This window comes from uncultured Devosia sp., assembly GCF_913055165.1.
GTDB lineage: Bacteria > Pseudomonadota > Alphaproteobacteria > Rhizobiales > Devosiaceae > Devosia.
Genome location: NZ_CAJXJS010000007.1, coordinates 1 through 88105, shown reverse-complemented (window position 1 = coordinate 88105; position 88105 = coordinate 1). Strand labels below are relative to the sequence as shown.

General features: G+C 62.4%; 92 protein-coding genes, 2 tRNA genes and 2 pseudogenes. 65 read left to right on the top strand and 31 right to left on the bottom strand.

Features of this window, described 5'->3' with window-relative positions:
• From QZ564_RS04495 to QZ564_RS04480, 4 genes and pseudogenes are all read right to left on the bottom strand, one after another.
• Positions 1-1556: pseudogene (locus tag QZ564_RS04495) on the bottom strand (glutamate synthase subunit alpha); the annotation flags it as partial.
• Positions 1557-2073: 517 nt separating this feature from the next.
• Entirely contained in the window at positions 2074-2547 is a 474-nt protein-coding gene (dps, locus tag QZ564_RS04490; RefSeq protein WP_297105283.1) for a DNA starvation/stationary phase protection protein Dps, read from the bottom strand.
• A gap of 97 nt (positions 2548-2644) precedes the next feature.
• Positions 2645-3877, bottom strand: coding sequence for an arsenite efflux MFS transporter ArsK (arsK, locus tag QZ564_RS04485; protein ID WP_297105280.1), 1233 nt, complete (start codon positions 3875-3877; stop codon positions 2645-2647).
• Positions 3878-3910: 33 nt separating this feature from the next.
• Positions 3911-4420 carry a DUF6428 family protein gene (locus QZ564_RS04480; protein WP_297105277.1) on the bottom strand — a complete coding sequence of 170 codons (510 nt, stop codon included), beginning with the start codon at positions 4418-4420 and terminating at the stop codon, positions 3911-3913.
• 45 nt (positions 4421-4465) lie between these two features.
• Here QZ564_RS04480 and QZ564_RS04475 point away from each other — a divergent pair, with 45 nt between their 5' ends.
• Positions 4466-4816: a metalloregulator ArsR/SmtB family transcription factor gene (locus QZ564_RS04475; protein WP_297105290.1), complete on the top strand. Its 351-nt coding sequence runs from the start codon at positions 4466-4468 to the stop codon at positions 4814-4816.
• Positions 4817-4876: 60 nt separating this feature from the next.
• Here the strand turns inward: QZ564_RS04475 and QZ564_RS04470 are convergent, their stop codons facing one another.
• On the bottom strand, positions 4877-5332 hold the full coding sequence (locus tag QZ564_RS04470) for an Hsp20 family protein (RefSeq protein WP_297105273.1): 456 nt from the start codon (positions 5330-5332) through the stop codon (positions 4877-4879).
• Between the two features lie 403 nt (positions 5333-5735).
• Between QZ564_RS04470 and QZ564_RS04465 the strand changes: the two genes are divergently transcribed.
• Together QZ564_RS04465 and QZ564_RS04460 are read left to right on the top strand one after the other, a co-directional pair.
• Entirely contained in the window at positions 5736-6710 is a 975-nt protein-coding gene (locus QZ564_RS04465) for an alpha/beta hydrolase (protein WP_297105270.1), read from the top strand.
• Positions 6707-7210, top strand: a complete 504-nt coding sequence (locus tag QZ564_RS04460) for a pyridoxamine 5'-phosphate oxidase family protein (protein ID WP_297105267.1) — start codon at positions 6707-6709, stop codon at positions 7208-7210. Before QZ564_RS04465 ends, QZ564_RS04460 begins: the two co-directional genes overlap by 4 nt.
• Positions 7211-7327: 117 nt before the next feature.
• On the opposite strand, the gene QZ564_RS04455 is transcribed toward QZ564_RS04460, so the two are convergent.
• Entirely contained in the window at positions 7328-7921 is a 594-nt protein-coding gene (locus tag QZ564_RS04455; protein ID WP_297105264.1) for a LysE family translocator, read from the bottom strand.
• 74 nt (positions 7922-7995) lie between these two features.
• On the opposite strand from QZ564_RS04455, the gene QZ564_RS04450 reads away from it, so the two are divergent.
• Positions 7996-8448, top strand: a complete 453-nt coding sequence (locus QZ564_RS04450; RefSeq protein WP_297105261.1) for an Lrp/AsnC family transcriptional regulator — start codon at positions 7996-7998, stop codon at positions 8446-8448.
• Position 8449: 1 nt separating this feature from the next.
• On the opposite strand, the gene QZ564_RS04445 is transcribed toward QZ564_RS04450, so the two are convergent.
• Both QZ564_RS04445 and QZ564_RS04440 read right to left on the bottom strand, forming a co-directional pair.
• A complete protein-coding gene (locus QZ564_RS04445; protein WP_297105258.1) occupies positions 8450-9244 on the bottom strand; it encodes an inositol monophosphatase family protein in 795 nt (264 codons plus the stop codon).
• Positions 9245-9566: 322 nt separating this feature from the next.
• On the bottom strand, positions 9567-10463 hold the full coding sequence (locus tag QZ564_RS04440; protein ID WP_297105255.1) for an N-formylglutamate amidohydrolase: 897 nt from the start codon (positions 10461-10463) through the stop codon (positions 9567-9569).
• 210 nt (positions 10464-10673) lie between these two features.
• Between QZ564_RS04440 and cpdR the strand changes: the two genes are divergently transcribed.
• From cpdR to QZ564_RS04425, 3 genes are all read left to right on the top strand, one after another.
• Positions 10674-11033, top strand: coding sequence for a cell cycle two-component system response regulator CpdR (gene cpdR, locus QZ564_RS04435; protein ID WP_046105558.1), 360 nt, complete (start codon positions 10674-10676; stop codon positions 11031-11033).
• A 106-nt stretch (positions 11034-11139) separates the two neighbouring features.
• Positions 11140-11214: transfer RNA gene (locus QZ564_RS04430), tRNA-Val, on the top strand.
• Positions 11215-11242: 28 nt separating this feature from the next.
• A tRNA-Val gene (locus tag QZ564_RS04425) sits at positions 11243-11317 on the top strand.
• Between the two features lie 74 nt (positions 11318-11391).
• On the opposite strand, the gene QZ564_RS04420 is transcribed toward QZ564_RS04425, so the two are convergent.
• The 9 genes from QZ564_RS04420 to QZ564_RS04385 all read right to left on the bottom strand — a co-directional run bounded on the left by QZ564_RS04420 (position 11392) and on the right by QZ564_RS04385 (position 16594).
• Positions 11392-12372, bottom strand: coding sequence for a site-specific integrase (locus QZ564_RS04420; RefSeq protein WP_363311552.1), 981 nt, complete (start codon positions 12370-12372; stop codon positions 11392-11394).
• Positions 12258-12533, bottom strand: a complete 276-nt coding sequence (locus QZ564_RS19195) for an excisionase family DNA-binding protein (RefSeq protein WP_363311545.1) — start codon at positions 12531-12533, stop codon at positions 12258-12260. The genes QZ564_RS04420 and QZ564_RS19195 overlap by 115 nt, the downstream gene beginning before the upstream one ends.
• Positions 12534-12535: 2 nt before the next feature.
• Complete coding sequence (gene dnaN / locus QZ564_RS04415) at positions 12536-13690, bottom strand: DNA polymerase III subunit beta (RefSeq protein ID WP_297105237.1); 1155 nt, start codon at positions 13688-13690, stop codon at positions 12536-12538.
• Positions 13687-14178 (bottom strand): hypothetical protein, encoded by a 492-nt coding sequence (locus tag QZ564_RS04410; protein ID WP_297105235.1) that lies wholly within the window; start codon positions 14176-14178, stop codon positions 13687-13689. The genes dnaN and QZ564_RS04410 overlap by 4 nt, the downstream gene beginning before the upstream one ends.
• Positions 14175-14810, bottom strand: a complete 636-nt coding sequence (locus tag QZ564_RS04405) for a hypothetical protein (protein ID WP_297105232.1) — start codon at positions 14808-14810, stop codon at positions 14175-14177. The genes QZ564_RS04410 and QZ564_RS04405 overlap by 4 nt, the downstream gene beginning before the upstream one ends.
• Complete coding sequence (locus QZ564_RS04400) at positions 14807-14935, bottom strand: hypothetical protein (protein WP_297105229.1); 129 nt, start codon at positions 14933-14935, stop codon at positions 14807-14809. Before QZ564_RS04400 ends, QZ564_RS04405 begins: the two co-directional genes overlap by 4 nt.
• Positions 14932-15135, bottom strand: coding sequence for a hypothetical protein (locus QZ564_RS04395; RefSeq protein ID WP_297105226.1), 204 nt, complete (start codon positions 15133-15135; stop codon positions 14932-14934). Before QZ564_RS04395 ends, QZ564_RS04400 begins: the two co-directional genes overlap by 4 nt.
• Positions 15136-15292: 157 nt before the next feature.
• Entirely contained in the window at positions 15293-15712 is a 420-nt protein-coding gene (locus QZ564_RS04390) for a hypothetical protein (protein WP_297105223.1), read from the bottom strand.
• Between the two features lie 90 nt (positions 15713-15802).
• Positions 15803-16594 (bottom strand): LexA family transcriptional regulator, encoded by a 792-nt coding sequence (locus QZ564_RS04385; protein WP_297105221.1) that lies wholly within the window; start codon positions 16592-16594, stop codon positions 15803-15805.
• Positions 16595-16689: 95 nt separating this feature from the next.
• Here QZ564_RS04385 and QZ564_RS19190 point away from each other — a divergent pair, with 95 nt between their 5' ends.
• Entirely contained in the window at positions 16690-16929 is a 240-nt protein-coding gene (locus QZ564_RS19190; protein ID WP_363311541.1) for a YdaS family helix-turn-helix protein, read from the top strand.
• An 8-nt stretch (positions 16930-16937) separates the two neighbouring features.
• Here the strand turns inward: QZ564_RS19190 and QZ564_RS04380 are convergent, their stop codons facing one another.
• Positions 16938-17240 carry a hypothetical protein gene (locus QZ564_RS04380; protein WP_297105218.1) on the bottom strand — a complete coding sequence of 101 codons (303 nt, stop codon included), beginning with the start codon at positions 17238-17240 and terminating at the stop codon, positions 16938-16940.
• 50 nt (positions 17241-17290) lie between these two features.
• Between QZ564_RS04380 and QZ564_RS04375 the strand changes: the two genes are divergently transcribed.
• From QZ564_RS04375 to QZ564_RS04160, 44 genes are all read left to right on the top strand, one after another.
• Positions 17291-17767, top strand: a complete 477-nt coding sequence (locus QZ564_RS04375) for a hypothetical protein (RefSeq protein WP_297105213.1) — start codon at positions 17291-17293, stop codon at positions 17765-17767.
• A 259-nt stretch (positions 17768-18026) separates the two neighbouring features.
• Complete coding sequence (locus tag QZ564_RS04370) at positions 18027-20846, top strand: MT-A70 family methyltransferase (protein ID WP_297105211.1); 2820 nt, start codon at positions 18027-18029, stop codon at positions 20844-20846.
• Positions 20843-21073: a hypothetical protein gene (locus QZ564_RS04365; RefSeq protein WP_297105208.1), complete on the top strand. Its 231-nt coding sequence runs from the start codon at positions 20843-20845 to the stop codon at positions 21071-21073. The genes QZ564_RS04370 and QZ564_RS04365 overlap by 4 nt, the downstream gene beginning before the upstream one ends.
• Entirely contained in the window at positions 21070-21294 is a 225-nt protein-coding gene (locus QZ564_RS04360) for a hypothetical protein (RefSeq protein WP_297105204.1), read from the top strand. The genes QZ564_RS04365 and QZ564_RS04360 overlap by 4 nt, the downstream gene beginning before the upstream one ends.
• Positions 21291-23807 carry a DNA methyltransferase gene (locus QZ564_RS04355; RefSeq protein ID WP_297105202.1) on the top strand — a complete coding sequence of 839 codons (2517 nt, stop codon included), beginning with the start codon at positions 21291-21293 and terminating at the stop codon, positions 23805-23807. Before QZ564_RS04360 ends, QZ564_RS04355 begins: the two co-directional genes overlap by 4 nt.
• Positions 23804-24235, top strand: a complete 432-nt coding sequence (locus QZ564_RS04350) for a hypothetical protein (protein ID WP_297105200.1) — start codon at positions 23804-23806, stop codon at positions 24233-24235. Before QZ564_RS04355 ends, QZ564_RS04350 begins: the two co-directional genes overlap by 4 nt.
• Complete coding sequence (locus QZ564_RS04345; protein ID WP_297105197.1) at positions 24228-24659, top strand: hypothetical protein; 432 nt, start codon at positions 24228-24230, stop codon at positions 24657-24659. Before QZ564_RS04350 ends, QZ564_RS04345 begins: the two co-directional genes overlap by 8 nt.
• A gap of 199 nt (positions 24660-24858) precedes the next feature.
• Positions 24859-26556, top strand: a complete 1698-nt coding sequence (locus QZ564_RS04340; protein WP_297105194.1) for a DEAD/DEAH box helicase — start codon at positions 24859-24861, stop codon at positions 26554-26556.
• Positions 26553-28004 (top strand): replicative DNA helicase, encoded by a 1452-nt coding sequence (locus QZ564_RS04335; protein ID WP_297105191.1) that lies wholly within the window; start codon positions 26553-26555, stop codon positions 28002-28004. The genes QZ564_RS04340 and QZ564_RS04335 overlap by 4 nt, the downstream gene beginning before the upstream one ends.
• Positions 28001-28693: a DUF1376 domain-containing protein gene (locus QZ564_RS04330; RefSeq protein ID WP_297105188.1), complete on the top strand. Its 693-nt coding sequence runs from the start codon at positions 28001-28003 to the stop codon at positions 28691-28693. The genes QZ564_RS04335 and QZ564_RS04330 overlap by 4 nt, the downstream gene beginning before the upstream one ends.
• Positions 28690-29313, top strand: a complete 624-nt coding sequence (locus QZ564_RS04325; protein WP_297105184.1) for a hypothetical protein — start codon at positions 28690-28692, stop codon at positions 29311-29313. Before QZ564_RS04330 ends, QZ564_RS04325 begins: the two co-directional genes overlap by 4 nt.
• A gap of 302 nt (positions 29314-29615) precedes the next feature.
• Positions 29616-30203, top strand: coding sequence for a hypothetical protein (locus QZ564_RS04320; protein ID WP_297105181.1), 588 nt, complete (start codon positions 29616-29618; stop codon positions 30201-30203).
• Positions 30193-32301 carry a terminase gpA endonuclease subunit gene (locus QZ564_RS04315; protein WP_297105178.1) on the top strand — a complete coding sequence of 703 codons (2109 nt, stop codon included), beginning with the start codon at positions 30193-30195 and terminating at the stop codon, positions 32299-32301. The genes QZ564_RS04320 and QZ564_RS04315 overlap by 11 nt, the downstream gene beginning before the upstream one ends.
• 9 nt (positions 32302-32310) lie before the next feature.
• Entirely contained in the window at positions 32311-32553 is a 243-nt protein-coding gene (locus QZ564_RS04310) for a hypothetical protein (RefSeq protein WP_297105175.1), read from the top strand.
• Positions 32550-34160: a phage portal protein gene (locus tag QZ564_RS04305; protein ID WP_297105172.1), complete on the top strand. Its 1611-nt coding sequence runs from the start codon at positions 32550-32552 to the stop codon at positions 34158-34160. Before QZ564_RS04310 ends, QZ564_RS04305 begins: the two co-directional genes overlap by 4 nt.
• A gap of 15 nt (positions 34161-34175) precedes the next feature.
• Positions 34176-35732, top strand: a complete 1557-nt coding sequence (locus tag QZ564_RS04300; protein WP_297105169.1) for a S49 family peptidase — start codon at positions 34176-34178, stop codon at positions 35730-35732.
• A 61-nt stretch (positions 35733-35793) separates the two neighbouring features.
• Positions 35794-36474, top strand: coding sequence for a head decoration protein (locus QZ564_RS04295; RefSeq protein ID WP_297105166.1), 681 nt, complete (start codon positions 35794-35796; stop codon positions 36472-36474).
• 67 nt (positions 36475-36541) lie between these two features.
• Entirely contained in the window at positions 36542-37591 is a 1050-nt protein-coding gene (locus QZ564_RS04290; RefSeq protein WP_297105162.1) for a major capsid protein, read from the top strand.
• Between the two features lie 73 nt (positions 37592-37664).
• Complete coding sequence (locus QZ564_RS04285) at positions 37665-37904, top strand: hypothetical protein (protein ID WP_297105159.1); 240 nt, start codon at positions 37665-37667, stop codon at positions 37902-37904.
• A 3-nt stretch (positions 37905-37907) separates the two neighbouring features.
• Positions 37908-38231 (top strand): hypothetical protein, encoded by a 324-nt coding sequence (locus QZ564_RS04280; RefSeq protein WP_297105157.1) that lies wholly within the window; start codon positions 37908-37910, stop codon positions 38229-38231.
• Positions 38228-38875, top strand: a complete 648-nt coding sequence (locus tag QZ564_RS04275; RefSeq protein WP_297105154.1) for a DUF6441 family protein — start codon at positions 38228-38230, stop codon at positions 38873-38875. The genes QZ564_RS04280 and QZ564_RS04275 overlap by 4 nt, the downstream gene beginning before the upstream one ends.
• A gap of 4 nt (positions 38876-38879) precedes the next feature.
• Complete coding sequence (locus QZ564_RS04270; protein ID WP_297105151.1) at positions 38880-39308, top strand: hypothetical protein; 429 nt, start codon at positions 38880-38882, stop codon at positions 39306-39308.
• Positions 39309-39326: 18 nt separating this feature from the next.
• A complete protein-coding gene (locus tag QZ564_RS04265) occupies positions 39327-40313 on the top strand; it encodes a phage tail tube protein (protein WP_297105148.1) in 987 nt (328 codons plus the stop codon).
• Positions 40313-40729 carry a hypothetical protein gene (locus QZ564_RS04260; RefSeq protein ID WP_297105143.1) on the top strand — a complete coding sequence of 139 codons (417 nt, stop codon included), beginning with the start codon at positions 40313-40315 and terminating at the stop codon, positions 40727-40729. The genes QZ564_RS04265 and QZ564_RS04260 overlap by 1 nt, the downstream gene beginning before the upstream one ends.
• A 146-nt stretch (positions 40730-40875) precedes the next feature.
• The gene (locus QZ564_RS04255) at positions 40876-41082 is read left to right on the top strand and encodes a hypothetical protein (RefSeq protein WP_297105140.1); all 207 of its coding nucleotides are present in this window, start codon (positions 40876-40878) and stop codon (positions 41080-41082) included.
• The gene (locus QZ564_RS04250; RefSeq protein ID WP_297105137.1) at positions 41069-43117 is read left to right on the top strand and encodes a phage tail tape measure protein; all 2049 of its coding nucleotides are present in this window, start codon (positions 41069-41071) and stop codon (positions 43115-43117) included. Before QZ564_RS04255 ends, QZ564_RS04250 begins: the two co-directional genes overlap by 14 nt.
• Before the next feature lie 5 nt (positions 43118-43122).
• Complete coding sequence (locus tag QZ564_RS04245; protein WP_297105134.1) at positions 43123-43347, top strand: hypothetical protein; 225 nt, start codon at positions 43123-43125, stop codon at positions 43345-43347.
• On the top strand, positions 43340-43708 hold the full coding sequence (locus QZ564_RS04240) for a hypothetical protein (protein WP_297105131.1): 369 nt from the start codon (positions 43340-43342) through the stop codon (positions 43706-43708). Before QZ564_RS04245 ends, QZ564_RS04240 begins: the two co-directional genes overlap by 8 nt.
• Positions 43708-44274 carry a DUF1833 family protein gene (locus QZ564_RS04235; protein WP_297105129.1) on the top strand — a complete coding sequence of 189 codons (567 nt, stop codon included), beginning with the start codon at positions 43708-43710 and terminating at the stop codon, positions 44272-44274. The genes QZ564_RS04240 and QZ564_RS04235 overlap by 1 nt, the downstream gene beginning before the upstream one ends.
• The gene (locus QZ564_RS04230; protein ID WP_297105127.1) at positions 44274-44681 is read left to right on the top strand and encodes a glycoside hydrolase; all 408 of its coding nucleotides are present in this window, start codon (positions 44274-44276) and stop codon (positions 44679-44681) included. Before QZ564_RS04235 ends, QZ564_RS04230 begins: the two co-directional genes overlap by 1 nt.
• 14 nt (positions 44682-44695) lie before the next feature.
• The gene (locus QZ564_RS04225) at positions 44696-47977 is read left to right on the top strand and encodes a host specificity factor TipJ family phage tail protein (protein WP_297105125.1); all 3282 of its coding nucleotides are present in this window, start codon (positions 44696-44698) and stop codon (positions 47975-47977) included.
• Positions 47977-48825 (top strand): hypothetical protein, encoded by an 849-nt coding sequence (locus tag QZ564_RS04220; RefSeq protein WP_297105122.1) that lies wholly within the window; start codon positions 47977-47979, stop codon positions 48823-48825. The genes QZ564_RS04225 and QZ564_RS04220 overlap by 1 nt, the downstream gene beginning before the upstream one ends.
• Positions 48822-49613, top strand: a complete 792-nt coding sequence (locus QZ564_RS04215; RefSeq protein WP_297105120.1) for a hypothetical protein — start codon at positions 48822-48824, stop codon at positions 49611-49613. Before QZ564_RS04220 ends, QZ564_RS04215 begins: the two co-directional genes overlap by 4 nt.
• A 14-nt stretch (positions 49614-49627) precedes the next feature.
• A complete protein-coding gene (locus QZ564_RS04210) occupies positions 49628-51715 on the top strand; it encodes a hypothetical protein (protein WP_297105116.1) in 2088 nt (695 codons plus the stop codon).
• Between the two features lie 2 nt (positions 51716-51717).
• Positions 51718-52149: a hypothetical protein gene (locus tag QZ564_RS04205; RefSeq protein ID WP_297105114.1), complete on the top strand. Its 432-nt coding sequence runs from the start codon at positions 51718-51720 to the stop codon at positions 52147-52149.
• 60 nt (positions 52150-52209) lie between these two features.
• Positions 52210-52956 carry a peptidoglycan-binding domain-containing protein gene (locus QZ564_RS04200; RefSeq protein WP_297105111.1) on the top strand — a complete coding sequence of 249 codons (747 nt, stop codon included), beginning with the start codon at positions 52210-52212 and terminating at the stop codon, positions 52954-52956.
• Positions 52956-53369, top strand: coding sequence for a hypothetical protein (locus QZ564_RS04195; RefSeq protein WP_297105108.1), 414 nt, complete (start codon positions 52956-52958; stop codon positions 53367-53369). Before QZ564_RS04200 ends, QZ564_RS04195 begins: the two co-directional genes overlap by 1 nt.
• Positions 53320-53577: a hypothetical protein gene (locus QZ564_RS04190; RefSeq protein WP_297105105.1), complete on the top strand. Its 258-nt coding sequence runs from the start codon at positions 53320-53322 to the stop codon at positions 53575-53577. Before QZ564_RS04195 ends, QZ564_RS04190 begins: the two co-directional genes overlap by 50 nt.
• Positions 53577-53918, top strand: coding sequence for a hypothetical protein (locus tag QZ564_RS04185; RefSeq protein WP_297105102.1), 342 nt, complete (start codon positions 53577-53579; stop codon positions 53916-53918). Before QZ564_RS04190 ends, QZ564_RS04185 begins: the two co-directional genes overlap by 1 nt.
• On the top strand, positions 53905-54102 hold the full coding sequence (locus QZ564_RS04180; protein WP_297105099.1) for a hypothetical protein: 198 nt from the start codon (positions 53905-53907) through the stop codon (positions 54100-54102). The genes QZ564_RS04185 and QZ564_RS04180 overlap by 14 nt, the downstream gene beginning before the upstream one ends.
• An 81-nt stretch (positions 54103-54183) precedes the next feature.
• Positions 54184-54444, top strand: a complete 261-nt coding sequence (locus QZ564_RS04175) for a hypothetical protein (protein ID WP_297105096.1) — start codon at positions 54184-54186, stop codon at positions 54442-54444.
• Positions 54445-54465: 21 nt separating this feature from the next.
• Positions 54466-54837: a hypothetical protein gene (locus tag QZ564_RS04170; protein WP_297105093.1), complete on the top strand. Its 372-nt coding sequence runs from the start codon at positions 54466-54468 to the stop codon at positions 54835-54837.
• Positions 54830-55645 carry a hypothetical protein gene (locus tag QZ564_RS04165; RefSeq protein WP_297105090.1) on the top strand — a complete coding sequence of 272 codons (816 nt, stop codon included), beginning with the start codon at positions 54830-54832 and terminating at the stop codon, positions 55643-55645. The genes QZ564_RS04170 and QZ564_RS04165 overlap by 8 nt, the downstream gene beginning before the upstream one ends.
• Positions 55645-56064 carry a hypothetical protein gene (locus QZ564_RS04160; protein WP_297105087.1) on the top strand — a complete coding sequence of 140 codons (420 nt, stop codon included), beginning with the start codon at positions 55645-55647 and terminating at the stop codon, positions 56062-56064. Before QZ564_RS04165 ends, QZ564_RS04160 begins: the two co-directional genes overlap by 1 nt.
• 59 nt (positions 56065-56123) lie before the next feature.
• Here QZ564_RS04160 and QZ564_RS04155 read toward each other — a convergent pair whose 3' ends face one another.
• The 3 genes from QZ564_RS04155 to QZ564_RS04145 all read right to left on the bottom strand — a co-directional run bounded on the left by QZ564_RS04155 (position 56124) and on the right by QZ564_RS04145 (position 58751).
• Positions 56124-56987 (bottom strand): tyrosine-type recombinase/integrase, encoded by an 864-nt coding sequence (locus QZ564_RS04155; RefSeq protein WP_297105084.1) that lies wholly within the window; start codon positions 56985-56987, stop codon positions 56124-56126.
• Between the two features lie 508 nt (positions 56988-57495).
• The gene (locus tag QZ564_RS04150) at positions 57496-58170 is read right to left on the bottom strand and encodes an SOS response-associated peptidase (protein ID WP_297105081.1); all 675 of its coding nucleotides are present in this window, start codon (positions 58168-58170) and stop codon (positions 57496-57498) included.
• Positions 58170-58751 carry a hypothetical protein gene (locus QZ564_RS04145; RefSeq protein ID WP_297105079.1) on the bottom strand — a complete coding sequence of 194 codons (582 nt, stop codon included), beginning with the start codon at positions 58749-58751 and terminating at the stop codon, positions 58170-58172. Before QZ564_RS04145 ends, QZ564_RS04150 begins: the two co-directional genes overlap by 1 nt.
• A gap of 198 nt (positions 58752-58949) precedes the next feature.
• On the opposite strand from QZ564_RS04145, the gene QZ564_RS04140 reads away from it, so the two are divergent.
• Positions 58950-60914, top strand: coding sequence for a PAS domain-containing sensor histidine kinase (locus QZ564_RS04140; RefSeq protein WP_297105075.1), 1965 nt, complete (start codon positions 58950-58952; stop codon positions 60912-60914).
• A gap of 4 nt (positions 60915-60918) precedes the next feature.
• On the opposite strand, the gene QZ564_RS04135 is transcribed toward QZ564_RS04140, so the two are convergent.
• Entirely contained in the window at positions 60919-61533 is a 615-nt protein-coding gene (locus QZ564_RS04135; protein WP_297105072.1) for a pyridoxamine 5'-phosphate oxidase family protein, read from the bottom strand.
• Between the two features lie 102 nt (positions 61534-61635).
• Here QZ564_RS04135 and msrB point away from each other — a divergent pair, with 102 nt between their 5' ends.
• A complete protein-coding gene (gene msrB / locus QZ564_RS04130) occupies positions 61636-62040 on the top strand; it encodes a peptide-methionine (R)-S-oxide reductase MsrB (RefSeq protein ID WP_297105069.1) in 405 nt (134 codons plus the stop codon).
• A 20-nt stretch (positions 62041-62060) separates the two neighbouring features.
• Positions 62061-62807 (top strand): TIM barrel protein, encoded by a 747-nt coding sequence (locus QZ564_RS04125; RefSeq protein ID WP_297105287.1) that lies wholly within the window; start codon positions 62061-62063, stop codon positions 62805-62807.
• Positions 62808-62812: 5 nt separating this feature from the next.
• Here the strand turns inward: QZ564_RS04125 and hrpB are convergent, their stop codons facing one another.
• Positions 62813-65263 (bottom strand): ATP-dependent helicase HrpB, encoded by a 2451-nt coding sequence (gene hrpB / locus QZ564_RS04120; RefSeq protein ID WP_297105067.1) that lies wholly within the window; start codon positions 65261-65263, stop codon positions 62813-62815.
• 152 nt (positions 65264-65415) lie between these two features.
• Here hrpB and QZ564_RS04115 point away from each other — a divergent pair, with 152 nt between their 5' ends.
• The gene (locus QZ564_RS04115) at positions 65416-66282 is read left to right on the top strand and encodes an aldose 1-epimerase family protein (RefSeq protein WP_297105064.1); all 867 of its coding nucleotides are present in this window, start codon (positions 65416-65418) and stop codon (positions 66280-66282) included.
• A 4-nt stretch (positions 66283-66286) separates the two neighbouring features.
• On the opposite strand, the gene QZ564_RS04110 is transcribed toward QZ564_RS04115, so the two are convergent.
• Entirely contained in the window at positions 66287-67810 is a 1524-nt protein-coding gene (locus QZ564_RS04110) for an ATP-binding protein (RefSeq protein WP_297105061.1), read from the bottom strand.
• Positions 67811-67939: 129 nt separating this feature from the next.
• The gene (locus tag QZ564_RS04105) at positions 67940-68563 is read right to left on the bottom strand and encodes a class I SAM-dependent methyltransferase (RefSeq protein ID WP_297105058.1); all 624 of its coding nucleotides are present in this window, start codon (positions 68561-68563) and stop codon (positions 67940-67942) included.
• A 103-nt stretch (positions 68564-68666) separates the two neighbouring features.
• Between QZ564_RS04105 and QZ564_RS04100 the strand changes: the two genes are divergently transcribed.
• Entirely contained in the window at positions 68667-69545 is an 879-nt protein-coding gene (locus tag QZ564_RS04100) for a LysR family transcriptional regulator (RefSeq protein WP_297105055.1), read from the top strand.
• Between the two features lie 59 nt (positions 69546-69604).
• On the opposite strand, the gene QZ564_RS04095 is transcribed toward QZ564_RS04100, so the two are convergent.
• Together QZ564_RS04095 and QZ564_RS04090 are read right to left on the bottom strand one after the other, a co-directional pair.
• The gene (locus tag QZ564_RS04095) at positions 69605-72151 is read right to left on the bottom strand and encodes an FtsX-like permease family protein (protein ID WP_297105053.1); all 2547 of its coding nucleotides are present in this window, start codon (positions 72149-72151) and stop codon (positions 69605-69607) included.
• Complete coding sequence (locus QZ564_RS04090) at positions 72151-72897, bottom strand: ABC transporter ATP-binding protein (protein WP_297105049.1); 747 nt, start codon at positions 72895-72897, stop codon at positions 72151-72153. The genes QZ564_RS04095 and QZ564_RS04090 overlap by 1 nt, the downstream gene beginning before the upstream one ends.
• A gap of 175 nt (positions 72898-73072) precedes the next feature.
• On the opposite strand from QZ564_RS04090, the gene QZ564_RS04085 reads away from it, so the two are divergent.
• Positions 73073-73588: a hypothetical protein gene (locus tag QZ564_RS04085; protein ID WP_297105046.1), complete on the top strand. Its 516-nt coding sequence runs from the start codon at positions 73073-73075 to the stop codon at positions 73586-73588.
• Positions 73589-73661: 73 nt separating this feature from the next.
• Here the strand turns inward: QZ564_RS04085 and QZ564_RS04080 are convergent, their stop codons facing one another.
• On the bottom strand, positions 73662-74942 hold the full coding sequence (locus QZ564_RS04080; protein ID WP_297105043.1) for a Gfo/Idh/MocA family oxidoreductase: 1281 nt from the start codon (positions 74940-74942) through the stop codon (positions 73662-73664).
• Between the two features lie 247 nt (positions 74943-75189).
• Here QZ564_RS04080 and QZ564_RS04075 point away from each other — a divergent pair, with 247 nt between their 5' ends.
• The 3 genes from QZ564_RS04075 (at position 75190) to QZ564_RS04065 (ending at position 80054) form a co-directional block, all read left to right on the top strand.
• Positions 75190-75855, top strand: coding sequence for a GntR family transcriptional regulator (locus QZ564_RS04075; RefSeq protein ID WP_297105040.1), 666 nt, complete (start codon positions 75190-75192; stop codon positions 75853-75855).
• A gap of 101 nt (positions 75856-75956) precedes the next feature.
• Positions 75957-76931: an aldo/keto reductase gene (locus QZ564_RS04070; RefSeq protein ID WP_297105037.1), complete on the top strand. Its 975-nt coding sequence runs from the start codon at positions 75957-75959 to the stop codon at positions 76929-76931.
• Positions 76932-77147: 216 nt separating this feature from the next.
• Positions 77148-80054, top strand: coding sequence for an insulinase family protein (locus QZ564_RS04065; protein ID WP_297105034.1), 2907 nt, complete (start codon positions 77148-77150; stop codon positions 80052-80054).
• Between the two features lie 74 nt (positions 80055-80128).
• Here QZ564_RS04065 and QZ564_RS04060 read toward each other — a convergent pair whose 3' ends face one another.
• A complete protein-coding gene (locus QZ564_RS04060) occupies positions 80129-81136 on the bottom strand; it encodes an alpha/beta hydrolase-fold protein (protein WP_297105031.1) in 1008 nt (335 codons plus the stop codon).
• A gap of 164 nt (positions 81137-81300) precedes the next feature.
• Between QZ564_RS04060 and QZ564_RS04055 the strand changes: the two genes are divergently transcribed.
• The 3 genes and pseudogenes from QZ564_RS04055 to QZ564_RS04045 form a co-directional block, all read left to right on the top strand.
• Complete coding sequence (locus tag QZ564_RS04055) at positions 81301-82305, top strand: ligase-associated DNA damage response exonuclease (protein ID WP_297105028.1); 1005 nt, start codon at positions 81301-81303, stop codon at positions 82303-82305.
• Complete coding sequence (locus QZ564_RS04050; RefSeq protein ID WP_297105025.1) at positions 82302-83867, top strand: cisplatin damage response ATP-dependent DNA ligase; 1566 nt, start codon at positions 82302-82304, stop codon at positions 83865-83867. The genes QZ564_RS04055 and QZ564_RS04050 overlap by 4 nt, the downstream gene beginning before the upstream one ends.
• 85 nt (positions 83868-83952) lie before the next feature.
• Positions 83953-84051, top strand: a pseudogene (locus tag QZ564_RS04045) (UvrB/UvrC motif-containing protein); the annotation flags it as partial.
• A 281-nt stretch (positions 84052-84332) separates the two neighbouring features.
• Here the strand turns inward: QZ564_RS04045 and QZ564_RS04040 are convergent.
• Entirely contained in the window at positions 84333-84728 is a 396-nt protein-coding gene (locus QZ564_RS04040) for a MerR family DNA-binding transcriptional regulator (RefSeq protein WP_297105023.1), read from the bottom strand.
• On the bottom strand, positions 84725-86440 hold the full coding sequence (locus tag QZ564_RS04035; RefSeq protein WP_297105020.1) for a long-chain fatty acid--CoA ligase: 1716 nt from the start codon (positions 86438-86440) through the stop codon (positions 84725-84727). The genes QZ564_RS04040 and QZ564_RS04035 overlap by 4 nt, the downstream gene beginning before the upstream one ends.
• 382 nt (positions 86441-86822) lie before the next feature.
• On the opposite strand from QZ564_RS04035, the gene QZ564_RS04030 reads away from it, so the two are divergent.
• Positions 86823-88105, top strand: a 1283-nt coding sequence (locus tag QZ564_RS04030) for an acyl-CoA dehydrogenase (protein ID WP_297105016.1), incomplete at its 3' end; no start/stop codon positions are given.

Genomic DNA, 88105 nt, shown 5'->3' with positions numbered 1-88105 from the left:
GCTTCCTGGCCGGTGGTGGCCATGGGGGCCATCAACAGCTTGAAGTCTTCCTGGGTGTAGCCAAAGGCCTGCAGGCGGTCGAGCAGGCTTTCCGAGCTCTTGGGCGCCTGCGGTTCGGTGGCCGGCAGGTCCTCGAGCACGATCTGGCTGCGGGCGAGCCATTCGGCATAGGGGTTCTTGGTGGCGAGTTGCTTCTTCACTTCCTCATCGGAAATGATGCGGCCTTCCTCGAGGTCGATCAGCAGCATGCGGCCCGGCTGCAGGCGCCAGCGCTCGACGATGTCTTCGTCCGGGATATCGAGCACGCCGGATTCCGAGGCGAGGACGACATGGCCCTCGCGGGTCACCAGGTAACGGGCGGGACGGAGGCCGTTACGGTCGAGCGTGGCCACGACATAGCGGCCGTCCGACAGCGACATGGCGGCGGGGCCATCCCAGGGCTCCATGAGGGCGGCGTGATATTCGTAGAAGGCGCGACGCTCTTCATCCATCAGCGGATTGCCGGCCCAGGCTTCGGGGATCAGCATCATGGCCGCATGGGGCAGCGAGTAGCCGCCGCGCACGAGGAACTCGAGCGCGTTATCGAAACAGGCCGTGTCGGACTGGCCTTCATAGGAGATGGGCCAGATCTTGGTGATGTCGTCGCCGAATTTGGGCGAGGAGACCGAGGCCTGGCGGGCCGCCATCCAGTTGACGTTGCCGCGAATGGTGTTGATCTCACCATTGTGGGTGGTCATGCGATAGGGGTGGGCTAGCTTCCAGGACGGGAAGGTATTGGTCGAAAAGCGCTGGTGCACGAGCGCAATGGCGCTTTCGAAGGCCTCGTCGTGGAGGTCGGTATAGAAGGCGCCCAGCTGGTCGGCCAGGAACATGCCCTTATAGACGATGGTGCGGGCCGACATGGAGACGACGTAGAAGCCGTTGTCGCTGTCGCTCTCGGGCACTTCCTTATAGACGGAATTGGAAATGACCTTGCGCACGATCAGCAGCTTGCGCTCGAACTCGTCGAGCGACAGGCCTTCGGGGCGCGCAATCACCATCTGCTCGATGATCGGCTGGGTGGCGATGACGCCTTCGGAGAGACGCGAATTGTCAGTGGGCACGGCGCGTTCGCCGAGCAGGCGCAGGCCTTCGGTTTCCAGGCAGCGACGCACCACGGCAGCGCACTTGTCGCGCAAGGCGGCGTCGTTGGGATAGAAGATCATCGCCACGGCGTAGTGGTGCTTTTCGGGCAGGGCGAAGGGCAGGACCTTTTCGAAAAAGGCGTGCGGGGTCTGCACCAGGATGCCGGCGCCGTCGCCCATCAGCGGGTCGGCGCCCACGGCACCGCGATGCTCCAGGTTCTCGAGAATTTCGAGACCCTTCTGCACCACTTCGTGGCTGGGCTTGTTCTTGATATTGGCAATCATGCCGATGCCGCAGGCATCGTGCTCGTGAGCGGGGTCATAAAGGCCCTGCGCCTGGGGGCGGCCATCGACGCGCTTGCCGTCCAGAATCAGGGTTTTGCGATTGGCTGCTTCGGTCTGGGCGGGAATGCCGGTCCGGATGTTTGCCATGGCTCAACCTCGTTCTGTTCGGGCCCGCTTACCGGGCTATTGTTTCGTCTTGCGCATCCTGCTGGTGCCGGTTTGCCGGCGGGGCGGATGCATGGTTTCCTCTGGGGCGCAGTGTTCAGCCGGGTCGTACTACACGAGTACGGCTCGATTGAGCAAATCGCATTCCTGTCTGGGGAGCGGCACTGCATCCAAATGGCCGCTCATAATTCGAGCTCAGGCGAATTACCGCCCATATTAGCTCCGCCTGTCCGTTTCCGCTATCGACTAGCGGTCCAGCCGGACCAGCGTGCGCGCTGACCGCGGAGAGCGGGGCGACGCGTCAGATAGGACAGAGATGCTGCCCTAACACCGGCACATTTGCATAATTCAAAACTGGGGGCAAGCGATTTCACTGCCTGGGCGCGACAAAAAATAGGACTTGGCAGAAAAATCGATAGGAAACTGTAGGAGAGTGGGCCCGGAAACGCGTTGGGCGCCCTTCCGGACGCCCAAACTCTAGCGGATAGGTCAAGAAGTCCTATTCGAGATGCGACTTGATGAACCACAGATTCTTGTCGAGGTCGCGGGAAAAGGCGGTCAGGATATCGGCGGTGTCGGCGTCGCCGGCTTCATCGGTGGTGTCGATATCCTCGCGCACCTGATTGGCCAGCTTGCCGAACCGCTCAGCCAGCGCGGCGAGATGGTCGGGCACCTTCTTGATGTCGGTCGGGTAGGCCTCAAGGCTGGTTGACTTGGCCACGGTCTGGCTCGTGCCGTCAGGCGTTCCATCCAGCTGGGCGATCCGTTCTGCAATGACATCGACATGGATGTCGAGGCTGGCGCGCATGGGATCAAGCATTTCATGAACGGCGATGAAATTGGGGCCCTTCAAGTTCCAGTGCGCCTGCTTGGTCGCCAAGGCCAGATCGATGCTGTCGGCAAGGCGCGCATTGAGCACGTCGATGACTGCGGATTTGGCGTTGGCCTTGAGATTGATGGAGGGGGTTTTCATCGAGACGTTCCTGACGCTGAGTGTGAGGGAGGCCTGCGGCCCTTGTTCTCTCAACTGTCATTGCCGCAGACTCGTTCCAACGCGCGCGACCACCACACTATTCAGCCGGTGCGGCCCTTGTGCGATTACCGGACACCGCTGCGCGTTGCCTCATCGGGATTATGAGGCCAAAGCAGGCGACCGGCAGAAGTGCAAGGGCGGTCCAGGACCAGAGCGTGGCGGCAACGCCGGCATGGCCAATGGCCAGCGCCATGGTGAAGGGCGCAATCGCTGCCGCCATCTGCCGTGCTGCGGAGATCTGGCCCTGTCTGGCGCCGTAGTTGTGGCGGCCGAACAGGTGCAATGGCAGTGATCCGGAGACGATGCTGGTCAGACCCGACCCCAGGCCAAAAATCAGGGCGAACGCTACGGCGCCGCCCATGGCAGGCGCCGAAACCGTGAGCAGGAGCAGCGCCAGTGGTAGCGAGGCGGCGGCGATCACGGCCAGGGTGGTCGGTGCCAGTTTGCCGCCAAAGACCATGTTGATCAGGCGTGCCAGCACCTGTGCCGGGCCGAAGATGCTCGAGATCAACAGGACTTGCGTACCCAGATCCAGTGCCTGGAGAAGAGGGACCATTTGGAGCGTCACCGCTGCCAAGACCAGTCCCTGCAGGGCAAAGCCAATCAGGACCAGCGAGAAGAGCAAGCGGGGCGGACCACCTGTGACTGGTGATTCTGCAGGCAGGTCGATAGCGAACGCCTCGGGCGGGGCGAGGCGGGCAGGGTCAGAAATGCGGCTCAGCCAGAGATGCAGGGGCAGACAAACCACGATGTTGATGGTGGCAAAGACGACATAGCTGGCGCGCCAGCCGATCTGCCCGTCGAGAAAGGCTGTCGCAGGCCAGAAGAGAGTGGATGCAAATCCGGCGATCAGGGTCAGGTGGGTGATGCTGGCCTGCGCCTGCCTGCCGCCGAGTTGTACAAGGACCGCGAAGGCGGCGGCATAGAGCACCAATGTGGACGCCACCTCCATACCCATCAGGGCGACCACGAAAAATGGCCCATCGGGCGCGATGGCCATGAGCACAAGGAACAGGCTGACGAGCACCGACCCCGCGCTCATGCTGCGTGCGGCGCCGAAGCGGTCGAGCATGCGTCCGGTAAAGGGTGCCGCCAGCCCGCCGACCAGCAGAGCCAGGGTCAGGCTGCCGAATATCCATTCGGTCGACCAGCCAAAGCTGCCGGCAATGGCCGGTGCCAGCACGCTAAAGGAATAATAGAGCGAGCCATAACCCACGATCTGGGTCATGCCGAGGGCCCAGACGGCGGCGGCTGGAACAGGTTTGGTCATTGCGTCTGAGCTCTGGCAGAGGTGATGCGATGTTCAGGCGAAGCAGGGGGCTTGGGTTGCCGAGCCGCAGCAGGCCGCTTCCACCGGGGCGGCACGGTGACGTGGCTTGCAGATTGCCGGGCGTTTCTCGAGCACCAGCCTGGTGTGCCCCTGGATTGTGTCGACGCCAGCGATGTCGAAGACCTGCATGGCCTCATCTGGGCGGCTGACCTCGAAGGTGACGCGCGAAGACTGATCCAGACCCAGGGCCGCCTCAACGCGCCCGAGAATGGAGAGGAACTTGCCAACGGTCATGAAGTCTCCGCCAGCCTGCGCCGGAATGTCCTCGACCTGCAGGATGGTCTCGATCCAATTGTCGGGATTGCCGCCGCAGTCGAGTGCGGAGAGCCGCGCGAACTTTATTTCGGTCACATGGTAGCCGGCCTGGATGGTGCGGCCCGCATATTCGAACACCAGGGGCTGGGTCTCGCGCGCCTTGAGTGCATTGCGCAGCGTGATCAGATCGAAATCCGCCTGGGCAGGGGAGGTGACAGGGATGTTCATGGGCGCTACCATTATCTCAATGTTTCAAGAGATATTGAAATGACAATGGATGAAAAGCAAGCCCTTGATGCGTTCGGGGCGCTTTCGCAGGAGACACGGCTCAAGATCGTGCGGATGCTGGTGATGGCGGGTGAGGCAGGCATGGCTGCCGGCGCCATCAGCGCGGCGGTCGGAGCCTCGTCCTCGCGCACCTCGTTTCACCTGGCACATCTGGAGCGCTCCGGCCTGATCTCGTCGCGCCGCGAGGCGCGGTCGATCGTCTATATGGCCAATTTTGACGGCCTCTCCGGACTGGTCGATTTTCTGATGCGCGACTGCTGCCAGGGCCATCCCCTGATGGTTGCCGGCGTCAATGAAGCCACCGAAGCCTGTTGCAGCATGGCAGAAACCGGCTGATGAAAAAGGCGCGGCCCTTGCGGACCGCGCCTTCTTTCGTTCCGATGGACTCGGAAAGGCTTAGTTTACGGATTTGTCCTCAATGGTGGCGGTGCCGCCATTGATGGGGATGGTGCGCGCCTTCTTGCTCTCGGGCAGTTCGCGCTTCAGTTCGAGATGCAGCAGGCCGTTTTCGAGGGCCGCGCCCTGGACCTCAACATAGTCGGCAAGCTGGAAACGCAGCTCGAAAGCCCGTTCGGCGATGCCGCGATGGAGGAATTCGCGCTTGTTGTCTTCAGCATCGGAGGGCTTGGCACCCTTCACGACCAGGCTGTTTTCCTTGGTCTCGACGGCAATGTCGCCATTGGAGAAGCCGGCTACGGCAATAGAGATGCGGTAGGCATCATCGCCAGTGCGCTCGATATTGTAGGGCGGGTAGGTCTTGGCTTCCTGGGCGCCAAGGCTGTCGAGCCGGTTGAACAGCCGGTCGAAGCCGACAGTGGAGCGATAGAAGGGGGAAAAGTCGATGGTCTGCATTTTCACATTCTCCGATTGAGCAACGTGGTTGAGTGTCGACCGGTGCCTGTGGCGGAACTCCCTCGATCAGGCGAGCAATCCGTTGGACAGGGCCGGCGTCCCCGGCAATCCCGGCGGACAGCATAGATGTAGGCGGCACAAAACGCGGTTCAAGAGGCCTGGCACATGAATGGAATATGAACGGTGCGCTCTGCGCTGGTTCAGGTGCACGGCGCTAGAAAGGGGCATGTGAGTGCGGCCGGACAGCTCCGGCGGAAGCGTTCACAGACCCCTGGCGGTCCCGTCAACCCGCCCCCCGCATGGGACCGCACAGACATGAAAAGCCAGCAGCCAGCCCGGTTGCTGGCTTTTCTTTTACCAAAGGGCCCGCTTATGGTCTGTGCAGCGTAGAAGAGGCCAGGAATTGACCGCGCAGATCGACCCGAATGGACCCAGGCTGGTCTCCATCCCTTCCAACCCGGTGCCCGAGGGCGCCCGCGTGGGCTTCTTCAAGACCTCCGACGGGGTGCGCCTGCGCTATGCGCTCTGGCCGAAATCGGAAGGGCCGCAGCGCGGCACGATTTGCCTGGTGCAGGGGCGGACCGAATATATCGAGAAGTATTTCGAGACGATCGCTGACTTCCGGCGGCGCGGCTTCAACGTGGCAACCTTTGATTGGCGCGGGCAAGGCGGGTCAGACCGGCTGATCGGCAATCCGCATGTGGGCTATGTCGATCGGTTCGAGGACTATTGGACGGATCTGCGGTGCTTCCATGCCGATATCCTGCTGCCCGATTGTCCGCCGCCCTTTTATCTGGTGGGCCATTCCATGGGCGGGCTGGCCAGCCTGATCGCGGCAACGCGGGACCGGATGATGTTCGACCGGGTGTTTCTCTCCGCTCCCATGGTGGGGCTTCATGGCATGGATGAGAGCCTCGGGCGCTGGGCTGCCATCGCCGAAGCCGTGAGCTTTTTCGGGCTCGGGCATTTGCCGCTCAAGCGCAAGGGCGACCGGCGGCCGGACGAAAGCATGTATCCGGACAACCCGCTGACCTCGGACATGCTGCGCTACAAGCGCATGGTCGACACCGTGCGGGCCGATGACGGGCTCTATATCGGCTCGCCCAGCTTCCGTTGGCTGGCGGCGGCCATGCGCGCCATGCTTGAGACCCGCCAGGACCGCTTTCCCGGGGAAATCCGCATTCCGTTGCTGATCCTGGCAGCGGCGCGGGAGCAGATCGTGTCCACACCGGCCATCGAGCAATTGGGCCTGCGCTTGCGTACGGGGCGCCACATGGTGATTGCCGGTTCGCGGCATGAAATGTTCATGGAAACCGATGCGGTGCGCGGACAGGTCTTCGCGGCTTTCGACGCGTTTATTACGGAGCAGAGCACGTGAACGAAGTGAGCGAGAACCAGGGGCGAGCGCGGATCAATGACGCGATGCGCGCTGACATGAACAATGCTGTTCTATGTTGGCTGGCCACGGTCGATGCGGATGGGGTTCCGAATGTCACACCCAAGGAAATTTTCGCGGCTCATGGCGATGATACCATTCTGATCGCTGATATCGCTTCGGCCAATAGCGTGCGCAATGCTACAGGCCATCCCAAGGTGTGCGTCAGTTTTGTGGATGTGTTCCGGCAGAAGGGATTCAAGGTCGTGGGAACGGCGCGCCTGATCGCCCCTGACGACGCTGATTTCGAACGGATGAGCGCACCCTTGCGGGTGCTGACAGGCGGCTCCTTTCCGATCAAGCATGTCATTGCGGTGAGCGTGGATAAGGTGTCGCGCATCTGGGCGCCAAGCTATGCCCTTTTCCCCGAGCGCAGCGAAGCGGACCTGATGGAAGCGGCCTATCGCACCTATAAGGTCCGCCCCGAAGCTGAAAACCCCTAAGCGGCGTTGGTCAGGATTAGTGCCTGTTCCAGCACTTCGGGCGCTGCGGCGGCCACGACATTGCTGCCTTCGACACCTTTATTGCGGAGCAAAGCACCTAAGCATTTGGATTTTTGGCTAGTGCGTGAGGACGGGATAGAGCGAGGCGACCAGCAGGATTGCCATGACGATGTTGAAGGCGCGCAGGCGGGTCGGTGTGGATAGGACGCGCCTCAGGTGGTCGCCGGCGACCACCCAGACGCTGATTGAGGGTGCGTTGACCACGCCGAAGACCAGGGTCACCAGCAGGATGACCTGGAGCGAGCCGCTGCCGGCATAGACGGTCATGGCCGTCAGCGCCATGGTCCAGGCCTTAGGATTGACCCACTGGAACAGGACGGCCTGCCAGAATGTCATCAGCTGGCCCTCGATCGCCCGTTTGCCCATCGAGGATGTGGTGGCGAGTTTATAGGCGAGATAGAGCAGATAGACGGTGCTGACTGCCTTGAGCACCTCGTGACTATAGGGAATGGCGTCAAAAATGCCCATCAGACCCAGCCCGACAAGGCCAACCATGACGGTAAAGCCGATGCAGACGCCAAGCGCATGGGGCAGGGTTCGCCAGGCGCCGAAATTGACCCCGGATGCCATGAGCATGAGGTTGTTGGGGCCCGGTGTGATGGAGGATACCAGGGCGAAGAGCGCCAATGCGGTCAGGATTTCGTAGCTCATGGACGCAATGTTTGCGCAAACAGTGCGCAATGTGCCATCTATATCAGCCAAACTGGACCGCACATTGGCAATCAATGATCGATATTGACGCAAAAGACAGCGAAATATTGTCCATTCTTGAGCGTGATGGGCGCATCACCAATCTGGCGCTGGCGGCCAGGGTGGGATTGTCACCTTCGGCCTGCCTGAGGCGGGTGCAGGAGATGGAGAAGGCCGGGTTGATCACCGGCTATCGTGCTGTCACGGATCGTGCCGCGCTCGGCGTGGGCTTTGTCGCCTATATTGCGGTGGGGCTGTCGGATCATTCTCAGGTTGCCCAGCGCGCCTTCGAACGGGCCGTGGCACAGGCGCCCCAGGTGCGGGAGTGCCACAATGTCACGGGCACGATCGAATATATCCTCCGGGTCGAGGTGGCCGATATCGGTGCCTATAAGAGCTTTCATACCGATGTACTGGGTACGCTGCCGGCGGTGCACGCCCTCACCACCTATGTTGTGCTCGATTCGACCAAGGATTTGCGCGCCTAGGTCATGCGGCGTTGACCAGCTCCAGCGCCTTGTCGAGCAATTCCGGCGTCGCCGCGGCGATAACATTGCCGCCGCCGCTGGGGTCCGAGCCGTCCCAGCAGGCGATGGCGCCCCCGGCCTCACGGATGATGGGGACCAGGGCCGCGATGTCATAGGTATTGAGATAGGGCTCGATGACCAGATCGGCCTGGCCGGCGGCCAGCAGGGCATAGCCATAGCAATCCATGCCGAAGCGCTGCAGTCGCGTGCCCCGTTCCACCGCCAGCCATTTGCTCCAGTGCTCGCCCTGGAACAGATTGGGGGTGGTGGTGAAAACGCGAGCCGATGACAATTCGGTCTGTCCGCTGGTCTGGTTTGTGCGCAGCAGCTCGCCGCGTCGATAGGTGGAGCGGCCGGGCACGGCCAGAAACTCTTCGCCAATGAATGGTTGACTCATCAAGCCGGCCACGGCCACGCCGTCGATGGCGAAGCCGATCAGCGTACCCCAGACCGGCGCCCCGGAGATGAAGGCACGGGTTCCGTCTACCGGGTCGATAATCCAGCTATAGCGGCTTTCGCCGGTTGTGCCCCATTCCTCCCCGATAATGGCATGATCGGGAAAGGCATCGGCAATGATGCCACGCATAACGGTCTCGGCGCCCTTGTCGGCCTCGGTTACCGGATCAAAGCCGGCATGGAGCTTGTTGTCGATGGCCAAGGGGGTGCGGAAGAGCGGCAGGGTATGGTCCGCAGCTGCGGCGCCGGCCTGCCGCAATACGGCCTCGATTTTCTCAAAGTCGATGGAATGGGGGGGCATTCTGGGCTTTCGGGGGCTGGGCGGGTGGTAAAATAATAGAATTGACAACAGTTTATTGTCGAACACGAAAAGTTGAGCGACAGAAATGCTATCTATTTGCCCAGTTCATCCTGTGTCGTTTCTGAGTCATTTTTGCAACAAGGTATTGATGAACTGCTGTGGAACAGGATGTGGCGACTTGCCGCGCGCGGCGAATGCGTTCATCGACAAGGGGCATGGTGCGTTGCCGGACATCCGGGCATCTGGGTGCCGCGTCCGGCAAACATCGTTCCTCCCTTGACTGGGGCCGTCTTTGGGGGCGGCCCCCTTTGTTTTGACTGTATTATTCCGCCGCTGCCTGTTCGGGGAGGGCTGTGGTTCCGGCCAGGGCTGCCAGATCCAGGCCAACCAAGGTGCGGATCAATTGCTCGATCAGCGTCCGGACAGTTTCGAAACCGGCATTCTTCTCCAGCGTCACCTCGTTCATGTAGAGGTGGCGGCTAATTTCGATCTGCAGGGCATGCACGCCATGTTGCGGGCGGCCATAGGCACGGGTGCAGAAGCCGCCTGCGTAGGGCCTGTTGCGCGCCACGCGCAGCCCGGCCGAGGAGAAGACGGTTTCCACCAGGTCGACCAACGGCGCAGCGCAGGTCGTGCCATAGCGATCGCCCAGGACAATATCGGGCGTGGCGCGTTCGCCATGACGCCCCAGCCGCGGCATGGAGTGGCAATCGATGAGGACTGCCAGGCCAAAGCGGGCGACGCTTTCGGAGAGCAGTTTCTGCAGTGCCGCATGATAGGGGTGATAGATGCCCTCGATCCGCATGCGCGCATCTTCCAGTGTCAGGCGCTCGCGGTAAATGGGCTTGTTCTCGGCCACGACGCGGGCCAGCGTGCCCAGGCCCGCGGCGACGCGGGGCGAGGTGGTGTTGAACCGGTCCGAAAGCGGCTCGACGAACATGGTCGGGTCCAGCTCCCAGGGCTCACGATTGACGTCGAGATAGGCCCGGGGGAAATGGGCTCGCAGCAGCGGGGCACCGAGGTGGGGCGCCCGCGCGAAGAGCTCATCGACAAAGGCATCTTCGGACTGGCGGATGGAGAGATGATCCAGCCGGGCCATCGCCAGAAAGCGCTCGGGATAGACGCGCCCGGAATGGGGCGAGTTGAAAACGACGGGCGCCACAAGGCGCCGGGGCCGAACTGTTTCGAATGCCGGTTGATCCCAATAGTCGGACCGCACGCCTTCTCCCCCGCTTGGCGGTACAGGCCGCCAGAAGTGATTTGCTGAGGACAAGTGTCGCGCGCGGCGGCGCGATTGTCCAGAATTGTTGCATTTGTGCGAACAACGCGGAAAAGGGCGCGCCGGATGCAGTGAAAGGTTGCGAAAGCGGCAGGGTGGCATAAACATCGCAGCAACCGACTCAGCGCCGCCCTGCCAAGAGGACCCTTGATGAAGCGAATTCTGCTCGCCGAAGACGACAATGACATGCGCCAGTTCCTGACGCGGGCGCTCAAGAATGCCGGGTATGAGGTGGTGTCGTTTGACAATGGACTGAGCGCCTATGAGCGCCTGCGCGAAGAACCGTTTTCGCTGCTGCTTTCGGATATCGTGATGCCGGAGATGGACGGGATCGAGCTGGCGCGGCGGGCTACCGAACTCGATCCCGATCTCAAGGTCATGTTCATTACCGGCTTTGCCGCTGTGGCACTCAACCCCGACAGCGACGCCCCCAAGGACGCCTCGGTGCTTTCCAAGCCCTTCCATCTCAAGGACCTCGTCAACGAGGTCGAGCGCCTGCTGGCAGCCTGATCTCAAGAAATTCACAGGGGGCCGGAAGGCCCCTTGACCTGGGCCACACAATTGTGGTCTATCCGCGCCACCGGAGACGCCGCAGGGCGTTCCGTCCCGGAGAGATGGGCGTGTAGCTCAGCGGGAGAGCACTACGTTGACATCGTAGGGGTCACAAGTTCGATCCTTGTCACGCCCACCATCTCTCTTTCTTCCCTGCCTTGGGCAGCGGGTGCGTAGCTCAGCGGGAGAGCACTGCCTTCACACGGCAGGGGTCACAGGTTCAATCCCTGTCGCACCCACCATTTAACCACATGATATTGCTGGATTTTTATCTTGGCGCTTCCAAGTGTGGACAGTTCCCCTCGGTTCAATTGAACTAGAAGTCGAGGGCGGAAGCCGCCTTGCGGAGGTATTCCGGGCTGAAGCGGGCGTAGACGCGGTAGGTGATCCGAGGATCCGTGTGGCCAAGGAACTGGGCAATTTCGTCCATCGCCACGCCAGCTTCGGCCATCCAGACCGCCGCACTATGTCTGAGGTCGTGAGGGGTTACGTCCGAAAGCCCGGAGCGCTCGACAGCCGCGGCGAACCCCTTCTTGATATTGAGAACCGGACCGCCGGCATATTCGATGACATAGGGCGTGAGCGCGGCCTCTTTGGCCTTGAGCAACTCCGAGCGCAGCCGGTCGGTCATCGGCACCAGAGCGCGACCCTTGCGGTTCCGTTCGCCGACGACGGCGAGCCTGATCTGATTCCGGTCAAAGTCGACGCGATCCCAGGTGAGCTGCAAAATTGCCGATTTGCGGCCGGCCGTCGACAGGGCTAGCACCATGAACAGGCGCACATGCGCCATGCCGCAGGCGTCCAGCAACTTCTGAAACTCCGCTTTCGTCAGATGTCGATCGCGTGGCGGCGGCGCTGATGGCGCCTCGAAAACCGCCCCCTGCACCCCGCGCCAATTGAGCGCCTGGCGGACGATGTTCAATTCCTTGAGAATTGTGGCATCGCTTGTGGGTCGCCCGCGCTTCCCTTCGCCCTGCAGGCGGCGAAGCTGCGCATATTCCCGACAGACTTCCCGTGTGATTTGATCCGGCCGGAGATGGCCGAAGCTGGCCTTTGCTTGTTTCCAGCCATTTTCAAGGCGATCGTGATCGGCTATCCGGCCCTTCTTTTCGTCCAGATAGGCCTGGACGATTTCGCCGGTGGTCGCCCCTGGAGGCGCGGCCATGGCTACACGCAGGTCGATCAGCCGGCGCTCTGCTTCCTCACGATCGTGGGTACGAAGGGAGCGTCGCTGCGTGGCGCCAGTGGCGTCTGACCAGACGGCGTACCAACTTCCCCGGTAGAGCTTGGCTCGCATTTCGGACATTCGAATTCTCTCACGGTGGCGGCGGGAATGCGGATCAGCCTGCCGACCCGGAAGGCCTTCAGGCGTCCATTGCCTACCAGATCACGCACATGCTGCGAAGAGCAGCCCCAACGATCGGCCAAAGTCTCGGGGGTGTAGGGGCGTTCATCCATGGTCACACCCGCATCGGCATGATGACGGCGCGGCGGTCATCGAGGGCAGCGCCCGTGAGCAGTATTTGCCCGCCCGCCTCGGTGATGCACATCTCGACGGTTTCGCAATCCAGGGCCGCGATCATCTCGATGAGATATTTGTAGTTCATCCCGATGATGTCGACCGGAACCGGGGTCAGGTCCTGGTGGGCGCAGATGTCCTTGCCGGAGAAGGTGGGGTTATCGAGGTCTGTCGTGGTCAGCTCGGTTTCGCCTTTGGAGAAGGTCAGCTTGACCGGCTTTCCCTGCTTCGACACCGGCGTTCCGGTGACAGCCGCGGCTGTCTCGACGCTGGCGGCCAGGCTCTTGGCGTCATAGGCCAAGACAGGTTCACGGCCGGGCATGACCCGGCGCCAATCGGGGAAAGTGCCCTCGATCAGCTTGGTGACCATTTCCGTTGTGCCACCATTGACGCGCATGCGATGCCCCGAGGTGCCGACGCTCAGGGTCAAGGTCTCTGTCTTGTCGAAGACCTTGCCGATCACCTGGACGGTCTTGGTGGGGATGATGATCGAGGGAATGGCCGGCAGATCGGGCGCTGCCATATGGCGCGCCATGCCCTTGTGGCCATCGGTCGAGATGAAGACCAGGTGATCAGGGCTTTTGGCATCCGCCAGATCGCCTGGCTGCATGGCGACACCGCAGAGATAGTAGCGCGTCTCTTCGCTGGAAACCGACACCAGGGCGGCGGCAAGGCACTGCCGGAAGGCTGGGCCGGACAGGACGAACTCTTCGGCCTCGGACGGCTCCTGGAGCATCGGAAAGCCTTCTGCCGGCAGTGTGGGCAGATTGAATTCTGACCGGCCGGAGGTCACGCGCAGCACATCGGAATTGGGTCCGCTGCCGGCGATAGCTTCGAGCCGGGCTTCGCCGCGATCCTTGATGGCCTTGAGCGCCGCACTCAGACGGGCGGCATCGACGCAGATCGGCCCAAGCTCGCCCTCGCAATCGATCCAGGTGTTGAGGCGGATGTCGAGATCGGTCGCGACCAGTTCCATCTTGTCGTTGCCGGCCGCAATATGGATGAAGCCGAGCATGGGGTTGGGGCTGCTGCGCTCGATGGCATGCCCAAGCTTGCTCACAGCCTCGGCCAGCTGGCGGGGGACAATAATGGTCATGCAAGATCCTCCGGCTTGAGATCGGCAAGGCCGCTCAGTCTGCCGTCCATGGCCTTTTCGAGCTGGTAGAGGGCCTCTCGGGGCTGCTTGCGCTGCAAGCGGACGATCGCCTCATCAAGCGCGGTTAGGTCGATATCGACCTCGCCGGCGTATGTCAGGTGGAGTAAGCCATCCCACGGTTCGGGCTCGACCCAATCGTCGATGTTGATTGCACCGGTTTGGATGCGACGCTGCAATTCATTGGCAAATTCATCGTCTGTGGTTTCCCGCAGCCAATCCGGCCGTTCATTCCACAGGGCCAGGCGCTCGCGCTCGTGGTCTCTAGCGTGATCGGAGATGGTGATCCGCACGAGGCCGACCAGCCAGCAACCGTTGTCCGGATGAACGAAGGTCCGCTGCGTTCTTGTCGAAATGCCGTCAGCGGGCTCAAGGTGCGCTTTGCACAATGGGCAGGGCCGTATCGTGGCCGCAGGCTTTTCGTGGTTCATGCCGCCCTCCTGAGGCCAGCGCGGTGGGCGTCGCGCACCATGGCAAAGATTGCGTTGAGCATGTCCTGCTCGACATCGTCGCGCTTGCGGAACTTGATCGGCTTGCCGGGCAGGGGTTCAGCCGGCGGTATCCATTCCGGCCCCTTGCCCTGGACCGCATCGCGATACTCGGTGGCGAGGGCGCGGGCGTCGGCGATATCGACGGCCTGGGCGATCTCGGCGCTGGGATTGGGCAGCTCGAACAGTGGATAGACCGCCTGTTCGAGAATGCGCCGTTCCACCGCGCGAATATCGAAGCCGCCGCCATAGCCGGGCGCGCCCATCAGGGCGAGGTCCTTGAGCGGTGTGGGCCAATCACGGGTGAAAGCTTCCGCCGCGTCATGCAACAGGCCATAGATGCGCCATTCCGGCCGGGGCATGGCCCTGGCGACGATCAGTGAGTGCTGGGCGACAGACAGGGGAAAGAAAGTATTGTTGGACCAGCGGCCCTCGCCGGACAGCTGATGCGCCAGGGCGCGGGCATCGATCATGTCCGGCTGGGGGTCGACAAAATCGAAGGGACGGCCGGAGGCGGTGAAGGTCCAGAAACGGAAGTCGGCCTGGGCTGTCTGGCCAAAAGGGTGGGCGCTCATCGGAAAAATCCCATCATGGTGATGGCCAGCAGCGGTGGCACAAGGGTGAAAATCAGGGGCACAAAGGCGTTTTGGCCCCGCGCCAGCCAATTGGCGGCGCGCCAAATGATGCCGCCCGGGTTCATGATGCGCTCCCGGGTGGATCGACCTCAAAGAAGGCAGCGACCTCGTCCAGGGCTTCGCGGCCCTCGATAATGATCGCCGCATTTTCCAGGCTGTGGTCGGCACAGGCATGGGCCAGATCGATCACGCGACCGATCTTTTCGATCAGCTCGGTGGCCATGGCTTCGCTGTCCTGGTCGAAGCTGGAGAGGGTGGCGTTCATCACGCGACCTCCTCGGGGTGGATATCGGCGATGTGTTGTTCGACAGCTTTCGCTGTCCGGACACGCTTGCCGCAGTGGGGGCAGGGATGGTGGGCGCCGGAGCGGCTCCGCTTCTGTGTGCGACTGCCTGTGCGGCGCTTTGCGTCGGTGTCAGCCATCAATGCACCTGACCCTGCATGCGCAGAAAGGCGTCGGCCAGGGTGGGCATGAGGTCGGGCCAGAGATCGTCAATCTCGCCCTTGTGCAGACCCATGGCGCTCAGGGCCTGACGCATGCTTTCCGTGCCTGGCATGCGCCGCAGAAGGCATTCGGTGGCCCGGCTCAGAAGCTGCTGACGGGTTTCAAAGCCGCGCGGATCATCGACCTGACGCACGACAATCTTGTTGGCGGCGGCGCGGGCGGCCGGGAAATGGGTCTTGATGTCGGCGATGGTGAAATCGGCGAGGTCATCCTCGGTGGTTGGCTCGCCATCGGCGGCCTTGCCCAGAATGATGTCGCGCATCTTCGCGGCGATCGGGTGGATGCCCGGCTCGGCCGGATCAAGTGGAATGACGTTGTCGGAAGCGGACAGGTGCATGATGCCCTCCAGTGATGAAACTGGGGAGCATGGTTGCGTAGTGCGCAACTAAAGTCAAGCGAAGGTTGCGCGATGCGCAACCTGAATGCGTTAGGGGCGACTTATGCGGCCAACAACCCGGCCGACAATCCTGAAGTCCTCGGCCAGGAGCCGCTCTTCGTCCCCAGGAGTAGCCTCGGATATTATCCGGTACACCGGTGGCTTGGATTTGCGATCCATTTTGATGGTTTTGACCTGGAAGTTCTCGTCGCCGAACGCGATCGCGTAAATGGCGTCGGCGACCCAGTTGCTCTGTGAAACGTCCACAATGACCCGATCGCCCTCGTACAAGCGCGGCTCCATGCTGTGGCCGATCACGGGAACTATGATGGTCGTTTCTGGTTGTCCGCCCAGGCTGTGCCGCAAAAAAGATGGTGGGATCACCCATTCCGCTGCCACGGGGTGCCCGGTGGCGATGCCGTGCGTCTGGACGCGCGCGACCGCTCCGTCGAGCTTGCCGTAACCCATGCCTCCGGCAGCGGTCGTCTCTGGAGTGCTGCCTGGCACTATGCCTCGGTACACCACTCTCCCGTCAACAAACGCCGCACCATCGTCATCGCCGTGCGGCGTGGGCCACACATCGTCTGCGTCGGGTACGCGCTGGAGTTCATGGACCTCAGGTGGAAGGGAGTAAAGCCTGTCGGGCGACACCCCGAACAATTTGCCAAGTTTGTCCAAGTACTCGGGGGTGGGCTCCGATCGCCTCTCGCCCAGCCAGCGGGATACAACGCTTTTATCGGCCTCAGTTGCCTTGATAAGGTCGCCGGGCGAGAAGCCAAAGCTCTCACACCACTCTGGCAAGAAATGTTGGCGCCGTCGCGTTTTTGATTTGTTCCGTTGCATGATCCGCAACCTAATGTGACTTGGCTTTGCAGTCGTTAGCGCGGTGCGCAACTTTGACTTGACGAAAGTTGCGTGATGCGCAACTACTGTCCGCCATGGAACAGATTTCGCCTCTACGTGCACATCGACAGAGTGAAGGGCTGACGCTTGAGGCGCTCAGCAGTCGCTTGGGCGTGAACAAGTCAACGCTCATGCGTTGGGAAGATGGTTCGGTCCCCATACCTGCGGATCGCATCGTCGAAGTTGAGAGGGCCACCGGAATATCGCGGCACGATCTTCGGCCTGATCTGTCCAGAATATTCGTGGAACCCCCACAAACGGTGGACCAGCCATGAGCTGTTCCTCACTCACCAACTTCCCTTTGGCGCGCTTCTTCTCCTCCCTGGGCGTCGCCAAAGTCGCGGTCCTCACAACTGGCCGCGACAGGAGGCGTCCCGCGCGAAGCCAGAGACGGTCCGGTCTGTTTCGCGCGGGCGCTCTCCGCCTTTTTTCGAGCTTCAACCAGAGTGGCATTGAGCGCCACCAGGTGGGGCGAGATGTCGTCTTTGTCGGTCATCGGGTTTTCCCTTGCGCCGTCGAACTTGCTGCAAATTTGCAGGAGGTCGGCGGGCTGGTCATGTGTCAGGCCGCGGCGAAAGTGACTCATGCCAGCGGTGACTCGCCTGGCTTGTTTGGCTCTGTCCCAGGACAACCGCCATGCTGACCCGGTTGCAGCGTGACGAGCTCAAGGGCATTGCCGATATTGCCTTCAAGCGCGCTGGAGGAAATCTGGCCTGCTCGACCATTTCGCGCATCGACCGGGTCGCGACTTTTTCCGACTACGTCAATCTCGAAATCGAGAACCGGGCGGTGCCGCTCGACGTCGCCATTGATGTCGATGCCTACAATCTCAGCCGCCCGGGCGGGCGCGCCTGGCTGATCGAGGCAGCAGCGCGATTTCTCGGCTTCGAATTGGTGCGAAGGCCATCGGTCAACGCCCAGTCCGCACAGGTCGAAGGGCTGATTCAATCGGCCAAGGAAAGCGCGGAAGCCATATCGGCGGGTTGGGCAGCTCTGGCGGATCACGTGGTGACGCCAGCCGAGCGCGCCGACATCAACCGGCAGTTTGATGAGGCTGTGGTCGCGTTCCTGGAGGCCAAGGCCGCCTTCAATGCCGAGGGAGGCGAGGAATGAGCGGTTCACGTCGCCCTCGTATCCCTTTTGACCCTTGCCTGTCGTGTCGCTTGCCGGATTGCGACGAGAGCGATCGCCGCTGCGGATTGAACCGGGCAAACTCGGAATATTCATCGCTCAAGAAGCGCGGCCGTCCAGACCAAATCCCGCAGACGGTCCGCGATGGATACAACGCCTGGTTCACCAAATGGCGCCTGGAGCGCGATGCCCGGCGCAGCGAACAGCGTCCAGCCATTTCCCATTCATCCGAGGTGCACTCATGATCGGCCAGACCGACGTTTCCACCGTTTCATCTGCTCTGGCCCAGGCCAACCGCTATAAGCCTGCCCTCAGCTATCACCCGCTGGCGAATTTGTTTCCGATGATCGAGGGGCCGGAGCGCGTGGCGTTCCGCCAGTCAATCCGGGATAATGGGCTGCGCCACCCGATCGTCATGCATGAGGGCATGATCCTGGATGGGCGCAATCGCTATCGCGAACTGCTCGGCCTGCAGCTGATCGACCATTCCGTCGAATGGCAGGCCTCGCCCTATTTCCGGCGCTTCGGATCGCTGGAGAGCGATGGCGAGGATCCGTTGAGCTTCGTGCTCGATCTCAACCTCGACCGGCGTCACCTCAATGAAAGCCAGCGAGCTTCGGTGGCGGCGCGCATGGCGACGATGAAGCGGGGTGAGCGAACCGACCTGAAGGAAGGGACCAGCCTGGGTGGCGGACTGGAAAAGACCAGCCGCGCGGAAGCCGCTGAACGGCTCAATGTTTCCGAGCGCTCGGTCAACAGCGCCAAGGCGGTGCAGGACAAGGGCGCGCCGGAACTGGTCGATGCGGTCGATCAGGGCGTGTTGCCGGTCTCGGTGGCGGAAAAGCTTCTGGCGCTGCCAGCCGAAGAGCAGGCCCGTCTGGTCAAGGAAGAGACGCCGGCTGTCATCCGCAATGCCGCCAAGAAGGCGCAGCGCAACGAAAAGGAAGCCAAGCTCGCCGCCAAACAGAAGGCGCTGCCGGACAAGCGCTACAATGTGATCTATGAAGACCCGGCCTGGCGGTTCGAGCCGCGCAGCCGGGAAACCGGGCTCGACCGGGCGGCTGACAATCACTACCCGACCATGTCGCTGGAAGAGCTGCGCAAGCTGCCCGTGGCCGATATTGCGGCGGCGGATTGTGCCCTCTTCATGTGGGCCACGGTACCGTTCCTGGCCGAAGCGCTGGACCTGATTGCGCGACGCGGCTTTGTCTACAAGTCGCACTACATCTGGGACAAAACGCCCTGGGATGGTGACGCTGCTGAGGAAAACAAGATTTCCGGCCGGCAGGGCAATGGCTTCTGGAGCCGGGTCAATCACGAAATCCTGCTGATCGCCACGCGTGGCAATCCACCTTGCCCGGCACCGGGCGACAATCTTCCCTCGGTCTATCGCGAAGTGGCGGGCGAGCATTCCGCCAAGCCGGAATATTTCGCGCGGATGATCGAGGGTTATTTCCCCAACCTGCCCAAGATCGAGCTCAATGCCCGTGCCCCGCGCGATGGCTGGGATGTGTGGGGCAATGAGAGCGAGGGGAAGGAGGCGAGGCCGGAAAAGCCAGCCAAGGTTAAGGCGGCAAAGAAGTCCAGGTGGGAGGTCGAGCGCGAGGCCCGCGACGCCAGGCTGGTCGAGCTCATGAAGCCGATGTCGGATGATCTCGACGAACTCAAGAGAGCCTATGGCGCGGCCATTGATGAACATCACAAGGCGTTCATGGCGAAGGATGAAGAGGGTGTCGGTCAGGCGCGCGACCTGATGGAAGCCATACTGCTCAAAGCCAATGGCGGTGCCCATTTCGGCAGCTCGGTCAATGAGCGCCCAGTGGCGGTGAAGGCCGCAGGCGTCGCTCCCTCTGGCGCGGTCCCATTGTGGGGGCAGGTGGGTCACTTCATTGCCGTGGCGGAGGGTGTCCGCGCCATTGTGACGGTTGGAGACGGTAACAGCATTCACGCCGTCGATCTGGACAAGCCGTTTCCTTCAGAAACCGGGTTTATCTCAATTTCGGCCCAGGCTGAATTGGGCATGTCGATGGAAGAGTACGGTGCCGCCTGCATTCGCGCCGCGATAGTCTGTTGCAACCGCAAAGACAGTTCCAATCGAGCGGCGCAACGCGGGCTGATGATGCCCATGCGGGCCTATCGTCTCGACCCTGATGGTGAGCGAGCCATCGCTCCTGTTGAGCGCGGCGTGGTCCTGCCTCAGAACTGGGCGATTGGTGAAATCACAGCTGAGCAGCTTCGGGATGACCATGACGCCTGGCTGGCCGAGCTTCGCCAGTTCGACATCAAGAAGCGCAAATGGCCGGAGAGCCGGCACTTCTACACGCCGATCTTCGCCTTTCGCTACAAGGATGGTGTTCCTGTCGCCGCAGAGCCGGTCAATGACTTCCCGGCAGAGGGCGGCTATGTGTTTCGTGGACACAACGGTGCCGCCACCGCCTGGATGTACGTCGCAGGGGGCGAGGCGGAGCGCGGCATTCTCCCTATAAATCGCGATGTTCAAGAAGACCCTCGGCCGGGCTGGCCGGACACCATGGCCGACCCGGACAAGACCTACGTGACGCCGGCCGAGTTGTTGGAGTTCAAGGTCCTCAAAGCGATCGCTGGTGGCAAGCAGATCAGTGGCCCAGTGGTCGATAATGCGCTCAAGGTGGGTGACCTCTATCGGGACAATGGCCGCATTGATCTGACGCAGCGAGGCTGGAGCACGGCCGAACTTTTGCAGGACGTGATCAGCCGCGCCACTCATGATGGTCTGGTCAATGTTGTAACTCCCGACACCAAGCCCGGTGTGAGCAGCGTTCACACTGAGGAAAAAAGTGTGAGCAGCGATTACATCGCTGAGTTGGAAAAGGTCTCCCATCTCAAGGGTAAGCTGCATCAGTCGACAGCCGAGCCGGTGATGCGCGCTGCATATGCCGCCAAAGTGCCACTGGCGCAGTTGGAAGCGGACCTTGGTCACCCCAAGGGCACGATCAAGACCTGGGCGAACCGTCTCAAGCTGACCTCGATCGCGCGCATGCACGAAGCGCAGCGCCGTTATGGCGCGGAGGCCGCAGAATGACGCGACCGCTTCCCCATATCCGAGAGCCGGAAGTCACCGCCATGGCGGTGTTTTGCCCCAATGGCGTGGCCTTCCTTGAGGTCGGCTTTGCCGGGCACCCTGACATTCCCTTCACCCGGGAGCAGGTCGCCCAACTCAAGGAGAAGATTGAGAATTTCGAGCGGCAGTGTCTGTTCGAAGACGGGCGTCCCGATGAGCGGCACCGCATTCACAGGGAGGCCCTATGAGCCAGATCATCACCCTTGGCGCCCATCACCATGGCCCGCATGTGGATTGGCTCCTCGCTTTGGCCGAGCGCTGCGGCGCGCAGGTCGTGCGGGTGCCTCATGCCGATGAGCCGGTGGATGCCGACGCGCTCTGCGAGCTGGCGACCGTGCCGGTCAAGGTGACCCGGCGCGTTCCCTATGCCGGCAAACCGACCTTCTGTGGTGGAGAGGTGCGGCCATGAACGCCATACCCTCCTATCGGCAATTCCTGGAAGCCAAGGTGCGCATGGCGCCTTCGATCGGCTTCGAGGTGGCTCTGGACGATATCCATCCCATTCTCAAAGGACATCAGCGGGCCATTGTGCAATGGGCGGTGCGCGGCGGCAGGCGGGGCATGTTCATGGCCTTTGGCCTGGGCAAGTCGGTCACCCAACTCGAAACCGTGCGGCTGATTCGCAAATTTGCCGGTGGCATGGGGCTGATCATCTGCCCGCTCGGGGTGCGCCAGGAATTCAAGCGCGATGCCGCCATGCTGGGCATCGAAACGCGCTTCATCCGCTCGGCCGAAGAGCTCGATCCGGATTTCGATGGCATCTACCTGACCAATTACGAAACAGTGCGGGACGGCAAGCTGGACCCGAACCTGTTCACGGTGGTGTCGCTCGATGAAGCCAGCGTGCTGCGCTCTTTCGGGTCCAAGACCTATCAGACCTTCCTGTCATTGTTCGATGGGGTGCGGTTCCGCTTTGTGGCGACGGCCACGCCCTCGCCCAACCGCTACAAGGAACTGATCCATTATGGCGGGTTCCTGGGCATCATGGACACAGGGCAGGCCCTGACCCGCTTCTTCCAGCGGGATTCCACCAAGGCGAACAATCTCACGCTCTATCCGCACAAGGAAAAGGAGTTCTGGCTCTGGCTCAACAGCTGGGCCGTGATGCTGCAGAAGCCATCCGACCTCGGCTTTTCCGATGAGGGCTATGAGCTGCCCCCGCTCAATGTGGTCTATCACGAGGTGCAGACCAATTTGGCCGATGGCGGTGTGGACCGCGATGGGCAGATGCGGCTGATGCGCGACAGTGTCACCGGCGTTGTCGATGCAGCGCGGGAGAAGCGCGACACGCTCATGACGCGCGTGGCCAAAATGGTCGAGATCGTGGGCGCTGCGCCCAAGGATCACTTCATTCTCTGGCACGATCTGGAAGATGAGCGCCGGGCGATCTCCGCCGCCGTGCCGGAGGCGGTGTCGGTCTATGGCACTCAGGACCTGGACGCCCGCGAGCAGGCCATTATCGATTTTTCCGAAGGGCGGTTCCGCATCCTTTCGGCCAAGCCGGTGATTGCCGGGTCCGGCTGCAATTTCCAGCGGCATTGCCACAAGGCCGTGTTCTTGGGCATCGGCTTTAAGTTCAACGACTTCATTCAGGCGGTCCACCGCATTCAGCGCTTCCTCCAGAGCCAGCCGGTCGAAATCCACATCATCTATGCCGAAAGCGAGCGGGAGGTGCTGCGGGACCTGCAAGCCAAATGGGCGCAGCACAACACCATGGTGGAGAACATGACCCAAATCATCCGGGAGCATGGGCTCTCGACCCTGACCATGACCGATATCCTGACCCGATCGATCGGGGTGGAGCGGGTGGAAGCTTCAGGGCAGGGCTGGCTGGTCGCCAATAATGACTGCGTCGAAGAATGCGGCCTGATTGATGACAACAGCGTCGACCTGGTGGTGACCTCGATCCCCTTTTCGAACCATTTCGAATATACGCCCAGCTATAATGACTTCGGCCATACCGATGGCGATGATCATTTCTTCGAGCAGATGGATCACCTGACCCCGCATCTGCTCCGGATCCTGGCGCCCGGCCGGCTGGCCTGTGTGCATGTCAAGGATCGTATCCTCTTTGGCTCGGTCACCGGCTATGGCACGCCCACGGTCAACCCGTTCCATGCCAAGACGCTGTTCCACTACATGGCCCATGGCTTTGCCTATATGGGCATGATCCAGGTGCAGACCGATGTGGTGCGGGAGAACAACCAGACCTATCGGCTGACCTATAAGGAGATGCTGAAAGACGGCACCAAGATGGGCGTCGGCTCGCCCGAATATGTGCTGATTTTCCGCAAGCTCCCGACCGACCGGACGAAGGCCTATGCCGACACGCGCGTGGTTAAGACGCCGGCGGAATATTCGCTCTCGGAATGGCAGATCGATGCGCACAGCTTTTGGCGATCATCGGGCAATCGGCTGCTGAGCCCGCAAGAGCTGGCGGCGCTCAAGCCTGATGTGCTGGTCAAGCTCTTCCCACAGCAAACCCTGCAGCAAATCTACGATTTCAGGGCGCATGTCGCGACTGGCGAGGCCATGGGGAACAAGCTCTCCAAGGAATATATGTCGCTGGCGCCGGGCAGTGCCCGCGGTGATCTCTGGACCGATATCAGCCGCATGAACACGCTCAACCTGCAGCAAACACAGAAGAAGCGCGAAAAGCATGTCTGCCCGCTCCAGATCGACATCGTCGAGCGCCTGGTGCGCCGCTATTCGAACAAGGGCGATCTGGTTTTCGATCCCTTTGGCGGGCTCTTCACAGTGCCCTGGGTGGCCCTGGGCATGGGCCGTCGCGGCCGGGCGGCAGAGCTTAATCCTGACTATTTCGCGGATGGTGTCCGCTACCTCGCCGGCCGGGAGCGCGAGGTGGCGCTGCCGACGCTGTTTGATCTGATGGACATGGAAGATGGGGACATGGTGGCATGAGTGATCTTGATTGTGCACGGGCACTTACGCGCAGCATGGGTCGTGCCGCCGATATGCTCGAAACCGGCGCGAAGATGCTGGTGGCCGAGGATGATCTGGCCGATGCGCATCATACCCTCGATGTGTCGCGTTCGGTGATGGCCGATGTGGCCAGCGATCTTCGGCTGGCGATGAAGCTGGGAGCGGTGGCGGACCCGGTGACCATGGAGCCGATCCCGATCGCGGCGGCCAGGGAAATTGCGCAGCGCTACGGTTATGACCAGGTGATCATCGTGGCGCGGCGGTGCCACGACACCCCAGAGCCGCATGGCGAGCATGTCACGACCTATGGGCGCAATGCGGAGCATTGTTCTGTCGCGGCGCGCATCGGAAATTTCCTCAAGTTCAAGGTGATGGGGTGGGTGGAAGAGGAGCGGCATCATGGCTGACCTTTTCATCCCAAAGCCTGCCGCCCTAGGCAAAACGACGTCCCTGCTGCCAGAACAGGAGCGCAGGAGCGTGGCGTCTTCGGGCGCAGAGATTGCCCGGTTGTTGCGCTCGGTGCGGCTCTCGGTAGCTGTCGAGAGCGAAGCACAAGCCGAAATCGCTGACGCCTTGAAACGGGCTGGTCTGCCGGCCGTGCGCGAAGTCATTCTCGATGCCCAGAACCGCATCGATCTTATGGTTGCCGATATCGGGATCGAGGTGAAGGTCAAGGGTGATCGCCGGGCGATCTATCGGCAGTTGCGGCGCTATTGCGAATTCCCGCAGCTCGCCGAGCTAGTGCTGGTCACCGGCCGGGCCATGAGCCTGCCGGCGGAAATCAATGGCCGGGCCATCCATCTGGTTTCGATGGGGAGGGCCTGGCTGTGAAGCTGTTTGAAGACGCACATGCGGCATGTTCCGGAAACTGGGACCAGGTGCAGCTGGGCAGGGACAACCGCGATGCGGTCAGGTCTTACTTCAAATCCCATCTATGCGCCACCCAACGCGAATGCGCGGCGGCATTGGGCCTGTCCGTTACGGCGGTAGGGCGTCACGTGAAAGCAATACGAGCAGAGTGGAGGCGAGGGTGACAACAATCGCTGTTCCGTCCCGTACCTTCGGTGATCTCGCGTGGGATGCTGGTTTCTGGCAGTTGCGTCGCCTGCCGCCGCATGTGTCGTTGAAGTTCAAGTCCATGTTCGCCCAGGTGGCCAAGACCCGGGCGGGGGAATTCGATCTCAAGGATAATCCGGCCGTGGCAGCGGACCTGCTCTGGTTCATGCAGCGCTTTCCCATGGCGATGTCATCCGATGCACGGGAGCGCCTAGAGCAGTCCTATCAGCGCGGGCTCGACCAGGCGGCCGAGGTGCGCCGCATCATGGCAGAGGATTGGGTTCCGGCGGCATTACCGGCCTTCCGGCCGGACCGGGCGCCTTACCCATTTCAGGCACAGAATGGCGCCCTAGGCGCGCGCCTGGGGCGCTTGCTGATCATGGATGATGTTGGGTTGGGCAAGACCATCTCCAGCCTCGCTGCCATCGCAACGAGTGGCCATGTGCCAGCGGCCATCGTGGTGCAGGCGCATCTGATCGAACAGTGGGTGGATGAATACATCACGCCCTTCACCACCATGACCGCTCATATCATCAAGGGCACCAAGCCCTATGAGCTGCCCAAGGCCGATCTCTTCCTGTTCAAATACTCCAACATCGCCGGATGGGTCGATATTGCCGCGACAGGCGTGTTCAAGGCCGTTGTGTTCGACGAGGTGCAGGAGCTGCGCCACGGCACGGAAACGTCGAAAGGTTCCGCGGCGCAGGTGTTCAGCGAGCATGCCCAGATGCGGATCGGGCTGACCGCAACGCCGATCTACAACTACGGCGGCGAAATCTGGAACGTGGTGGAAGCGATCGCGCCAGGCGCATTGGGCACCTATGGCGAGTTCTGCCTTGAATGGTGCATCGGTGGCGGACCGAATGCGGTCGTCCGCAACCCCGATGCCCTTGGCGCCTATCTCAGGGATGAAGCCATTGCCGTCCGTCATGTCGAAAGCGACGTCGGCCGGCAGATGCCGCCGGTCAATGTGATCGTGCACGATATTGAGTTCGACCAGGCCGCCTCGGCGGATTTCGAGGAAGAGACCAAAGTACTGGCACTCAAGGTGCTGCACGGAAGCTTCATGGAGTCCGGGCAGGCCGCGCGCGAACTCGATATCCGCATGCGCCAGGTCACAGGGGTCGCCAAGGCGCGCGGCGTCGCAGCCCTGGTGCGGTTGTTGGTGGAGAGTGGCGAGAAGGTGCTGCTGGCCGGGTGGCACCGCGAGGTCTATGACATCTGGCTCAGCGAGCTGAGGGACCTGTTTCCGGTCATGTATACCGGAACCGAGACCGGCAAGGGCAAGCTCAAGGCCAAACGTGCCTTCATGGATGGCACGGCCAAGGTGATGATCATCTCGCTGCGCTCCGGAGCTGGTCTCGACGGCTTGCAACACTCCTGCCGGACCGTCGTGTTTGGCGAGCTGGACTGGTCGCCGCAAGTGCACAAGCAGGTCATCGGGCGTCTGCGCCGCCCTGGGCAGGGTGGGCAGGTCGATGCGATTTACACCCACACCAATGGCGGTTCCGACCCCGTCATCATGGAGATGCTGGGGCTCAAAACGAGCCAATCGCAGGGCATTACCGACCCGTTCAGTGGCACCACGCAGCAGCATAGCGACGATAGCAGGATTAAGCGGCTGGCGGCCAACTACTTGGCCCGCTTCGAAAGTGAGGCGGCCGCGTCGTGACCGAACAGACCACCCTGCCGCCCCACAATATAGAGTTGGAACAGGCGCTGCTTGGGGCGGTGCTGACCAATAATGACGCCTATTGGCGCGTGTCGGACTTCCTCGATCCGGGGCATTTCTTCGAGCCGATCCACGGCAAGATTTTTGAGACCATGGCGTCGCTGATCCGGGTGGGGAAGGCTGCGACCCCGGTGACGCTTAAGACCTTTCTGCCGGAGAAGCTGACGCCTGACCTGCCCATGATGGCTTATCTGGCCAGAGTGGCATCTGAGGCGGTCTCGGTTCTCAATGCGCCCGATTTTGGCGCGCAAATCCGGTATCTGGCCATGCGGCGTCAGTTGCTCACCTTTGCCGACATGGTGAAGTCAGTGGCTAGTGATGCGGGGAGCGACCAGACAGGCACTGACCTGATCGAAATTGCCGAGAAGGAGTTGTTCGCGATCGCTGAGAAGGGCGGCAGCGGCACCGGCGTCCACAGCTTCGGTGAGGCCCTTGTGAAGGCCGTGGACATGGCTGGAAAGGCCTATCAGCGCGATGGGCACCTGTCCGGCACCGCCACGGGCCTGAATGACCTCGACAGGCAGATGGGCGGCATGCAGCGCAGCGATCTCATCATCCTGGCGGGGCGGCCGGCCATGGGCAAGACTTCGCTCGCCACCAATATCGCCTATCGCGTGGCCTCATCGTTCCGAAGCCAGTTCAAGACCGATGGCACCGAAGAGACGGTCGATGGCGGCCGCGTGTTGTTCTTCAGCCTGGAGATGAGCAGCGAGCAGCTGGCGACGCGCATTCTCTCCGAACAGGCCGAAGTGGCATCGTCGGATATTCGGCGGGGCAGGATCCGTGAGGATCAGTTCCAGAAGATTGTCGACACTAGCAATGCGCTCACCCGCCTGCCGCTTTTTATCGACGACACGGGCGGCATGAACATTGCCCAGCTTTGCGCTCGCGCGCGGCGGCAAAAGCGCCAGTCCGGCGTTGATCTGATCATCGTCGACTATTTGCAGCTGCTTTCAGGTTCTGCCGGCCGTGGCCCGCAAAACCGGGTGCAGGAGCTGACCGAGATCACCACGGCGCTCAAGGCTCTGGCCAAGGAGCTGGATGTGCCGGTGATGGCCTTGTCGCAGCTCAGCCGCCAGGTGGAGAGCCGTGACGACAAGCGCCCACAACTGGCGGATTTGAGGGAAAGCGGCTCGATCGAGCAGGACGCCGACGTGGTGCTGTTTGTGTTCCGTGAGGAATATTACCTGCGGCTCAAAGAGCCCAAAGAAGGTACGCCCGAACACCTCGCCTGGCAGGGCCAGATCGAGCAGGCGCACGGCCGGGCGGAGGTCATCATTGGCAAGCAGCGTCATGGCCCGACAGGCACCGTGCGGCTGGCTTTCGAAGCGTGGCTGACGCGCTTTTCCGACATCAAACATTCCACTTCAGGGGAGCCCATTCCATGAGCGAGCGGCCGTTCATGCAGCTCTATGTGTCCGACTTTGTCGGCGACACGTTGCATCTCAGCACCGAGCAGATCGGGGCCTATATGCTCCTTTTGATGGCCATGTGGAACGCTGGCGGAAAGCTGCCGGCGGAGGATGCCAAGCTCGCTCGCGTGGTGCGCCTGAGTGTCAAAAAGTGGCGGGCAATCGCGCCTGATCTGATGCCATTTCTGGACACGGATGGGGTCCAAATCTGGCATAATCGCCTGACAAAAGAGCTCCAAAAAAGCGCGCGTAAAAGTGAAAGGAGAGCTGCTTCTGGGGCGAAGGGTGGCGACGCTAAGGCCTTGAAATCTAAAGATGAGGGTCTAGCAAATGCTAGCGTTTTGCTACAGCATTCTCCAGATACTATAAAAAAAGAAAAAGAAAAAAGATCGCAAAAAGCTAGCAAACCGATAGCAAAACCCGACGCTTCCAATTCGGCGTCCGTGGCTCATCGCGGCCCTCAGGTCCGGCTGCATCGGGACGATCCTCGTTTCCTCGCCATCGCTCGGCTTCGCGGTGTTGACCCAGCCTCAATGCAGGTCAGCGGCCGAGATGGCTGCTGGACATTCGAGCAATCCGAACTCGACCGGGCCTTGGCGCGGGAAGGGCCTGACATCACTGGGCTTTCGAAGGGGATCAACACGAAATTGGAGATGCTGAATTGAGCGCGGTGCGGGAAAAACGGGATATCGAGTGGCTGGTGAACTGGGCCTTGGAGAAGCAGTGCATTTGGACGGATACAGGCGATAGCCGAGGGCTTCCCGGAGTGAGTTCGTCCACGCCCCTGGCGCGAATGATGGCAATGGGGACCGTGGTGCAGAGCAGCAGTGCGCCGCAGGGCATTCGATGGTCGCACCCTGACGCCATGGTCATCGGGACGGCGATTGAGGGAATGTGGGGCCATGCGGAGATTTCCGACCTGGTTGCGCTTGTGGTCCAGCATGGTCGGCAAGGATCGCGGCCGGATTGGGGAAAGGATGGCATCGGACGGTATGCACTGGTGACCAAGGGCAACGGCAAGGTCGTGCGGCGCTATGCCGATCAGGTGCGGCAGCGTGGCCTGATGGGCTTCGAGTTCGAGTTTGTCGGGCTAACCCATGAGGAGGTGGAGGCGATGATGATTGCCTATGCCGGGTGGTGGGAAACGCTGGTGGCACTGAAGTCACGGGTCAATCCGCTGCTGACGAAGTTCGAGGCGACAGGGCCAAGTGCCCAGCAATGGCCGTGGGACCACTATGCGGAGAGCGTTATCCACTACCCAAAAGGTGCATCGAAGGCTGGTTGACCAAGGGCACTTGCCTTTGGAGAAAAAAATTGACACATATCGGGACAGATAATTAGGAATCACGAACGCCTCGGCATCACCGCCGGGGCGTTTCGTTTTGGCGCCTGCCAACCCGATGCTGTTTCGTCTTACGCTGGAGCGATCGAGGGTTGGTGGGTGTCATCCTGCAAATTTGCAGGAAGTGTGGGGCGAAATCATTCGCGCGGGTCCTTCCCCGACCTCGACCGTATGCGGTGCGTCTGAGTGCGGTATTTCGCTAGTTTCTTGAAAATTTGACAGGGTTGACGCAGTTGACGGACGTGGTGAACACGGTTGACAGCGACGCCTCGCTTTGGGTGACGCTGGCTGAGGCGGCGCGGCTGCAGAAGCCGCCGGTTTCGCGCGCTGCCATGCACAAGCGCGTCAACAAGCTCAAGGCGGCTGGTCGGCTCTCGACTAAGGCGGGTGATCGCGGCACCGTGCTGGTGAACCTGGTGGAGTTGCAGCGTGCGGTGCGGGACGAAACCGACCCCGCCCAGGCGCTGCGCAATGGCCGGGACGATGCCGATGATACTGATGAGGGCGACGGCAAATCCGGTGGCGACGCCAGCTACCACAAGTCCCGGGCGCGGCGGGAGGCGTTCAATGCAGAGAATTCGCGCCTCGACCTGGAAGAGCGCCTCGGTAACATCATGTTCCGCGACGATGTCGAGCGGCGCACAACCGAAGTGTTCCGCAAGCTTCGCGATCGGCTGATGGGTCTGCCGGCGACACTGTCGGAGCGGTTGGCAGCCCAGCCCGATGCTGTCGCGGTTCGCGGCGTCATGGCGACCGAGCTGCGCAAGGTCCTGGAGAACTTCGCCAAGGACCTGGACCGCATGGCCGAGGATGATGAGGCTGATGACGAGTGACCTGCATGCGGCCAGCGATGCCCGCATCCGCAACAATGGAAAGGGAATATTTCATGCTGCGGCTCTGGGATTGATGCCGGATCCGCAGGAGCTGGTTTCAGTCTGGGCGGAGGAGTTCCGCGTTGTGCCGGACATGGGTGCCATACCCGGCCGCTGGCACAATGACGTGGCGCCGGAGCTGGTCGAGATCATGGATTGCCTGTCGCCGGATCATCCATGCGAACAGGTCGTTCTGATGAAGCCATCCCAGTCGGGTGGTTCTGCCGTCGCGGAAAACTGGATTGGCTACATCATGCACCGGACGCCGGCGCCGACCATGTATGTCGGCCCCACGGTCAGCGCCGCCCAGGACTGGTATCAGGAAAAGCTGGGTCCAACGATCAGTGCCACAGATGTGCTGGCCCCTGAAAAGGGCGGCGTGGTGGCCCCGAACAAGTCTCGGTCGGGTGAAGGCTCCACCGGCAAGCGCCTGCGGTTCCGAGGCGGCTTTCTGCTCTTTGCGGGCGCCAATTCTGCGGCGACACTGCGGCAGCACTCGATCCGGTTCATGGTTCGCGATGACCGGTCCGCCTGGACCGACAACGCCGACAATGAGGGCGATCCGAAGGACTTGTCGGATGCCCGCCTCAAGACCTATCGGGTGTTCGGCCTGGCCAAGGTTTTCGATGTGTCTTCGCCCAAATTCGAGGATGAGGACATCGACGCCGAATACAAGCGCGGCGACCAGCGGCATTATTACCTTGCGTGCCTGGGCTGCGGCGCGCTGGTCGATCTGGCGATCGAGGATCTTGAGCACAACCCGGTGCCGCCCTATCGGGCGCATTACACCTGCCCTTTGTGCCAACGCGAACACTTCAATGTCGACAAGCGCGACATGAAGGCGCGGGAGAACGGAGCATGCTGGATTCCGACCGCCGCCGATGCGGATGGCGTCATGCCGCCAAAGGTCATTCCGAAATCGGAGATCGATATCTGGCGTCACAGGGAAGTTGGGCCTCAGACAGTGGTGTCATTCCGGATGGTTGGCGAGGCCAATACGTTTGAGACCTGGGACAATCTGATCGCCCGCAAGCTCGGTGCCGGAGACGACCCGGTCAAGCTGCAGCCGTTCCAGAATTCGGACCTTGGTCGGCCCTATCGGCCAAAGACCGATGTGCCGAGTTGGGAGGCTTTAGCGGCGCGGCGTGAGCCGGATTGGCATCGTGGCACGGCTCCCGCTGGGGTGCTATATGTCACCCTCACTGCCGACGTCCAGGGCGATGGCATCTATTACGCCTATAAGGGCTGGGGGCCAAACAAGCAGGTCTGGCACCTGGACTATGGTTTCCTGCCAGGCACAACGGATGCGCCGCTTGAGGGGGCTTGGCCCAAGCTCGACCTGATTGCCGATCGCGGCATTCGGTTTGGCTCGGTGCGGGTAGCGCCGGACATGATCGCCGTGGATAGCGGTTACAATGCCCTGGCCGTTTATGCCTGGGTCAAACGCCGGCATAATGCCCTGGCTATCAAGGGTGAGGATGGCTGGTCAAAGCAGCCGATCTATCGGTCCAAGACGACCGAGACCAAGACGGCAGGGCCCAAGACGGGGCAGGCCAAGAAGTTTGGGTTGCGCGTCTGGCTGGTCGGCACCTGGGGCATCAAGGGTGCCTTGATGGTGTATCTTGGTCGCGTCCCAGAGGAGGGCAAGACCGGGCTACCGAGCGGGTATCAGCATTATCCGGCTGATGCGGAGCAGGAATATTTCGAGCAGCTGACCAGCGAGTATGTCGCTACCGAAACGGTCAATGGCGAGAAGCGCAGGACCTGGAAGACACGCGGGCCAAACCACTGGCTTGACTGCGCCGTCTACGGTTGGGCGCTCACCCATTATGTGGGTCTGTGGAACTGGACCGAGGAACGTTGGCAACAGCGTGCCCGTGAGCTGGCGGAAATGCTGGCCCAGCCGGCAACGGACCTTTTCGAACAGAACCCCGTTGCAGCGCCCGCGGTCGTACCCGTGGTCGGCGAAGAGGAAAGCACACCGCCGCAGCCTGCGGCGGTGCAAGTCAAACCCAAGCGCGATGATGGGCTCGATGCCCTCAAAGCGCTCAATCGATAGGCGTGCGCGATGAGCCGGAGCCGGGAAGAAATCGAGGCAGATATCGCGGCTCTCCGCGCAGCCAAGAGCGAGCGCATGCTGGGTAAGACAGCGGCAAAGGTCGGCCACGCAGGCGGATCAGCCGAGTTCGCTTTGGCGAGCTTGTCGGAGATCAATGCCGAGCTGGCGCGGCTGCAACTTGAACTCGCCCAGGTCACGGGTGCCAAGCATGGTTTGGGACCTGTGCGCGTGGGCTTCGGGAGGCAGTATTGAGCAAGCCCCGCATTCGCGTCGCCGCGGGCGATCGGCACGGCATCACCGCGCGCCCCGCGAGCCAGGCGAGTGCGCCCCGGTCTGCCTATACCGGCGCTGATCTGGGCAATCAGGCCCTGGCCGGCTGGATGCCAGGGCTACAATCGTCCGATGCCGAATGGTTGCGGGATCGCCCCGTCACGATCGGCCGCATTCGCGACATGGAGCGTAATGATGGCTGGGTCGCCGCCGGCATCGACCGCCAGGTTGATATGCTGGTGGGAGGGTCATTGCGCCTTAATGCCAAGCCGGACGCTGAAGCCCTGGGGATCAGCCGGCCCGAGGCTCATGCCCTTGGCCGCCAGTTCCAGGCGAGTTTCATGGCATGGGGTAGTGATCCCATCTTTCGCTGTGATGCGGAACGGCAGCTGAACTTTACTGGCCTCGCAGCCTTGGCCGCGCGGGAGTTCGTTGGTATCGGCGAAAGCTTGTCGGTGCTGCGGTGGCGCCCGCGTATTGGCTGGAACAGCCGGACCGCAGTGCACATGGTGGACCCTGACCGGCTGAGCAATCCGAACGGCATGCCGGACAGCGAGACACTGCGCGGCGGGGTAGAAAAAGACGAAGATGGTGCGCCGATCGCTTATCACATCCGGCGCGGCCACCCTGCCGATGTCTTCGGACTGACTGTCGATCCCTTTTCCTGGGATCGTATCGAGCGCTGGGACCGGGTGGTTCCGGGCTGGGACCGGCCCAAGGTGCTGCATGTCTATGACAAGCGACGTCCTGGCCAGTCTCGCGGTATTTCCCGGTTCGTCGCCGGCATCCTCAAGAGCCGCATGCTCAGCCGCTACTCGGAAAACGAAGTCAAGGCGGCGGCGGTCAATGCCTCGATCGTTGGCACAATCTACACCGAGATGGGCGCCGAATATGCGGCCGCCCGCCTGGGAGATGACTCCGGCACGGATTGGTCCGGGTTTAACTCGCAGCGCGCCGATTTCTATCGCGACCGCAAAGTTCTCGACGATGCGCGGTTCCTGACGCTGTTCCCCAGCGACAAGGCGGAATTCAACACCCAGCCGCGCCAGACGGCAGGTTACCCCGCCTTCCAGACTGCTTTCCTTCAGGCTTTTGCGGCATCGCTAGGCATTTCCTACGAGCAGTTGTCCATGGACTGGAGCCGGACAAACTACTCGTCCGCCCGGGCTGCGCTCAATGAAGTGTGGCGCGGCATCATGCGGCTCCGCTCGGTGCTGATCGCCCAGTTCGCTCAGCCGATCTATGCCGCTTGGCTGGAGGATGCCATCGACCTGGGTGTCGTCGAGCTGCCCGACGGCGCGCCCGACTTCTACGACGCCCCAGCGGCCTATCTGCGCGCGGACTGGATCGGTCCCGGGCGCGGCTTCATCGACCCGGTCAAGGAAGCCCAGGCCTCTACCCTGCGCCGCGATGGCCGAATTTCCACGCTGGCGCGTGAGGCGGCGGAACAAGGCGAGGATTGGGAAGACATTCTCGATCAACAGGCTCGCGAAAACGAGGAAATGCAGCGTTTGGGCATTGCCGATCCCGAAACCGATGTCGGCATCGTTGCGCGCAGCGATATGCCGGACGATCGCGCCGACAGCTAAAAACTGGAGCCAATAATGAGCGATTTGGATCTGGCGTTGCGGACGCCGGGCAGCGTCGTGCTGCTTGAACCCCGTCGCGCGGCGGCCCTTGCCGAGCGCGCGCTGACCTCGGTGCGGCCCAGTCACGGTGTCTTGTCACGGGCGCTTGGCGCGATTGGCCTCTCCCCACACGCAGAGCAACGTGAGGAGCGGCCCAACACCCTGGCTATGCCATCCGTGCCATGGGCCGAGGGTATCGAGTTTGCCGATGGCTATTGCATCATCAACGGCGTGGCGGTGATCGAGATCGAGGGGGTTCTGACACCAAACGGGTATTACGACTGGTGGTCGGAACGCTGGGTGGCGGGCTACCTCCAGATTGGCGCCACTGCCCGCGCGGCCCGTGCCGATGATCGGGTCAGGGCGCTCTTTGCCCGGGTCAATTCTCCGGGTGGCATGACCAGTGGTTGCTTCGACCTGGTGTCCGAGCTGGCCGCAGGCAATGCGACTAATGGTGGAAAGCCCTTCTGGGTGCATGCCTCCCTGGTCTGTTCGGCGGCCTATGCGCTTGCCTGCGCTGCCGACCGCATCCTGGCGCCTGCCGATGGCGATGTCGGTTCGATCGGCGTCTACATCATGCATGTCGACGTCAGCGAGTGGCTGGCCGAGGTCGGCATCAAGATTGAGGCGATCCAGTCGCATCCGAACAAGACCGATGGTGCCGACTGGAAACCGCTTTCCGAAGAGGCGCGGGAACACTTGCAATCGGTGGTTGGCGAGATTGCGCGGCGCTTCTCCCTGATCGTGCAGGAGGGGCGTGGATTGAGCGCAGAGCAGGTCGCAGACCTGCGTGGCCGCTGGTTCCTGGCCGAGCATGCCGATGATGCCATGTCCGGGCTCGCCCTGGGCCTGATCGATGAAATTGCCACTGAACGGCAGGCCTTCGACCTGCTGGTTGCTTCCCTTCCCGACCTGGATGAGTCCGGTGTGCCGACCGGGACGGGGTCCATAGCGGCGGACTCCGCCGCGCACACCAAAGCCAAGGAGAGCGAGATGTCGCTTGAAGACGAAGTCAAGAAGCTGCGCGCTGCCGCTGCGCGGGGTGACAAGAAGGCCATTGCCCGGCTGAACCAGATGGGTATTGCCCTGAAGCCGAAGGCGGCGGCCGATGATGACCCGGATGCGGAACAGGATCCTGATGATCCCAATGCTGAGGACAATCCGGATGACCCGGATGCGGAAGACAATCCGGACGATCCCGAGGCCGAGGCGGATGATGATCCGGACGCGGAGGATGAAGACAAGGAGCCCGAAGCCAAGGCCACTGGCGCACGGGCTGGTTCCTACCTCGTTGGTTCCAAACATGCACGGGGCCGCGAAAAGCTCGCCGGGCAACTGGCGGCCAAGGTCGGCGCCGGGAAGATGAGTTATGGCGATGCCCGGGGCCTGCTCAAGAGCGCAGCGCGCTCCTCGGCTCTTGGTGCTGCTATGTCGGGCCGGGACCACAATCCCGGCAATGACGCCCCCAACGGCAGGGTTGCCGGTCTGTCCTCGGCCGTCGATCGCTTCAACGCCAAGCGCGCCGGCAAGTAGGCGCTAAACCCGCCGGGGCGGTGTCCCGGCTTTCCCAGCAACTGCAGTGATGGAGGGCCAAATGCCGCCCCGCAGCTTTTCAATAAATTCCCCCAAGCTCCAGACGAGCTTTCTCAAGTTCGAACTCAACCCTGATTTCAATCGCGAACAGGGTGTCCTGATGGCCGGTGATGGCGCCAGCCGCGCCGTGGTCATCGGCCAGCCGCTTGGCTTGGGTGATGGCGATGATCCGGAGGCTTCGGCCGTCGCCGGCAATGTTGGCGATGGCACAATCACTCTCGCCGATCCGGCCCTGGGTGCAGGTGTCGTTCCCGGCATCTATCGCCTGGTCTGTGCAACCGAAGCGGCCAATGGCGGCACTTTCCATGTGTTCGATCCGGCCGGTGCCAATATTGGCACGGCCACTGTCGGCGTGGCCTTTGACGGGGTGATCAAATTCACCATCGCCGATGGCGCGGAAGACTTCGATATCGGTGACGCCTTCGAAGTTCTGGTGCATCCGGGCACCAAACTCAAGGAATGGGACCCGGAGGCCGTTGATGGCAGCCAGGTCTTTGACAGCTTCGCCATCATGCCGGCGACCGCTCCCGATGGAACGGACGTCTCCATCCTGACCCTGGCACGGGGTCCGGCCATCGTTGCCAGCGACGGGCTTGCCCTTCCTGACGACATCACTGCTGACCAGCGGGCCGCGCTCTACGCCGCTACCGAGGCCAAGGGCATCATCATCCGGCTGAGCTGATCGGGCTCACGCTGACCGTCAATCCCGGGCCGCGACAGCGGCCCTTTTCTTTTGAAAGGACCGAGGCATGGACCCGGAAGATTTCAACTTTCCCTATACCCATGTTGACCTGACCGAGCAGGTCAACCGTATCCCCAATTCCTATGGCCTGATCCGGGCCATGGGCCTGTTCGACAATGAGGGGACCATCTCGACCATCGTCGAAATCCGCATCGAGAATGGCGTGTTGCGCGTGCTGCCGGCCAAGGATCGCGGTGCCCCCGGTACGCCGGCGCAGCGTGAGGCGGGTAACACGATCTTTGTCGAAGTGCCGCACTTCCCGGACCTGGACCTGATCTCGCCGCAGGATATCCAGAACCTGATGATCATTGTCGGCCGCTCCAAGCGTCCCGCGACGCTCGACGACGAGATGGTCAAGCGCCTGGCCAATATCCGCAACAATCATGACATCACCCTTGAATATATGCGGATGGGGGCGCTCAAGGGCCTGATCAAGGATGGGAACGGGCAGACGATCTACAACCTCTATGAGGTCTTCAATCAGACGCCGCAGGAAGTCGATTTCCTGCTCGGAACCGATGGTACGGACGTGATCGCCAAGTGCGATCAGGTGTTCCAGAAGGTGTCGGAGAACCTGCGCGGCGAAACCATGTCTGGCGTCGAGGTGCTGGTCGACAACACCTTCTTCAATCGCCTGATCCAGCATCCCAAGGTGGAAAAATACTGGACCACCAACCAGGCCGGGATTCAGGCGATCGCGCAGATGGAGCGACAGAACCTTGGTGGGCAGTGGGGGCGCGTGTTCGACTTCCAGAACCTGCGGTTCCGCGAATATTACGGTTCGGCGCCGGTGCGCAATGTCAACAATGAAGTGGTCAATGAGCGCTTCATTGCGACCAATGAGGGCCACGCCTTCCCGACCGGTACCCGCGACACTTTCAAGACCTGGTTCGCGCCTGCCAATGACGTGCGCTTCGTCAATACGGTGGGCCAGGACATCTACATCTCGCCCGACATCCTCAAGCACGGCGCCGGGATCGAGCTCAAGTCCGAGAGCAATCCGCTCGCCATCTGCAAGCGCCCCGAAGTCCTGATCAAGGTCAAATCCTCGAACTGATCCGGGCTGTCGCAGCCTCCAGGCCCGCCCCTTGGCGGACCTGGATACGGCCACAGCACCAAAGGAGATTGCCATGACCGACACCAGTCAGCCGGCCAAGAAGCCGGCCCGATCCACCAGCAGCAAGTCCAGGGCAAAGGTCAAATCTGCGGCGCAGGTTGGGGGGCAAGAAACCGTGGTCCTGCGCCAAGATGTCGAAGGGTTGGGGGTGGCCGGCCAGCACGTTCCCATGCCACCCGCTAAGGCGCTGGAACTGCGCCAATCCGGCCAGGCGCGGCGCCTGCGCTATTCCGACCTGCAGAGCCGGGCCTAGATCATGCGTCGCGACCTCGTGCAGAAGATGCTGGGTGCCATTCAGGACCGGCTGTTCGAGGACGTTGACGTCGTTATTGATGGGGCTGCCCCGGTGACGCGGCTCAAGGCAATTTCCGGCATCGTCGTGTCGCGGGAGCGGTTTGACGAGTTCGGCGTGGCCATGCGTGCCGGCACGCATGTGACCCGCGGTTTGCTTTCGGCGCTGCCTGGCCTTGCCAAAGGTCATGTCTTGGTGACCGAGGAAGGTCAGTTCAGTGTGCTGGATTTCGAACCTGTCGACGATGGCCGGTTCGAAATCCTGATCAGTCTCACGAAGCTGTCATGAGACTGGTCGCGGCCCTTGAGGGGCGCCTCACGGATATTCTCGACGCGGAGGCAGAAGAGGGCGCGCGGGCCGTCACGCAGTCCGTGCGCAATGTTACCGGCTGGGGGCAAAACCGGCTGCGCCAACAAGTCATGGGTAGCCTGGGATCGGTTCGCCTGGCCAATGCCTGGCGCATGCAGGTCGATCCGCGGGCGCCGGTGAACTCCTATGGGGCGGCGGGCCGCATCTGGTCGAATGCGCCGCATATTGTGGATGCATTCTCGCGGGTCCAGGCCATCCGCAGCCCGAACGGCTTCTACCTTGCCATTCCATCGCCGGATGCGCCCAAATCCTTCATGGGCAAGCGCGTGTCGCCATCCAACTGGCCTGACGCGCGCTTCGGACCGCTGCGCTATGTCTATCGCAAAACCGGCGCGTCGCTGCTGGTGGTGGATGCGGTGCGGCGCAACAAGGCCGGCAAGGTGTCGCGGCGCATCAAGGACGGCGGGATTACCAAAACCGGGCGCTACGCCAAGGGCTGGTCCAGCGTGGTGATGTTTTACCTCGTGCCCATGGTTCGGATGCCCAAACACCTCGATCCGCAATCCGTCTACGACGCCATGGATTCCCGCCTGGTGGACGAAATCGTGCGCAACTGGAGGTAGTTCGATGGCCAGCAAGCGCGAAACCAATATCGCCGGTCTCTATGCTGCCCTGGCGGCAGTTCCGGGATATGCGCTCAAGCGCAATCTGCCGCTCGACGATCTCGATGAGGGATTTCAGACCCTGCAGGACGGTCCGGCGAGCGAATTGACCGACGAATTCTTCAATGGTCCGGTCTTTGAGTTCACGGCCAGGCCGGTGCTGGTGATCGTTGTGCGCCATGCCGACGAGGCGCAGCGGGACAGCCTGCTGGATGCGGCAATCGAAGCCTTTCGGGCTGCGGCGGAAGCAGCTTTGCCCTTCGGTGCCAATGTGACGGCCATACGGGTGCTGCCGCCCGAGACGGCGCCACGGGAAATCTGGGGTGCCCTGCCGCTCAAGGGTGCCGAGATGACTATTGAAATCGATTATTGGGCCGAAACCTCGGCCGGCTGACCTGATCAGGAGAGAGACATGGCCAAGCAACGCGCGGTTGGCGCGGATGTCGTCAACCTCATTGGCTTTGAAGCCACCTATGGCACCCCGCCAGACGGATCGGGCGGTGGCGTCTATTACCGCGTCCCCATGCGCCAATATGGATTGTCGCCGGAGCAGCCACCGGAAGATGACCCTACCTGGAACCTGGGTTCGCCCGATGCTGGCGATCCGGTGCAGGGGCCGGTGATCGTCAATGACGCGATGACGGTGCCGATGTGCGCGCGCAATCTGGGCGTGGTGCTGAAGACTGTGTTCGGAGCGCCCGACAGCGCAGAGACGGGCGTTGACAGCGGCGTTTTCGAGCATGAATTTGTGTCGGGGCAGGAATTGCTGAGCTTTGCCAGCCAGACCGGGCATCCGTTGCTCTCGACGCCCAAATGGAACACCGTTTATGGGACGAAGGCGGGCGGGCTTAATTTCGATCTGGCCCGTACCGGCCGCGCCCTGGCTGAGGTGCCGCTGATCGGGCAGGGCGAAACCAGCGATGTCGGTGGTGCGCGTGACGCAACGCCAATCCAGCTGGCCTATCTGCCCTTCGATAATGCCAAGGCCGCGATCACGGTGGGGGGCAGTGCCATCGGCAATGTCAGTGCGGGCCGGGCACAGTACACCAACAGCCTGGAGAGCGCGGAGAATATCCGGGCTGACGGGTTGATCGATGGCGTGGATGAAGGCGAGCGCATGTGCACCGGCACGCTGGATGTGCGCTACAGCACGTCTACCGCGCTCGAGACTTTGGCCAACGCCAAAACCCCTGCCGCTGTGGTGATCACCTATGGCCTGGCCTCACACCCTGATTTCAGCCTGGTCATCACCATGCCGCGGGTGTTTTTCTTCAAGCCGAAGCTGCCGATCAATGGCCCAGGCGGGATCAGCCAGAGCTGGCAGTGGCGCGCGGCCCGTGACCCTGACCTGGGCTACCTCATGTCTGTTGTGCTGACCAATGACGTGGACAGCTACTGATGGATATTGGTGAAACTGACCGCAAAACGCCCCGTTGGCTGGATCTGGCCGACGGGGTTTCCGTGTTTGCTCTGCCGGTGACCACGCCCATCAGCTATGCGGCCCGGTCTCGGGCGGACCATATGGTGGTGCAGGCGATCGAGGGTGGCGAAGCCGTGAGCCGCGCCGGTGGACATGTGACTGGCCTGCCTGATCTTAGCGATGAGGTCGAGCGCAATGGCGTCTGGACCTATTTCTATCTAATCGGCATAGCCGAACTGACGGTCAGCGACTGGAAGGGCGTGCAGGAGCGTGGCGCCGACATTCCTTTCGATTCGGCCAAGCTGGCGGCCGTGATCGCCGACCCTGTGGTCAGTAACGCCTTTAGTCAGAAACAGCTCCAGCGCCACAACCGGATCGCCCGCGAGGGAAACTGATTGCGCTCCTTGCCGCCTGGCATTGGGGGCGCGGCAAGGGGCGCAAATATTGTGAAGGCTGCAAGGTAACGGGCGCTGCATGCGCGACCACGCAGCCGGGAGACTGCCCCTATCATGCCCATGCCCCGAAGTCGGATGAGGGGCGCATGGCCTGGGGGTTGTTCATGGATGACGCGCACCGCTTGCGGCTTTCCCCCGGGGGCGCAGTGCTTGGTGTCGACATGGATCGCGCCCTGCGCCGGCTGATGCTGGCCGGGGTTGATGGCGACGAGGCGGAAACACTGTTGGCCGGCTGCGAGCGTGGTCTCGTCAAGGCACTGAGCGAAAAGGATGACGATGGTGAACCGGAATAAGGAAGTGGGTGTCCGCGTCTCGCTAAAGGGCGGTGCGGATACGCTCCGGCGCTTTCATGAACTGGGTCTGGAAGGGCACCGCGCCCTGGCCCAGATCGAAGCCCAGGGCCGGGAAGCCAATGCCGTGCTCAAGCAGATCAATGCGAGCGCGCAGGTGAGCCGGGAGGTCTTTGGTGGATTGCAGCGGCTGCGCGGCGGTGTGGCCGGACTGGTCACTGGCCTTGTGGCCAATGCCACCGTGCAGCAGGTGCGTGACGTGGCGCGCGGCGTGGCGGAAGTCGGTGATGCCGCCAAGCGGGCAGGCCTCGACATCAGGGCTTTCCAGGAGCTGAAGTATGTTGCCGAGCAGAACCGCATCGGCGTTGACCAGCTGGTGGACGGCATAAAGGAACTGAACCTGCGGGCTGATGAATTCATCACCACAGGGGGCGGCTCAGCTGCCGAGGCGTTTGAGAGGCTGGGCTACAATGCCGAGCGGCTGCGCGAAAAGCTCAAGGATCCTTCGGCGCTGTTCAGCGAAATCATCGGCAAGCTGCAATCGCTCGACCGTGCGGCGCAAATCCGCGTCATGGACGAGATATTCGGTGGTTCGGCCGGCGAGCTGTTTGTGCAGCTGATCGAGCAGGGTGAGCAGGGTATCCGCGATACGATCACAGCAGCGACCGAGCTGGGTGCGGTGCTGGACGAAGACCTGGTCAAGAAGGCCGATGATCTGGACCGGAAGTTTTCCGAGATTGCCACCACGGTGGACCAGGGGCTGAAGCGGGTGATTGTTGAGGCGGCGCACCTTCTGGGCGTTTTTCTGGACCAGTTCAACTCGATCGAAAACCGCACTCAGATCAATCCTCTGCAGAACCAATTGGCCCATCTCTACAATCGACGGGCGGGTGTTAGGGACTCCATCGCCACGCTGGAAGACGACATCGCAAAAATGGGCGAATTCAATCCGCTCAAGATGCTGAGACAAGGAGAGCTGGCGGAGCTTCGGCAGGAGTTTGAGGACCTAACGACGGAAGCGGATCGCCTGTTGTCCCGTATAACGGAGCTCCAGGGTCGTGGCTCCACTCCGCCGGTTGTGCCAAAGATTGACCTGCCTGGGAGCCTGCCAAGCTGGGAGGACTTCAGCTCCACATTCAAGTCACCAACGTCTGGCGCCGGATCCAGTCGCAGTAGCACCACCACCGATGCCGATCGGCAAAGGGAGAAAATTCGCGGCGTGGTGCAGGCTTTGCAGGATGAGCTTGCCGCGCTGAACATGACCGCCGTCGAGCGGGAGGTAATGAACCAGCTGCGCCGCGCCGGTGTGGAGGCGGCGTCCAGAGAAGGGCAGACAATCCGTGGCCTGGTCGAGCAGCTGGACAAGGAGCGGGATTCGATCGAGCTGGTCGAGAGTGCGATGGAAAGCCTTGGCGGAACGGCCAAGGACGTGCTGGGCAGCATCGTTTCGGGTTTTCGTGAAGGCAAGGAAGCTGGCGAGGTGCTGGCCGATGTCACTGACCGGCTTATCAACAAGTTGCTGACAGGTGGCATCGATATGGGGGTCAATGCCCTGACGGGCTGGCTGTCGAGCGCGTTCCGACCGGCAACGGCAGGGTTTGTCCCCGGCCTCACCGGCCCGTCACTCTTTGGCCAGGCGCATTCCGGTTGGCTGGTCGGCCGGGGCAGTGCGCCACAATCGCGGCATCTGGCGACCCTGCCGCGCATGCATAATGGCGGCCTCAGCCGGGAAGAGGCGTTGATCGTCGCCCGCCGGGACGAAGGCGTGTTCACGCCACGCCAGATGGACAATGCCGACAGCCTTGTGCAGGCCCTGGTGCGCAATGCACAGCAGGCGCGGCAGCAGGCTGGCCCCCTGCATGTCGAGATTGTTAACCCGGCAGGCGACAAGCGGGTGGAAAGCGCGGAAATGCGGCAGGGCAGAGATGGCATTCCAATTGCCCGGGTCGTTCTGGCGGAGGTCAAGAACGGTTATGCCCGAGGCGAAATGGACGGGTTGATGCGCGAGCTTTATGGCATCAACAGAAAGGGTCGATAGTGAGTGTGACCGATTATCCCAGCAAACCGGGGGACCGCTGGAGCTTTGCCAACACAACCAGCGGCGCCCTGCAGGTCACCGTCACAGCGGGCGACGGCACTATCGTTGCTGCCAAGCTTCATCCTGGTGCCGAGATTGAGCTGGTCACTGGTGAAGCGGGGGCAATCGGGGTGAAAATCGAAAATGTGGATACTCCGGCGCGGCCCGCATTGGTGAGATCGGATGCCTGAAGCCTGGCCGGCCGACGTGCCACACACCCCTATTGCTGGCAGCTTTCAGGGCACGCCGTTTCGCGCGGCGGATGCAACTGAGTTCGAGGATGGACCTGCGCGGGCGCGGCGGCGATCCACCCTGCGGATCGCGACGCTGCGCTTTGCCATCCGCATGTCAAACGCCCAGTTCGATGCCTTTCACCTCTGGGTCAACGAGGTGCTGATCGATGGCACCTTGCCCTTTTACATGCCGGTGTGGCGTGGGGGCGGATTTGTCACCAAGCTCTGCCGCTTCACGCGCGGCGAACCCTTTTCCGACGATCCGGGCCAGGGGTTGCGGCACCGGGTATCGGTTTCGCTCGATGTCGAGGATTATTGATGACGGATTGGTCTCAGGCTCTTGAAGAAGCCTATGCATCGGCGCCGGCAGATGAATTCGTGGTGTCCACATTGGAACTCATTCACCCCGCATTCGTGGATGAGAGCGACAATGCGGACAGTGTGCGCATCGTCCTGGACGAGCGCGACTGGGACCTGACACTTGAAGCGGATGCGCCACTCTTTGGTGGAGAGACCAAGACCTTTCAGGCCCTGGCCATGGACGTAACCTTGCCCGAGCAGGTTGACGGGCAGATGGGCAGCATCAAGCTGGCGCTCGACAATGTGCCGCGCACGGTGTGGCCGAAGCTGCAAGCGGCTGCAAAGGTGCGCGCATCGGCCAGGCTGGTCTATCGGGAGTGGGTGGCGGTGCGCGATGCCGAGAGTGGCGCCTATGTCGCCAGCACTGCGCCGGACCTGATTATCGGCGACCTGACCATGCGGGTGGTTTCCGCCTCGGTCCTGCGGATCGAGGGGACGGCAACCTTTGTCGACCTGCTCAACAAGGGGTTTCCCCGGCGCACGTTCAGCCGGGAGGATTTCCCTGGCTTGTTCGGAGCGGATTGATGGATCGGGTGGCGATCATCAATGGCCTGATCGGCCGGCCATATGATCTGGGTGGGCGGGCGCCGGGCAGTATTAACTGCTATGGCTGCGCACGGATCCTGCAGCGCGAGATTTTCGGGCGTGACATGCCGGACTTTGCCATGCCGGGAACGGCCGGGCGGCAGGGGATCGCGGCGGCCATCGCCGTGCACCCAGAGCGCGGCCGCTGGCAGGAAATCGGTGCGCCTGAGGATGGCGCATTGGTGACCATGGCGCGCAATGATTGCGGCTATCATATTGGCACCTGGCTGGCTGAGGATGGCGGCATCATCGTGCATGCCCTGGAGGTGGTGGGCGTCGTTGCCGACACAACCAGCTCGCTTCAGGCGGTCGGCTGGCGCCGCTTTCGCTTTCATAGACCCCTCTAATCCGAGAGCATTTGATGATCTTTCCTGACCCTGCCCCGTCAAAGGGCGGGATGGTTCAACTCGTCACCGGTCCTTTCGGGGCGCCAGAGCGCAGCATTGCGCTCGACCGTCCCATGGCGATTGCCGAGGTGATTTCGGCCTATGCCCTGCGCTTCCGCCTGCCCACGATCGCCGTCATGCAGGGTGAGCCGGTCTTGCGCGGGCTATGGGCGGTGCGGATGGTGCGACCCGGCGAGGTGCTGAGCTTTGTGGCCGTTCCTCGGGGCGGCGGCGAGGCAGGTGGTACCGGCAAACAGATCGCCGGCATGATTGCGGCCCTGGCGCTGTCGGTGGCGGCGCCAATGATCGGGGGATTGCTCTTCGGCGCAGGTACGCTTGGCGCCAGTCTGGCCTCTGCGGCCATTCTGGTGGGTGGCGGTCTGTTGCTCAACGCCATTTTCCCGCCCCCTCAGGCGGCGCCGGCGGCGACGGCCGAAAGGGTCTATTCGGTCAGCGCGGCCAATAACCAAGCGACGCCGCTCGAACCGCTGCTCAACCTTTACGGGCGCTTGCGCTTTGCGCCGCGTCACGCCAGCCGGCCCTATGCCGAATATCGGGGCAATGATCAGTATCTCTATCAGTTGTTCCTGGTGACGACCGGCAAGGCCGATATCCCCAAAATTGAGATCGGCGATACCGAGGCCTGGAACAGTATAGACGGCTATTCGAGCAGCTTTTCGGATCTGGAATTTGAGATTGTCCAGCCGGGGCAGGACGTGACCCTGTTCCCGGCCAATGTTGTGACTTCGTCGGAAGTCAGTGGGCAACCGGTGCCTGATCCGCCTTCGGTGCTTGGGCCATTCGTGGTCAACGCCGCTGGCACGACAGTGGATCGTCTGGCGGTGGACTTCGCCTTTCCGGGCGGTCTCTACACAGCCAATAACAAGGGTGTGGCTGCAAACTCGATCGCGCTGCGGGCGCAATATCAGGCGATCGACGCCAGCGGTGATCCGATTGGTGGCTGGAGCGATCTCTTTGCCGAGACGGTTTCGGCGGCCACCCGCACGCCTCAGCGCATGAGCCGAGAGGCCAACGTGGCTCCCGGGCGCTATCAGGTACAGTTCCTGGCTGATGAAGCCTTTGACGCTGACGATGGCGCATCTGTCAATGCGGTGGTCTGGGCTGGGTTGCGGGGGTATCTCACCGATTTTGTGACCCCGCCCAATGCCACTTTGCTGGCCATGAAGATCCGGGCCAGCGAGCAATTGAGCCAGACGGCCGCCAATCAGGTAAGGGTCACGGCCGAGCGCTATCTGCCGGTCTGGACCGGGGCGGCATGGGAGGAGCAAAAGACGCGGTCCATCGCCTGGGCGGCAGCGGATTTGCTGATGAACTCCGACTATTCGCTGGGCCTTTCGAGCAACACGTTCAGCCTGGACGAGTTGCTGGCGCTTGACGCCACCTGGGCGGCGCGGGGTGATACGTTCAACGCCCTGTTTGACCGAAGCTGGACTGTGCAGGATGCCCTGCGCGCCATTCTTCGGGCCGGGCGGGCTCAGGCCGTTCGCCAGGGCGGCCGGATCGGCTTTGTCCGGCTAGAACCCAAAACCGTCAAGCGCGCGGTGTTTTCGCCCCGCAATGTCGTGCGGGGGAGCTTCCGCCACCAGCTGGTGCTGTTCGATGAAGAAAAGCCTGACCACGTCATCGGCTCCTATGTCGACGAGACAACCTGGCAGACACAGGAAGTAGTGGGATCACTGGCTTCGATCGGTGCCGATGCACCGCAGAAAGTGGAGTGGTTCGGCATCACTGATCACGACCAGGCCTGGCGGGAGACGGTCACCGAGGCGGCCGTCAATGCCTATCAACGAGAATTTGTGAGCTTCACGGCCGAATGGGAAGGCAAGCTGCTGACGCGCGGTGACCCTATCCTGGTCCAGCATCCGTTTCTGGAAGGCGTGGAGCCGGCCGCCTTGGCGGCGCGGAACGGGGATGAACTGATCCTTGATCGAGAACCGGCGAACGCTATCACTGGCGATGCCTATGTGGTCCTGCGCGGGCGCGATGGCCGGGAGTGGGGGCCGTGCCTGGTGGCCAGCATGACCGGCGACGTCATCTCGCTTGATGCGGCGGACCGGGCCGTGGTCGAGGCGGGCATGGGCGATCTGGATGACGTCTTGCCTGGTGATCGCGATGAGCGCGCGCATGTGCTGATTTGCGACGGCGAGATGCGGCCTTTCAATGGGCTGGTGGTTTCGGCTTCGCCCAGCAGCAATGGGCGAGTTGAGGTGACGGCGGTGGTCGATGCGCCAGAGGTGTATCTGGCCGATGCCACCGAAACCATGCCTTCGCCCTGGACACCGCCGGTTCTGCCACCGCAGAACCCGGCGCGGCCTTTATTGCTCGGACTTTATGCGCAGCTCAAGGCTGGCATCGCCCAGCTCGAACTTGATGCGGTATGGCAGCCAACGCCTGGGGCGATCGGCGGGTATGTTGCAGAAGTCAGCTACGACGATGATGCTATACCGGATGCGCAGAAGTCCTGGACTCCCATCTACCAGGGCATGGCCAACCGGTTCACCGTGCCGGTATTGCCACAGGCGCTGACGCTTCGGGTCGCGCCGGTCGGCGTCCTGCAAGGGGCGTGGACGAAACGTGTGTTCACCTTGGGCGAAGTGCCGACGATCCTTATCCCAGGAGAGTATCTCGATATTGACGACCTCATCGAAGATGCTGTGGGTGATCTTACTGGTAGCTTGGAATGGGTCGGACGGGGCGTTCGGGATGCCATTAATAATTTTGAGCGCTTAGGCTCGCTCCTCGCTGAGCAGGACCTGGCCAACTTCAATGACCGCCAGGTGCTGCAAAGGACACTTGGCAAGAAAGTCGGCGACCTTGAAGCCAGCTTCACCGAGATCATCGAAGTGGCGCTGGGGCCGGGCGGGGCAATCGCGCAATCGCTGGAAGCCCTCTATGCGGCGATGGGCGGCAGCACGTCTGAGGTCAATGTTCGCTGGGAGGCTGTAGCGGCCCCATCTGGTTATTCCGCTCGATATGGTCTGACAGCGGCTGTCAATGACGTGAGTTACCGTTCATCGTCGTTCCTTGTCGATGTTCCTCCCAACCCGGAAGATCCAACCCGAGTTGTCTTGGCAGCCGATCAAACGGTGGTGTCGAACGCGGATGGCACTGAAACCTATGCTCTGTTCGATGAGAATGGCTTGATGACGCGGGACATCACGGCTGCACTGATCAAGAGCGCTGACGAAGCCAGTTACTGGAACCTGACCACTGGCGCATTCCGGATATCGACCTGATGGCAATCGTGTTCATGACGGACCCGACCACGGGAAGGTGCGCGCTCTATGACGAGAATGGCTCTACCGGGGATTTCAACGATCCCAACTCGGCGCGAAACGCCCCTCTCAACAGCCCAGCGTCACATCTCGACAAGGTCTATTTCCACTCGGACTTCGACTATATGGAGGTTAGTCACGGCCCCACTGCGGTGACTGTCAACCACGCGGCCCTGTCGATTGGTGCGGCACCGCCAGGGCAGATTTTCCCGTTTGGCTATACCACGGCCGCCGCCGATCATCTGCTGCTGACCCACTCTCTCGGCTATCCGCCTCTGGCCTTGGTGATCTATGACGGGAATGTCTGCTGGCCCGGAATGCCGGTGCAGGCGGACGCTGGTGGTGGTGCCCGGTTTGTGACGGCCTATGTCACCAATACCGAACTGCGGCTCTATGAATTCGCTTCGGTCGGCAGTGGCGGCCTGCCGGCTGTCAGCCGGGAATATACCGTTCTGGTCTTCAGGGCTCCGCCAGCACCGTCGGGCGATGTCCTGCTCGATTTCGATCCTGCCACCGGGGTGGTGCAGATGGGGCTGGGGAAGTTCGACAGCTCCCGACGCTACCTGCAGGTGGTGCCTGGCGGCTCGCCCTTCGGCCTATCGCTCGGGCGAACCATTGACCTCAACAACGGGGCTCCACGCGCCGTCCGGCCTGATGGCACAAGCTATGATCCTGTGCCGAGCGGCCTGCAGCTCGGACTGGGTCGCGGCGCCATGGGGATCGCTGACTATGGTTATGTCTATGGGGCATCCATGGCTTATGGCGGCTCCTTCACGGGCTCGGGCAGTGTTCAGGTGCAGGCGCCATGAGTGACGGGTTCTCGATTGTTGATGGCCAGATCGTCATCGAAAAAGACGGGCGCATCGTCTCGACCACCGATGGCACCTTGGTTAACTTACTGCCTGAAGCCTACGATTTCGAAAGCACCATCAACGTGGTGTTTCCCGATTTCACCAAGGACTATGCCTACAACTGGCAGTGGGCCAATGACTACAATGTCGGTCTGGTCGCCCAGGATAATGCCTGCGCCACGGCCATCAGCGTTCCGGCACAGGAATGGTCGTCGGAAACCGATCTGGCCGACGCCCCGACTGGCGCCGATATTTTTGTCGGGCGGGTCCGGATCAATCGAACCGTTGCACCGTCCCACACCTGGGGCAGCAATGCGATCGAACTGGTTCAGCCCAGCAATGTCTGGATTCCATTCTCCGGCTCTCTGCTTATGGAGGCAGAAGTCGGTATGGCAAGGGCGTTTTCCCTCTATTTGAGCGGGGGAAAGCTGAAACTGCACCGGCAGCAATCGGTCAGTGTTCCGCCTGGTGGCTGGGGCAGCTATGGCGGGGCAGGCTTCAACTGGACAGCGCCGGCAGACAGCAATGGCGGCGAGTGGGTCTATGGCACCTCACCAGGCATCCCTGTTGTCGAGATCGAAACCAAGAACAGCCCCGGCACCATTGAAGACGCGGACATGTTTGCGCCGCTCTACAAAACCACACATCGGCGCGGCGGCTCCGATGCATGCTCGACAAGCCTGAGCACCAATTTTTCGTCCACCTACCAGGTTGAAGTCGTCGGCAAGTTCGGCCGTCGCTCCTGATCTCAGAGGCATCAATGGCAGAGACCATCTATTCGGTCGGAACCGTAACGGTTTCGAACGGCGGCACAACTGTGACCGGCGTAGGCACGTCCTGGCAGGGCAAGATTTTCGAGGGCGACCTGTTCACCGACCCGGCGCAGGGCATCTTTGCGCGTGTCACAGCCGATGCGACCAGCAACACGTCGATCAGCATCAATGCCTGGCCTGGCACCGCGCTTTCTGGCGATGCCTATGAAATCCTGCTTACTCCCGACAGCGTGCGCGCCTCGGAACGCACCAGACAACTGCTCGAACAGTTGAGCGTCGTCCAGGCTAATGGTCGCGGCCTGTTCTTCAACTTCAGCGACAGCGTGACCGATGCCGATCCCGGCTCTGGCTATATCCGCCTCAACAATGCTGATCCGACACTTGCCACGGCTGCCTATATCGACGTGCTCGACGCCAATGGCGGGGCTGTATCAGGTGAAATCGACACCTGGGATGACAGCACGTCGCTGGGTAAGGGCAATCTCTGGGTGCGCGGCATTGCCGATCCTTCGGCCTTCCACGCCTACGAGTTGACCGGTTCGGTTGTGGACGGCACTGGCTACCGAAAGCTGACCCTGACCTATATCGGCGGCTCTGGCAGCTTTGCGGCCGATGACGAGCTTATGGTGGCGTTTGCCCGCACTGGCGATACCGGCGAAGGCTATGTCACCGATGCCACCGTGGCCGACCCTTCCGAATTGACCGCGCTTGAGGGTGAGGCGGCGGGGTATCTGGTATTCGTCACCGACCTGCAGACCGACTTCGGCGCCTATTCTGGCCGGTCTGGTGTCGTGCGGCTCATTGCGGGCCCCGATTGGGAGCTAGTGGCGGTCTACACCGGGCCGCAGGGTGTCCAAGGCATTCAGGGTATCCAAGGCATTCAAGGTGGGCGCGGCATTAACTGGCAGGGCGACTACAACGGCGCCACTGCCTATGTCGAAGACGATGGCGTGCTCTACAACGGTTCGTCATGGCGCGCTCTAGGAGACACCACCGGCAACGCCCCGCCGACCCTGCCAACCACAAGCAATGCCTATTGGCAGCTACTGGCACGGCAGGGCATCGATGGTGCGGGTACGGTCAACAGTGTGGCGGCTGGCACTGGCATTGCCGTCGATAACACCGATCCGACGGCGCCTGTGGTTTCGGCCCCTCACGCCGTTAGGTTCAACGAAGCCCAGGCATTGACCGCCGCCCAGAAGGGTCAGGCTCGGGCGAACATCGGGGCGGACGTTCTGGCCGGTCTCCGCAACAAACTGATTAATGGCGCATGGTCGGTTGCCCAGCGGGCAAATTCGGGCAACATTGCCGCCGGTGCCACGGGATGGGTTGGGGATCGATGGCAGGTCTACAATGGGACCAATCAGCCGCTTACTTGGTCTATCATCTCGGTTCTGGCGTATAACTATGCGATCCCGCCTTACGTCGAGAATTTCCTGAATATCAACTTCGCCGTCGGTCCAACAACTGGCACTGTCGAATTGTTCCAGCGTATCGAGAGCGTAAAGACCCTCTCCAAAGGGGATGTCTCAGCCCGCATCTATGCGTCCGGTCCCGCAGCCTTTGATGCCTATTTTCTCTTGCAGCAAAGGTTTGGGTCAGGCGGTTCGGCTTCGGTGGTTGTTAACGGTGTCACGACTTCTGTGAACGGCGTCTCCAACTTCGTTGAGAAGAAAGACGTGCTCACACTTGCACATACAGGCGGAAAAACCTTTGGTGTGGGGCACGACCTGACCTTTGACTTTGTGTTCACACCTAGGACTGCCGGAAACTACGGCTTTACGGCCGCCTCTTTGGTTGAAGGCGATGCGAGTGCTGAGGCCGATCCGTTCTCGCCGCGTCATGTCCAGCAGGAAGAAGATATTTGCTGCCGGTACTATGAGAAGGGAAATGGTGCGGGGAACGCTGGCGTCTATCACTTCCATCCATACAGGGTGCGTAAGCGCGTTGTCCCTTCCATTTCTTGGACGCCGGGGGGAGGCTCAAACACCGACTTAGGGACCTACGACAATGGCTTCTATGTAAATCCGACAGCATCAACTGGCTACTCGTACGTCGCAGACGCGGAGCTTTAATCATGGACATTCACGGCTACACTGAACGCGGCTCTATCTCGGCCACCATCGACGGCATCCTCATGACCGTCCCCGACGATCCCACCAACCGCCATCGCCAGATGATCGCCGAGTGGGAGGCCGAGGGGAACGCGATACCGGCCTATGAGCCGCCTCCAGTCAGCCCTGCAGTAGTGAAGGCAGAGTGCCGACGGCGCATCCTGCTCATCATGAGCGAGGACCAGCAGCGGAACACACTCGCCGCTGGACAGGCCGCTACCATGCAATATGGTTCGGACCCAGCTAACTGGCCCGCTCCGCTACAGGCCCGCCAGGCGGCCGCGATGGCGGCCTGGGCCGAGATCGAGCGGCTGCGGGCACGCTCTAATGCGATCGAGGTGATGGAGCCGATACCACCGGACATCACCTCTGACGCCCTTTGGGCGGCTGAATAGCACAATCCAAGGCGGTCCCTCTGGACCGCCTCATTCTTTTCAAACACCAGGAGACGTCCAATGGCCAATCGCAAGGTCACGACGCTTATTGTCGTTCATGTCACCGCCACCCCGCCATCGCGCGACATCGGCGTCGCAGAGGTGCGGGCGATGCACAAGGCGCAGGGGTGGAGTGATATTGGCTATGGCGGCCTGTTGCGCCGCGACGGGCGCCGGGAGATCGGCCGTGGGCTCGATGCCGTTGGCGCGCATGTGGCCGGCTTCAATTCCATCTCTCTTGGTATCGCTCTGGTCGGGGGAATCAACGCCGCCGGCAAGCCGGAGCACAATGCAACCGAGCCCCAGCTCGTGGCGCTGGAAGCGTGGTTGCAGGAACTGGTGGTCCAGTACCCCCAGGCGAAAATCTGCGGCCATCGCGACCTGTCGCCAGATCGCGATGGTGATGGCGTGATCGAGCCGGGCGAATGGATGAAGGCCTGCCCGTGCTTTGATGTCATCCCCTGGGCTGTCAGCAAGGGCCTGCCGGGCGCTGACATCAAGGGCAATTGGGGCGAGATCATCGCTATTCCGGCCGACACTGGTGGCACCGTCAAGGTGGCGGGGCCGGATGCTCGGCTGGTCTACCTGCAGAAGCTGCTGGCCCGCACCGGCCTGCAGTTCGGGCCGATCGACGGCATTGTCGGCGAGCGGACGGCCTCAGCGCTGCGGCTCTATCAGGAATTCAACGGCCTGCCGCAGTCCGGCGCGTTTGACGAAGCTACGGTCAAGCTGCTGCGCGGCACGTTTGAAGCGAAGGCGGCGGCGTGATGCTGAACCTAACGGGCATTGGGCTTGTCGCTGCCGCCCTGGCGGGCTCGCTGGTGGCCGGCAGCGCCGCCTGGTTTGGACGTGGTCTGGTCGCCGATCACATTCAGATCCCGGCCATCATCGAAGAACAGGACCGGCTTTGCGAAGCCGCGACCGAAAAGGCGGCGGCAGACGCTGTCGCCGCCGAGCAGCTACGGCAATTCAAGATCGCGGAGCGCGTCACGCAGCGCTTCATAGATGAAAGCCAGACGGCGGCCGACGACGCCCAGGCGCTGCGCGATGCCCTCGAACTGGAGATTGATGCCTATGAACAGCGCCTCGATGCGGCGGGCGAGAGTGTTTGCGCTCTCGATGCTGCTGCCCTTGACCTTATTGGGGTGCACACCCAGCCGGATCGCCCAGGCGGCCGCTGAAACCGGCAAGGTGCGGGCAGGAATTCTCCTGCCCGTACTACCCGGCGACTGCCGCCGACAGATCGACCACGCGCCGGCGCCGCTGGGGGCCAATGCGGTGGCGGTGCTGGCCCGTGAACGTGCCCAGCTCGACCAGGCCAACGGCGTCATCCGCCGTTGCGCCAACCACTACGACAACGTGAAGGCCGAACTGGAGGGCGCGGACTAATGGACTTCAACTTCAACTGGCTGTTTTCGCCAGTGGCGAAGCTGGCCGTGGCCGGCGCGCTCGGCGGCCTGGTGCGCTGGCTCACCCTCAAACAGCCGCCGATCGACGGGCTGATCAGCATTGCGGTGGGCGCCATCTGCGCCGCCTATATCGGCCCTGCTTTCCAGCCTGTGCTGCAGCCGGTCATCAGCTTCACCGGTGTTGAACCGGACGCCGCGCAAGGTCTGGGCGGCTTCATTGTCGGCATCGGCGGCATTCTGGTTTCCGGCTTCTTCATTGACGTTTGGCAGATGCGCCGGAAGCTGCTCAAGCAGGAAGGGCAGGGCGATGGACAAATCTGACCTGACGGCACGGCGCGAGTCATTTCGCGTCATCAACGGTGAGGCGCGCCGTCGCGCCGGCGCCGTCGCGAGGGTCACCGCCATAGTGGTGATCTCTGTGCTTGCCACGCTCGTGTTCAGCGGCCACCGGATCAAATCCGACTGCTTCCGCGCAATCATCTGCATAGAGCAATCGCTGCGCTGACGCAGCTGCCCGGCCACCCCAAAACCGAGCGCCGCGAGGCGCTTTTTTCATGTCCTCAACCGCAGCATTCAGGAGTGCCAGATGGCAACTGATATCATCCCCGTCGGCAAAGCCGTCACGTCGTCAGACCCCTTTACCCTTGAGGAAGGGGGGCGGGCCACGGTGGGAATTAAGCAGGCGTCATTCGATGCGTCCGTCGATATCGAAATAGACGGCGGTGGCGGTGTCTATGTTGTTCTCGACACCCTTCGCCTGCCCAAAAGGCCCGCGCGCGGAATTGAGGGGCCGGGCACGTTCCGGCTGACGCGGCGGACGGGCAGCTGCATCGCTTTTCGCGCCTGACTGGTCATTGGGGGTTTTGCCATGACCAATGCTTTAGCTTTCGACCTGGCCGTGCAGGCCGGGGATGATTTCGATTTCAACGTGACATGGACGCCGGATGGCGCGGCTCCCGACCTGGTCGGTGCCTCTGCCGCCATGCGGATTGCCTGGCCAAAGGGGATCACGCGGGAGGACGGGCCAATCGATGCGGGCATGGTGGAAGTGACCAGTGCTGACGGCATCACATTTGACACTGAAGCTGGTGTCATCGCGGTGCATCTTTCCGCGGCCGTGACGGCTGGCATCCCTTCCACCTACGCGACCTATCAGTTGCGCGTCGAGACTGCTGACACAGTTGTCACCACGATCGCGGCCGGTCTCTTCACCGCATTGAGGAGCTTGTTCAATGACTGAGTTGCTTAGCCGAGCGGCAGGCCGACGACTGGTCACCAGTGTGACCTACCCGGTGGTCTCAGTCGCCAGCCTTGCTAACCCATCAACGGGCGGGGGTTGGACGCCGCTCGCCTTGGGTGACAAACTGCTGGAGTGGTGGACCGCCGATTTACTGTCGTCGCTCACCATCGTTGGCGGTTATGTTTCTGCTTGGCGTGGGATGAAGAATGGCTATGAGCTAACCCAGGCGAGCAGTCCTTCAAGGCCAGCCTACTCTGCCACTGGCTTCGGGGGCCGCCCTTGTCTAACAGCAGACGGCATAGACGACTTTCTCAGCGCGGAAAGCACATTCAATCTGCCTATCGGGAATGACGCGGTAGACTTCTTCGGCATCATCCAGCAAGACGCCCTCCCTGCGGACACTACCGCCCGCCATCTGATGGGATATGGCGGAGCTCTTTCAACAGATCGACGCCTTGTGCTGCGCCTAGTGGATACTGGAGTCAATCGCGCGCGTGTCGCGGTTGGCACCGGGTCTGGCACGGGAGGGGTAACAGGCACAACTGTTGACTTCTCCAGTCGTCACTTAGTTCGGGGGTTGATGGGCAATAGCAACGTCCGGATGGACGTAGATGGCCAGGTGAGTGGCACTAGTGGCCCAATTGCTACCACGGCCTCTGTGCGCACTCGGTTCTTTTCTAGCACTGGTGATAGCCCGGCCAATTTCTGGAAAGGCGCGGCAAGAGACATGTTGTTCACCGCGCCAACACTCACTGCCCAAGAAGTTGCAGCACTTGAGGCGTGGGGCCTCGAAAGGAGAATGCTCTGATGACCGACCGCTACTGCATATTCGTCATCCCAGCGGCGCATAGAGCAGCCGCAAACCTGCTCATGGCTCTCGTCAATGGTGACGACCCTGCGCTATCGAATAGCTTTAGCCGGGGCGCGAATGCCGATGGCAGCTTCAACAGCGAAGCCAACCTCTATGAGATGGCGACCCACTTCTTTGGCGGAATGCCCATCACAGAAGAGTGGGAAAGCGAGGTGTCCAATCTCGCCGCCACTCACCCGACGCCCTCGGGCGGCTGGCCCTGGAATGGTATCACCGAGCAGGATGCCATCGACGCAGCGGGGGAGATTTACCTGCAAGTGTCGATCACCCAGAATGGCACGCCCCCAGACCCTTGGCTGACGCAGAGCAATGCCATGAGCAACCTCGGGCTGGTGCCGATCAACCCGCCTGACTGACCCTGCCACCCTAACACCATCTGTGCGTCAGGCATCCTGACGCACATTGCTTTTGGAGCCTACAGCTCGGCCGAGAACTGGAAGGCGTTGAAGCGGTCGGCCACCAGGCGCCCGGCATTCTTGGAATGCACATAGGTCTCGATGAACACCGATGAGCTTTTCCAGCCGCCAGCATCCATGGCGGTGCGCACGTCCATGCCGAAGCCGATGGCATTGGTGGCAAAGCTGTGGCGCCCGCAGGCATGGCTGGACTTGTACGGCAGATCGGCGCGGCGGCAGACAGCGGCGATGCGGTCATTGACGCCGTAGCGCGAGGCATAGCGGAACACCGGCTCGCCGGGCTGGGCGGTCTCCTTGAGGTCGTGCAGCCGGGCGACCAGCTCGTCGGTCAAATGCCGCACCGAGTTGGTGTCGGTCTTGGTCCTGAGCAGCACTGCCTTGCGGGCGATCAGGTCGACCTCGGACCATTCGAGCCGGATGGCTTCGGAGATTCGGGCGCCGGTGTGCGACATGAATACGACCAGGGCAGCAAGATGGGGCAGCCCGTCGCGTTCGCACTGGCGACAGAACACATGCAGCCAGGCCTGGCTGGCCGGGTTCTTGCGCCGACGCCGCTCTTCCTTGAAGCGGCGCAGGCGAATGAGCGGGCACCAGCCGCGCTCATAGGCGTGGATCATTACAGCGCGGGCCGGGGTAATGCCCTGTCGGTTGCGGGTGGCGCCGGACTGGGTCGGGAACAGCGCCTTGACCATCTCGTAGATGGCGAAGGGTGTGACGTCGGCGACGGGTGTGTCGCCCATCTGCTCGATGATTTTGGGCAGGTAACGCTGCTCGCCGCCATTGCTCAGATAGCTACGGGCGGCATCGGCAAAAGTCTGCCCATTGCGGGCGGGCACAGAAAATGAAATGACGGCATCAGCCATCGCGAACCTCATGCGTTCGGGTTGGTCAGGATGGCCGGCGGTGTTGCAACCACCCCGGCCATTCGCTGTTTTAGGGCAGGTGCCACCGGCTCCAAAATACCGATGTCCGACAGGATTAACGGAACTTGGTCCTTACGTGGTGCTTGACGCGAACCCATGACTCGACGTTCTGCTTACGTTCATGGCCTCAATCGAAACCCTTGGCGACCTCATAGACGACGGCTACCGCGTTTCTGTCCATTGTCACGCGCCACTCTGCTGGCACTGGGCGCCGCTTGATCTGGTTGTCCTCGCTGAGCGGTTCGGGCGGGACTTCGTGGCAGTAGGTAATCCCAATCCGTTGGCTGCAAAGCTGCGTTGCTCGAAATGTCAGAGCAAGAAAGTCGGCATCATCCTGCTGCCGGTGACCGGCTACACCAATGGTCCACCTGCTGCCGATCTGCCATATGGCGGGCCTCCTTCCGATCGTCCGCAGGTGAAGACCAGGCGCTCCAGGCGAAGGGTCAGGCTATAGCGAATTGATCAGCGGCTGCTTGGTATCGGTGCCGTCATAGCGGGAATTGTTCACGGCCCGGCCGACACGGAAGACTTCCAGTTCGCTATCAATCTGCGCATCGAGCAACAGGGCCTTGGCGCCTTTCCCTTGCAGTTCGGTATTGAGCCAGGTGCGGTAGGCTTCCGGCGCCAGAATGATCGGCATGCGATCGTGGATTTCGGCAATCTCTGGCACGGCCGGCGCCGTAATGATGGTGCAGCTGGTGACCCCAAGATTGTCGTTGTGCGCCCAGATGCCGGCGAAACTGAAGGGGGCGCCACCCGGCAGCTGCAGCAGCCACGGATCCTTGCCGCCGTCTTCCGCCTTGGTCCATTCGAAATAGCCATCGGCCGGAATCAGGCAGCGTCGCGCCTTGAAGCCTTCCCGGAAAGCGCCGGATGTGTCGACCGTCTCGATCCGGGCATTGAACATTGCCGCCTTGGGCAATTCTTTCGCGAAGAACGGCACCAGCCACCAGCGGCCCCGATCCATCTCCATGTTGCCGGCCTTGTCGAGATGGACGAAGTCGACGTCATGGGTCGGGGCGATGTTGAACCGCGGGGGCAAGTTGGTCGCCGGGCGCTCGTGAATGCTATAGAGCGCATGCAGCTGCGCCCAGGTCAGCTCATTGGTGAAGCGGCCGCACATCAAAAGCCCTCTCGATCTGCCAGCTTTCCATACTCCGGCCGCCAGATACCTGCCTCAGCCATCGTCACCACGACGCGCGCATAGCCCATTTGGTTCCGCAGCTCTTCTGCGCGAGCGAGCGCCGCCTTTATAGGCCATGGCCCCATCTCCCCTCCCGCCTCATAGACGCCATTGGCCGTCACCCTGGCGCACCAGTAGATGCTGGCCGTTGGTTCGGTGTAGGCCAGCCCGGCCATGAGCATCTCTGCACTTGTGCCACCAATTCCGACCATGATGGCATCCTCCGCTATTTCATCGTCGCGGGTTGTCCACTGGTAGATCGGTGGATCGAGGTCCCGCAGCATGGTCCGGATGGTATCGGCTCGTTCATCTGCGCATTCGTCTGCGCGACGGAGGGCGGGGATGCGCTCGACAGCTGCCAGGAGCTTGCGCAAACGGGCGATCTCTTTGTCTCGCTTGGGGTCGACGGATGGCACGCGGGGCATGGCTTGGAACGCTTCAGGAAGATCGCAATTATAGGCAGTGCTCTCCGGTTCATTTTCACCGAGAAACGAGAACATATGCGGGACAAACAGCGGCATTTTGGCTTGGTTCTCTTAGAGAACCATAGAGAAGCCGCCAGTTTGGCCACGGGTCACTGTTTTCACACGGCAGGGGTCACAGGTTCAATCCCTGTCGCACCCACCATTCACTCAAGCGTCACAAAGATTTGACGGCCGGTGCAACCATTGGTCACGCCCGCCGTTTGCCGTGCTGGGGAAGTCTGCGCGGTCAAGTCAATGAGTACGAATGAAAGCGGTATGTGGCCCGAGGCGTCGAAGGGTGACGCGCGGTTCCGCCTGCTAGTGAATTCCATCACCGATTACGCCATCTACATGCTGGATCGCGAGGGGGTGGTGACGACCTGGAACCGCGGGGCGGAACGGATAAAGGGCTATTCGGCCGGGGAGATCATTGGCCGTCACTTTTCTACCTTCTATACAGATGAAGACCTCGCAGCGGGCCTGCCAGCCCGGGCGCTGGCCAATGCGGCACGCGATGGCAGCTATGAAGCCGAAGGCTGGCGCCGGCGCAAGGACGGCAGCCGGTTCTGGACCAATGTGGTTATCGATGCGATCCGGGGCGCCGATGGCGAGGTCATCGGCTTTGCCAAGATTACGCGCGATCTGACGGAGCGCAAGAAAGCGCAGATGGCGCTCGCAGCCAGCGAGGAGCAATTCCGCCGGCTCGTCCTCAATGTCACCGACTATGCCATTTTCATGCTCGATGCCCATGGCATCGTTTCGAGCTGGAACATGGGTGCCGAGCGCATCAAGGGCTATGCGGCGGACGAGATCATTGGCCAGCACTTTTCACGCTTTTATCCCGAGGCGGAGCGGGCGCGGGGAACGCCCGAGGCCGGACTGGAGACGGCGCGGCGCGAAGGACATTTCCACGCCGAAGGCTGGCGGGTGCGCAAGGATGGCTCGCAGTTCTGGGCCAGCGTGGTCATAGATGCCATTCACGATGAAAGCGGAGCGGTGGTGGGTTTTGCCAAGATCACCCGCGATATCACAGAGCGGATGGAGCAGCAGAAACGCCTCGACCAGGCTCGTGAGGAATTGTTCCAGGCCCAGAAGCTGGAAGCCATCGGCCAGTTGACCGGCGGCGTTGCGCATGACTTCAACAACCTGCTGATGGTGGTGCTGGGGAGCCTGGAGGGGCTGGGGCGGCGCCTGACCCTGGACGAGCGGGAGGCGAGACTGCTCGACAACGCGCTGCAGGCGGCGCAGCGCGGCGCGCAATTGACCCAGCGCATGCTGGCCTTTGCCCGCAAGCAGGAGCTGGAGCAAAAGGAGGTCGATCTGCCCGAGCTGGTGGGCGGCATGAGCGAGCTGCTCGGACGTACGCTGGGACCGTCCATCCAGATCGAAACCCGTTTCCCCCTGTCTTTGCCGCATGCCTGGGCCGATGCCAACCAGATCGATTCCGCCCTGCTCAACCTGGCGGTCAATGCCCGCGATGCCATGCCAAATGGCGGCGCGCTGGAGATCTCGGCGCGTGCAACCGAGGTCGCCCAGGGCAATCCGCAGCTGGCACCCGGACGCTACGTGGTGCTGGCGGTGGCCGATAACGGAGAGGGCATGGATGCCGAGACGTTGGCCCGGGCCACCGATCCCTTCTTTACAACCAAGGGCGTCGGCAAGGGGACGGGGCTGGGACTATCCATGGTGCAGGGCATCGCCGAGCAATCCGGTGGCCGGTTGCATATCGAGAGTGAGAGGGGACACGGGACCCGTGTCGAGATCTGGCTCAAGGCGGTGGAGGCAAAGGCCGATGAGCCCCCGGTCGAGGTGCGGCCGGCGGTTGAAAACGAGCCTGGTCCCATGCGCCGGCTCAAGGTTCTGGCAGTTGACGACGACGCTTTGGTGCTGCTCAACACCACGATGATGCTGGAGGAACTGGGGCATAACGTGGTGGAGGCCCATTCGGGGGCAAAGGCGATCGAGGCGCTGGAGGCGGCGCCGGATTTCGATCTGGTCATTACCGACCAGGCCATGCCGCATATGACCGGCATGGCATTGGCGACCGAGATTGCGGCGCGCTGGCCGGGCCTGCCGGTGATCCTGGCCAGCGGCTATGCCGATATCGACGATGCCAAGGCCTTGAGGCTGCCGCGATTGGCCAAACCCTTCGGACAGGCGGAGCTGGCGCGCATGCTGCGTCGTGTCTGCGACAATGCCGGGCAGACCCAGCCGGCCTGAGGCATCACCACATCGTCTGTCTGGCCCGTTCCGGCCAGGCCTGATCATAGGCGTCGCCACCGACGGCATTGGCGGTCATCGTGGCCAGGATCTGGCCCGGCGTGGGCAGGGTGGCTGGATCCACATGGCGGTCGGGGTTCCACAGTTCGGAGCGGATGATCGCCCGAGCGCATTGGAAATAAACTTCGTCGATGGACAGCACGATGACCGATCGTGGGGCCTTGTCCTCCACGGCGAAGCTGTCGAGCAGACCGGGCTCGGCGGAGAGCTGGGCGCGGCCATTGACCCGGAGGGTGGTGCCCGAACCGGGAATGAGGAAGAGGAAGGCGCAGCGCGGATCGCGCACGATGTTCCTCAGGCTGTCGATGCGGTTATTGCCGCGCCGGTCGGGCATCATCAACGTGCTGTCGTCATGGATGCGCACAAATCCGGGCCGGTCGCCACGCGGCGAGCAATCCATGCCCTCTGGCCCGATGGTGGCGAGCGCGACAAAGGGGCTGGCCTCGACCAGTCGCCGGTAATCCGGCGTCATGGCATGAGCCACCTTGACGGTGGAGGCCGCGACGGGGGCGGGCTGATAAAGCGCCTCGAGCTGGGCGAGCGTAGCAATGACGGTCATGGGTGGGTCACGGGGGCGCGAGGGGATGAACGAATTGTGGGAAACAGGCGTAACTAAGCCTATATGATCGGCGAATGACAGGCCGACAAAAGGAGCACCATTATGGATAGCCATGCTTATCCCGTGACCCGCACCGACGCCGAATGGCGCGAACGGCTGACCGAGGAACAATATTACATCATGCGCCAGCATGGCACAGAGCGGCCAGGTAGCTGCGCATTGCTGCATGAAAAGCGGCCGGGGACCTTTTCCTGCGCCGGTTGTGACACCCCGCTGTTTGCCGCGTCGCTGAAGTTCGAAAGCGGTACGGGCTGGCCCAGCTTCAACGATCCCATTCCGGGGTCTGTGCAGACGACGACCGATCGCTCGCATGGCATGGTCCGTACAGAGGTACATTGCGCGACCTGCGGTAGCCATCTGGGCCATGTGTTTCCCGATGGTCCGCCGCCCACCGGCCTGCGCTATTGCATCAATGGTGTGGCCCTGAACTTCACGCCCGACGCGTGAGGTTATCGGCCAATTTGACCATGCTCTACACCGAGCATGGATTTATCGACCGCTTCGATGCCGCCGCAGCCGATGGCTTCGGTGGCGTCGAGTTTGTTTCTCCCTATGATTTTTCGCCTGGCGCTGTAGCCGATGCGGCGCGCGCAGCAGGCGTGGAGGTCGTGCTGTTCAATGCGCCGGCCGGAGACTGGGCGGCAGGCGACCGCGGCTGCGCATGCCAGCCGGGGCGGGAGGGTGAGTTTCGCGAGGGGATCGAGCAGGCCATCGTCTACGCCAAGGCCCTGAACTGTTCGCGGCTGCACATCATGGCCGGGATCGTGCCGGAGGGTGTGCTTGCAGCAGAGGCGGAAACTGTGTTCGTCGAAAACCTGCGCTGGGCCGCCGAGAGGCTGCGGCAAGCGGGGGTGACGGCGCTGATTGAGCCGATCAACCCCGTGGATATGCCAGGCTACGGGCTGGCGAGCCTGAAGCAGGCCGAGCGTGTGCTGGCCACCGTGGCGCATGCCAATCTGCGCCTGCAATATGACTTCTACCACATGGCGATGATGGGCGAGGCCCTGGTGGACAATTTCGTGCGGTTGTTGCCGGTGATCGGCCATGTGCAGATCGCGGACATGCCGGGGCGGCACGAACCGGGCAGCGGGGCGATCGACTTTGCGTCGGTCTTTGGTGCGATCGCGACCAGCGGCTATGACGGCTGGGTGGGCGCGGAATATCGACCGCTCGGTGGAACCTCTGCAGGGCTGGCCTGGCGCGAGGGCTTGTGAGGCGGTCAGGTGCCGCGGGGCTTGGCGCGATTGGTGGCCGGGGCAGCAATCGGATCATCGGGCCAGGGATGTCGGGGATAGCGGCCTTTGAGATCCTTGGCGACATCCTTCCAGGAACCGCGCCAGAAGCCGGGCAGGTCGCGCGTGGTCTGGATGGGCCGGTGCGCGGGCGAGAGCAGCACCAGAAGCAGCGGCACCTTGCCCCCGGCGATGGTCGGGTGACGGTCCAGGCCGAACAGCTCCTGCACCCGGACTTCAAGGGCTGGACCGTTCTCGGCGCCATAGTCGATAGGCAAATGACTGCCTGAGGGGGCAGAATAATGGCTGGGCAGCAGACGGTCGATCTCCTGTCGTTTGGCCCAGGGGAGGAGCGTTTCCAGGGCGGCGCCGAGATAGTCGGCTGTGATCGCGGCAAGGCGGGTCTCACCGACCAGATGCGGCGCGAGCCAGCCGGAATCTGCGGCCAGGGCTTGGTCGGAGAGATCTGGCCAATCGTTCCCCAGGCTATTGTGAAGGAAACTGGCGCGGGCGCGCAGGGCCTTCTGGTCGCGGCTCCAGGGCAGAGTCTCCGGGCGTTTGAGCGCGGCTTCCGCCAGGATGCGAGCCGCCGCTTCGAGGTCCGTGACCGGCGCGGTATCGTCGGCGAGGCGCAGGGCATCGAGGCGGCGCTGGCGGCGGGCGCGGACAGAGCCGGTCGCCGCGTCAAAGGTCAGGGCGGTTTGGCTGGTGATGTGGCCAGCGAAGAGGGTTTCGAGTTCTGACGGATCGAGGGCCGCTGCGGATCGGATGCGACCCTGAGTGGCGCTTCCGGTAAGGTCCGCCACCACGACAAAGGGCGCTCCGGCGAGGGCGTGAGTCTCGTCCAGTTGCGCCTGTCGCCCATTGGCGAGGCGGAACCGCCCGCGCGGCCCGGCCGGCTGGGCAACGCGATCGGGAAAGGCGCGGGCGAGGTGATGCCCGGGGGAAAACGTCTCGTCATTGGAGCCGCCGGCCAGCTTGGCCCAGCGCTTGGCCATGGTCCGGGCATCCTCGGCGCGGCGGGAGCGATCGGAGCGGAAGCGCTCGAGCCGGCGGCCAAGATCGGTGTCGTCGCCACCAAGGCCGCGCTCGCCGATCAGCACCGCAAGCTCGGCAGCGGTGCGGGCGTCTCCATCTTCGGCGCCAGCCACCACCATATGGGCGAGGCGGGGGTGAAGGGGCAGCCTGGCGAGCGCCCTGCCTTCCGGGGTGAGCAAACCGGAGGCATCGATGGCGTCGAGCCGGGTCAGAAGGGCCTTGGCTTCAGCCCACGCCGGAGCAGGCGGCGGGTCGAGAAAACGCAGCTTGGCATGGTCGGTGACGCCCCAGGCAGCGAGGTCGAGCAGCAGGCCGGAGAGGTCCGCCGCGAGAATCTCTGGCGTGTCATAGGGCTCGAGCGCGGCGGTCTGGCCCTGATTCCAGAGACGGATGCACACGCCCGGGCTGGTGCGGCCGGCGCGACCGAGGCGCTGGTCGGCCCCGGCACGCGAGACCCGGCGGGTGGCAAGGGTGGTCATGCCGGTTGCAGGTTCATAGACGGGCACGCGGCGGAAGCCGGAATCGATGACGATACGGACGCCCTCGATGGTCAGCGAGGTTTCGGCGATGGAGGTCGCCAGTACCAATTTGCGGCGACCCTCGGGCGCGGGCTGAATGGCCCGATCCTGTTCGGCAGGCGAGAGCTGGCCGTAGAGCGGAGCAAGGTCGGTATTGGGCGGCAGGCGCGGGGCAAGTCGCTCCGCCACGCGGGTAATTTCGCCCTGGCCAGGCAGGAAGACGAGGGCAGAGCCCTGGTGCTCTCGCAGGGCCAGCAGCGTGGCCGTCGTTACCTGATCTTCGAGGCGTACGAGCGGATCGGGCTCGGCATAGAGGGTTTCGACCGGAAAGCTGCGACCGGGACTATCAATGACGGGAGCATCGTCAAGGAGACCGGCAACGGCGGCGCCGTCGATCGTGGCCGACATGACAAGGAGCCTCAGATCGGGTCGCAGGGCGCGGGCGTCAAGGGTCAGGGCGAGGCCCAGATCGGCGTCGAGGCTACGTTCATGAAACTCATCGAAGAGCACGGCGGCGATGCCCGTGAGCTCGGGGTCATCGAGCAGCATGCGCGTATAGACCCCCTCGGTCACCACCTCGATGCGGGTGCTGGCGGAAACCCTGGATTCCATGCGGACGCGATAGCCGACGGTCTGGCCTACCTCCTCACCCAGCAGCCTTGCCATTTGCCGGGCCGCGGCGCGGGCGGCCAGGCGGCGCGGTTCAAGCACAATGATGCGGTCATCGCGGCGCCAGGGTGCATCGAGCAGGGCCAAGGGGACTCGCGTCGTCTTGCCAGCGCCGGGCTGGGCCACAAGCACGGCCGCCGTACCATCAGCGAGCGCCGCCGCCAGCGCGGGCAGGGCGGCGTCTATGGGCAAAGGTGGCATGATCGGGCGCATGGTCAGGCGATAGTCCCGGTTGACGCTTCCTGCAAGAGGGATGGTCGAGACTGAATTTTAGGGCTTGTTCATCGCAAGCGTACTTGTGGGTTCTCCTTGGTCATGGAAGGGGTTAGGGTGTACCCCGTTCCATCACAGTCCCGGAGTGGCGCATGCAGTTGACCCGTATCGCCAATGACCAGATCACGGTCGATGTCGCCGCCCTTGGGGCAGAGATGCAATCGATTCAGACGCGGGATGGGCGACACTGGCTCTGGCATGGCGATGCCACCTATTGGACAGGCCGATCTCCTATTCTGTTCCCCATTGTCGGCAAGGCGCCCAATGACACTGTAACCGTCGACGGCACGCCTTTTCAGATGAGCCAGCATGGCTTTGCGCGGCGCAGCAATTATTCGCTGGTGGTGGAGGAAAGCGACCGCTGTGTCTATCGGCTCATGGCGTCCGAGGCGAGCCACGCGATGTATCCCTTCAACTTCCAGCTCGACATAGAGCACCGGGTGGAAGGGCGGTCGGTGGTTGTGACCGCGACCGTTACCAACCGAGACAAGCGTGTCATGCCGTTCGGCATCGGTTTTCACCCCGCCTTTGCCTGGCCGCTGCCGGGCGCAGAAGGGCAATCCCACTGGGTTGTGCTGGACGAAGGCGGCGCGCCGCCCTTGCACCGCCTCTCCGGCGGGCTGGTGGAACCCGAGGCACTGCCTTCGCCTTTCGAAAACGGTCGGCTGGCGCTCAACCACGACCTGTTCAAGGCAGATGCCATGCTGTTTCCCGAGGGCGCCGGGGCGGGCTTGCGCTATGGGCCGGAGGCCGGGCCAAGCGTCCATTTCACCTGGGAGAACCTGCCCAATTTTGCCCTGTGGTCAAAGCCGGGCGCCGGCTTTGTCTGCCTGGAACCCTGGCACGGGACAGCTGCGGAGGTCGGCGGTTCGGAAGAGCTGAGCGAACGGCCCTATTCGGAATTGCTGGGGCCAGGGGCTTCGGCGCGCTACAGCTTTCGCGCGGAGCTGGTGGGGTAGCGCCCTACTCGGCGGCGCCGCGTTCTTCCACCAAGGCATCGGGTCCATTGGGGTCGCCGGGGGCGGTTTCCACGCCCAGATCGGGGAAAGCGGCGATACGGGCGCCACGGAAATCAGTGCGCAGCACGATCAATCCTCGTTCCTCGAACCAGGTGAGCAGTCGCCTGGCGCGGCTGGAGGAATGGGTGCCGTAAAGGCGTGCCAATGTGGCGTCGGACGGACAGGGCTGGCCGGTCAGTGCCGCCTGGGCAATGACCAGGAACACACCCTGCACGTCGTCGGTCAGGGTTTCCGATAGGGTCAATGCCTGCTGCCAGCCATCGGAGGATGCAATCTCTTCATCCGGGGCGACGCGGGCCACGGCCAGCAGGCGCTTGAAGGCGGGTAGAGCCGGTGGCTCGCCGGGGACGCGGCGGATGCGGCAGCGCACCAGAAAATCCTGGTAGAGCACGGCAGTGGTTCGGAAGCCGGCATCGGGATCGCTCATCAATTCGGCCATGACCGCCTGGATCATGGCTTCGCGTTCCGCCTCGTCGATCTCGGGGAAGAGCGAGGCCGGCTCGCTGGGTGCGTCGGACCGCGCCCTGGCGCGGGCTTCAGCAACCTGGGCGAGCAATTCATTGGTTGAGGGGGGTGGTGGAGGCGGGGGCCGACGAACCACCGGGCGGGCCAGTTCCTCGGGGTCCTGGGTGAAGATGAGATCAGCCGCATCTGCTGGCGCTTCAGGCAGGGGCGTCAGTTTCGGGCTGGTCGAGCGGGCCGAGGTTTCCACCGGGCCGATGACGACGGGCAGGGGGCGCCGCGAAATGGCCGGGCCGAGCGCGACGAAATGACCGCGGGCGAGGTCGCGAAACTGCTCGGCCTGGCGCCGGTCCATGCCCAGAAGGTCGGCAGCGCGGGCCATGTCGATATCGAGGAAGGTGCGGCCCATCAGGAAGTTGGAGGCCTCTGCGGCGACGTTCTTGGCCAATTTGGCCAGGCGCTGGGTGGCGATGACGCCGGCAAGGCCGCGCTTGCGGCCGCGGCACATGAGGTTGGTCATGGCGCCGAGGGATAATTTGCGCGCTTCGTCGGATACTTCGCCGGCCGCGGCCGGGGCGAAGAGCTGGGCCTCGTCGACCACCACCAGGACCGGATACCAATAGTCCCGGTCCGCGTCGAACATGCCGCCGAGAAAGGCCGCGGCGGCGCGCATCTGCTGCTCGACATCCAGGCCTTCGAGATTGAGCACGACCGAGACGCGATGCTGGCGCACACGGGCTGCGATACGGGTCAACTCGTTTTCGGTGCGGGTGGCGTCGACCACCAGATGGCCGTAGCGCTCCGAGAGCGTTACGAAATCCCCCTCGGGGTCGATGATGCATTGCTGCACCCACTGGGCGGATTGCTCCAGCAGGCGGCGCAGCAGATGCGACTTTCCAGACCCCGAATTGCCCTGCACCAGCAGGCGCGTGGCGAGCAATTCCTCGAGATCCATGTGGGCTGGGCCGGTTCCCCGGCTTTCTCCCATGTCGATGGCGACCTGCATCATTTCTCCGGCTGGATGCGTCCAGGCTCCAGCAGGAAGACAGACGCACGGCAACTTGGGGTTCACACACTGTTAGCACACAGCGTCACCGATTCGCCCAATCGGGGAAAGTCAGGTTCCACAGGCCAATCAGTCCGGCTTGCGGGCAATCAGGAACAGGGCGGCCTTGGGGGCGGGCCGCCAGTCGTGTTCGATGACGAAGCCGGTGCTGGTCATATCCATGCGCAATTGCTCTGGCGTCATGATGTTGAGCACGGGGAGCAGGCCCAGGGCGCGGCCGAGCGGGGCAATGGCGCCGAACCATCTCATGGAGTCGCCGAGGCAGGCGGTGCTGGACACGAAGCGCCCACCGGGCTTGAGCATGTCATAGACGCGCGCAATGGCGGCCTTCCGGTCCTTGAGCAGATGCAGGATGGAAAGCCCCAGCACCATGTCGTAGCGGCCCGGTTCCACCGCGATCCTGGTGATGTCACCCTGCTCGAAGGTGACATTGTCGACCCCTGCCTCGATGGCGCGCTGGCGGGCCAGGTCGAGCATGCGTTTGGAAAAATCGATGGCGCGGACGCTGCGCACATGCGGAGCATGGGCAATGGCGGTGCCGCCGGTGCCGCAACCGAACTCGAAGATGTCCATTTCCGGGGTCAGATGAGCCTGGGTGCGCGCCAATTTGGTGCGGTAGGCATCTTCATCAGCAATGGGCTGGGCCGCGTATTTGTCGGCCAGCTTGTCCCAGAATGCGCTCAGTTCAGCCATGTTCGATCCTGCGTCTGCGGTAGCGAGAGCAGACTAGCCCTCAGGGCTTGAAAACAAAATTGCAGAAATAGGCAGAAGAACTATACATCTGCGTATGAAAGCCATGCCGCTCAACCCCGACTGGAACCAGATGCGCGCCCTGCTGACTACGGTGGAGGCAGGCTCCCTGTCGGCGGCGGCCAAGCGCCTGGGCCTGACGCAACCAACCCTTGGCCGTCAGGTGGCGGCGCTGGAAGAGAGCCTGGGTCTTGCCATTTTCGAGCGGGTTGGCCGGAGCCTGGTGCTGACGGAGGCGGGACAGCGCCTGGTGGCGGACTTGCGCGATATGGGCGCCGCGGCCGAACGGGTGGCGCTTTCCGCGGCGGCGCAATCTCAATCGGTTGAAGGGGTGGTGCGGATCACGACGGCCGACATCTATGCCGGACATGTGCTGCCACCGCTGCTCGACAGGATCAGGCGGGAGGCCCCGGCCATTACGGTGCAGGTGCTGGCGACGGGATCGATCAGTGATTTGCTGCGGCGTGAGGCTGACATTGCCATCCGGCATGTGCGGCCGGATCAGGACGGGTTGATTGCCCGGCGCTGCAAGGATACGGCGGCCTATGTCTATGGCACGCCGGAATTGCTCGACAGGCTGGGTCGGCCGAAAAATGGAGAGGAGCTGGCGCGGGGCGAGTTTGCCGGTGCGCTGGAAGGCAATGACGATTTCATTGCCGAGATGCAGCGCCGGGGCGTGCCGCTGGGGCCCGACAATTTTCGCCTGGCCACGCAAAGCGGCATGACCGGGTGGGAGTGGGTGCGCAAGGGCATGTGCCTGGGCGCCATGGTGGAGGCCGTGGCGCGGCAGACGCCGGAGGTCGAGATCGCGGTGCCCGCGATTGAGCCGATCGCAGTGCCGGTCTGGCTGGTGACACACCGCGAGCTGCATACCAGCCGGCGCATCCGGCTAGTGTTCGACATGCTGGTGGATTTTTTCTCCTGAGGGGCCAGTCGGGCGGTTACTTGTCCCCACGCCCCAAAGCTCGTTGAGGCTCTCTTCCGCTAAAGATCGCGCAGCAGCAAAGCGGGACGGGTGGAGACGGCGCGCCAGATGGTCATGGCGCCCAGCAGCGCGGTGATCAGAATAGCGGCCAGCAGTACCACCAGGATGATGTCGAGCTTTAGGGTGAAGGCGACGGCCAGGAGCAGGCCACTAACGAAGCGGCCCATGGCGATGCCCAGGACGATGGCGGGAATGGCGGCCAATATGGCCAACACCAGATATTGCAGGAAGGCGGTGCCGATCAGTTCAGACCGGGTGGCGCCCAGAACCTTGGTGATCACAGTGTCGGCTTCGCGCTGACGACGGCCGGTCGACAAGCTGCCGATCAGCACGAGCAGGCCGTTGCCCACGGCGAGACCACCGATGAGGCTGGCGGCAAAGGAAAGCTGGGTGAGGGCGTCTGTCACCTGCTTGAGAGTGTCGCCAACCGAGATGAAGCGAATGTCGGGCAGTTCGGACGCCAGAAGCCGGGCGACCGCGTCTTCCTGCCCCGGCGCTGCCGTGACCGCGGCAAAGAGCGTGGTGGGATAAGTGTCCAGAACGCCGGGAGAGAAGGTGGCAAGAAAGTCGATGCCGCCCTGCCAGGAATAGTCGCGGAAACTGGCCACCGTTACAGTGGCCTCTTCGCCGAAGATGGAGAAGGTGAGGGTATCCCCAAGTTCGACGCCCAGCCCGTGTTTGAGGCTCTGGTGCAGGCTGACAAGGCCAGGGCCGGCATAGTCGGCAGGCCACCATTCCCCTTCGGTCACGCGCGAGGCGGCGGGCTGATGGGTGCGATAGGTCAGCGGCACTTCGCCGGCGAGGAGGAATGTGGCCTCCGGACCGCGGGTGACGAGGTTCTCGGCGGGGGTGCCGGCCACCTCGACCAGTGCGCCGCGCAGCATGGGAGTCGATACGAAGCGGGAGATGCCGTTGCCCTCACGCGTCAGGGTCTCGAGGTCTTCGACCTCATCGGGGAAGAGGTCGGAGCCGACCAGGGTGGGCGCATCGAACGCAGAGGCGCCTAGGAATTCCTGCTGCAGATTGGTCTGCATGACGAGCACGATGATCAGCATGGCCAGTGCCATGCCGGCCGAGACAGCGACGGCGGCAGCGTTCTGCCCTGCCGCGGAAATATTGCGAATGGCATGGCGCAGCACGCGCGGCCCGGCCTCCGGGAGACGGGCCAGGCCAGCCTGGACCATGCGGATGAATGCCTGGAACAGCAGGGCGCCGAGGGCGCTGGCGAGGCCAAAACCGGCGACCAGAGCGGCATCCCCGGTCATCAGCCAAGCGAGGAGGAAAAAGGCGGCAATAGCGCCGATCAGCGGCAGGATTTGCCAGGACAGCAAGAGGCTGGGCCAATGGACCGGCGGTGCGTCCAGCCCCTTGGCACGGAACAAGAGGACCGGGCGGATGGTCTGCGATTGCACCAAGGGCAGATAGGCAAAGGCAAAGGCCGTTACGAGCCCAGTGCCGGCGGCGATGGCCAGGGGCAGCATGTGCACGGCCGGCGCCAGGGCTATGCCGACTGCCGCGCCGATGGTGGGCAGGATGAACCAGGCAACACCGGCGCCGATGACCAGGCCGGTACCGACACCAACGAGGGCCAGGGCAGCGACCTGGGCCAGGAAATGTATGAAGATGCGGCTGCGATCGGCGCCGATGGAACGCAGGACAGCGATGACACCGGAGCGCTCGGCGATATAGGCGCGCATGCCGGTCCAGACGCTGACCCCGCCAATTAGCAGTGAGCCCAGGCCGACGATCAGCAGGAAGCGCATGAACAGGTCATAATAGCGCACCATCTGGCCTAGGCCGTCGCGGGCGGACCGCACCGTCCAGCCTGAATTGCCGAACTGCTCGATGGCTCTGGCCAAACCTGCCTCGATGTCGCGATCAGCGAGGTGAATCTTGTAGCGATACCAGGTGCCGAGGCCGGGCAGTGGCGAGGTGCGATCGCTGACGCTGGCAAAGCCTTCGGTAGAGATCAGGGTGGGAAGGCCGAGGCGGAAGCCCCGCACCGGGGCATCGGGCAAGCCACTGAGCGTACCGCGGACAACAAACTCGGTGCCACCCAGGCCGAAGCTGTCGCCGATGGCGATGCCCAACTGATCGAGCATGATGCCATCGATCAGGGCGCCGTGGGCACCGTCGAGTTCGGCGAGAAGCTCTTGCACGTCCTGGCCGTCGCCCAGTTGCGGGCTGCGAACGGCACCCAGAAGCGGATAGCCGGGGCCGACGGCGCTGACATCGGCGAAGGCTTCCTGCTCGAAGGTCTGGGCCCGCAAATTGGTGTCGATGACCGTGGCCAGCCGGCCAAGGGACTGCATGATTGCCAGTTCATCGGGGGTGGCGAGGCGGTCGGCGCGCGAGAGTTCGAGATCGCCGCCCATGATTTCGGCTGCACCGGTCTCGATGGCCCGGGTGATGCTGGTGCCAACCGAATTGACGCCGGCGATAAGGGCGGTGCCGACGGCGAGGCAGACCACAAGCAGAAGAAAGCGCCGCAGATCACCGCGCATGTCCAGAAGGCCGATACGGGCGGCGGCCCAAAAGCCGGCCATTACTTGCGCACCGACTTGCGGGCAGGGCGGGCCGCGGCCTGGGTCGCCATGGGCGCCGTGGTTTCGGTCAACTGCCCCTGGGTCATGGTGAAAACCCGGTCGGCGCGATCGGCCAGGGAGGGGTCATGGGTGATCAGGACCACCGCCGTCTTGTTGCGGCGGGCCAGGTCGAACATGAGGTCGACAACAATGGCGCCGGTCTTCTGATCCAAATTGCCGGTCGGCTCGTCCGCCAGTAGCAAAGGCGGGTTGGCGACGCTGGCGCGTGCCAGGCCGACTCGCTGCTGTTCGCCCCCGGAAAGCGCGGACGGGCGGTGGTCGAGGCGGTTCTCCAGCCCCACGGCGGCCAGGGCTGCGGCGGCCTTGTCGCGCACCTGGGCCATGGTGAGATCGGGCTCGGCGATTTCAAGCGCCAGCCCGACATTGTCCAGCGCGCTCAATGAGGGAATGAGGTGGAAGCTCTGAAAGACGATGCCGAGCGTGTGGCGGCGGAAGCGGGCCAGATCGTCCTCGCCCATGCCGCCCAGTTCGCGGCCATTGACCACGACGCTGCCGCCGGTTGCCCGCTCCAGGCCCGCCAGCAGCATGAGCAGCGAAGTCTTGCCGCTGCCCGAAGGACCGACAATGGCGACCACTTCGGATGGTGCGACAGAAAGGGACACCTTGCGCAGGATGTGCAGGGGGCGCCCGGCGACTTCCAGCGAGTAGTCCACATCGCGGGCTTCGATAATCGGTCCAGAGGTCATGACCGCACTTTCCCCCTCATTGGCCAACCTGGTTTGGTTGATTTGTGCCGTTCCCATTATCCAATAGTGGTTGGGTGATTCGTAACAATGCCGTCAATTGGAGCATATTTTTACTGGTAGAGGCGCTAGAGTGCTGGCAGACATGGCCGGCAAGCGGCTTTCGAGGGGGTAGGACGTGACGATTTGGCTGCGCACATTCGTGGTGGCGTTGATGCTGGCGGTAACGGCAGGGGTGGCCCAGGCCGGGGTGCGCGAGCTGGAGCTGCTATCCTCCTATATCGGGGACTGGCGGGGGCAGGGGGCGCTGGTGGGCGGCGACCAGCCGGAGCCGTTCCGCTGCCGACTGAGCGTGGCGCAGGGCAATCTGCTCAAGATCAACTATACTGGACGCTGCAGCCTGGTGAACGCGACACTCTCGATCAGCGGCACCATCGCCTATAATGACGAAGCGGGGCGCTATGAAGCGGCCATGAGTTCCAATGCCGGCTATACCGGCCTTGCCATCGGCCGGCAGTCGGGCGGCCGGATCAGCTTTGACCTGCGCGAGCAGCAGAAGGACCGGGCTGGCGGCGATGTGCGCATCGGTGCGCGCATTCTGCTGGTGGGCAATGACAGCATCACCGTGGATTTCGAAGTGGAATTCAACAATTCGGGCGAGGTGCTGACGGCGAGCGTGCCGTTCAGCCGGTAGGGTTTTACCTGTGCCTTGGTCCAGCCCTCGGGTATGACCCGAGGGCCGCGCAGTGTCCTTCTATGGTCTTAGGCTAGAGCTTCACCAGGGTCTTCACGTCGACCGGCAGGCCCGTTGCAAAACTCTTGTTGGCGGCGATGCCGGTGAGGATGGACAGCGCCCCGTCGCGGTGGTTGGCGCCGTAGCCGGGGCGTGGGGCGGCACCCCCGAAGATTTCCTCGAGCATGATCTTGTCGCCGCCGCCATGGCCGCCTTCGCCATGCTGGACCGGGACGATACGCGGCTCGCCATGCAGCGGGAAGTGGTAGAGCTTGACGCCCTTGGCGGCGCCTTCGGTTTCCGAGCCGGCGCCGGCATTGATGTAGGAATTCTCGTGCACGGTCAGTTCGAGGCGTCCGCCGGTGCCATTGATGGCGACGTTGAAGCCTTCCCAAGGGGCATAGGCATAGAGTGAATAGGACATCACTGCCTTGTTCCGATAGCGCACGATGACATTCATGGTGTCTTCGATGGAGATACCGTCACCGAACACGTTCTGGTCGCGCTGGTAGCCGTCTTCCTTTTCGGCATCCCAATAAAGGCCCTTCTGCACGGGGTTTGAGGTAAGGTCGATGGCGAAGGGATCGTTCTTGGCGGCCTCGACGCCGGTGGTGCGGGTATAGGGCGTATAGACGCCGCGCTCCTCGGCATTGGCGCGGCCATAGAACTTGAGATCGCCCATGCCGAAGACAGTGTCCGGCTCGGTGCCGAGCCAGAAATTGACCAGATCGAAATGGTGGGTGGATTTATGGACCATCAGGCCGCCGGAATTGCGCTTGTCGCGGTGCCAGCGGCGGAAATAGTCGGCGCCGTGACGGGTGTCCAGCAGCCATTCGAAATGCACCGAGGTGACCTTGCCGATGGCACCTTCGGCTATGAGTTCGCGCAGGGCGGAATTGTGCGGCGCGTAGCGATAGTTGAAGGTGACGCGGACGTTTTTGCCGGTGCGTTCGACGGCGTCGAGGATGGCCTGGCACTTTTCGGGGTCGGTGGTCATCGGCTTTTCAGTGATGACGTCGCAACCGGCTTCGAGCGCGGCGATGATGTAGTGGTGGTGGGTGCGGTCGATCGAGGTGACGATGATCGTGTCGGGCTTCTGCTCGGCGATCATGCGGGTAAAGTCGTTGGCCTTGTAGGTGGGGACGGCCGCGCCAGAGAGTTCCTCGACGATCACCTTGTTGGTGAAATCCATGCGCAGCTGATTGGTGTCGCACAGCGCGACCAATCGGGACTGGTCGCGATGCGGTCCAAGGATCGCCTCATAGAACATTCGCGCGCGACCTCCGGTCCCAACCAGCGCATAGGCCTTGGCCATTCGTCTTCACTCCAGATTTGACAGCAATTTTGCATCAGGCCTCGAACGAGGCAGCGAAGTTTGATCTACCATACAAGATGAAAGAAATGTACCCTTTCTTTGGGCGCGGTGGCGACAAGTGCCATTCCGGCCGGTCTGGCGGGCAAAACGGCCGGGTTTTCTGTGGAAGAGCACAAACGAAGTGAACAGAGAACCGGCAATTGGTCCCATGGTCGGAAACCGGAATCAGCCCGGACATGGAGGCAAGGTGGGCGAGGCTTTCGAGGGAACTATCGCATTTCGTGTCGTCGTCGCCCTGCGCGATGATATCGTCACCATGGCGCTCAAGCCCGGTGACGTGATTTCGGAAAGCGACATTGCCGGGCGCTACGGCGTATCGCGCCAGCCGGTGCGGGAGGCCTTTATTCGCCTGGCGCAGCAGGGGCTGCTGCTGATCCGGCCCAAGCGCGCCACGGTGGTCAAGAAAATCTCGCCAGACGGGGTGCGGCAGAGCCGATTTATTCGCGAGAGCATCGAGGTCGAGATTATCCGGCGGGTGGCGACTGCCCCGGCCGCAGAGACCGCTGCGGTGCTGGCAGAGCTGATTGCCGACCAGGAAGCGGCCTCGGCCGCCAATGACAGCCGCCGATTTCACAAGCTCGATGAGCTGTTCCACAGGACGCTGGCCCGGCTGGCGGGCGTCGAATATGCGTGGCAGTTGATCGACGATCACAAGATGCAGCTCGATCGGGTGCGCTACCTGACCTTGGGTGTGTCATCGAGCCAGCGGGCCATTGCCGAGCACAAGATCATCGCCGAGGCGGTGAGCAAGGGCGATGTTGCCAGTGCGGAGGCGGCCATGCGGGCACATCTCGGCCGGGCCGAACTACTGCTCAACCAGACGATTGAGGATTTTCCGGACTATTTCGAATAGGGGCCGTCGTCGGCGGCAAAGGCGAAGTGCGCTGTCGTACACTTGTTCTTGCCATTGGGCATCAATAGGTTGCGCCAGGCAATGGTAGCAGGAGAGTGGTCATGAAGACGCGGCGGCTGGGCAAGACGGGTTATGACGTCAGTGAAATCGGCCTGGGCTGCTGGCAGCTTGGGGGCGATTTCGGACCGGTGGGCGATGAGACCGCCGCGGCCATTCTGGGCCATGCGCTCAATGCCGGCATCACGTTCTGGGATACGGCCGACGTCTATGGTGGCGGTCTCTCCGAAAGCCGTATCGGTGCCCACGCCAAGGGACCCAATGTGCGGGTAGCCACCAAGCTGGGGCGGGGTAGCGGCATGTTTCCCGACCAGTATTCCAAGGCGGCGATGCGCGAAAGCCTGGTGGGCTCGGCCAAGCGGCTCGGCGTCGACACGCTCGACCTGGCGCAATTGCATTGCGTGCCAACCGAAATATTGCGCGAAGGCGCGGTATTCGGCTGGATGGACGACTTCAAGGCCGAGGGCTTGGTGCGTCACTGGGGTGCCAGCGTCGAGACCATCGAGGAGGGCATGATCTGCCTCGATCAGCCCGGATGCGCGACGCTGCAGATCATCTTCAACCTGTTCCGCCAGGACGCTGCCAGCGAATTGCTGCCCAAGGCGGCGGAGAAGGATGTCGGCATCATCGTGCGCCTGCCACTGGCCAGCGGCCTGTTGAGCGGCAAGTACAGCAAGGATACCCAGTTCGAGGCCAGCGACCATCGCAATTACAATCGTGATGGGGCGGCCTTTTCGGTGGGTGAAACCTTTTCGGGCATTCCCTTCGAACGGGGCGTGGAACTGGTGCAGACGCTCAAGGGGTTCGCGCCCGAGGGTGTACCCCTGAGCCAGTTCGCCCTGCGCTGGATCCTCGACCATCCGCAGGTGTCCACGGTGATTGCGGGCGTCAGCAAGCCCGAGCAGATCGCCGACAATGTTGCAGCCAGCGAACGCAAGAGCCTGTTCCCGGCGCTGATGAAGCAGCTGGGCGAATGGTATCGCGACGAAGTGAAGCCGGAAATCAGGGGCGGGGTGTAGTCCTTCTCTCCCTGGGGGACGATGGCGGGTCGCGCCTCAGAACGCGTATGCCGTCGCGGGCACTAAATTCGCGGCGGCGTCTCCGTCATCGGCTCAGCTAAGTCACCTCTCCCAGAGGGGAGGGGCCATTGGCTCACAGTGTTGCGCAGGCCTCTAGCGGATCATCCGTGCCGCACCTAGGTTAGGGCCAAACAGTATTTCAAGAAGAGTAGCTCCATGTCCCACCCCGCCTTCGAGCTTGTCCGCGACGAGTCCATTGCCGAGATCAATTCCAAGGCTTTGCTCTATCGGCACAGGAAGACCGGGGCGGAGGTGCTGAGCCTGGTCAATGCCGACGAGAACAAGGTGTTCGGCATCACCTTCAAGACGCCACCGGCGGACTCGACGGGCATTGCGCATATCCTCGAGCATTCGGTCTTGTGCGGGAGCCGGAAATATCCGGTCAAGAAACCGTTCGTGGAGTTGATCAAGGGGAGCATGCATACCTTCCTCAACGCCATGACCTTTCCGGACAAGACGGCCTATCCGGTGGCTAGCCAGAACCTCAAGGACTTCTACAATCTCGTCGATGTCTATCTCGACGCGGTGCTGTTTCCGCTGATCTCGGAAGAAACCTTCGAGCAGGAGGGCTGGCACTACGAACTCGATAGCCTCGATGCGCCGCTGGTCTACAAGGGTGTGGTCTTCAATGAAATGAAGGGGGTCTATTCCTCGCCGGACTCGGTGATGCACACCCAGAGCCAGACCGCGCTTTATCCGGACACCACCTATGGCCGGAGTTCGGGCGGAGACCCCAAGGTCGTCCCGGATCTGACCTACGAACAGTTCAAGCGATTTCACCAGACCTACTACCATCCCTCCAATGCGCGGGTGGTGTTTTCGGGTGATGACGCGCCCGAGAAGCGCCTCGAGATTCTCGACAGTTATTTCAACCAGTTCGACCGGCTCGATGTCGATGCCGAGGTCAAGCTGCAGCCGCGCTGGAACTCGCCACGCACAGTCAGCGGCACCTATGCCGGGACCATTGATCCGGACAAGCGCCGGGACGGCATGGTTTCTGTCAACTGGATGCTCGATCCGCCCGAGAGCCGGGAAGAGACGCTCAGCCACGGCATGCTGAGCTATCTGCTGGCCGGCAATTCCGCCGCGCCGCTGCGCAAGAAGCTCAATGAAAGCGGGCTGGGCGAAGGCATGATTGGAGGGGGCATCTCCACCCATCTGCGCCAGCCCATGGGCGCCTTTGGGCTCAAGGGGATCGATCCGGCCGACGCCGACAAGGTGGAACAGCTGGTGCTGGACACCTTGGAAGAACTGGCGGAAACCGGCTTTTCCGAAGAACAACGCGAAGCGGCGATCAACACGTTCGAATTCAATCTGCGAGAGCAGAACACGGGCGCCTATCCGCGCGGCATGACCTATATGTTCACCGCGCTCGGCGGGTGGCTGCATGGCGGTGATCCGCTTTCGCCGCTGGTCTTCGAGGAGGCGCTGACCGGCCTCAAGGAGAAGGCCGCCAACGGGCATTTCGAAAGGGAAATCCGGCGCTTGTTCCTGGACAACCCGCACCGGCTGACCAGCCGGCTCGAGGCCGATCCCGAGCAGGGAGCACGGGAAGCCAAGGCGGAGGCAGATCGCCTTGCCAAGGTGCGGGCGGAGCTCGACGAGACAGCCCTTAAAGATGTCCTTGACCGTACAGAGCGCCTTCGGGCACTCCAGGAAAGTCTCGACAAGCCCGAGGACCTGGCCAAGATCCCCACCCTGACGCTCGGCGACCTCGATCGGGACATCCGGACCGTTCCGAGCGAAGAGGCCGCGATCAGTGGGGTTCGGGCGCTCTATCACGACCTGCCGACGCTAGGGATAATCTATCTCGACCTTGGCTTCGACCTGCACGTGCTTGATAAGGCGCATATTCCCTATCTGCCCTTGTTTGGCAGGGCGCTGCTGCAGACCGGCACCAGCAAGGAAGATTTCGTCTCGCTGACCCAGCGCATCGGGCGCACCACGGGGGGCATCGCCCAGCATCGGGGGCTTGCGACACGGCAGGACGGTTTGGGCACGGCAGCCTGGTTCTTCCTGTCCGGCAAGGCAGTGCCCGATAAATTCTCGGCCATGCTCGATATCCTCGGAGATGTGCTGCTGGACGCCAATTTCTCCGACAAAACGCGCTTCCGGCAGATGGCGTTGGAGGAAAAGGCGGGCTTTGAGGCGCGGCTGGTGCCCAGCGGCAATGCCATTGTCGATACGCGCATCAAGGCGGGCCTGACAGAGGCGGGCTGGATCGCCGAGCAGATGAGCGGCGTGAGCTATCTCGATTTCCTCAAGGGATTGGTGAAGCGCATCGACATCGATTGGGAAAGCGTCGAGGCGACGCTGAAAGCCATCCGCGACAGGCTGTTCAACCGTGACAGGATGGTCATCAACCTGACGGCGGATGAAGCGCTGGCAGGTGCGGCCAACGCGGCGCTGGCCGGATTTGTCAGCAGGCTGCCCGATGGCCGGTTCGCCGTTGCCGACTGGCAGCACGCCTTTGCGCCCAGGAATGAGGGCCTGGTGATCCCGGCGCAGGTCAATTATGTGGGCAAGGGCGCCAATCTCAAGGCGCTGGGGTTGGAGCTTTCCGCGGCGTCGGCGGTGGCACTGCGACTGCTCAACACCACCTATCTCTGGGATAAGGTGCGGGTGCAGGGTGGTGCCTATGGCGGGTCGGGCCGGTTCGACCTCAGCTCGGGGAATTTCTCATTCCTCAGCTATCGCGACCCCAATCTGCTCAAGACCCTGGATGCCTATGACGGCGCCGCCAAGGCGCTGAGGGCGGAGATCGGCGAGACCGATCTGGTGCGTTCGGTGATTGGCGTGGTCGGCGACCTCGATCGCCCCGAGTTTCCAGACGCCAAAGGCTATTCTGCCATGTGGCGCATTCTGACCGGCACAACGGATGAAGTGCGCCAGCAGCGGCGCGACGAAATCATCGGGACAAGCCGGGCAGACTTTCTGGCGCTGGCCGATGCGATCGATCTGGTGGCCGATAAGGGTCATGTCGTGGTGCTGGGCGGGGAAGCCGCGATCAATCTGGCCAACGAAAAGCAGCCGGGATTGCTTGAGGTCAGCAAGGTGGTGTGAGGCCGATCGAGCACAGCTCTCGCGGCCTTCCTCAAAGGGTGGATCGGCAAAGGGCCGAGACGGGCGAGCGGTGTCTAGTTGCTCAACGCTTCCACTAGATATGGCAGGCTGACATCCATGCGGTAGTCAATCCCGGAATGGTTGTCGGGGAATTCCTCGTAGCGATGGGCGATGCCGCGTTGTTCGAGCGTCTTGTGGATGCGTCGGGTGCCGTAAAGGATCGCGTATTGGTCCTCGGTGCCGCAATCGAGGAAGAAGCCCTTCAATTTGCCGATGGCGTCGGCGTGGGACTTGACCATCAGCGCCGGGTCCCAGGCGAGCCAGTTTTCCCAGCGTTCGGAGATGATCTCGCAAGTGTCGAGGGTGACGGGCAGCCTCAGGCCAAGGAAGGCATCGAGGTCCGGGTCGAAGCTGGCGGCCTGGCAGAGGAACATCAGCGTCATGGTGTCCTTGCCATCAAGCTTGGGCTTGGCTTCAAAGGCCTTGAACCATTCCTCGATCGAGTTGTTCTTCTTGGCCAGCGCCATCAGCACGTCAGGGAAACCGGCGAGGTAGAGGTGCTCGAAGCCGGCATCGCCCGAATGGCTGGCAGCGGCGGCCCAGACATCGGGGTGACGCATGGCGTGGACCAGCGCGCCGAAGCCACCTGAAGACTTGCCGAACACGCCGCGGCGGCCAGTGCCTCCGCAGGAGAACTTCTTTTCCACCGTTGGCAGCATTTCCTCGATCAGGAAATCCTCCCAGTTTCCCATGACCGGGGAGTTCACATATTGATTGCCGCCCAGGCGGGTGAAGCAATCGGGGAAGGCAACGACCACGGGTGCCATCTTGCCTTCCCCGATCAGCCGGTCGAGGCGCTCGGGCACGTTCTCGGTGAAGGCCTTCCAGGCCGTGTGGGCCGGACCGCCGGCAGTATAGCCGACGAGATCGACCAGAAGCGGGAGGCCCTTGCCGTCATGACCGGCGGGGACATAAACGTCGACAATGCGCGTCGTGTCATCACCAAGGCGGTTATTGGCAATTGCCCGACTTTCCACCGTCAGGCGATGGATGGAGCCGGGGGCGTGAGTGGTCTTGCGCATGCTTTTGTTCCTCTTTTTTGCTCTCTAGCACGGGCGTGGCCTATGCGCCTCCCTTCCCATCGGGGGGAGGGTGCGATGGAGCCTATGGGCTGGTGACAGGGGTTGTCACGGTGCCGCCCTAAGGTTCGGTGAACCGGACGTCTTCGAAAGTCGTTGTGCGCAGCATGAACAAGCCGATCCTCGACCGCAATCTCTATGTGCCTGCCATCGACGCCTGGATCGACCCGGTCGCGCCCAAACCGCGCGCCATCATCACCCACGGCCATGCTGATCATGCGCGGAGCGGGCACGGGGCGGTTTTGGCCACGCCCGAGACCATTGCCATCATGAAGGTGCGCTATGGCGCGGATTGCGCTGGACGGTTCGAGACGCTGCGGTTTGGCGAGGTGCTGAATATTGATGGGGCCTTGGTCAGCCTGCACCCGGCAGGGCATATTCTGGGGTCGGCCCAGGTGCTGGTCGAGGCCAATGGACAGCGAGCGCTGGTGACCGGGGACTATAAGCGCCTGCCTGATCGAACAGCCGAACCCTATGCGGCGGTGGAATGCGACCTGCTGGTCACCGAGGCCACCTTTGGGCTTCCAGTCTTTCAGCACCCCCACCCCAAGGACGAGATTGCGCGCTTGCTGAAATCGGTGGCCGACCAGCCGGAACGCTGCCATCTGGTGGGCTGCTATGCTTTGGGCAAGGCGCAGCGGGTGATTGCGCTTTTGCGCGACGCGGGCTGGGACCGGCCAATTTACCTGCATGGCGCGATGATCGAGCTTTGCGGGCTCTATGAAGAGCTTGGGGTGTCACTGGGTGAGCTGTTGCCGGCGACCGGCATGCCCAAGGCGGCCATGGCGGGCGAGATCGTGATTGCGCCCCCATCGGCCATCCGGGACCGCTGGAGCCGGCGCTTTCCTGATCCCGTGGTCTGCCAGGCTTCGGGCTGGATGAGCATCAAGCAACGCGCCCGGCAGGCGCTGGTGGAGCTGCCACTGGTCATTTCGGACCATTGCGACTGGGGCGAGTTGAACCAATCCATTCTCGAAAGCGGCGCGGAGACCGTGTGGGTGACGCATGGGCGCGAGGATGCACTGGTCTATTGGTGCCGCCAGCAGGGTCTGGCGGCCGAGCCGCTGGCGCTGCCGGGCCTGGACGACGATGGCGGGGAGGGCGGGGCGTGAAACGGTTTGCCGACCTGCTCGAACTGCTGGCGCTGACGCCGTCGCGGACACGCAAGATCGCGGCACTGGCCCAGTATTTTTCCGAGGTGCCGGACCCTGACAGGGGGCTGGCGCTGGCGGTGCTGACCGGGGAACTCGACATTGTCAATGTCAAGCCGGCGCTGCTCAAGCAGACGGTGCTGGCGGAGGTCGACGAGACGTTGTTCGCGCTGAGCTATGATTATGTTGGCGATCTGGGCGAGACCATTGCGCTGATCTGGCCGCACCATGGTGAGGGGGAGCTGCCGCGCCTTAGCGAGATCGTGACACTGCTCAATCGGACGAGCAAGGCAGACCTGCCACGGGTGATCGGCAACATGCTGACGCGAGCGGCGATCCATGAGCGCTGGGCCTTGGTCAAGCTGGCGACCGGTGCCCTGCGCATCGGTGTCTCGGCGCGTCTGGCCAAGACGGCGCTGGCCGAGATGAGCGGGGTGGACCTGCAGGCCATCGAAGAGGTCTGGCATGGCGTGAAGCCGCCCTATGGCGAGCTTTTTGCGTGGCTCGAAGGCAGGGCCGAGCGGCCCGCTATCGATCATACGGCGCGGTTTCATCCGCTGATGCTCTCCAACCCGGTGGAGGACAGCGATTTCGAAAAGCTCGATCCGCGCGATTTTTCGGCCGAATGGAAGTGGGACGGCATTCGGGTGCAGCTGGTGCTGGGCCGAAAGGGCGCGTCGCTGTTTTCGCGCACCGGTGACGACATTGCCGCAAGTTTTCCGGATGTGGTGGAGGTCGCCATGGGGCAGGCGGTGCTCGATGGCGAATTGCTGGTTGGGCACGATTTCGAGGCGCGGAGCTTCAACGATCTGCAGCAGCGGCTCAACCGGAAAGTGGCCCAGGGCAAGCAGATGGCCGAACTGCCCGGCTTCGTGCGCGTCTATGACATGCTGTTCGACGGTGACGAGGATATTCGCGCCCTCGCCTGGGAGGCCCGCCGCGAGCGGCTGGAGGCCTGGTTCGGACGCAATCCGCAGACGCGGCTCGACCTTTCCGAGGTACTGCCTTTCGGGGATTGGGATGACCTGGGAGAGTTGCGGCGCCTGGGGACGGAAAGCCATGGCCATGAAGGGGTAATGATCAAGCTCAGGACGGCGCCCTATGTGCCGGGGCGGCCCAAGGGGTTCTGGTTCAAGTGGAAGCGCGATCCAAATGTGGTCGATGCCGTGCTGATGTATGCCCAGCGCGGGCATGGCAAGCGCAGTTCTTTCTATTCGGACTACACGTTCGGGGTGTGGAAGGGCAACGAGATCGTGCCCATCGGCAAGGCCTATTTCGGTTTCACCGATGAGGAGCTGAAGCAGCTCGACCGCTGGATCCGCGCCAATACCGTGGGCAGTTTCGGACCGGTGAGGGAAGTGAAGAAGGAACTGGTGTTCGAGGTGGCATTTGATAGCGCGCAGAAAAGCGGGCGTCACAAATCAGGTGTCGCGCTGAGATTTCCGCGCATCAATCGGATACGCTGGGACAAGCCGGCCGGAGAAGCCGCGCGGCTGGAAGATATGGATGCGTTTGTGGGTTAGGGATTACCCTCACCCAACCTCCTCTTGATAGGGGGAGGAGCGGTTCAGAGTCGTGGAGTAATCGATGTCATCGCGGACCAATCACGCGCGCCTGGTGGCGCTGGAAAAGCAGATGGAAGCGGCTGCGGCTGATTTCGATTTCGAGAAGGCCGCGGCCCTACGCGACGAGATTGCGCGCCTCAAGGGCGAATATGGCGACGCGACCGTCGTGCGGGACGAGAATGGCGATGAAGTCAGCGTGGTGGTCGGCCAGGCACCACCCGGGCAGACCGGGCTGGGGTCGAACGCACCGCTACGGCAGCCGCCCAAGGGGTGGGTGAGGCCAAAGAAGCCGAACATGATGACAAAAAACCACAAGGGGCGCGGGGAACGTTAGGATCGTGACGTCTCGAAGGCCCCTCACCCGGCGCTGCGCGCCTTCCTCTCCCCAAAAGGGAGAGGAAGGCGGTTGGGGGCCCGTGGCGGCTACCCCGCCTTCTTGTGCAGGCGCTCCTCGGCCAGCTGCTTGATTTCGCGCAGTTCGCGGATGGTGGTTTCGAGATCGTCGCGCTGGCGTTCGAGCAAGGCGAGACGTTCATCGACCTTGCCGGCGAGGAGGTTGACCTGTTGGGTGCGGTCGGCGTCGTAGAGGCTCAGATAGTCCGAGATGTCGCGCAGGGTGAAACCGAGGCGTTTGCCGCGCAGGATGAGGATCAGCCGGGCCCGGTCGCGCTTGCGGAAGATGCGGGTGGCGCCGACGCGCTCGGGCGAGAGCAACCCCTTGGATTCATAGAAGCGGATGGCCCTGGTCGAGATGCCGAACTCGCGGGCGAGGTCGGCAATGGCAAACAGGTCCTGATTTTCGGAAGCTTGGGACGTCACGACTTTCCGGCTTTCATCTGGGCGTATTCTTCCCGCAGTTCTTTCTTGGATAGCTTGCCAATCAGCGTCTTGGGCAAGGCGTCCTTGAAGATGATCTGCTTGGGCATTTCGATCTTGTTGAGCTTCTCGGTGAGGAAGGATTTGAGCTCGGTTTCGCTGACCGATTTGCCGTTCTTGAGCTTGACATAGGCCACCGGGGCCTCGCCGCGATATTCGTCGGATACGCCGATAACATTGACCTCGTCGACGGCGTCATGGGTCATGATGGCTTCCTCAATGGTGCGCGGATAGACATTGAAGCCTGAGCAGATGATCAGGTCCTTGATCCGGTCGACCAGGAAGACATAGCCGTCTTCATCCATGTGGCCCACATCGCCAGTACGCAGCCAGCCGTCCATGAAGGCCGCTTCGCTGGCCTCGGGATTTTCATGGTAGCCGGCCATGACCTGCGGGCCCTTGACCTGCAGTTCGCCGTTTTCGCCGATACCGACCACCTTGCCTGAATCCACGTCGACGAAGCGGATGTCGGTGCCGGGAAGAGGCAGGCCGATGGACATGGGTTTTGAGGGCACACGCAGGGCGGCGCAGCACACGACCGGGGAAGCTTCGGTGAGGCCGTAGCCTTCGGCCAGGAGCGCCTTGGACTTCTTGGAAAAGGCATGGCGGACCTCGTCAGGTAGGGCCGCGCCGCCGGAAATGGCGACTTCAAGGCTCTCGATCTGTTCGGCACCGACCGAGTCGGCGCGGGCGATGGCGTTAAGCAATGTGGGAACTGCCGGCAGCACATTGGCCTTGGTGCGCGCGAAAATGCCCAGCAGGGCCTTTAATTCGAAGCGCGGCAACATGATCACCGGCGTGCCATTGCCGAGCGGCACGTTCATGCAGACCGTCATGGCGAAGATGTGAAAGAAGGGCAGGACCGCGATCACCTTAGAGGGCGGATAGAACAGGCCACACCCCCATTTGTCGATCTGGCTCATATTGGCGGCGATATTGGCATGGGTCAGCAGAGCCCCCTTGGGGATGCCGGTGGTTCCCCCGGTATATTGCTGCACGGCAATATCCTTGGCCGGATCGATGCTGACCGCAGAGGGTGTGTCCTTGCGGGCCAGCAGTGATTCAAAAGAGCTGATGGCACCGGCCTGGGGAGACTGGTCAAGCCGGGCCAGATCCTTGCGCTTGACCAGCGAGAACAGGATTTTCTTGACCAGTGGCAGCGCATTGGGGAAGTGCGCGACGATCAGCTTTTTGACGTGACCGGCGGCGACCAGCGCTTCTGCCTTTTCAAAGATCTGCTGGAGATCGAGCGTCACCATGATATCGGCGCCGGCATTGGCGGTGATGTGCCCGAGCTCGGCGACGGTATAGAGCGGGTTGCAGTTGACCACGGTGCCGCCGGCGCGCAGCACGCCGTAATAGGCGATTGGGTAAAAGGGCGTATTGGGCAGCATCAACGCCACGCGCGTGCCTTTGGTGACCCCGAACTGGCTTTGCAATGCCCCGGCAAAGGCGATGATCTTTTCGCTCAGTTCGCCGAACGTGGTGGTGCCGCCGAGAAAGTGGAGCGCTACGGCGTCAGGGGTCTTGGCACAGGCCGCGAGTACCTGCTCGTGCACCGGGGTGGTGTCAATCTTGTCGTTCCAGACGATGCCCTCGGGATAGCTGGCGATCCAGGGGCGAAGGCCGTCATTGCTCGTGGCTGGCGTGTCCATGTTGTCTCCTCCCAATGCCGCTTCGGGCAAACGGGCGTTGCCATTTTTGGATGCAGGGGGCCTTGTGCCCCGATGCTCTATTGGCATCTCGGCTCGCATCTCTTCGGAATTATTTCACTAGTTTACGTTAGCGTCAATTCGGTGCCCGGGCGTTTGGAGGAATCGTGGACGGGGTGGAGGGCGACTGCGCTTGTATCCCTAATCGGCAGTCAGTTGACGTATGCGTCAATCTGGATAAACTATGTTCAACAAGTCCCGGCAGCCGCGCTAAAGTGGGCCAGGCAGGACGGTGGGCTGAAACCCTCAAGGGTGGCCCGGCATTGGAACAAAGACGGCCGCAGCCCATGAATGGACCCTGCGCCGTAGGCGGAGGATGTGGGCGATGACCCTGTTGCTGATTGCGATCAGTCTTGTCTTGTTTGCCACCCTGGCCATGCGGGAGAGCCCGCTCTGGCAGTGGGGTGCAGGGTTTGCGGCCATTGGGCTGCTGTCAGGCGTCACGTTCACGCAGTCCGGTGCGAGCTATGCACTGGGCTGGTTCAGCTGGTTGCTGGTCATCTTCGGCGTGCTGCTCCTGGTGCTGGCAGTCAAGCCGATCCGCATGCTGGTGCTGACGCGGCCAATCTATGGGGCGGTGAAGTCCATTCTGCCCAAGGTCAGCCGCACCGAGCAGGAAGCGCTCGATGCCGGAACCGTCGGCTGGGATGCCGAACTGTTCTCCGGCCGGCCCAATTGGGACAAGCTGACCAAAATTCGTCCGCTGACGCTGACGGCAGAAGAGCAGGCCTTCCTTGATGGCCCGACCGAAACTGCCTGCAAGATGATCGATGACTGGGACATTCGGCACAACCGTGCCGATCTTTCTCCCGAACTCTGGCAGTTCCTTAAGGAGAAGGGCTTCCTGGGTATGCTGATCGCCAAGGAGCATGGCGGTCTCGGCTTTTCGGCCCAGGCGCAGTCGATGATCGTTTCCAAGATCGCCAGCCGCTCGGTGGCAGCGGGGATCACGGTCATGGTGCCCAATTCGTTGGGGCCGGGCGAACTGCTGGAGAAATACGGCACGCCGGAGCAGAAGGAAAAATACCTCCATCGCCTGGCCAATGGCCAGGAGGTGCCGTGCTTTGCTCTGACCGGCGTACATTCTGGATCGGACGCGGGCGGCATGCGCGATATCGGCATCGTCACCAAGGGCAGCTATCAGGGCAAGGAGGTGCTGGGCGTCCGCCTGAGCTTTGACAAGCGCTACATCACCCTCGCGCCGATCGCCACTCTGGTGGGTCTCGCCTTCATCCTCAAGGACCCGGATAACCTGCTTGGCCGCGGGGACGATATCGGCATTACCCTGGCGCTGATCCCGCATGATCATCCCGGCCTCGATATCGGCCGCCGCCATTACCCGGCGCGTCAGGCCTTCATGAATGGCCCGGTGCGCGGCAAGGACATGTTCATCCCCATGGAGTTCCTGATCGGCGGCACGGACTATGCCGGACAGGGCTGGCGCATGCTGATGGAGTGTCTGTCCACAGGTCGCGCCATTTCGCTGCCGGCGATTGGCACGACTTCGATCAAGCAGACTTTGCGCGCCACCTCGGCCTATGCGCGGGTGCGCCGCCAGTTCGGCATTCCGGTGGGCATCATGGAAGGCGTGGCCGAGCCGCTCGGCGA

Excerpts from the sequence above, each read along its gene's own strand:
- QZ564_RS04355 (WP_297105202.1), top strand. The coding sequence starts at position 21,291 with ATGAACGCCATACCCTCCTATCGGCAATTCCTGGAAGCCAAGGTGCGC.
- QZ564_RS04100 (WP_297105055.1), top strand. The coding sequence starts at position 68,667 with ATGCCGCTCAACCCCGACTGGAACCAGATGCGCGCCCTGCTGACTACG.
- QZ564_RS04380 (WP_297105218.1), bottom strand. The coding sequence starts at position 17,240 with ATGAGTCACTTTCGCCGCGGCCTGACACATGACCAGCCCGCCGACCTC.
- QZ564_RS04110 (WP_297105061.1), bottom strand. The coding sequence starts at position 67,810 with ATGCAGGTCGCCATCGACATGGGAGAAAGCCGGGGAACCGGCCCAGCC.
- QZ564_RS19195 (WP_363311545.1), bottom strand. The coding sequence starts at position 12,533 with ATGGATGAACGCCCCTACACCCCCGAGACTTTGGCCGATCGTTGGGGC.
- QZ564_RS04105 (WP_297105058.1), bottom strand. The coding sequence starts at position 68,563 with ATGGCTGAACTGAGCGCATTCTGGGACAAGCTGGCCGACAAATACGCG.
- QZ564_RS04445 (WP_297105258.1), bottom strand. The coding sequence starts at position 9,244 with ATGCCCCCCCATTCCATCGACTTTGAGAAAATCGAGGCCGTATTGCGG.
- QZ564_RS04235 (WP_297105129.1), top strand. The coding sequence starts at position 43,708 with ATGACGGATTGGTCTCAGGCTCTTGAAGAAGCCTATGCATCGGCGCCG.
- QZ564_RS04310 (WP_297105175.1), top strand. The coding sequence starts at position 32,311 with ATGAGCCGGAGCCGGGAAGAAATCGAGGCAGATATCGCGGCTCTCCGC.
- QZ564_RS04290 (WP_297105162.1), top strand. The coding sequence starts at position 36,542 with ATGGACCCGGAAGATTTCAACTTTCCCTATACCCATGTTGACCTGACC.
- QZ564_RS04480 (WP_297105277.1), bottom strand. The coding sequence starts at position 4,420 with ATGAACATCCCTGTCACCTCCCCTGCCCAGGCGGATTTCGATCTGATC.
- QZ564_RS04080 (WP_297105043.1), bottom strand. The coding sequence starts at position 74,942 with ATGGCCAAGGCCTATGCGCTGGTTGGGACCGGAGGTCGCGCGCGAATG.
- QZ564_RS04065 (WP_297105034.1), top strand. The coding sequence starts at position 77,148 with ATGTCCCACCCCGCCTTCGAGCTTGTCCGCGACGAGTCCATTGCCGAG.
- QZ564_RS04280 (WP_297105157.1), top strand. The coding sequence starts at position 37,908 with ATGCGTCGCGACCTCGTGCAGAAGATGCTGGGTGCCATTCAGGACCGG.
- QZ564_RS04140 (WP_297105075.1), top strand. The coding sequence starts at position 58,950 with ATGAGTACGAATGAAAGCGGTATGTGGCCCGAGGCGTCGAAGGGTGAC.
- QZ564_RS04345 (WP_297105197.1), top strand. The coding sequence starts at position 24,228 with ATGGCTGACCTTTTCATCCCAAAGCCTGCCGCCCTAGGCAAAACGACG.
- QZ564_RS04240 (WP_297105131.1), top strand. The coding sequence starts at position 43,340 with ATGCCTGAAGCCTGGCCGGCCGACGTGCCACACACCCCTATTGCTGGC.
- QZ564_RS04165 (WP_297105090.1), top strand. The coding sequence starts at position 54,830 with ATGACTGAGTTGCTTAGCCGAGCGGCAGGCCGACGACTGGTCACCAGT.
- QZ564_RS04285 (WP_297105159.1), top strand. The coding sequence starts at position 37,665 with ATGACCGACACCAGTCAGCCGGCCAAGAAGCCGGCCCGATCCACCAGC.
- QZ564_RS04385 (WP_297105221.1), bottom strand. The coding sequence starts at position 16,594 with ATGCAACGGAACAAATCAAAAACGCGACGGCGCCAACATTTCTTGCCA.
- QZ564_RS04170 (WP_297105093.1), top strand. The coding sequence starts at position 54,466 with ATGACCAATGCTTTAGCTTTCGACCTGGCCGTGCAGGCCGGGGATGAT.
- QZ564_RS04420 (WP_363311552.1), bottom strand. The coding sequence starts at position 12,372 with ATGCGAGCCAAGCTCTACCGGGGAAGTTGGTACGCCGTCTGGTCAGAC.
- hrpB (WP_297105067.1), bottom strand. The coding sequence starts at position 65,263 with ATGCGCCCGATCATGCCACCTTTGCCCATAGACGCCGCCCTGCCCGCG.
- QZ564_RS04150 (WP_297105081.1), bottom strand. The coding sequence starts at position 58,170 with ATGTGCGGCCGCTTCACCAATGAGCTGACCTGGGCGCAGCTGCATGCG.
- QZ564_RS04195 (WP_297105108.1), top strand. The coding sequence starts at position 52,956 with ATGCTGAACCTAACGGGCATTGGGCTTGTCGCTGCCGCCCTGGCGGGC.
- QZ564_RS04330 (WP_297105188.1), top strand. The coding sequence starts at position 28,001 with ATGAGCGAGCGGCCGTTCATGCAGCTCTATGTGTCCGACTTTGTCGGC.
- arsK (WP_297105280.1), bottom strand. The coding sequence starts at position 3,877 with ATGACCAAACCTGTTCCAGCCGCCGCCGTCTGGGCCCTCGGCATGACC.
- dps (WP_297105283.1), bottom strand. The coding sequence starts at position 2,547 with ATGAAAACCCCCTCCATCAATCTCAAGGCCAACGCCAAATCCGCAGTC.
- QZ564_RS04275 (WP_297105154.1), top strand. The coding sequence starts at position 38,228 with ATGAGACTGGTCGCGGCCCTTGAGGGGCGCCTCACGGATATTCTCGAC.
- QZ564_RS04185 (WP_297105102.1), top strand. The coding sequence starts at position 53,577 with ATGGACTTCAACTTCAACTGGCTGTTTTCGCCAGTGGCGAAGCTGGCC.
- QZ564_RS04210 (WP_297105116.1), top strand. The coding sequence starts at position 49,628 with ATGGCAGAGACCATCTATTCGGTCGGAACCGTAACGGTTTCGAACGGC.
- QZ564_RS04265 (WP_297105148.1), top strand. The coding sequence starts at position 39,327 with ATGGCCAAGCAACGCGCGGTTGGCGCGGATGTCGTCAACCTCATTGGC.
- QZ564_RS04205 (WP_297105114.1), top strand. The coding sequence starts at position 51,718 with ATGGACATTCACGGCTACACTGAACGCGGCTCTATCTCGGCCACCATC.
- QZ564_RS04450 (WP_297105261.1), top strand. The coding sequence starts at position 7,996 with ATGATCGATATTGACGCAAAAGACAGCGAAATATTGTCCATTCTTGAG.
- QZ564_RS04200 (WP_297105111.1), top strand. The coding sequence starts at position 52,210 with ATGGCCAATCGCAAGGTCACGACGCTTATTGTCGTTCATGTCACCGCC.
- QZ564_RS04470 (WP_297105273.1), bottom strand. The coding sequence starts at position 5,332 with ATGCAGACCATCGACTTTTCCCCCTTCTATCGCTCCACTGTCGGCTTC.
- QZ564_RS04090 (WP_297105049.1), bottom strand. The coding sequence starts at position 72,897 with ATGACCTCTGGACCGATTATCGAAGCCCGCGATGTGGACTACTCGCTG.
- QZ564_RS04300 (WP_297105169.1), top strand. The coding sequence starts at position 34,176 with ATGAGCGATTTGGATCTGGCGTTGCGGACGCCGGGCAGCGTCGTGCTG.
- QZ564_RS04350 (WP_297105200.1), top strand. The coding sequence starts at position 23,804 with ATGAGTGATCTTGATTGTGCACGGGCACTTACGCGCAGCATGGGTCGT.
- QZ564_RS04405 (WP_297105232.1), bottom strand. The coding sequence starts at position 14,810 with ATGAGCGCCCACCCTTTTGGCCAGACAGCCCAGGCCGACTTCCGTTTC.
- QZ564_RS04160 (WP_297105087.1), top strand. The coding sequence starts at position 55,645 with ATGACCGACCGCTACTGCATATTCGTCATCCCAGCGGCGCATAGAGCA.
- QZ564_RS04055 (WP_297105028.1), top strand. The coding sequence starts at position 81,301 with ATGAACAAGCCGATCCTCGACCGCAATCTCTATGTGCCTGCCATCGAC.
- QZ564_RS04365 (WP_297105208.1), top strand. The coding sequence starts at position 20,843 with ATGACGCGACCGCTTCCCCATATCCGAGAGCCGGAAGTCACCGCCATG.
- cpdR (WP_046105558.1), top strand. The coding sequence starts at position 10,674 with ATGAAGCGAATTCTGCTCGCCGAAGACGACAATGACATGCGCCAGTTC.
- QZ564_RS04145 (WP_297105079.1), bottom strand. The coding sequence starts at position 58,751 with ATGCCGCTGTTTGTCCCGCATATGTTCTCGTTTCTCGGTGAAAATGAA.
- QZ564_RS04220 (WP_297105122.1), top strand. The coding sequence starts at position 47,977 with ATGGCAATCGTGTTCATGACGGACCCGACCACGGGAAGGTGCGCGCTC.
- QZ564_RS04390 (WP_297105223.1), bottom strand. The coding sequence starts at position 15,712 with ATGCACCTGTCCGCTTCCGACAACGTCATTCCACTTGATCCGGCCGAG.
- QZ564_RS04125 (WP_297105287.1), top strand. The coding sequence starts at position 62,061 with ATGCTCTACACCGAGCATGGATTTATCGACCGCTTCGATGCCGCCGCA.
- msrB (WP_297105069.1), top strand. The coding sequence starts at position 61,636 with ATGGATAGCCATGCTTATCCCGTGACCCGCACCGACGCCGAATGGCGC.
- QZ564_RS04455 (WP_297105264.1), bottom strand. The coding sequence starts at position 7,921 with ATGAGCTACGAAATCCTGACCGCATTGGCGCTCTTCGCCCTGGTATCC.
- QZ564_RS04375 (WP_297105213.1), top strand. The coding sequence starts at position 17,291 with ATGCTGACCCGGTTGCAGCGTGACGAGCTCAAGGGCATTGCCGATATT.
- dnaN (WP_297105237.1), bottom strand. The coding sequence starts at position 13,690 with ATGACCATTATTGTCCCCCGCCAGCTGGCCGAGGCTGTGAGCAAGCTT.
- QZ564_RS04215 (WP_297105120.1), top strand. The coding sequence starts at position 48,822 with ATGAGTGACGGGTTCTCGATTGTTGATGGCCAGATCGTCATCGAAAAA.
- QZ564_RS04095 (WP_297105053.1), bottom strand. The coding sequence starts at position 72,151 with ATGGCCGGCTTTTGGGCCGCCGCCCGTATCGGCCTTCTGGACATGCGC.
- QZ564_RS04360 (WP_297105204.1), top strand. The coding sequence starts at position 21,070 with ATGAGCCAGATCATCACCCTTGGCGCCCATCACCATGGCCCGCATGTG.
- QZ564_RS04260 (WP_297105143.1), top strand. The coding sequence starts at position 40,313 with ATGGATATTGGTGAAACTGACCGCAAAACGCCCCGTTGGCTGGATCTG.
- QZ564_RS04155 (WP_297105084.1), bottom strand. The coding sequence starts at position 56,987 with ATGGCTGATGCCGTCATTTCATTTTCTGTGCCCGCCCGCAATGGGCAG.
- QZ564_RS04400 (WP_297105229.1), bottom strand. The coding sequence starts at position 14,935 with ATGAACCCGGGCGGCATCATTTGGCGCGCCGCCAATTGGCTGGCGCGG.
- QZ564_RS04070 (WP_297105037.1), top strand. The coding sequence starts at position 75,957 with ATGAAGACGCGGCGGCTGGGCAAGACGGGTTATGACGTCAGTGAAATC.
- QZ564_RS04175 (WP_297105096.1), top strand. The coding sequence starts at position 54,184 with ATGGCAACTGATATCATCCCCGTCGGCAAAGCCGTCACGTCGTCAGAC.
- QZ564_RS04315 (WP_297105178.1), top strand. The coding sequence starts at position 30,193 with ATGACGAGTGACCTGCATGCGGCCAGCGATGCCCGCATCCGCAACAAT.
- QZ564_RS04255 (WP_297105140.1), top strand. The coding sequence starts at position 40,876 with ATGGCCTGGGGGTTGTTCATGGATGACGCGCACCGCTTGCGGCTTTCC.
- QZ564_RS04035 (WP_297105020.1), bottom strand. The coding sequence starts at position 86,440 with ATGGACACGCCAGCCACGAGCAATGACGGCCTTCGCCCCTGGATCGCC.
- QZ564_RS04370 (WP_297105211.1), top strand. The coding sequence starts at position 18,027 with ATGATCGGCCAGACCGACGTTTCCACCGTTTCATCTGCTCTGGCCCAG.
- QZ564_RS04135 (WP_297105072.1), bottom strand. The coding sequence starts at position 61,533 with ATGACCGTCATTGCTACGCTCGCCCAGCTCGAGGCGCTTTATCAGCCC.
- QZ564_RS04475 (WP_297105290.1), top strand. The coding sequence starts at position 4,466 with ATGGATGAAAAGCAAGCCCTTGATGCGTTCGGGGCGCTTTCGCAGGAG.
- QZ564_RS04295 (WP_297105166.1), top strand. The coding sequence starts at position 35,794 with ATGCCGCCCCGCAGCTTTTCAATAAATTCCCCCAAGCTCCAGACGAGC.
- QZ564_RS19190 (WP_363311541.1), top strand. The coding sequence starts at position 16,690 with ATGGAACAGATTTCGCCTCTACGTGCACATCGACAGAGTGAAGGGCTG.
- QZ564_RS04225 (WP_297105125.1), top strand. The coding sequence starts at position 44,696 with ATGATCTTTCCTGACCCTGCCCCGTCAAAGGGCGGGATGGTTCAACTC.
- QZ564_RS04270 (WP_297105151.1), top strand. The coding sequence starts at position 38,880 with ATGGCCAGCAAGCGCGAAACCAATATCGCCGGTCTCTATGCTGCCCTG.
- QZ564_RS04060 (WP_297105031.1), bottom strand. The coding sequence starts at position 81,136 with ATGCGCAAGACCACTCACGCCCCCGGCTCCATCCATCGCCTGACGGTG.
- QZ564_RS04180 (WP_297105099.1), top strand. The coding sequence starts at position 53,905 with ATGGACAAATCTGACCTGACGGCACGGCGCGAGTCATTTCGCGTCATC.
- QZ564_RS04115 (WP_297105064.1), top strand. The coding sequence starts at position 65,416 with ATGCAGTTGACCCGTATCGCCAATGACCAGATCACGGTCGATGTCGCC.
- QZ564_RS04410 (WP_297105235.1), bottom strand. The coding sequence starts at position 14,178 with ATGAACCACGAAAAGCCTGCGGCCACGATACGGCCCTGCCCATTGTGC.
- QZ564_RS04395 (WP_297105226.1), bottom strand. The coding sequence starts at position 15,135 with ATGAACGCCACCCTCTCCAGCTTCGACCAGGACAGCGAAGCCATGGCC.
- QZ564_RS04230 (WP_297105127.1), top strand. The coding sequence starts at position 44,274 with ATGGATCGGGTGGCGATCATCAATGGCCTGATCGGCCGGCCATATGAT.